At 42.9% G+C, this 88,346-nt stretch carries 90 protein-coding genes, 5 tRNA genes, 1 pseudogene and 3 riboswitches (1 of these 99 cut by a window edge); of the genes and pseudogenes, 88 read left to right on the top strand and 8 right to left on the bottom strand.

Annotated elements, in window-relative coordinates; all coding sequences use genetic code 11:
- Positions 1–50: 50 nt before the first annotated feature.
- The 12 genes and pseudogenes from rnpA to DESACI_RS22465 all read left to right on the top strand — a co-directional run bounded on the left by rnpA (position 51) and on the right by DESACI_RS22465 (position 11,392).
- Positions 51–392: a ribonuclease P protein component gene (gene rnpA, locus DESACI_RS22515; RefSeq protein WP_014829532.1), complete on the top strand. Its 342-nt coding sequence runs from the start codon at positions 51–53 to the stop codon at positions 390–392.
- 10 nt (positions 393–402) lie between these two features.
- Positions 403–609 carry a membrane protein insertion efficiency factor YidD gene (gene yidD, locus DESACI_RS23945; RefSeq protein ID WP_014829531.1) on the top strand — a complete coding sequence of 69 codons (207 nt, stop codon included), beginning with the start codon at positions 403–405 and terminating at the stop codon, positions 607–609.
- 11 nt (positions 610–620) lie between these two features.
- Complete coding sequence (locus DESACI_RS22510; protein WP_014829530.1) at positions 621–1,295, top strand: YidC/Oxa1 family membrane protein insertase; 675 nt, start codon at positions 621–623, stop codon at positions 1,293–1,295.
- 31 nt (positions 1,296–1,326) lie between these two features.
- A complete protein-coding gene (gene jag / locus DESACI_RS22505; protein WP_014829529.1) occupies positions 1,327–1,953 on the top strand; it encodes an RNA-binding cell elongation regulator Jag/EloR in 627 nt (208 codons plus the stop codon).
- A gap of 277 nt (positions 1,954–2,230) precedes the next feature.
- A complete protein-coding gene (gene mnmE / locus DESACI_RS22500) occupies positions 2,231–3,589 on the top strand; it encodes a tRNA uridine-5-carboxymethylaminomethyl(34) synthesis GTPase MnmE (RefSeq protein WP_014829528.1) in 1,359 nt (452 codons plus the stop codon).
- A gap of 8 nt (positions 3,590–3,597) precedes the next feature.
- Entirely contained in the window at positions 3,598–5,502 is a 1,905-nt protein-coding gene (gene mnmG / locus DESACI_RS22495) for a tRNA uridine-5-carboxymethylaminomethyl(34) synthesis enzyme MnmG (RefSeq protein ID WP_014829527.1), read from the top strand.
- Positions 5,502–6,221, top strand: a complete 720-nt coding sequence (rsmG, locus tag DESACI_RS22490) for a 16S rRNA (guanine(527)-N(7))-methyltransferase RsmG (protein WP_014829526.1) — start codon at positions 5,502–5,504, stop codon at positions 6,219–6,221. Before mnmG ends, rsmG begins: the two co-directional genes overlap by 1 nt.
- 336 nt (positions 6,222–6,557) lie before the next feature.
- Positions 6,558–8,003, top strand: a complete 1,446-nt coding sequence (locus DESACI_RS22485) for a VanW family protein (protein ID WP_014829525.1) — start codon at positions 6,558–6,560, stop codon at positions 8,001–8,003.
- A gap of 147 nt (positions 8,004–8,150) precedes the next feature.
- Complete coding sequence (locus DESACI_RS22480; protein WP_041276754.1) at positions 8,151–8,912, top strand: ParA family protein; 762 nt, start codon at positions 8,151–8,153, stop codon at positions 8,910–8,912.
- Positions 8,905–9,756 (top strand): ParB/RepB/Spo0J family partition protein, encoded by an 852-nt coding sequence (locus tag DESACI_RS22475; protein WP_014829523.1) that lies wholly within the window; start codon positions 8,905–8,907, stop codon positions 9,754–9,756. The genes DESACI_RS22480 and DESACI_RS22475 overlap by 8 nt, the downstream gene beginning before the upstream one ends.
- Positions 9,757–10,151: 395 nt before the next feature.
- A pseudogene (locus DESACI_RS22470) lies at positions 10,152–10,853 on the top strand (DUF554 domain-containing protein).
- Positions 10,854–10,885: 32 nt separating this feature from the next.
- Complete coding sequence (locus tag DESACI_RS22465) at positions 10,886–11,392, top strand: DUF4446 family protein (protein ID WP_014829521.1); 507 nt, start codon at positions 10,886–10,888, stop codon at positions 11,390–11,392.
- Here the strand turns inward: DESACI_RS22465 and yyaC are convergent.
- A complete protein-coding gene (gene yyaC, locus DESACI_RS22460) occupies positions 11,389–11,958 on the bottom strand; it encodes a spore protease YyaC (RefSeq protein WP_014829520.1) in 570 nt (189 codons plus the stop codon). The genes DESACI_RS22465 and yyaC overlap by 4 nt on opposite strands.
- A 113-nt stretch (positions 11,959–12,071) precedes the next feature.
- Between yyaC and DESACI_RS22455 the strand changes: the two genes are divergently transcribed.
- Entirely contained in the window at positions 12,072–13,103 is a 1,032-nt protein-coding gene (locus DESACI_RS22455; RefSeq protein WP_014829519.1) for a YkvI family membrane protein, read from the top strand.
- 312 nt (positions 13,104–13,415) lie between these two features.
- Positions 13,416–15,311 (top strand): selenocysteine-specific translation elongation factor, encoded by a 1,896-nt coding sequence (gene selB / locus DESACI_RS22450; RefSeq protein ID WP_014829518.1) that lies wholly within the window; start codon positions 13,416–13,418, stop codon positions 15,309–15,311.
- Positions 15,312–15,487: 176 nt separating this feature from the next.
- On the opposite strand, the gene DESACI_RS24385 is transcribed toward selB, so the two are convergent.
- Entirely contained in the window at positions 15,488–15,688 is a 201-nt protein-coding gene (locus tag DESACI_RS24385; RefSeq protein ID WP_148271365.1) for a hypothetical protein, read from the bottom strand.
- A gap of 204 nt (positions 15,689–15,892) precedes the next feature.
- Here DESACI_RS24385 and DESACI_RS22445 point away from each other — a divergent pair, with 204 nt between their 5' ends.
- The 7 genes from DESACI_RS22445 to DESACI_RS22415 all read left to right on the top strand — a co-directional run bounded on the left by DESACI_RS22445 (position 15,893) and on the right by DESACI_RS22415 (position 22,667).
- Complete coding sequence (locus DESACI_RS22445) at positions 15,893–17,059, top strand: ABC transporter substrate-binding protein (protein WP_014829517.1); 1,167 nt, start codon at positions 15,893–15,895, stop codon at positions 17,057–17,059.
- A 263-nt stretch (positions 17,060–17,322) separates the two neighbouring features.
- Positions 17,323–18,507 carry an ABC transporter substrate-binding protein gene (locus tag DESACI_RS22440; protein WP_014829516.1) on the top strand — a complete coding sequence of 395 codons (1,185 nt, stop codon included), beginning with the start codon at positions 17,323–17,325 and terminating at the stop codon, positions 18,505–18,507.
- A gap of 122 nt (positions 18,508–18,629) precedes the next feature.
- Complete coding sequence (locus DESACI_RS22435; RefSeq protein WP_014829515.1) at positions 18,630–19,523, top strand: branched-chain amino acid ABC transporter permease; 894 nt, start codon at positions 18,630–18,632, stop codon at positions 19,521–19,523.
- A gap of 9 nt (positions 19,524–19,532) precedes the next feature.
- On the top strand, positions 19,533–20,486 hold the full coding sequence (locus DESACI_RS22430; RefSeq protein ID WP_014829514.1) for a branched-chain amino acid ABC transporter permease: 954 nt from the start codon (positions 19,533–19,535) through the stop codon (positions 20,484–20,486).
- Positions 20,467–21,234 (top strand): ABC transporter ATP-binding protein, encoded by a 768-nt coding sequence (locus tag DESACI_RS22425; protein ID WP_014829513.1) that lies wholly within the window; start codon positions 20,467–20,469, stop codon positions 21,232–21,234. Before DESACI_RS22430 ends, DESACI_RS22425 begins: the two co-directional genes overlap by 20 nt.
- Positions 21,234–21,938, top strand: a complete 705-nt coding sequence (locus DESACI_RS22420) for an ABC transporter ATP-binding protein (RefSeq protein WP_014829512.1) — start codon at positions 21,234–21,236, stop codon at positions 21,936–21,938. The genes DESACI_RS22425 and DESACI_RS22420 overlap by 1 nt, the downstream gene beginning before the upstream one ends.
- 105 nt (positions 21,939–22,043) lie before the next feature.
- Positions 22,044–22,667 (top strand): CBS domain-containing protein, encoded by a 624-nt coding sequence (locus tag DESACI_RS22415; RefSeq protein ID WP_014829511.1) that lies wholly within the window; start codon positions 22,044–22,046, stop codon positions 22,665–22,667.
- 261 nt (positions 22,668–22,928) lie between these two features.
- Here the strand turns inward: DESACI_RS22415 and DESACI_RS22410 are convergent, their stop codons facing one another.
- Positions 22,929–23,144: a hypothetical protein gene (locus DESACI_RS22410; RefSeq protein ID WP_014829510.1), complete on the bottom strand. Its 216-nt coding sequence runs from the start codon at positions 23,142–23,144 to the stop codon at positions 22,929–22,931.
- A 285-nt stretch (positions 23,145–23,429) separates the two neighbouring features.
- Here DESACI_RS22410 and DESACI_RS24375 point away from each other — a divergent pair.
- From DESACI_RS24375 to DESACI_RS22310, 21 genes are all read left to right on the top strand, one after another.
- Positions 23,430–23,527 (top strand) — tRNA-Sec (locus tag DESACI_RS24375).
- Positions 23,528–23,876: 349 nt separating this feature from the next.
- Positions 23,877–24,614: a CvpA family protein gene (locus DESACI_RS22405; protein ID WP_014829509.1), complete on the top strand. Its 738-nt coding sequence runs from the start codon at positions 23,877–23,879 to the stop codon at positions 24,612–24,614.
- Positions 24,615–24,732: 118 nt separating this feature from the next.
- Positions 24,733–26,106, top strand: coding sequence for an aminopeptidase (locus DESACI_RS22400; RefSeq protein ID WP_014829508.1), 1,374 nt, complete (start codon positions 24,733–24,735; stop codon positions 26,104–26,106).
- A gap of 69 nt (positions 26,107–26,175) precedes the next feature.
- Complete coding sequence (locus DESACI_RS22395; protein WP_014829507.1) at positions 26,176–27,078, top strand: mechanosensitive ion channel family protein; 903 nt, start codon at positions 26,176–26,178, stop codon at positions 27,076–27,078.
- A 266-nt stretch (positions 27,079–27,344) separates the two neighbouring features.
- Positions 27,345–27,539, top strand: a complete 195-nt coding sequence (locus DESACI_RS22390) for a DUF951 domain-containing protein (protein ID WP_014829506.1) — start codon at positions 27,345–27,347, stop codon at positions 27,537–27,539.
- Between the two features lie 14 nt (positions 27,540–27,553).
- Positions 27,554–28,654, top strand: coding sequence for a redox-regulated ATPase YchF (gene ychF / locus DESACI_RS22385; protein WP_014829505.1), 1,101 nt, complete (start codon positions 27,554–27,556; stop codon positions 28,652–28,654).
- A gap of 102 nt (positions 28,655–28,756) precedes the next feature.
- On the top strand, positions 28,757–29,044 hold the full coding sequence (gene rpsF, locus DESACI_RS22380; protein ID WP_014829504.1) for a 30S ribosomal protein S6: 288 nt from the start codon (positions 28,757–28,759) through the stop codon (positions 29,042–29,044).
- A gap of 18 nt (positions 29,045–29,062) precedes the next feature.
- Positions 29,063–29,467, top strand: coding sequence for a single-stranded DNA-binding protein (locus DESACI_RS22375; protein ID WP_014829503.1), 405 nt, complete (start codon positions 29,063–29,065; stop codon positions 29,465–29,467).
- A gap of 19 nt (positions 29,468–29,486) precedes the next feature.
- Positions 29,487–29,717 (top strand): 30S ribosomal protein S18, encoded by a 231-nt coding sequence (gene rpsR / locus DESACI_RS22370; protein ID WP_014829502.1) that lies wholly within the window; start codon positions 29,487–29,489, stop codon positions 29,715–29,717.
- Between the two features lie 95 nt (positions 29,718–29,812).
- Positions 29,813–30,163 carry a MazG-like family protein gene (locus tag DESACI_RS22365; protein WP_014829501.1) on the top strand — a complete coding sequence of 117 codons (351 nt, stop codon included), beginning with the start codon at positions 29,813–29,815 and terminating at the stop codon, positions 30,161–30,163.
- Between the two features lie 22 nt (positions 30,164–30,185).
- Complete coding sequence (locus DESACI_RS22360; protein ID WP_014829500.1) at positions 30,186–31,115, top strand: DUF2232 domain-containing protein; 930 nt, start codon at positions 30,186–30,188, stop codon at positions 31,113–31,115.
- Positions 31,116–31,127: 12 nt separating this feature from the next.
- Entirely contained in the window at positions 31,128–31,574 is a 447-nt protein-coding gene (gene rplI, locus DESACI_RS22355; RefSeq protein WP_014829499.1) for a 50S ribosomal protein L9, read from the top strand.
- Positions 31,575–31,632: 58 nt separating this feature from the next.
- Complete coding sequence (gene lonC / locus DESACI_RS22350) at positions 31,633–33,531, top strand: Lon family ATP-dependent protease (RefSeq protein WP_014829498.1); 1,899 nt, start codon at positions 31,633–31,635, stop codon at positions 33,529–33,531.
- A gap of 38 nt (positions 33,532–33,569) precedes the next feature.
- Complete coding sequence (gene dnaB, locus DESACI_RS22345; protein ID WP_014829497.1) at positions 33,570–34,904, top strand: replicative DNA helicase; 1,335 nt, start codon at positions 33,570–33,572, stop codon at positions 34,902–34,904.
- 354 nt (positions 34,905–35,258) lie between these two features.
- Positions 35,259–36,674, top strand: coding sequence for an NAD(P)/FAD-dependent oxidoreductase (locus DESACI_RS22340; protein ID WP_014829496.1), 1,416 nt, complete (start codon positions 35,259–35,261; stop codon positions 36,672–36,674).
- A gap of 152 nt (positions 36,675–36,826) precedes the next feature.
- Positions 36,827–38,122: an adenylosuccinate lyase gene (gene purB, locus DESACI_RS22335; protein WP_014829495.1), complete on the top strand. Its 1,296-nt coding sequence runs from the start codon at positions 36,827–36,829 to the stop codon at positions 38,120–38,122.
- 56 nt (positions 38,123–38,178) lie between these two features.
- On the top strand, positions 38,179–39,462 hold the full coding sequence (locus tag DESACI_RS22330) for an adenylosuccinate synthase (protein WP_014829494.1): 1,284 nt from the start codon (positions 38,179–38,181) through the stop codon (positions 39,460–39,462).
- A gap of 75 nt (positions 39,463–39,537) precedes the next feature.
- Positions 39,538–39,613 (top strand) — tRNA-Lys (locus DESACI_RS22325).
- Positions 39,614–39,775: 162 nt separating this feature from the next.
- A riboswitch (cyclic di-GMP riboswitch) is annotated at positions 39,776–39,856 on the top strand.
- An 83-nt stretch (positions 39,857–39,939) separates the two neighbouring features.
- Positions 39,940–41,709, top strand: a complete 1,770-nt coding sequence (locus tag DESACI_RS22320) for a methyl-accepting chemotaxis protein (RefSeq protein WP_014829493.1) — start codon at positions 39,940–39,942, stop codon at positions 41,707–41,709.
- Positions 41,710–41,894: 185 nt separating this feature from the next.
- Positions 41,895–41,970 (top strand) — tRNA-Glu (locus DESACI_RS22315).
- Positions 41,971–41,981: 11 nt separating this feature from the next.
- Positions 41,982–42,057, top strand: a tRNA-Phe gene (locus DESACI_RS22310).
- A gap of 125 nt (positions 42,058–42,182) precedes the next feature.
- Here DESACI_RS22310 and DESACI_RS23320 read toward each other — a convergent pair.
- Positions 42,183–43,355: an HD-GYP domain-containing protein gene (locus tag DESACI_RS23320; protein ID WP_148271363.1), complete on the bottom strand. Its 1,173-nt coding sequence runs from the start codon at positions 43,353–43,355 to the stop codon at positions 42,183–42,185.
- Positions 43,356–43,394: 39 nt separating this feature from the next.
- Positions 43,395–43,479, bottom strand: a riboswitch (cyclic di-GMP riboswitch).
- 363 nt (positions 43,480–43,842) lie between these two features.
- Between DESACI_RS23320 and DESACI_RS22300 the strand changes: the two genes are divergently transcribed.
- Together DESACI_RS22300 and DESACI_RS22295 are read left to right on the top strand one after the other, a co-directional pair.
- Positions 43,843–43,917: transfer RNA gene (locus DESACI_RS22300), tRNA-Gly, on the top strand.
- 142 nt (positions 43,918–44,059) lie between these two features.
- Entirely contained in the window at positions 44,060–44,440 is a 381-nt protein-coding gene (locus tag DESACI_RS22295; RefSeq protein ID WP_041276179.1) for a hypothetical protein, read from the top strand.
- A 180-nt stretch (positions 44,441–44,620) separates the two neighbouring features.
- On the opposite strand, the gene DESACI_RS22290 is transcribed toward DESACI_RS22295, so the two are convergent.
- The gene (locus tag DESACI_RS22290) at positions 44,621–44,896 is read right to left on the bottom strand and encodes a hypothetical protein (protein WP_041276178.1); all 276 of its coding nucleotides are present in this window, start codon (positions 44,894–44,896) and stop codon (positions 44,621–44,623) included.
- A 329-nt stretch (positions 44,897–45,225) separates the two neighbouring features.
- On the opposite strand from DESACI_RS22290, the gene DESACI_RS22285 reads away from it, so the two are divergent.
- The 3 genes from DESACI_RS22285 to DESACI_RS22275 all read left to right on the top strand — a co-directional run bounded on the left by DESACI_RS22285 (position 45,226) and on the right by DESACI_RS22275 (position 47,127).
- Positions 45,226–46,242, top strand: a complete 1,017-nt coding sequence (locus tag DESACI_RS22285) for a metallophosphoesterase family protein (RefSeq protein WP_014829490.1) — start codon at positions 45,226–45,228, stop codon at positions 46,240–46,242.
- A gap of 149 nt (positions 46,243–46,391) precedes the next feature.
- Positions 46,392–46,850 carry a MarR family winged helix-turn-helix transcriptional regulator gene (locus tag DESACI_RS22280; protein WP_014829489.1) on the top strand — a complete coding sequence of 153 codons (459 nt, stop codon included), beginning with the start codon at positions 46,392–46,394 and terminating at the stop codon, positions 46,848–46,850.
- 124 nt (positions 46,851–46,974) lie between these two features.
- Positions 46,975–47,127, top strand: a complete 153-nt coding sequence (locus tag DESACI_RS22275; protein ID WP_014829488.1) for an aspartyl-phosphate phosphatase Spo0E family protein — start codon at positions 46,975–46,977, stop codon at positions 47,125–47,127.
- Between the two features lie 279 nt (positions 47,128–47,406).
- On the opposite strand, the gene DESACI_RS22270 is transcribed toward DESACI_RS22275, so the two are convergent.
- Positions 47,407–48,708: a magnesium transporter gene (locus tag DESACI_RS22270; RefSeq protein ID WP_014829487.1), complete on the bottom strand. Its 1,302-nt coding sequence runs from the start codon at positions 48,706–48,708 to the stop codon at positions 47,407–47,409.
- A 204-nt stretch (positions 48,709–48,912) separates the two neighbouring features.
- A riboswitch (M-box (ykoK) riboswitch) is annotated at positions 48,913–49,078 on the bottom strand.
- A gap of 203 nt (positions 49,079–49,281) precedes the next feature.
- Between DESACI_RS22270 and scfA the strand changes: the two genes are divergently transcribed.
- The 8 genes from scfA to DESACI_RS22235 all read left to right on the top strand — a co-directional run bounded on the left by scfA (position 49,282) and on the right by DESACI_RS22235 (position 57,967).
- Positions 49,282–49,422 carry a six-cysteine ranthipeptide SCIFF gene (scfA, locus tag DESACI_RS23940; protein WP_014829485.1) on the top strand — a complete coding sequence of 47 codons (141 nt, stop codon included), beginning with the start codon at positions 49,282–49,284 and terminating at the stop codon, positions 49,420–49,422.
- 93 nt (positions 49,423–49,515) lie between these two features.
- Entirely contained in the window at positions 49,516–50,970 is a 1,455-nt protein-coding gene (gene scfB / locus DESACI_RS22260) for a thioether cross-link-forming SCIFF peptide maturase (RefSeq protein WP_014829484.1), read from the top strand.
- A 170-nt stretch (positions 50,971–51,140) separates the two neighbouring features.
- Positions 51,141–53,075, top strand: a complete 1,935-nt coding sequence (locus DESACI_RS22255) for a molybdopterin-containing oxidoreductase family protein (protein ID WP_014829483.1) — start codon at positions 51,141–51,143, stop codon at positions 53,073–53,075.
- Positions 53,076–53,149: 74 nt separating this feature from the next.
- Entirely contained in the window at positions 53,150–53,848 is a 699-nt protein-coding gene (locus tag DESACI_RS22250) for a tetratricopeptide repeat protein (protein ID WP_014829482.1), read from the top strand.
- A gap of 83 nt (positions 53,849–53,931) precedes the next feature.
- A complete protein-coding gene (locus DESACI_RS22245) occupies positions 53,932–54,741 on the top strand; it encodes an MBL fold metallo-hydrolase (RefSeq protein ID WP_014829481.1) in 810 nt (269 codons plus the stop codon).
- 21 nt (positions 54,742–54,762) lie between these two features.
- Positions 54,763–55,917, top strand: a complete 1,155-nt coding sequence (locus DESACI_RS22240) for a S1C family serine protease (protein WP_014829480.1) — start codon at positions 54,763–54,765, stop codon at positions 55,915–55,917.
- A gap of 200 nt (positions 55,918–56,117) precedes the next feature.
- The gene (locus DESACI_RS24670) at positions 56,118–56,264 is read left to right on the top strand and encodes a hypothetical protein (RefSeq protein ID WP_014829478.1); all 147 of its coding nucleotides are present in this window, start codon (positions 56,118–56,120) and stop codon (positions 56,262–56,264) included.
- A gap of 44 nt (positions 56,265–56,308) precedes the next feature.
- Positions 56,309–57,967 carry a glutamine--tRNA ligase/YqeY domain fusion protein gene (locus tag DESACI_RS22235; protein ID WP_014829477.1) on the top strand — a complete coding sequence of 553 codons (1,659 nt, stop codon included), beginning with the start codon at positions 56,309–56,311 and terminating at the stop codon, positions 57,965–57,967.
- A 261-nt stretch (positions 57,968–58,228) separates the two neighbouring features.
- On the opposite strand, the gene ybaK is transcribed toward DESACI_RS22235, so the two are convergent.
- A complete protein-coding gene (gene ybaK, locus DESACI_RS22230) occupies positions 58,229–58,708 on the bottom strand; it encodes a Cys-tRNA(Pro) deacylase (protein ID WP_014829476.1) in 480 nt (159 codons plus the stop codon).
- A gap of 170 nt (positions 58,709–58,878) precedes the next feature.
- On the opposite strand from ybaK, the gene DESACI_RS22225 reads away from it, so the two are divergent.
- Positions 58,879–60,030: a UDP-N-acetylglucosamine--LPS N-acetylglucosamine transferase gene (locus DESACI_RS22225; RefSeq protein WP_014829475.1), complete on the top strand. Its 1,152-nt coding sequence runs from the start codon at positions 58,879–58,881 to the stop codon at positions 60,028–60,030.
- A gap of 21 nt (positions 60,031–60,051) precedes the next feature.
- On the opposite strand, the gene DESACI_RS22220 is transcribed toward DESACI_RS22225, so the two are convergent.
- Positions 60,052–60,927 carry a radical SAM protein gene (locus tag DESACI_RS22220; RefSeq protein ID WP_014829474.1) on the bottom strand — a complete coding sequence of 292 codons (876 nt, stop codon included), beginning with the start codon at positions 60,925–60,927 and terminating at the stop codon, positions 60,052–60,054.
- A gap of 231 nt (positions 60,928–61,158) precedes the next feature.
- Between DESACI_RS22220 and sleB the strand changes: the two genes are divergently transcribed.
- From sleB to atpA, 32 genes are all read left to right on the top strand, one after another.
- The gene (sleB, locus tag DESACI_RS22215) at positions 61,159–61,851 is read left to right on the top strand and encodes a spore cortex-lytic enzyme (RefSeq protein WP_014829473.1); all 693 of its coding nucleotides are present in this window, start codon (positions 61,159–61,161) and stop codon (positions 61,849–61,851) included.
- An 11-nt stretch (positions 61,852–61,862) separates the two neighbouring features.
- Positions 61,863–63,227 carry a PepSY1/2 domain-containing protein gene (locus tag DESACI_RS22210; RefSeq protein ID WP_014829472.1) on the top strand — a complete coding sequence of 455 codons (1,365 nt, stop codon included), beginning with the start codon at positions 61,863–61,865 and terminating at the stop codon, positions 63,225–63,227.
- Positions 63,228–63,413: 186 nt separating this feature from the next.
- Entirely contained in the window at positions 63,414–63,848 is a 435-nt protein-coding gene (locus tag DESACI_RS22205; protein ID WP_014829471.1) for a YwiB family protein, read from the top strand.
- Positions 63,845–65,524, top strand: coding sequence for an arginine--tRNA ligase (gene argS / locus DESACI_RS22200; protein ID WP_014829470.1), 1,680 nt, complete (start codon positions 63,845–63,847; stop codon positions 65,522–65,524). Before DESACI_RS22205 ends, argS begins: the two co-directional genes overlap by 4 nt.
- A gap of 68 nt (positions 65,525–65,592) precedes the next feature.
- Positions 65,593–66,051: a DNA-directed RNA polymerase subunit delta gene (gene rpoE / locus DESACI_RS22195; RefSeq protein WP_014829469.1), complete on the top strand. Its 459-nt coding sequence runs from the start codon at positions 65,593–65,595 to the stop codon at positions 66,049–66,051.
- 232 nt (positions 66,052–66,283) lie between these two features.
- Positions 66,284–67,876, top strand: a complete 1,593-nt coding sequence (gene pyrG, locus DESACI_RS22190) for a CTP synthase (RefSeq protein WP_041276176.1) — start codon at positions 66,284–66,286, stop codon at positions 67,874–67,876.
- 603 nt (positions 67,877–68,479) lie between these two features.
- Complete coding sequence (locus DESACI_RS22185; RefSeq protein WP_014829467.1) at positions 68,480–69,562, top strand: lipid II:glycine glycyltransferase FemX; 1,083 nt, start codon at positions 68,480–68,482, stop codon at positions 69,560–69,562.
- Between the two features lie 4 nt (positions 69,563–69,566).
- Entirely contained in the window at positions 69,567–70,778 is a 1,212-nt protein-coding gene (alr, locus tag DESACI_RS22180) for an alanine racemase (RefSeq protein ID WP_014829466.1), read from the top strand.
- 19 nt (positions 70,779–70,797) lie between these two features.
- Positions 70,798–71,160 carry a response regulator gene (locus DESACI_RS22175; RefSeq protein WP_014829465.1) on the top strand — a complete coding sequence of 121 codons (363 nt, stop codon included), beginning with the start codon at positions 70,798–70,800 and terminating at the stop codon, positions 71,158–71,160.
- A 167-nt stretch (positions 71,161–71,327) separates the two neighbouring features.
- Positions 71,328–72,014: a hypothetical protein gene (locus tag DESACI_RS22170; protein ID WP_014829464.1), complete on the top strand. Its 687-nt coding sequence runs from the start codon at positions 71,328–71,330 to the stop codon at positions 72,012–72,014.
- 164 nt (positions 72,015–72,178) lie between these two features.
- Positions 72,179–72,823 (top strand): fructose-6-phosphate aldolase, encoded by a 645-nt coding sequence (gene fsa / locus DESACI_RS22165; protein ID WP_014829463.1) that lies wholly within the window; start codon positions 72,179–72,181, stop codon positions 72,821–72,823.
- Between the two features lie 266 nt (positions 72,824–73,089).
- The gene (glpX, locus tag DESACI_RS22160) at positions 73,090–74,076 is read left to right on the top strand and encodes a class II fructose-bisphosphatase (protein WP_014829462.1); all 987 of its coding nucleotides are present in this window, start codon (positions 73,090–73,092) and stop codon (positions 74,074–74,076) included.
- Between the two features lie 280 nt (positions 74,077–74,356).
- Positions 74,357–74,554, top strand: coding sequence for a 50S ribosomal protein L31 (rpmE, locus tag DESACI_RS22155; protein WP_014829461.1), 198 nt, complete (start codon positions 74,357–74,359; stop codon positions 74,552–74,554).
- Between the two features lie 374 nt (positions 74,555–74,928).
- On the top strand, positions 74,929–75,816 hold the full coding sequence (locus DESACI_RS22150; protein WP_014829460.1) for a DUF1385 domain-containing protein: 888 nt from the start codon (positions 74,929–74,931) through the stop codon (positions 75,814–75,816).
- A 16-nt stretch (positions 75,817–75,832) separates the two neighbouring features.
- Positions 75,833–76,903 carry a peptide chain release factor 1 gene (gene prfA / locus DESACI_RS22145; protein ID WP_014829459.1) on the top strand — a complete coding sequence of 357 codons (1,071 nt, stop codon included), beginning with the start codon at positions 75,833–75,835 and terminating at the stop codon, positions 76,901–76,903.
- 148 nt (positions 76,904–77,051) lie between these two features.
- Complete coding sequence (gene prmC, locus DESACI_RS22140) at positions 77,052–77,897, top strand: peptide chain release factor N(5)-glutamine methyltransferase (RefSeq protein WP_041276746.1); 846 nt, start codon at positions 77,052–77,054, stop codon at positions 77,895–77,897.
- Between the two features lie 6 nt (positions 77,898–77,903).
- Complete coding sequence (locus tag DESACI_RS22135; RefSeq protein ID WP_014829457.1) at positions 77,904–78,953, top strand: L-threonylcarbamoyladenylate synthase; 1,050 nt, start codon at positions 77,904–77,906, stop codon at positions 78,951–78,953.
- 63 nt (positions 78,954–79,016) lie between these two features.
- The gene (locus tag DESACI_RS22130; protein ID WP_014829456.1) at positions 79,017–79,601 is read left to right on the top strand and encodes a manganese efflux pump MntP; all 585 of its coding nucleotides are present in this window, start codon (positions 79,017–79,019) and stop codon (positions 79,599–79,601) included.
- A gap of 12 nt (positions 79,602–79,613) precedes the next feature.
- Entirely contained in the window at positions 79,614–80,069 is a 456-nt protein-coding gene (locus DESACI_RS22125) for a low molecular weight protein arginine phosphatase (RefSeq protein ID WP_014829455.1), read from the top strand.
- Positions 80,070–80,203: 134 nt separating this feature from the next.
- Entirely contained in the window at positions 80,204–80,653 is a 450-nt protein-coding gene (gene rpiB, locus DESACI_RS22120; RefSeq protein WP_014829454.1) for a ribose 5-phosphate isomerase B, read from the top strand.
- Between the two features lie 29 nt (positions 80,654–80,682).
- A complete protein-coding gene (locus DESACI_RS22115; protein ID WP_014829453.1) occupies positions 80,683–81,243 on the top strand; it encodes a TIGR01440 family protein in 561 nt (186 codons plus the stop codon).
- A gap of 55 nt (positions 81,244–81,298) precedes the next feature.
- Entirely contained in the window at positions 81,299–82,555 is a 1,257-nt protein-coding gene (locus tag DESACI_RS22110; RefSeq protein WP_014829452.1) for a serine hydroxymethyltransferase, read from the top strand.
- A 16-nt stretch (positions 82,556–82,571) separates the two neighbouring features.
- Entirely contained in the window at positions 82,572–83,201 is a 630-nt protein-coding gene (gene upp / locus DESACI_RS22105) for a uracil phosphoribosyltransferase (RefSeq protein WP_014829451.1), read from the top strand.
- Positions 83,201–83,671: a deoxycytidylate deaminase gene (locus DESACI_RS22100; RefSeq protein ID WP_014829450.1), complete on the top strand. Its 471-nt coding sequence runs from the start codon at positions 83,201–83,203 to the stop codon at positions 83,669–83,671. The genes upp and DESACI_RS22100 overlap by 1 nt, the downstream gene beginning before the upstream one ends.
- 58 nt (positions 83,672–83,729) lie before the next feature.
- Entirely contained in the window at positions 83,730–84,851 is a 1,122-nt protein-coding gene (wecB, locus tag DESACI_RS22095) for a non-hydrolyzing UDP-N-acetylglucosamine 2-epimerase (RefSeq protein ID WP_014829449.1), read from the top strand.
- Between the two features lie 248 nt (positions 84,852–85,099).
- Positions 85,100–85,327, top strand: a complete 228-nt coding sequence (locus DESACI_RS22090; protein ID WP_014829448.1) for an AtpZ/AtpI family protein — start codon at positions 85,100–85,102, stop codon at positions 85,325–85,327.
- Positions 85,314–85,685 (top strand): hypothetical protein, encoded by a 372-nt coding sequence (locus DESACI_RS22085; protein ID WP_014829447.1) that lies wholly within the window; start codon positions 85,314–85,316, stop codon positions 85,683–85,685. The genes DESACI_RS22090 and DESACI_RS22085 overlap by 14 nt, the downstream gene beginning before the upstream one ends.
- Positions 85,678–86,439: a F0F1 ATP synthase subunit A gene (atpB, locus tag DESACI_RS22080; protein WP_014829446.1), complete on the top strand. Its 762-nt coding sequence runs from the start codon at positions 85,678–85,680 to the stop codon at positions 86,437–86,439. Before DESACI_RS22085 ends, atpB begins: the two co-directional genes overlap by 8 nt.
- 92 nt (positions 86,440–86,531) lie before the next feature.
- Positions 86,532–86,765, top strand: coding sequence for a F0F1 ATP synthase subunit C (atpE, locus tag DESACI_RS22075; protein WP_014829445.1), 234 nt, complete (start codon positions 86,532–86,534; stop codon positions 86,763–86,765).
- A 112-nt stretch (positions 86,766–86,877) separates the two neighbouring features.
- Positions 86,878–87,375 carry a F0F1 ATP synthase subunit B gene (gene atpF / locus DESACI_RS22070; protein ID WP_014829444.1) on the top strand — a complete coding sequence of 166 codons (498 nt, stop codon included), beginning with the start codon at positions 86,878–86,880 and terminating at the stop codon, positions 87,373–87,375.
- Positions 87,372–87,938, top strand: coding sequence for a F0F1 ATP synthase subunit delta (locus DESACI_RS22065; RefSeq protein ID WP_014829443.1), 567 nt, complete (start codon positions 87,372–87,374; stop codon positions 87,936–87,938). The genes atpF and DESACI_RS22065 overlap by 4 nt, the downstream gene beginning before the upstream one ends.
- 4 nt (positions 87,939–87,942) lie before the next feature.
- On the top strand, positions 87,943–88,346 hold the 5' end (the start) of the coding sequence (gene atpA / locus DESACI_RS22060; RefSeq protein ID WP_041276175.1) for a F0F1 ATP synthase subunit alpha. The gene runs 1,105 nt beyond the window's last position; 404 of the gene's 1,509 nt are visible here — the first part of the coding sequence; its start codon is at positions 87,943–87,945; its stop codon lies off the right edge, out of view.

The following is an 88,346-nucleotide window of genomic DNA, read 5'->3' as shown; positions in this document are numbered from 1 at the left end:
TTTAGAGTTAGAATATAATTGGGTTGCCATGTTGTAAGCCTGGAGGAATTATGCTTAAAAAAGAATTAAGGTTACGCAAAAAATCAGGCTTTAAAGAAATATTTGAACGTGGTAAAAATTTTTCTGTAAAATATGCTGCTATCTATATTTTCAGAGGTAAACACCAGAGATTTGGATTTATAGCTTCCAAAAAGGTTGGAAATTCAGTCCAAAGGAATCGTGCTAAAAGATTATTGCGAGAAGTTGTACGATTACATATCTCTCAAATAAAACCTGATTTACAAATTATTTTTATTGCAAGGACTAAGATCAAAGGAGTTTCCTTTGCTGAAGTAGAAACTTCTATCATGTTAATGCTAAAAAAAGCAAATGCTTTAATCATCACGAAATGAGTCATTTCAAATGAGACAATTAGTAATTTTTATTTTGCGTTTTTACCAAAAGTTTATTTCACCGCTTAAAGGTCAGACATGCCGTTTTTATCCCACATGTTCTGAGTATTCTATTCAAGCATTAAAAAAATATGGTTTTTTTCGAGGGAGTTATAAATCACTCGTTAGAATATTAAAATGCCACCCGTTTCACCCGGGAGGGCATGATCCAGTTTAAGGAGGGCTTTTGTGAGTATTATTGTTCAATGGATGACTTACTTATTAAATATTTTCTATAATTTATCGTCTGCTCTGGGACTTCCTAATTATGGTGTAGCAATCATTTTGCTGACAATTTTGATTAAGACCATTATATATCCGTTAACTTATAAACAAATGGCTTCAATGCGAAAAACTGTTGATCTTCAGCCGAAGATTAAGGCAATACAAGCCAAACATAAAAATGACAAAGAAAAAGCCAATGCCGAAATTATGGAGTTGTATAAAGAGCATCAAGTGAATCCAATGGGTGGTTGTTTGCCTATTGTTATTCAATTGCCGATTTTTTGGGGTTTATATAGTACTTTGCGTAATTTCCCCTATGGTGCATCTGCCAATGCAGCTCACTGGTTTTTAGGGTTTGATTTGACTAAAATCTATGGGTTTACTCTTAGTTATCACATTATTTTGCCTCTTTTTGCAGCGGCAACGACGTTCTTACAAACAAAAGTTACGAATCCAAATGCTTCATCTGATCCGACACAAAAAACGATGTTATACATAATGCCTTTATTTTTTGCTTATATTAGCGCTACGGTACCATCTGGTTTGGCCTTGTATTGGGTGACAATGAACTGTGTATCGATACTTCAACAATTATATATTAATCGAAAATTATCAAATCAAAAGAAAAGCGCTGTATAGATAACGGGGAAGACGCGAGGAGGGATCGTTCATGAGGATAGTAGAGAAAACCGGAAAAACGGTTGAAGAAGCGATCGCCGCTGGGATTCAGGAATTAGCAGTTGATAGAAAATATGTCCAGGTTGAAATTATTGAGGAACCTGCTAAGAAGGGCCTGTTTGGACTTTTTGGAACTAAGCTGGCAAAAGTAAGAGTGACTTACCAAGATGATCCTGGTCAGTTGGCTACGGAATTCATTCTTAGTGTTTGTAAGGCTATGGGTGTCAAAGCCGAAACTCAGGTTAAAAAGGATTCTGAACACTGGCATATTAATATAACAGGACCCGAACTTGGAATATTAATTGGTCGTCGAGGAGATACATTAGATGCTCTGCAATATTTAACAAATTTAGCCGTCGCTAAACAATTATCGGAACGTGTTCGTATCGTTGTAGATGTTGAAGGTTATAGAATCCGGCGTGAGGATACTCTTATTCGTCTAGCGAAACGCTTATCAGATAAGGTTAAAAGAACCGGCGTTAAAATTGTCTTAGAACCTATGAATCCCCACGAACGGAGAATAATTCATACTTCTTTGCAGGATGATAATAGGATTTCAACCTTTAGTGAGGGTGATGATCCTAATCGGCGAGTAGTTATTGCTCCAAAAAGAGGCTAAAAGAACTATTCTTTATTAGCCGCCTTCAAACTTAATTATTTAGCAATCAAGGTGGATAAGTTGAGGGGGATTAACCCCTCTTTTTTATACTATCAAACCTCTATCTCGCTAACGGCTTCACTGCTGAATGAGAAATCATTTCCAGGGCAGAAAGTATAAACTTTGAGTTCAACTAATCTGCTGATTTTTCCGGAGGCTCAACTCGAGCTAAGCATTCTTAGAGAGTATAACCTTCGGTTATGCTTTCCTTTCGATAATTTGTTATGGAGATGATCAAGTGGAAGAAACGATTGTTGCTCCGGCTACTGCCATGGGAGAAGCCAGTATTCATATTATCCGTCTAAGCGGACCCGATTCGGCTAGAATTATTGGCGAATGTTTTGTACCTAAATCAAAAGAGCGCTGGTCTCTTCAAGGAAATTTTACGTTATACCTTGGTACTTTTAAAGATGGAGAGCGTGTACTGGATGAGGTTCTGATTAGCAAAATGTCTGCTCCTAATTCTTTTACAGGGGAAGATGTCTATGAAATAAATTGTCATGGCGGACCTTTTATTGCTCAAAGAATATTAAATACCTGTCTTCGCCATGGTGCTCACCTTGCAGAACCGGGGGAGTTTTCTAAAAGAGCTTTTTTAAATGGCAAATTAGATTTAGTACAAGCAGAAGCCATTATCGATCTTATTACTTCAAAAACCGAATCATCTGCAGATCTGGCCTTATCTCAGCTTAGTGGGGGATTGTCAAAACAAATCATGGATCTAAGGGAAAAGATCCTAGAAATTTTAGCTTTTATCGAAGCCGGAATTGATTTTCCTGAAGATGACGTTGAAAGTTTAGATCGTAATGCACTAAATTACCGCATTGAAAAGGCAATCTCTATAACTAATGATTTATTGAAGGGCAGCAAGACCGGTAAAATATTACGTGAAGGGCTGCTTACGGTAATCGCGGGGCGGCCAAACGTAGGTAAATCTAGTCTTCTTAATGCTCTGTTAAAAGAAGAACGGGCTATTGTGACGGATATTCCAGGGACAACGAGAGACGAAATAAGGGAATCAGTCAATGTCGGAGGAATACTCTTACAATTGGTGGATACTGCCGGGATTTGGGAAAGCGAGGATACTGTTGAAAGGATCGGAATAGAGAGAACCTGGGCTGCCTTAAAAAAGGCCGATCTTATTATTTTAGTAATTCAGGCAAATGTTCCGTTTTCGGAGGAAGAGTTAACAATTTTTCAAACCTATGCTGAGAAAGTTATTGTGCTCGTTAATAAAATCGATTTGCTTAACAATGAAATACTTAGTATAAATAATATTGAGCATTGGATTCCTTTTTCTGTGCTCCTTCACCAAGGGTTTGACAAACTCGAGGAAGAAATCAAACGAAGAGTTTACCAGGGGGAAGTAAAAAATTATTCGGAGCCATTGCTCTCGAATGCACGTCAAATTTCTTCTTTGGAACATAGTTATACAGCTCTCCAACAGGCGAAGAGCAGCTTAAATTCTTTGATGCCCTGGGATATTATCTCAATTGATATTCGTCAAGCGCTTCAATATATTTCTGAACTCACCGGGCACAATGTACAGGAATCTCTATTAGAAGATATTTTTTCACGATTTTGTATTGGAAAGTAGGTTTAATCTTGGAATATTTTGCTGGAAACTATGATGTAATTGTTGTTGGCGCTGGTCATGCAGGCTGTGAAGCAGCCTTAGCATCTGCCAGGTTAGGATGTAAAACGCTGCTTATTACTTTGAATCTTGACACAATCGCCCACATGCCCTGCAATCCGTCAATTGGTGGTCCGGCGAAGGGACATTTGGTTCGCGAAATCGATGCCCTGGGAGGAGAGATGGGGATTAATGCAGATACAACCTCCCTGCAAGTAAAAATGTTAAATACCGGCAAAGGACCTGCTGTTTATGCATTACGGGTCCAATCTGATAAGCAGGCTTATCAGAATAACATGCGTACTGTTTTGTTTAACCAGCCTAATTTAACGGTTATTCAAGGATTGGCGGAACGGTTAGTTGTTGAAAACTATCAGATGGCCGGAGTTGTGACAAGAACCGGCGCGCGATTTGAATCTCAAAATATTGTCTTAACCAGTGGTACCTATCTTCGCGGCAGAATTATTATTGGTGATTCAATGTACGAGGGTGGACCCAATGGACAAATGCCTTCCCTATGTCTTTCTGAATCTCTAAAAGATGCCGGAATAGAGTTAGGCAGATTTAAAACGGGAACTCCTCCTCGAATACACCGACTTTCTGTTGATTATTCTGAACTTAAAGTGCAACCAGGTGATGATTCTCTTTGGAAATTTTCTTTTCTTCCTACTAAGAGTATTTTCTGGCAGGATGACCCCACAAAACAAGTTCCTTGCTGGCTTGGTTATACTTCTAAGAAAACTCACGAAATCATTAAAGAAAATCTTTATCGTGCACCTCTTTATTCCGGTAAAATAGAGGGAATTGGTCCTAGGTATTGTCCTTCAATAGAAGATAAAGTTGTGCGTTTTGCCGATCGTGATGCCCATCAGATTTTTCTTGAACCTGAAGGTTGGAATACCGATGAATTGTATGTGGCCGGATTATCTACCAGTATGCCTGAAGAGGTTCAAGTACAAATTCTGCAAAGTATTCCCGGCTTAAATCATGTAAAAATGCTTCGACCTGGATATGCTATTGAATATGATTACGTTTTTCCACACCAATTGTCTTTAGGTCTTGAAGTACGTCAACTGCCTGGCTTATTTACAGCGGGCCAATTAAATGGTACTTCAGGTTATGAAGAAGCTGCAGCTCAGGGTTTAATTGCCGGTATTAATGCAGCAATGCGTTGTTTAGATAAAGATCCGTTTGTTTTGCGTCGTTCAGATGGATACTTAGGTGTAATGGTCGATGATTTAGTAACAAAGGGTGTAAAGGAACCATATCGCCTTTTAACATCACGTGCCGAATACCGTTTAGTACTAAGGCAGGATAATGCCGATCTTAGGCTTACAGAAAAAGGGCGTAGTATTGGGTTGGTTGATGATGAGCGTTGGATTCGTTTCCAAAGTAAGAAGAATGAGTTGGAGGAAATTAAGCATCTTTGGAAATCAACAGTTTTCTCTCCCTCTAGTCATGATTTAGGGAGGGTAATGGCTGATGCAAATTCGACTCCGGTACGCGGCGGTATAAACGCCCTTGATTTACTCCGTAGACCTGAAATAACATTATCCCATATGAATGAACTAATTCCGGAATTAGCTAACTATTCGAAAGAGGTCTTGGAAGTTGCAGTTATTGAAACTAAATATGCCGGTTATATAGAAAAGCAATGGATGGATATAGAGAAATTCGCCAAAATGGAAGATAGGCTTTTACCTAATGATTTTAATTATACGGAAGTTAAAGGTTTATCTACTGAGGGCAGACAACGTTTAATGGAAGTAAAACCCCGAAACGTGGGTCAGGCGTCACGAATTACAGGAGTTACTCCGGCTGACATTTCAGTATTACTTGTTTTCCTTGAACAACAATTCAGAGGGGGAAATAGGTAATGTTCAAAGACTATGATTCTCAGATGAAAGTTTTGACCTTAGCACATTTAGGTTATGATTTATCGGAACAGCAAATTAACAAGCTATGTCTTTTTGGAGATCTTCTGATCGAGTGGAACAGGAAATTAAACCTTACCAGAATTACAGAACCACTTGAAATAATCTTAAAGCATTTTATTGATTCTATGGTCCTTGGAAAATACATTAAGGGTACTAAATTTGCGGATTTAGGAACGGGCGCTGGGTTTCCAGGAATACCCATTAAAATTCTTCTACCCGAATTAGACGTTTATTTAATTGATTCTCTAAAAAAACGCTTAGATTTTCTAGATATTGTTATAAGTGAATTAGGTTTGAAGAATACGTGGACGATTCACGCACGTGCGGAAGATATTGGACGAGATGCACAATATCGTGCGAAATTTGATAGTGTTGGTTCCAGAGCTGTTGCTCGCCTTCCTGTATTACTGGAGTTTACACTTCCTATTCTTAAAAAGAACGGATTATTTCTTTCGTTAAAAGGCTTACAAGCTAAGGATGAATTGGAAGAATCTAAGGCTGCTCTTAAAGTATTGGGTGCAACTGTAGATTCTATTCAACAATATAGTTTTGGTGAGAGTGCTGAACATCGCGCAGTTATTGTTATAAAAAAGGAAAAGGACACCCCTTCCATCTATCCTCGTAAAGCGGGCATTCCATCGAAATCTCCTATTCACTAATCTCAGCTATTCACGGAGATAGGCCTGGGTTAAGTGCTTTACTAACATAATCGGTAAAGCTCTTTTATACTATCAGCCCTCGTGGCGCTTAACCGTGTCACTGAATAATGGAAATTATTTTTATGGCACAAAGCATATCCTTCGGTTGTATATAGCAGAAGAGTTAATATGTGCGAAGATCGTGTCCTTCTTTTCTAGCAGAAGTGAACTCGGCGGCCGCCTGCGCCAAATGCTTGTCTCCCGCCGAGTTTTCTTTATAGTTTTATGAAGGGAATACGATGTTTGCGTCGAAATAATAGTATTAACACTGAATTTTAGTGAATGAGGAGGTGCGATTTGGACGAGTCACTTGAACAAAGAATGAGAACCAGCAAGACTGACGCTTTAACAACTGAAGAATTCTCAAATCCGCATATCACTACCCGAAACCGCAGGACTAAAAAGAATCGCATTTCTGGAAGAAAACTGCTTTTTATCTCATTATCGATTTTGATCTTATTGCTTGCTATTGGTGTACCGGTTGGGTATTATACGTGGGATCATCATACGATTGTTGAAGGCGTCAAAATTTCCGGGATCAATGTTAGTAATATGTCTCAATTGCAAGCTAAAGCCGCCGTAAATAAAGACATTGAGAGTTTACTAAATCAAACAGTGAAACTTACTGATGGTCAACATGATCAAGATGTTAAATTAGAAGACTTGGGACTGACACTTTCTGCGGACAAGGCTTTAAAAGATGCTTATGGCGTCAGTCGTATTGGCTCCTTATATCAACGAATTAATTCTAAGAGGGAAGCAGCAAAAGGTCTTGACTTTAAACTTACTTCTCAATGGGATGACAAAAAAATGCAAACATGTTTAGATCAACTTTTTGGGCAGTATAATAAACCTGCTGTCGATGCATCTTTTCAAATAACTGACCAAAATGTGATGGTAATTAGCAAAGAACAAGCTGGTTTTGCCTATGATTCAGAGACCTTAAAAACTCAAATCAAAGCTATTAATTACTCAGACCCAGTTAAAGAATTAAAAGTTAATTATCAGGAACAAAAGCCCAAAGTATTAGCCTCCCAACTGGAAGCACAGAAAATCACAGGTCTTTTAGCTTCTTATACAACTCATTTCGATCCTTCACAAACAGCGCGGACTGAGAACGTACAGCTTGCCGCAAAGGCTCTCGATAAAGCTGTTATAAAGCCTGACGATATTCTGTCATTTAATAATATCGTTGGGGAAAGAACTGTCGCCGGCGGTTATAAAGATGCCTATATTATTGTGGATGGTAAATTTGTTCCCGGTTTGGCAGGAGGAATTTGCCAAGTTTCCAGCACATTATACAACACGGGTCTATTAGCTAATTTGGCTGTGGCTCAAAGATCTAATCATGATCTGGCAATTACTTATGCTCCTTTAGGACAGGATGCTACGGTCGCATATCCTGATTTAGATCTAAAGTTTAGAAACAATACAGGTGGATACCTATTAATCCGAACATCGTCCACTTCGAATTCTTTAACGATTGATCTTTATGGTAAAGTTAATCCAGGACAGGAGGTTAATATAACGGACACTACTGAGTCTGTTATTCAACCTGAAGAACAACACGTGGTAGACAAAACACTAAAGCATGGAGAGTCTGTAGTTAAGCAACTTGGTCAGCCCGGATATATTGTTAAGTCAGTCCGTACAGTTAAAGTTAATGGCAACGTTGTTAGTTCAGAGCCTTTGCAGCAGAGCGTTTATAAAGCTCTTCCCAAAATTGTGGATGTTGGACCATGATATGATTTCTGTTCTTCTGGAATAATAATAGTTAATTATAAAAAAGCGTTAAAAAACGCTTTTTTTATTGCTATTGGTTTGATACTATTTAAGGTATGTAAATATTTAAGTTGTGGCAATTAGATAAGAAGGAAGTGTATGCTATTGATATCGAAAGTGATCGCAATTGCCAATCAAAAAGGCGGTGTGGCGAAGACCACGACGGCTATTAATTTGAGTGCCTGTCTTGCGGAGCTTGGATACAAGGTTTTACTAGTTGATTTAGACCCTCAAGGAAATGCAACAAGCGGTATGGGGGTTGCTAAACATAAGTTAAATCGATGTATTTATGATGTACTTATTAACGATGTTCCGATCGAACAGGTTATTCAAAAGTGCGATCAAAAAAATCTTAAAATAGTTCCTGCAAGAATTCTTTTAGCAGGTGCCGAGATTGAGTTAGTTTCCCAAGATTCTCGTGAAACAAAGTTGAAACTTTCATTAAAGAGTGTTGTTAGTGATTTTGATTTTATTTTTATTGATTGTCCTCCTTCACTTGGGCTGCTAACTCTTAACGCTTTAACTGCTGCCACTGATGTATTAATTCCAATTCAATGTGAGTATTATGCTCTTGAGGGGTTGACCCTTCTTATGAATACTTTAGAGCGAGTTCGCAAGCATATCAATCCTAATCTAAACATATTAGGAGCCCTCTTAACGATGTTTGACGCTCGAACAAATTTAGCCATTCAAGTTGTTGATGAGGTTAAAAAGTATTTTCCCCAAAAAGTATTTCAGACAATAATTTCTCGAAATGTAAGACTAAGTGAAGCGCCAAGCCATGGAAAGCCAATCAACAGTTATGACAGCCGTTCTCGAGGTGCCGAAGTTTATCGTGAGTTGGCGAAGGAGGTATTAGAACGTGTCTAAAAAAGGATTAGGGCGTGGTCTTCAGGCGCTCATCTCAGATGAATTTAATGAAAATCCTGTAATTAAAGAAATTCCTATTTCCGATATTGAGCCAAATCCTGATCAGCCCCGGCGTGAATTCGAGGCTCAGGCACTTAACGAATTAGCAGATTCTATCCGCGAACACGGATTGCTGCAACCTATATTAGTTAGGCCTTCCGGGGATCGATATATGATTATTGCCGGAGAGCGACGCTTAAGAGCTGCAAAATTAGCGGGACTCAACCAAATTGAATGTATTGTTCAATTCTGTAATGACCAGCAGATGGCCGAGAGAGCTATTGTTGAAAATATTCAAAGAGCTAACCTTTCGCCCTATGAGGAAGGCATGGCCTATCATCGGCTTATAGATGAATATGGCCTGACTCAAGACCAAGTTGCCCAAAAAGTTGGTAAAGCCCGAACTACCATTGCTAACCTTCTGCGAATTATTCAATTGCCGGATATTATTCTGCAAATGTTAAAAGAAGAAAAACTCTCTCTTGGGCATGCCAAAGTCCTTCTTGGTATCAAGGATTCCTCTCTTCAGGTTATTGCTGCCGAAAAGGCCGTAAGAGAACAGCTTTCTGTTCGCGAGACAGAAGAACTTATTAATAGACTGATGAACCCGAACGAAAAGATTAAACAGACCCCCGCCAAAGCGACTCCTCCCGTGTTGAACAATGTAGAGGATAGGTTAAGAGCAAGCTTTCAAACTAAGGTTCATCTTAAAGGGAATCTTATGCGGGGAAAAATTGAAATACAATACTTTTCGGAAGATGAATTGAACCGGCTGCTAGATTTATGGAATATACAAATGGAATAGGGTTCAATTGAATTCGTTCGACTAAATGAGAATTAGAGCTTCGCTGTGTGGCTGCCTAATGAGATGCCAAAGCTGTAACACACATATAAAGTTCGAAATAGATAGGATTACTAAATTGTTGCCATGTTCCACGTGGAACAATAGTAACAATTAAATCAATTTCGTTTTGAAATTTAGAGTGAATATTTGTTCCACGTGGAACTAATGAGTTTCAGTAGGATCGATATAGTTTGCAAAATATATTAAGCTACAGTCTTTAAAATGTTCCACGTGGAACATAGAACTTGTAGTTTATTTTGCGAGTATCTAATTAAAACTTGAATTAAAATTTAGAGGTAAAACTTATAAAAACAAGCAAAGGTTTTGAATTTATACTTAGGAAGGTGGTAGCTAAGTTGTTAGGTACAATTGTAAATACCATTGCAATTGTTCTCGGAGGAGTAGTTGGACTTTTCTTCGGACAAGCTCTTTAGGAGAAAATGAAAACTACTGTCATCCAAGGAATCGGATTAGTAGTTCTGCTTATTGGCGGTAGTATGGCTTTGCAAACTAAAAATACCCTTATTATTATTGCCAGCCTTGTTTTAGGGGGAATAGTAGGAGAATGGATAGATATAGAACTGCGCCTCGAAAATTTTGGCAAGTGGTTGGAAAGTAAGTTTGCTCGAAAAGGAGAAGAAACAGAGTTTACTAAGGCATTTGTAACTGCAAGTTTGATTTATTGTGTGGGTGCCATGGCGATTATGGGTTCCTTAGAAAGTGGTTTAAAAGGAAACCACAATATTTTATTTGCAAAGGCAATGTTAGATGGAATCTCTGCGGTGGTATTTGCCTCGTCGATGGGAGTTGGTGTTATATTATCGGCTCTTCCTGTGTTTATTTATCAAGGGGCAATTACATTAGGCGCCGGTTTGTTACAGGGAGTTTTATCAGGACAGGTGATTTCAGAGATGGGGGCCACCGGAGGATTGCTGATCGTTGGGATAGGTCTAAATATCCTAGAAATAAAACAAGTAAAAGTGGGCAATCTATTACCGGGGATTTTTATCGCTATTCCAATTACCCTTTTGTTCACGAAACTTCATTTAGGTATGTGAAGAATTACAAATAATTAAGGAGGACTATTCCCTTGACACTAATTACAGGATCACAGCCGACAATATGGCTGGGAATCGGAGTATTAGCAATACTATTAGTTGTAGCATATATTGTTATCATTTTACTATTTAGGCGTATGAAAAAATTTGAAGCGGCATATGTATCACTGAAAACGTTCCTGTCTGGAAATGATTTAGAGGGCCTGCTTCAGGAATATCATCAGAAATTAAATGAACAAAAGGTACAATTGGAACAATGTAGTAAAAGGCTTGATCCTATAGAATTTAAATTAAAAGCTAGTGTTGATCGCGTTCAAATGGTCCGCTATAAAGCATTTGAAAATGTGGGAAGCGATTTAAGTTTTGCTTTGGCCTTTTTAAATCAGGATGGAGATGGAATTGTCTTGAATTCAATTCATAGCCGAGAAGATTCACGTGTCTATGCTAAACCGGTAACAGGAGGACAATCTACTTACTTATTATCGAATGAAGAAAAGGAAGTTATTTCAAACGCAATGGTAGGCCCTAAAATTCCTTAATGGTAATAAGTATTTAAATAAGAACGTGATATGAGAGAGCTTATATTCTCAGACATCTTCCAAACCAGATTAAGACGAGTGTTTTGTAAAACCATATACTCCATAAATCCGCCTACATTGACAATACCCGTCATATGTGCTTCCCCAACTTCAGGCAGCTTTTTGTGAACACCGGCTCCGGGTTGTAAGGGGCCGTCCGCAAGGGTAATACATCCAATTGAATCCATGCGTCCAAGACAGGCATCTACAGCAATAATAAAGGGTTCAAAATAGGAGTCGCGGATTACCTGGATTGTATCTCTGAGATTTGTGGCATGGACAGGATCATCAAGGGTTCCGTAAACAAGAAGTTGGGGGAGTTTTAGGCGTGAAAGCTGTGTACCAATTAAAGGGCCGAGAGCATCTCCGGTAGAACGATCTGTTCCAATGCAAAGAATAATAGTTTGGCGTTTTCTTGCGGAATAAAATAGTTCAGAAAGCCGTGATTCCAATTTTGCTTTAGCGGGATTGTCATCAACGTGGGCTTTAATTTTTTGATGTTCATGGACTAATGAAAAGAAACTCACAAACTACCTCCTAAGTGGTGTATCGTTTTTTTTAATATATTTTCCAAAGTAATGACCATTTATGCATTAGATTTCTTTTCGGACCATAAGTATGATGGCGAGGAGGAAAGTGCATGAAATGGAAAATTACATTTCAAGTAGCTGCTACATATGTGGGAGCTGTTATGGGCGCAGGGTTTGCTTCCGGTCAGGAGATTCAACAGTTCTTTGCACGTTTTGGCAGTTGGGGATTGGCAGGAATCATACTAAGTTCGGCATTGTTTTCATTGTTAGGATGGTGTATGCTTGATCTCCAAAAACGTTGGAAAGTATCGTCATATCCAATGTTCTTTGACCACTTATTAAGCCCAAAGTGGGGAAAATGGGCAGACGGTCTGGTCAGTGTGCTGTTACTAGTAGGAATGATGGCGATGATCTCAGGAAGTGGAGCCTTGTTCTATGAGTACTTTGGTATCTCAAAATGGCTTGGTATTGTATTAACAGTACTTGTTATCGGTATGGCACTTTGGTTTCGTGGTGAAGGTGTTTTGTGGATTAATACAGTGTTAATCCCTTTGAAGTTTACCTTCTGTCTAGGGATTGCAGCTTTGGCAGTCATGCTGGCTAAGTCCGGTGACGGGGAAGGAATCGTTATTTTAGCAAACCCAATGGTAAAAAGCTGGTCTTTTTCGGCAATTTTATATGTTTCTTTTAATCTAACCTTAGCTATGGTAGTTTTTGCATCCTTGGGAAAGGATGTTCAGAGAAGCGGGGCACGTCTGGGTGCAGTATTAGGTGGATTAGCTCTCGGTATTTTTGCCTTCATGATAGGTGCAGCTCTGCTTAGATTTCCTGAGGTGCTTGGTTTAGAAATACCAATGGTAGCCGTAGCAGGTAAACTGGGTGATTGGACGGCATTCTTTTATGTTATTGTTTTATGGTTAGCTATGATAACTGCTGCGATTGGGAATGGATTTAGTTTGATTAGCAGAGTAGTAGAAACGGGAAAACTAAACTACAATCGAACGACTTTGATACTATTAGCGTTGCTATTACCACTTGCAGGCGTAAAGTTTTCTCAAATTGTGCAGTTGATTTACCCGCTGTTTGGATACCTAGGTTTGGTTTTTATGCCAACGATTCTATTTCTATGGATAAAGAGATAAAGACCGTTATCCCGATAGCCTCCGATGGGGAGTATCATACTCGTTTGACTGCAGAGACATTCGTCCAATCCAAATAGCCAGAGTATACGTATGAGTTGCAGTGTGGCTATAAGCTCAAACGCTTGTCGTTATTGCCAGCCACTGCCTAGTTGTACTTTTCCTATCAGACGAAACACTGTCTTCGCACGTGTTAACTTTCCTTGCAGTTTACAACCAAAGTTATTTGCTGATACTGAACAAAAACCGGTTGCAGAAGAGATTGTATTGTTGGCACTCCTAAAAGGGCAAAATTCTAAAATAAGGGGAGTAATAATGACTGAGAAACATTATCTAGTAGGAACGGCAGGACACGTTGATCACGGTAAGACTGAGTTAATACGCGCTCTTTCGGGAATTGAAACCGATCGGCTGAGAGAGGAAAAACAACGGGGTATTTCAATTGAGCTTGGGTTTGCGCATATGGTATTGCCCAGTGGACGAAAAGTAAGTATTGTAGACGTTCCCGGCCATGAACGATTTATTCGGCAGATGTTAGCAGGAGCCAGCGGAATGGACATTGTCCTGCTGGTAATAGCAGCTGATGAGGGAATAATGCCTCAAACTAAAGAACACCTGGATATATTAACGTTATTGGAAATACCTCGCGGCATTGTTGTCCTAAATAAGATAGATCTGGTAGATGAAGAATGGCTTGACCTTATGGAAGAGGATATCATAGAGAAGCTTAAAAATACGGTGTTTGAAAATGTACCCATCTGCCGGGTATCTGCAGTAAAGGGTTTAGGATTAGAACCTTTAAAGAGGGAGATTGATCAGATACTCTCAGAAGTCGAGAGCAAGAAGTCAACAGGCCCTGTAAGAATGCCCATTGACAGGGTTTTTAGCATTCAGGGATTTGGAACAGTAGTAACAGGAACATTACAGAGCGGTACAGTGATTCTCGGACAGGAGCTAGCAATCGAACCAGGGGAGATTAAGGCAAAAGTTCGATCGGTACAAGTTCATAACGAGAAGGTGAAAGAGGCGAGTGCTGGGCAGAGAGTCGCAGTAAATTTAGCGGGTGTTGACGTTGCCGAAGTTGAGCGTGGTTCAGTGTTGGTGACCCCCAACGTGTTTCCAGCAGGAACTATATTAGATCTTTCGCTGCGTAATCTTCCATCTTCCGATAAACCTATTACTCAAAGACAAAGAGTACGCTTTCACATCGGGACAACCGAAGTACTGGGAAGAATTCACCTCTTAAACCATGAGGAACTAACACCGGGTCAAGAAGGGTTTGCCCAAATCCTTCTTGAGGAACCAGTAGCAGTGGCTTCCGGAGATCGGTTTGTCCTAAGATTTTATTCACCTCCACATACAATTGGAGGAGGTAAAATACTAGGAGTGGCGGATTATAAGCAAAAGCGGTTTAAAGAAAATGTACTGGCCCAAATGAGAATAAAAGATCTCGGGGATCCTTTAGATTTATTGGAAAAGGAAATTAGCGAACCGAGAAGTTTTGCCGAACTTGCGACACGCTTGCAGATTAGTACAGATGATTTAGAAAACAGGATAACAATAATGGAAGAGTCTGGAAGGCTAGAAGTGTTAATGGAGGATGATACAAGACTATTATGGGGGAGCGAAGCGGCCAGAAATTGGCGCGAAAGGTTAGTTGAAGTCGTAAGGAACTATGAAACGCACAATCCTCTGCGTCTCGGGATAAGCCGAGGGGAATTAAAAAGCCGCTTAAATAATCAGTGGTCAAATCGTCGTTGGCAAACAGTGCTCGAACAAGGTGCCGAAAAAAACGTATATATTCTAAAAGGAAGTAAAGTTCAATCCATAGATATAGCAAAAATGCCGCAGGAAATAGAAAAGAGGTTAGAAAATCTGAGGGAGAAGTGGCTGTCTCTCAAACTTACGCCACCAGATTTAATAGCTTCTGCAGAGACTCTCGGCATTTCAAAAAATGAAGCGGCAGACTACGCTCAATATTTATGTGACACCGGAGAGTGGATTCATGTTGATCAATATTATTATCCACATATAGAACTTGAGAGAGCGCATGGGCAACTAAAAGAATATCTGGAACATCATGGAGAAATCGGAGTTTCAGAGGTGCGTGAACTTTGGGGGACTTCTAGAAAATATGCCGTGCCATTGCTTGAATATTTTGACCAACAAAAGGTTACGAAACGGATAGGCGACAAAAGAAAACTGTACTAATATTGTCATGACACAGAATTTAATAATTGACACAATGGTGTAACAGATATAAAATATTTAAGTACAAGGGGTAAGTGTTTTATATGTCTGTATTATAACTGTTGTGCGGGGTCTATCCTGGCATTATGCCAGGATTTTTTTTCTCTATCAGACTCCTATGCCGCTTAGCGGCATCACTAATGGATGGAAAATCCATTTTCCTGGGCAGAAGGTATAATCTTCGCTTGTTTACTGCAAGAAGAGTAAATACGTGCGAAGACAGTGTCTTCGTCTGCTGAAATACGTGTAACTAGGCAGCCGCTGGCCAATCCACTCTGCAAACTTAATAGACATTCTTCTGCAGTGTGGATTGACCAAGTGTCTATAAAGCCAAACAAGTGCGATACTCTCCACTGAAGACGATCAGGATGTCAAAGGCCAAGGGCAGAAGACAGGTCACCAATTAATCTATAGTTAGAGGAGTGGTACAGGAATCTAAATGTGAAATTTGGAATTTTGTTATCAGGAATCTTCAAGCGGCAAAAAAATACTTTAACAATGGAAGAGATTAAAACTAAGGGAAAGATAATGGAGGAATAAGAGTGAAAAAAAACAAAGGCAAAGTATTATTAGGTATCGCAGTCTTAATGTTAGGTTTGGTCTCGGGCTGCGGCAGCACTACAGCTTCCAAAGATTCAGGGAATATTAAAATTGGCGGAGATCTGGAATTATCGGGCAATGTAGCTACATTCGGACAATCCGTATTAAACGCAGTCAATTTAGCTTTTGAAGATCAAAATAAAAAGGGCGGTGTTTTAGGGAAACAGATCCAGTTCATCACTGCCGACAACAAATCAGATGCCGGGGAGTCAACATCCGCAATCACGAAACTAATCACACAAGATAACGTGGTCGCTGTTCTTGGCGCAGTGACAAGCTCAAACACAAAGGCTGCGGTGCCTGTTGCCACCGATAATAAAATTCCTCTAATTACGCCGACGGCAACCAATGCTGAGGTAACAGTCAATAAAGATGGTTCTTTAAATTCTTGGGTCTTTAGAAGTTGCTTCTTAGATCCATTCCAAGGAAAAGTTGCTGCAAACTTTGTCCTGAATACACTTAAAGTCAAAAACGCAGCAGTTTTCATCGACCAGAAAGATGATTACTCGAAAGGTTTAGCGGCAGAATTCAGTAAAGATATCAAAGCTGGCGGCGGAACAATTACTGACACGGAAAATTATGTTGGTGGAGATAAGGATTTTAAAGCAACCCTTACGAGAATAAAAGCGAGCAATCCGGACGTTGTCTTTGTTCCCGGATATTATAATGAAGTGGGATTAATTGTTAAACAAGGACGAGAACTTGGTATTACTGTACCCTTCGTTGGAGGAGATGGCTGGGATTCAGCTAAATTACCCGAACTTGCAGGTGCTGCGAATCTAAATAATACGTATTTTGTCAATCATATGTGGGCTGATGATCCTGCTACCAAACCATTTGTTGAAGCATATAAAGCGAAATACAATACGGAACCGGACGCTCTGGCGGCTTTAGGTTATGATGCTGCCGAAATGTTAATATCCGCCATTAAAACTGCAGGGAGTACAAATGCAGAGAAAATCCGCACTGCTCTAGAAAATACAAAAGATTTCAAAGGAGTAACGGGAGTAATATCCGTTGATCCTAAAACTCACAACCCAGTGAAGAGCGCAGTTATCATTAAAATGGTTGACGGCAAAAAGACATTATTAACCCACGTTAATCCATAATTCGAAATATTCGATAATCAAAATTTATCATAGTACAGAATACATCTTGACTAAATCTTATACAAAAGTTAAAATGTTTTTACAGAGTTAAGTAAGCTTTTAGGAGTTGCTTAGTTTAATAAGAAAAGAATATTAAGGCAAAGAAGCCCCAGTCACTGAGATATACTTTGACTGGGGCTTTTAATAAAAGGTTGGGAGGGGGCGTGGACAAATACATAAAAACAGCCAATAGACAAATATAGTTATGCTGAGGAGGAGAAGAAGTGAAAAGACTAAACAAGGTATTTTCAATGGGACTGGCAGCATTGCTGAGCGTATCTTTGATTGCAGGATGCGGAACAACTCAGAAGGCTGCTACGAGTGATTCGAGCGGACCTATTAAGATCGGTGGCAATTTAGAGTTAACTGGCGGGACGGCTATGTTCGGTCAAGCAGCTCAAAATGCTATTAACCTGGCCTTTGACCAACAAAATGCCAAGGGCGGTGTTCTGGGCAAACAATTAACCCTGGTTGCTGCCGATAATAAATCAGATGCCGGAGAATCAACCTCTGCCGTCACTAAGTTGGTTACCCAAGATAAAGTTGTGGCCGTTATTGGTTCAATGACAAGTTCCGTAACTTTGGCTGCTGTGCCTGTAGTAACTGATAACAAAATTCCAATGATTTCGCCGAGCGGTACGAATGCCAAGGTTACTGTTGACCCGGCAACCGGGCAAGTTCGTCCCTGGATTTTCCGGGCCTGTTTTATTGACCCGTTCCAGGGTCAAGTGGCCGCGAATTTTGCTCTTAATACATTAAAGGCAAAGACAGCTGCAGTTATTATTGACCAAAAAAGTGATTACTCTAAGGGCTTGGCAGATGCTTTTGTAACGAACTTTAAGAAGGGGAATGGACAGATCGTTGAAACTGAACAATATGTTGCAGGCAGTGATAAAGATTTTCGTTCCATCTTAACTCGTATCAAAGCGCAGAACCCCGATATGGTTTGGTTACCCGGCTATTATCAAGAAGTGGGCCTGATTGTTAAACAAGCTCGTGAGTTAGGCATGAACATGCCATTTATGGGCGGAGACGGATGGGATGATCCGCAGCTCTTTAATATCGGCGGCAATGATGCCTTGAACAATACCTACTATGTTGATCACGTAGCGACAGACGATCCCGGCATGGCCACATTTGTTAAAGATTATAAGGCGAAGTTTAACAGCGAACCTAATGCTATGGCAGCTCTGGGCTACGATGCAGCTAACCTTCTCATCAAAGCAATTAGTGATGCTAAAAGTACAGATCCTGAAAAAATCCGCACAGCTTTAGAGAATATGAAAGGATTTCAAGGAGTCGGCGGGGAGATTACCATCGATCCAAAAACTCACAATCCAGTAAAGAGTGCCGTTATCAAAGAAAACAAAAATGGAAAATCTGTTTTCTTGACAAGGGTTGCTCCCTAAGAGAGATATGAGTAGCAAAGCTACCAAAAAATGAACAAAGACCATCCCGTGGTAAGAGGGAGGGGTATGATTTCACCCTCTCTCTTCTAATTGGGAAGGTTAGCAGAAAAGGGAGTGAGTATATGGGGAGTAGTATTATAAGAGAAGTTTTTCAACAAATTGTCAACGGTCTGTCGTTAGGAAGTATCTACGCGCTGATCGCCTTAGGATATACCATGGTCTACGGTATTGTAAAATTGATCAATTTTGCCCATGGAGACGTTATGATGGTGGGAGCTTATGCGGGATGGTATGCGACAACAGTTTTGCACCTACCTTTTTTGCCGGCATTACTTCTCGCAATGATTACTTGTGCAATTTTGGGCGTTATTATTGAGCGTATTGCCTATAAGCCCTTGCGCAACGCTTCTCGAATCGCAGCCTTAATTACGGCCATTGGGGTATCCTTGTTTCTGGAGTATGGCGGCATGCTGGTTGTAACAGCACAAGTACGCACTTATCCGCCGGTTTTTCCGGAAACAATTTATAATATAGGCGGCGTAGTTTTTAAATATGGCGATGTCGTCATGATAGTAACCTCTGTCGTTCTTATGGCCTTGCTTCACTTTATTGTCCAATTCACAAAAATGGGAAAAGCTATGAGAGCTGTTTCCTATAATAAAGATGCCGCCTTGTTAATGGGCATCAATACCAATAATATTATTTCTTTTACCTTTGCAATCGGCTCAGCTTTAGCCGCTGCGGCTGGTGTTTTAATGGGCGTTTATTTTAACACGATTGATCCACTTATGGGAATTATTCCAGGCTTAAAAGCATTCGTAGCAGCAGTATTAGGCGGAATTGGAATTATTCCCGGTGCCATGGTCGGAGGCTTAGTGTTAGGTTTGGTAGAATCGATTGTGAGTGGCTTTGGAGCTTCAACATGGCGGGATGCCGTTGCCTTTCTCATCCTGATTCTTGTCCTTATTATTAAACCAAGCGGTCTATTTGGTAAAAATGTACGTGAGAAAGTGTAGGTGAGAAAAATGAGCAACTGGTTCAACCGCAAAAATATAGTTGCCCTTGTGGCGATCGCTATTATTTACGCCGTTGTACAAGGATTAATAGTGGTTGATATAATGCCGCCTTTCTTTAAGTTAACGTTAATCCTTATATGTATCTATATTATTCTCTCAACAAGCTTAAATTTAATTAACGGTATTACAGGACAGTTTTCAATTGGTCACGCAGGATTTATGGCCGTAGGTGCCTATATATCAGCGATTGTTACGGCAATACACCATGGCCCTTTGGTTTTGGGACTTCTGGCTGGGGCGATCGTGGCAGGAATAGCCGGCATATTAGTTGGTCTGCCAACCCTCCGTCTTAACGGAGATTATCTGGCGATTGCTACTTTGGGATTTGGTGAAATTGTGCGGATTATTTTCTTAAATACCGACTATGTGGGCGGAGCAGCAGGGTTTACTCTGCCAAGCAAAATAACTTGGACATGGGCCTACTTTTTGATGGTTATCAGCGTTATTTTAATTAAGAACTTTGTTAATTCCACTCATGGACGTGCGTGTATCTCTGTTCGTGAAAATGAGATCGCTGCGGAATCTATGGGTGTCAACACGACGAAATATAAGGTTATGGCTTTTACCATGGGAGCTTTTTTTGCCGGACTGGCAGGTGGAATTTACGCTAATTACATGTATATTATTCAACCTATGACGTTCTCCTTTTTGAAGTCTTTCGATATCTTAGTTATGGTTGTTCTGGGAGGGTTAGGAAGTATAACAGGCGGTATTGTCGGTGCTATTGTTATGACTTTAGTGTCGGCATTCTTGTCTAGCTTCCCTGAATGGCGGCTTGTAATTACCGCAATATTATTAATTGTCATGATGATTTTCAGACCTACAGGATTAATGGGAACAAAGGAATTCAGCTTAAGTTTCTTGGGAAAGAAGGGTGAAAAGAATGCCTCTTCTAAAAATTGATAATCTATCCAAGGCCTTCGGTGGACTAAAGGCTGTTTCAGAATTAAATATTGAGATTAATGAGGGTGAGCTCATTGGTCTCATTGGTCCAAACGGTGCAGGCAAAACGACGGTCTTTAATCTTCTCACCGGGGTTTATGATAAAACAGAAGGAGACATTCTTTTTCAAGGGAAAAGCATCTGTGGGCTTAAACCCTATCAAGTAACTTCCCGAGGAATGGCTCGAACTTTCCAAAATATTCGTCTGTTCAGTGATATGAGTGTTATTGAAAATGTCAAGATAGCTTATCATCAGCGCACAGCCTATACTACCATGAGTGCATTGTTTCGTTTGCCTGGTTTCTATTCAGGTGAAAAGGAAATGCAGAACAAAGCCATGGAATTGCTTAAAATATTTCATCTCGAAGATAAAGCAAACGAAACAGCCAAGAACTTACCTTATGGTGAACAGCGCCGTCTGGAAATTGCCCGGGCCTTAGCCACGGAACCAAAACTGCTGTTACTTGACGAACCTGCTGCAGGAATGAATCCTCAGGAAACACAGGAACTCATGAATTTGATTCGCTGGATTAGAGACCATTTTAAACTGACCATTCTTCTTATTGAACACGATATGTCCTTAGTCATGGGGGTTTGTGAACGTATTTATGTTTTGGACTATGGTATGATTATTGCTCATGGTGTACCTGAGCAAATTAAACAGAATCCGAAAGTTATTGAGGCCTATTTAGGGGAGGAGGTTGTCTGATGCTGGTACTAGAAGATGTAAACGTTTTTTATGGTGCCATTCATGCCCTCAAAGGGATCTCCTTCCGAGTTGATCAGGGAGAAATTGTCACCCTAATTGGTTCAAATGGTGCAGGAAAAAGTACAAGTCTCAAAACAATTTCAGGGCTGCTGCGTCCGAAGTCCGGGAAAATGACGTTTAATGGGGAGAACTTAGCCGTAGTCCCACCGCAAACGATTGTAGCCAAGGGAATTTCTCAAGTACCTGAAGGAAGGCTTGTTTTTGCTAATATGACGGTTATTGAAAATTTGGAAATGGGAGCATATTTGCGCAAAGATAAAGCAGAAATTAAGAAAGACCTTCAACGCGTGTACGAGTTATTCCCCAGACTTAAGGAGCGGAGCAGCCAACTTTCAGGAACGCTGTCAGGCGGAGAACAGCAAATGCTGGCTATGGGACGGGCACTTATGTCCAAGCCGCAGCTTCTATTGCTGGATGAACCTTCTATGGGATTAGCCCCAATTTTAGTGAAACAGATATTTTCCATTATTAAAGAAATTAATGAAAGCGGAACGACTATTTTGTTGGTTGAGCAAAATGCTCATATGGCTCTTTCGATAGCCAATCGGGCTTATGTTCTCGAAACAGGAAAGATTGTTATTTCAGGTGATGCCAAGGAATTGGCAGCCAGTGAAGAAATTCGTAAGGCCTATTTAGGAGGTTAAAGGCATAATCTTTATAAGTTTAAAGATAGTGCGGTAGGCGGATAATCCCAATAAAAACCAGGGTTTTAGCAAAGATCAAGGTTAAATAGAAAGGGGTAAAGAAAAATGTTTGTTCGCCAATTTATGACTACCCAAGTTTTTACGGCTTCTCCTGATGAATCCATTGCGGATGCGATGGCTCTCATGCGTGAGAAAAAGATTGACCGGCTGCCGGTTGTGGAAAAGGGAACGTTGGTAGGTTTCGTGACCGACGGAGACCTTCGGGAAGTATCACCGTCTCCGGCAACAACCCTCAGTATTTTTGAACTTAATTATCTTGTAGCGAAAACACCCATTCGGGAAATTGCCATTAAAAAGGTTATTACTTGCCACCCGGATATGGGCATTGAAGATGCAGCCTTGTTAATGAGGGAACATAAAATTGGCGGCCTGCCTGTTTTGGAAGACGATAAACTCGTGGGAATTATTACAGGTTATGATATTTTAGATGCCTTTCTGGATATTATGGGTTCGCGCAGTCCCGGCAAACGATTTGTTATTGAAAGGAAAGACGCGAAGGGTATTTTGCTGGATATTGCAACAACGTTTAAGCAATTTGATACGAATGTTTCCAGCTTCGCTTTTTATCATCTCAAGGAAAACAAAGTTCAGTTATTAGCACATCTTCAAGGAGAACAATTGTCTGAGGTGAAAAGCTCTTTAGAGGAAAAAGGATATACAATACGCTAAGGCCAACTTAGAACGCAAATAACGTTGTAAAGAAAAGCCGGCTCATAACAATCAGGGTTGCTGCTCTAAGAACTCCATGGTTCCAAGAGCGGCAACCCTTCATTACCTTTAAAGAAGACTTAGCTCGTTCTCGCAAAGACACTGTCTTCGCACGAATTTTCCCTTCTTGCAGCCTCAGGTTAGAATGTAAACGAACGTTAAACATTTTAATAGTACTAGAACTGCTGCCCCTTAAGAATCCCCTGGCAGCGCATAAGTACGTTATACACCATTTATTAGACGTATTATGAACTTTATAATCCTAAAAATAGTTACCCCCAAAAACCATAATAGAGTTAGGATAATCAAAACTTCACAGATAAATTTTAAGGCTGGGATTACAGCAGCCAGAAGAACTAAAAAAAATAAAAGGCCAAATAAAAGCGTTACATCTTTAAGCACTGGATTTGCAGATGGTTTAGGTTTTCTTTTTTCCATAGTACCCCCCTTTTCTTACAGTACATAAAAATTTTAAATAGATAATTTCGAACATAGCTTACATATTTTACATCTTCGGAAATGAACCTTCTAAAATTTTATGTCGTCTAACCTGATATTTATATCTTTTTGCGTCGAGAAGAGATTTACTGTAACACTCCCTGATTATGTCCATGATCTGGGGGATTTTGAATAAATGCAAAGACTCTATTCACCATTTCTTGGATAAGATAGAAGAAGCACTTCCATATTGTCAATGAATGTGTTAAAATTACTGACATTAGTGGGGATGGATGGTGGCTGGTGCTGCTCCCGGACTTCAAATCCGCGTGTCGGGACGCAGAACGTTCCGAGGTGTGTTCGATTCGCACGCATCCCCGCCATATAAAGTTTGTAAGATTCGAACATAAAAATAAATAATAATCCTGACCACTGGTAAAAAAGCCTGGATACTAAGATTGAACCTAAGAAATTTAAACGTTTTAAAGATGAGGCAGCGAAAAGCTGTCTTTTTATACTATTAGAAAGTATAACGTTTGGTTGTATTACTTCAAGAAGAGTTAATACCTGCGAAGACAGTGTCTTCGGGCGCCTGCCAGTTTTTCTATAAGCATTATAGGTCTGTTCTTAGCAAGAGACAAGAGGAGGATTTTTACTTCTGAGAATAGAATAGGGTATAGATGAATCTATTTGAAAAATGAGATGTTTAATGATTTAAGGAGGGGGGGTTGTATGAATCTAATTGATATCCTTATCTTAGGTTTTATCTTATTCGGTGCTTTAAATGGTTATCGGAAAGGACTTATAACTAGCATTATAAGTATTATAAGTTATTTAGTGGGTTTTATGGTTGCATCGCGGGAATATTCACCTTTTCTTCAATGGGCAGAAAAGTATTTTCCGCTGCATCAATGGCTAGAGCCCATTGTTTATAAAACGCTCCTTCCCCTGATTCAGCTAAAGGCATCAACCCTAGAACAGCAAGTTTTAGGAAATATTCTAGGTGCTTTACCGGAAGAATGGCGAAGCGTCTTTGCTTCAGTTAATGTCTCAGGCCAACAAATGACACAAACGATAGAACAGGTCACACAACGGTTAGCAGGAGTGTTTACAGACCGTTTACTCAGTCTTACTGCCTTTGCTATAGTTTTTTATGGTATTGTACTTTTAGTTCAACTATTTATGGCCCTCTTATTAAAACCCTTGGGGAGTTGGGGCAGCTCGATGAACCGGGGAGGAGGCCTTTTTTTGGGTGCTTTGAGTTCAATTATAGGTTTGTCGGTTTTTGCCGGCCTGATTTCTCCACTTATAAAAATGGGCTTTGGCAGCAGCTTTACTGCTCTTTTGCAAAATTCAGCGTCATTTCCCTATTTGCTGAAAATCTTCAATGAAATGGATCAGGCCTTTTCAACTCAACTTAGTCAAAAATTGATCGAACCACTCATAAAAGAAAAGGGAACTTGGTTTTAATACATAAATTATATAGTGAAGATAAAAACTTAGGATAATAGGTTTTAATCGAATATTTATATCTATAAAATATTTATTCCTATTATAATGAAGTAATCAAGGAAAGTAAGGAGATATTGTGAGCATTCAAAAGAAAAATCTAGCTTGGGAAGAGTTGTTACTATCGGATCGAGAAAAGCAGATTCTAAAAGATTATTTGGCATTCCTCAGCGAAGGAAAAACAGAAAGAGAATCCTGGAAGATTTTGGAGCAATCTGCTGCAAATGCAGGTTTTAATCCGCTTTCGGAAACGAAAACTTTTTTGACTGGGCAAAAGGTTCGTTTGGGCGTGCGTAATAAAGCAGGTATTCTGGCGATTGCCGGTAAACGTCCGTTACAAGAAGGATTTCGCCTAGTTGCCGCTCATATCGATGCACCTCGCCTCGATTTAAAACCCCATCCTCTTTATGAAGATGAAGGACTTGCTTATTTGAAAACGCATTATTATGGCGGGATAAAAAAATACCAATGGACGGCACTGCCTCTGGCCATTCATGGCGTGGTGGTGTTAGCTGACGGACAGAAAAGGGAAATCGTCATTGGGGAGGATGATGATGATCCTATTTTTACAATTAATGATTTGTTGCCGCATTTAGCAAAGGACCAATATGATAAGAAATTACGTGAAGCAATCCCAGGGGAAGGTCTGAATCTATTGTTGGGTCACATCCCTGCCCAAAGGGAAGGAGACGAACGCGTTAAAAGCGCAATCCTCGATATCCTTAAGGAAAAATATGGGATGGAAGAGGAGGACTTTGTAAGCTCTGAATTTGAGATCGTCCCGGCGGGAAAAGCTCGTTGGGCGGGTATCGATAAAAGCTTTATTGCCGGTTACGGACAGGATGACCGAATCTGTTCCTTCGCAGCTTGGAAAGCGATAGAAGAAATCGAATCCCCTGAATGGACGACGGTTGTTCTTTTTGCCGATAAGGAGGAAATTGGGAGCGACTCTAATACGGGAATGAAAGCTCGTTATTTGGAAAACTTTATAGCCGAACTTCTTGCATTACAAACGGGCACATATAATGGACTCATGGTTCGGCGGTCTATGGCAAATAGTAAAGCTCTTTCTGCAGATGTTACGGCAGGGTTTGATCCAAACTTTGCTGAGGTAATGGACAAACGAAATGCTGCTTTTCTGGGGCGAGGTGTTGTTATTTGCAAATATACCGGAGCAAGAGGCAAAGCCGAGTCCAATGATGCCAACCCAGAATTTTTGGCGGAAGTTCGACGAATTTTTAACGAGAACAAGATCTCCTGGCAAACGGCGGAATTAGGTAAAGTTGACCAAGGAGGCGGAGGGACCATCGCCCAGTTCATGGCAGTTTACGGCATGGAGGTTTTAGATTGCGGTGTTGGTATTCTAAGCATGCATGCACCTTGGGAAATTTCCTCAACCGCAGATTTTGTTATGCTGATGCGAGGGTATCGGTCATTTCTATCCTCTCAATAAGTATAGACGGTTTCTTTTCTTGCATTTTGTATGTGCAAATAGAGATCATGCAAAAAGGACGATTTAACAATGAATGTCTCATGGTTCCCCAAAAACATAACATCCATGAATTGGCGAGAGTTAGAATTCCTTATCCTGAATAACTTGCTTTATATCGTTGAGCTTTTGATTCTTGCCCGTGTTACCTATAGTTTGCTCATTTACTTTCTCAGGCGTATGCTTGTGCAGAGAAAAGGAAAGATTCTTTTAGAAGAGCGTAAAGCAAATACCTTATTTTCTTTATTGCGAAGTATGTCCTTCTATCTTTTAACTTTTTTGGTTGCATTGCAAATTTTAAAGCATCTCTTTAACATTGGTTCGGGAAGCATAGTGGCTTCGGCAGGCGTTTTAGGTGTTGCCTTAGGCTTTGGGTCACAAAGTCTTGTTAAAGACATGATCAGCGGTTTTTTTATTCTATTTGAAAATCAATTTTCTGTAGGTGATTATGTTAAAATAGGTGAGTTTATTGGTACTGTTGAGGAGACTGGAGTTCGGACAACTCATCTAAGGGCTTGGGGCGGAGAATTGCATATTATTCCCAATGGAAGTATAACTGCAGTTACTAACTACAGCAGAGGAAAAATGTTAGCCAATGTGGAAATTCAGATACCCTATGAAGAAGATCTGGAACGGGCTATGGATGTGATACGAGCAGTTTGTGAGGAAGTTACTGTTGAATTTGGCGAAAAAATTGTGGAGGCTCCTACAGTTCAGGGGATAACTCAATTTGGAGAGCGAAATGTAGTATTGAGAGTGATTGCCTTCACGAAGCCTGACGAGCAGTGGGGGTTAGAGAGAGAACTGCGGCGCAGAATTCACAGCGCATTTTTAAAAGAAGGAATTCAAACGCCTCGTTTTCAAAGCGTTATTATTACTGATCCTACCAGGTACACGGCAAACGAACCAGACACTTCATCATCAACAAAGGTCTAAGCTTCGAAAGGTATCTTAATAACTTAGAGATTATCCAGCTTTCAAGACCCCACTTCTAAAAGTGGTTGTGGGTAATGTTTTTGTTTTACAGTGGTTTCGGATTTATAAAATCACAAATTATTAATTACTAATTATAATTTTATGTTGCATTGAATTTGGTCTTTGGGAATTATAAAACTAATATAACGATTAAATTATGTGTAGCCAGCGAAAGAACTGAAAGAAATATAAACCTCGCAGCCTAACTTGGGAGGAGATAATTAACCATGGTTCAATTAAATGTGGGGGATATAGTTCGCTTAAGAAAGCCTCATCCTTGCGGAAGCTCAGAGTGGAAAATTATGAGAACCGGTATGGATTTTCGAATTCAGTGCATAGGCTGCCAACATCAAGCCTGGATTCCGCGGATTAAGCTTGAACGTAATATTAAAGAGATTCTTCAAAGAGCTGAGGAAGACTAAAGAGGAGGTCAATCATGACATTACATGCAGGAATTGTCGGTTTGCCGAATGTAGGGAAATCGACGTTGTTTAATGCGATTACCCAAGCAGGTGCTGAGGCCGCCAACTACCCTTTTTGTACAATAGATCCAAATGTCGGTATGGTAGAAGTTCCGGATCTTCGTCTGCAAAAACTTGCGGATATGGTTCATCCTAAGAAAATTGTACCTGCCACCGTTGAATTTGTTGATATTGCCGGATTGGTTAAAGGAGCAAGCAAGGGAGAAGGGCTTGGGAACAAGTTTCTGTCTCATATTCGAGAAGTAGATGCGATTGTACATGTTGTTCGTTGTTTTGAAGACCCTAATGTAGTTCATGTTGAGGGGTCAATTGATCCAAAACGTGACATTGAGACGATTGATCTTGAATTGATCCTTGCGGATATGGAAAGTATTGAGAGACGTTCGGAACGCACGAATAAACTTCTAAAAATGGGAGACAAGAAAGCCGGAGCAGAAGCTGAGCTTCTCAATCGTCTAAAAGATACGTTTAATCAGGGAAAAGGCGCACGTGCATTAACTTTTTCAGACGAAGAACGTGAAATCCTTAAAGGATTTTCACTTTTGACCTTAAAACCTATAGTCTATGTTGCCAATGTACGTGAAGACGGCTTAGCCACAGCGGAAGATAATCCTTACGTTCAGCAGGTTCGAGCAATTGCGGCCGCAGAAGGGGCAGAAGTTGTTGTAGTCTGTGCTCAGATAGAGGCAGAAATAGCAGAACTTGAAGCAGAAGAAAAGGAAGTTTTCTTACAAGATTTAGGATTAGAGGAATCTGGCTTAGACCAACTGATCCGGGTATCATTCCATCTCCTTGGACTTATGACGTTTTTTACTTCCGGACCAATGGAAGTAAAAGCGTGGACAATTTATCAGGGAACGAAGGCACCTCAAGCTGCGGGGGTGATTCATACGGATTTTGAACGGGGGTTTATACGAGCTGAAGTGGTTTCTTACGAGGATTTTGTAGAAAATGACGGCTTGAATGGTGCTCGAGATAAAGGGTTAGTACGTTTGGAAGGAAAAGATTATATAATGCGTAACGGCGATATCGTTCATTTCCGGTTTAATGTTTAATAATAGTTGCCTTTTAGAGGACAAAATGATATAATCTTGTATTGGTAATCAAATATCCCTGCTCCATTAGATGGGGCCGTTAGTCCGGGGGGAGGTGCAAATATGAAAGCGTACGAAATACTTTATATTATCCGGCCAGATATGGATGAGGAAGCTACGAATGCACTCGTTGACCGTTTAAGTGGACTTGCTGCCAGCAATGGCGGGCAAAACGTAACGGTTGATAAATGGGGCAAACGCCGCTTGGCCTATGAAATCAACGATTACAAAGAAGGCCAATATGTCCTCATGAATTTTGAAGCCGAAGGAAAAACATCTCAGGAAATTGAACGGGTTATGAAAATTTCCGACGATGTCATTCGCTTTTTAACCGTTAAAAAAGATGATTAAAAGGGCGGTGGGGCAACCATGTTAAATAAAGTCGTTTTAATTGGCCGTTTAACTAAAGACCCCGAATTGCGTTATACCCCTACGGGGGTTGCCGTAACCAACTTTACATTGGCAATTGATCGCAATTTCAAAAATGCTCAGGGAGAACGGGATACGGACTTTATACCTTGCGTTGTTTATCGTCAACTCGCCGAGTTTACTGCTAATTATTTGGCAAAGGGAAAAATGGCTGCCGTGGATGGACGAATTCAAGTTCGTTCTTATTCAGCGCAAGATGGCCAAAAACGGTGGGTAACGGAGGTTATAGGAGAAAATGTTCATCTTCTAAGTCCAAAGGACAGCGGAGGACAAGACATGGCTGCTCAGACCGGAAATCGTTCCTTTGGGCATGAAGTTAATTTGGATGATGACATCCCATTCTAGATAGGGAAGGGAGATTTGTATGAAACGTGAACGTGGACGCCGCCCTCGCAAACGGGTGTGCAGTTTCTGTGTTGATAAAGTAGAATCTATGGATTACAAAGAGACACACAAACTTCGTAAGTATATTACGGAACGCGGTAAAATTTTACCCCGTCGAATTTCTGGGAACTGCGCTATGCATCAGCGCCAAGTGACCTTGGCCATCAAACGTGCTCGTAGCATTGCCTTGTTACCGTATAGTGTAGAATAGAAAAGGGAGCGAGAGCTCCCTTTTTGATTTTATTAAGTTCCTTGGGAGTATTTTCATTCTGGACAAGGGCAGGAAATTAACAGAGTTATCACGAATTGTATTTTGAAGAAATCCAGTTGGAGGAGGGGGCGGCCCTGGAAAATATTGAAGTAGATGTTGTAAAGGGCTTGAGGGCTATCGAAGAACTCAAAGTCAGTTTGATTCAGGCCCAATGGCTAATTCAACACGGGACGCTAAGCGGATCTGAAACTGAGATGCTTCAGGGTTTGGCGGATTTAGTCGGAATGAGTTATCTAATGGCGAGAAGGTTAGGTTTTGATTTTTCCCGTCTCGACCGTGTACTTTTACAACGTCTTGAGGAAATTAAAACTACAGATGAAATGAATCTTGAAAAGCAGTGGGGAGATTTAAGTTTACTCTTAAGTTATCTTGCACCTGAGGACTAAGTTAATAGGAGAATTGCAGGACATGTTTTTACGAGATGAAGTGGCTGTTAGCTATGTCGCCGGGGCCATTCTCTTAACGTTTCCCTGGTTGGGAATAGTATGGGGGACTTGGGGATTTTTTTGGTCGGTATTTGTGTTAATTGCGGTGTTCTTAATCGGGTTTCGTAAAGGGCTGCTAATTGCCTCAGTGCTTTCGGTAATTGGTTATGTGGTGCCATTAATTGTGTTTGGATCAACCCCATTGAGTCAAATGAGTTTTGTACCTTTAGCAGGCCTTCTTGGAGTTTATGGGTGGAAAAGGTGGCCGGTTCAGGTAACCTTTTTTTGGAGTTCAGTAATTGCTGCAATTTTAGGCGTGATACCCACGCTATTATTTGCAGGACAGGGAATAGATGCTAAATCTGTTACGGAAATTATTAATTCAATGGTTCAACAGTATAAAGCATCTGGCTTGTTAAGCGCAATGCAGCAACAAGGAATTAGTGAAGTGCAGCTGCGGCAGTTAATGCAAGAGGGAATTCAGTTTTATGTTATGATCCTCCCGACCTTTGCTGTACTGCAGGCCTTACTTGAGTATGCTTTTGTTTTCTACTTTTTTAGGCGATGGCTGAACCCGCAAGGAAGAATACCCTTTGCCCGTTGGAAGTTGCCTTGGTACGCTGTCTGGGGGGCTGTTTTGGGTATAGCTTTTTATCTTTTGGGGGATCAGTATTCTTGGGCTGCTCTTCGAGGACTGGGAATCAACTTAATGGTCATCTACGGGGCCGTGACACTGATTCTTGGAATTTCCGTTTACTCATATTTGCTTCGATCGCCTAAAATACCTCGATTTCTCAAATGGATCTTGATCTTAGCGAGCGTTATTTATTTTTATTTTAGTGTTTTAACAATTATATTGTTTGGACTTTTTGATCTGGTTTTTAATTTTCGTCGTTTACCCGAGGAATCATAAGGGGGAATTAATATGAAGGTCATTCTTCAAGCAGATGTAAAAGGAACAGGTAAAAAGGGACAGGTTTATGAAGTGGCGGATGGATACGCGCGAAACTTCCTGTTTCCTAAAAAGTTAGCCGTTGAAGCAACTACAGGAAATATTCAGGATATTTCTCATAAGAAAGCTGCAGAAGAACGCCGCAAGGAGAAAGAAAAAGAGGATGCTGTTGTTTTAGGAAACCAACTTAATGCTCTTCAGGTTGAAGTTCAGACTAAAACCGGTGAAGGCGGACGATTATTTGGCTCCGTGACCAGCAAAGAGATTGCCGAAGTGTTGAAAAAACAACACGGTATAGAAGTTGACAAGCGAAAACTTGAATTAAAAGACCCCATAAAAGCTTTGGGGAGTTATGAAGTTTCGGTTAAGATTCATCCTGAGGTGACAGCTAAGCTTCGAGTCCATGTTTCGGCAACCTAAGTTTAGGATTTCTTTGAGTCGTGGCGGCGAAGTTTGATCGCGTGAAAGGGGACCCCTGATGAAAGGGATTTTGACAAAATGGCTGAATCATAAGAATTTTGGAGACCGGTTACTTGACGAGGAAGAATGGGAACGAGAAGTTGAGGCTCTTTATAGTTTAATTTCTAATTATTATGGGACAGATAAGTTGGTGCTTAAGGCTACTAAGTTAGAAGCTTTGCCCTTGATGCGTTCTGAGAACCTTATAGACAGAGTCGCAGGGCTGCGAAAAATTGTGATGGATGATCCCACTGTTCAGGATCTTCCTCAAGCCCATGAGATACCAAAACTATTAGATGATATCGAAGATAAGATTGCGGAGCTAATTGCTCGTCGTTCTATTGAAGATCGTTTAGAACGGGTTGTCTCTGAGAAGATTCAAGAACGGCATGAGGATTATGTCAAAGAAATCAAGATTCAGGTTCTTCAGGAAACAGCTGGACCAGAAAATGCACAGACTCTAAAAAAACTGGCGATTCTCGAAAAGATGAATACGGTTTCTCTCAAGCGTACAGCTGCAGAGGTACTTCGCCCAAAAACAATTGAGGAAATCGTTGGTCAGGGAGCTGCTGTTCAAGCTCTGCTGGCCAAGTTGGCGACGCCCTATCCCCAGCATATTTTAATTTATGGCCCCCCGGGGGTTGGTAAAACTTCTGCTGCTCGTGTCGCTTTAGAGACTGTCAAGAATCATGTTAATTCTCCCTTTGCCAAAGAAGCTCCTTTTATAGAAGTTGATGGAACGACCCTGCGCTGGGATCCCAGAGATGTAACAAATCCTCTCATGGGCTCTGTTCATGATCCTATCTATCAGGGTTCGAAGCGAGATTTAGCAGATACGGGAGTGCCGGAGCCCAAAATGGGTTTGGTGAGTGATGCTCACGGCGGCATTCTATTTATCGATGAAATTGGAGAAATGGACCCCTTGCTTTTAAATAAATTACTGAAGGTCCTGGAAGATAAGCGAGTAACGTTTGATTCGTCCTATTATGATCCTAGTGATCCACAAGTGCCTCAGTGGATTAAAAAGCTCTTTGATGAAGGAGCACCGGCAGATTTTGTCCTCATAGGAGCTACCACTCGTGACCCTATGGAATTAAACCCTGCCTTGAGGTCTCGATGTTCCGAAGTTTTCTTCGTTCCTCTGGAACCGCAAGATGTCCAACACATAATCTGCCAAGCCGCTGAAAAACTTGGCGTTGTTCTTGAGGACAAAGTTCCTGAGATCATTAGTGAATATGTTATCGAGGGCAGAAAAGCGACGAGCATTTTGACGGATGCCTACGGTTTAGCAAGGTTCCGCAATACTGACCAGGAAGTCGTGCGCATTACCTGCGCTGATGTTCATGAAGTCCTGCGATCATCCCGTCTTACTCCCTATGTTTTTCGGAAGGCTCAGGCAAATCTGGAAATCGGCCGTATTTTGGGGCTGGGAGTCGCCGGCTTTTTAGGCTCAGTTTTGGAAATAGAAGCGATAACCTTTAAAAGCCAGGAAGATAAAGGGAGTGTACGTTTTAACGAAACGGCCGGCAGTATGGCAAGAGATGCTGTCTTTAATGCCACGGCAGTGATTCGCGAATTAACTGGAGAGAATCTTCGCAATTATGATGTTCATGTCAATGTAATTGGCGGAGCTAAAATAGATGGACCGTCGGCGGGGCTAGCTACGACATTGGCAATATACAGTGCTTTGAAGAAACGTCCTCTGCGTCAGGATGTAGCAGTGACTGGGGAAATTTCAATTCAGGGCAAAGTTAAACCTGTTGGGGGCATCTATGAAAAAATATTTGGTGCCAAACAGGCTGACGTGCGTAAAGTCTTAATTCCTCTGGAAAATATGGTGGATGTCCCTCAAAGCTTGCGCGGGATTGAAGTCATAGGGGTGGGTACCATTGAAGAGGCTATGAGACACATCTTTTAAGTGCCGAAGATTGTGAGTTACCGGGAGGAGAAGCAGATATGGAACTAATAAAAGTTCCACCGCAGAACTTAGAAGCTGAGCAGGCAGTCTTAGGGGCTATGATGCTTGAACCTGAATCCGGCAGTTCTGTTTTTGAATTACTTCAAGCCGATGATTTTTATCGGGATAATCATCGTTTGATTTTTGCAGCCATTCGTGAGCTCTTTGAAAAAGGAGCCCCTATCGACCTTGTAAGCGTTGCGGAAATCCTGCGCCAGCAGGGGCGATTAGATCAGGTTGGCGGTATTGCTACAATTTCTGAGATTGCCCGTTCGGTGCCGTCGGCAGCCAACGTAGAGTATTATTCCAGGATAGTTAGTGAAAAAGCGCTTTTGCGCCAGCTTATACAAGTGACCGGCAGCATTTTTGAACGGGGTTATGAACCCGGCGAAGAAGCGAAAACGCTTCTTGAAGAAGCGGAAAGGTTAATACTTGATCTCTCACGCAGACGAGTTAAAGATGGTTTTAGCATAATCAGGGATGTTCTTTTAGATACCTTCGAGAAAATCGAATATCTTTATGCTAATAAAGGAAATCTAACCGGGATTCCAACCTTTTTTACAGAGTTGGATCGAATGACTTCTGGATGGCAGCCCTCAGATCTGGTGATTATTGCTGCCCGTCCATCCATGGGTAAAACAGCATTGGTTTTAAACATGGCTCAAAACGCTGCAGTTCGGGGTAAAGTTCCCGTGGCGATTTTTAGTCTGGAAATGTCTAAAGAACAGTTAGTACAAAGAATGCTCTGTGGTGAGGCGATGGTTGATCAGCAGCGCGTCAGGACGGGCGATTTATTGGATGCAGATTGGCCAAAGCTGACCCGAGCGGTGGGACCTTTGTCTGAAGCCCCCATTTTTATTGACGATACCGTAGGAATTTCCTTAGCAGAGCTGCGTTCAAAGGCTCGGCGCCTAAAAACGGAGCATGATCTAGGCATGATTATTATTGACTATTTACAGTTGCTGTCTGTAGGAAAACGATCAGAAAGCCGACAACAAGAAGTTGCACAGATCTCGAGATCGCTTAAAGGGCTTGCACGGGAACTCAAAGTTCCGGTAATTGCCTTATCTCAGCTTAACCGGGGTGTGGAACAACGACAAGATAAACGCCCGATTATGTCCGACTTATTAGAGTCCGGAGCCATTGAGGCTGATGCCGATGTTATATCTTTCATTTATAGGGACGAATATTATAATCAGGAATCAGAAAAAAAGGGTATTGCAGAGTTAATCATAGCTAAGCATCGTAATGGTCCTGTGGGGACCGTAGAATTGGGTTTCTTGAAAGAATTTACTAAATTCGTAAATCTTGATCGTCAACACCAAGTGCAATAATAAGTTCCTTCTGTTCACTTTTCCGGACAGAAGGTTTTTTTGTACTATTGACGCCCCAGGCAATAAGTTTATTCTTGAGGGTGAAGCTGCCTTCCTTTGAGGTCTTTAGTATTCGGGGCAGTTTTCTCAGGGTCGGTTTTATACGTTCTTTACCAATCGCAGTGTGTATTGGCTGCAGAGTAAGGCTTAAGCATATGGATATTTATGTAATTATCTATCGAATATTATTCATGTATTCTTAATGAATGTTCGGTAATTGCATTGACAATAGCAGGGATGATTGTTAAGATGAGAGTGTTTGCGATGAAAAGTTCCTTCTCGGCGCGAATATAAATCTCTCTCGGAGGGGATACCTTGAAACATGAAGTTGATATCTTAATTATCGGAGCAGGGCCAGCCGGTATATTTACAGCGTTAGAGCTGTCTAAGCACAATAAAAACCTGAAAATTCTGATTGTAGACAGCGGGCGTACCATAGAAAAAAGAAAGTGTCCTGCTAGAACTACCGGAGTTTGTGCTGGGTGCAATCCTTGTTCCATCACCAGGGGCTGGTCTGGGGCAGGAGCTTTCAGTGACGGAAAATTATCCTTAAGTCCCGCCGTGGGCGGTCGTCTGACGGAATACATGAGGGAAGATCAAGCACAATCACTGATTGACTATGCGGACTCTATATACCGTCAATTTGGAGCTCAGGAAAGGGTCTATGGTCTGGATACTCGCCGGGTCGAGGAAATCCAATATGATGCATCCCGGCATAATATTCAATTAATTCATTGCCCCGTACGGCATTTAGGAACTGAGTTGGCCTATGAGGTTTTGAAAGGCATGTATCATCATTTAATGACCGAGACAAATACTGAATTCTGGGAACTTGCTGAAGTCAAAGATATTCTGGCAGATCCCTCAGGTGTCCAAGGGGCGGTCATTCAACGCCGTGATAAATCTGAGCTTGATGAAGTATCAGCACGCTATGTTGTTGCTGCACCCGGACGAGGGGGGGCTAACTGGCTTACTGCTCAAACTGTCCGTTTAGGAGTAGTCACTGAAAATAACGAGATCGATATCGGAGTTCGCGTAGAAGTTCCGAACTCGGTTATGGATCATTTGACAAAAGAGTTATATGAAGCAAAGCTCGTTTATTATTCAGATACGTTTGACCTTAAAACCAGGAGTTTCTGTGTCAATCCCGGAGGAGTTGTTTCTGAAGAACATTATGACGGCGGAATCGCAGTTGTGAATGGTCATAGTTATGCCGACGCTGCTAAAAAGACGAAAAACACGAATTTTGCTTTGTTGGTTTCCACTCATTTTACGGAACCCTTTAATCAACCCATTGAGTACGGACGATACATCGCTAGATTAGCTAATATGCTGACCGGCGGAGGAGTTATGGTTCAACGGTTAGGCGATCTTATTCAAGGGAGAAGAACAACAGACAGTCGTCTTCGCAAGTCGACAACGATCCCGACACTTTTATCAGCGGTGCCAGGGGATCTCAGTTATGTTCTGCCTGCAAGGTATTTGACGTCTTTAACTGAAACTCTCAGGGCATTCGATAAGATTGCTCCGGGGATGTATTCGAAAAATACGTTGCTTTATGGAGTTGAGGTAAAATTCTATTCTTCAAAGGTTAAAGTTAAGAACAATTTTGAAACAGCTATTCCTAATCTTTATACTATTGGAGACGGGGCTGGGATTACACGCGGATTGATGCAGGCCTCTGCAACAGGGATTGTCGTGGGGAGAGACATTGTATCTAAAGAATCATAAATAAGACGTTATTTTGACTACAGATGGGGTTAACTCATCTGTAGTTTCACTGAGTAATCTGTATTGATATGATAAGCGTTGACTAATTTTAAAGCTTTTAAGCAATATTTAGCGGTCATTATAGAGAAGATATCAAAAGGGGGCGAATGTTGTTGCTGGAACGATACACACACCCCGAAATGGGAAAGCTATGGAAAGACGGCTATGAATACGAGCGTTGGTTAGAGGTTGAACTTGCAGTTGCCGAAGTAATGACAAAGCGGGGAGAAATTCCTCTTGAAGCTATGGAGGCAATCAGACGTTCAGCGAAAGTTAATCCGAAACGAATTCTAGAAATCGAAGCCATCGTCAGGCATGATCTGATCGCCTTTTTGCAGGCGGTTGTCGAGGAGATCGGAGAAGCGGGCAAATACTTGCATTTAGGTTTAACCTCGTCTGACGTAAAAGATACGGCCTTAAGCCTTGTTCTGAGAGATTCCGGACTGTTGCTGAAGAAAGATCTTCGTGATTTAAGGGAAGCTTTAGCCAAAAGATCTTTAGAAAGCAAATATACCGTCATGGTGGGACGGACACATGGTATTCACGCAGAACCCTTGACTTTTGGCCTAAAATTAGCTTTATGGATCGCCGAACTGGATCGTCAGGAGGAACGTCTGGATCAGGCAATTTTATCAGTAAGTGCAGGAAAAATATCTGGTGCGGTTGGAACCTATGCTAATGTATCTCCAGAGGTGGAAGAAGCTGTATGTAAGTACTTAGGGTTGACAAGAGCTTTAGTGAGTAATCAGATTTTACAGCGAGACCGGCATGCTCATTTTATGACCACTCTCGCTTTAATTGCCGGTTCCTTAGAAAAGATTGCTACGGAAATTCGCAATTTGCAGCGCACAGATATCCTTGAAGTGGAGGAACCCTTTGCTGAAGGGCAAAAAGGCTCTTCGGCAATGCCGCATAAGCGGAATCCCATTGTTTGTGAACAGGTAAGCGGGATGGCAAGACTTATAAGAGGTAATGCTTTAGCGGCCATGGAAAATATGGCACTTTGGCATGAAAGAGATATGACTCACAGTTCCGTTGAACGGGTTATTTTGCCGGACAGCTGTCTGCTCCTTGATCATATGCTTAGGCAGATGACTCGAATTATTTCGGGACTGAAGATTCGCGGAGAGCAAATGAAACGAAATTTACAAAAGACTTATGGTCTAACGTCATCTCAGCGAGTTCTCCTGGCGTTGGTAGAACAAGGGTGTATGCGGGAAGAAGCATACGCCTGGGTTCAACAGGATGCTTTTCAAGCCTGGGATCAGGGAAAAGATTTCATCGAGGTTGTTTCTGAAGATAAAAGGATTGCCAATTATTTGAGCAAAAACAAACTTCAGGGACTCTTTGACTTGAGTTATCATCTCCAACATGTCGATGATATTTTTAAACGTATGGGTTTAGAGTAAAATAATTATGATCTGGGATAATATGTTATTTGATTGAAAGACGGGAGGAATTATTTATGGCTGGTGTTGTATTAATTGGTTCGCAATGGGGAGACGAAGGAAAAGGAAAGATTACGGATTTCTTAGCTGAAAAGGCAAATATGGTTGTTCGCTATCAGGGAGGTAATAATGCCGGGCATACCGTTGTAACCAATGGCGAAGAGTTCAAACTACACTTAATTCCCTCAGGGATACTTTATGAAGATAAGACATGTGTTATTGGCAATGGTGTAGTTATTGATCCCAAGGTTTTGTTGGAAGAATTAAATTATTTAGAAGAACGGGGTATCAAAACCGGTAAACTTCTAATCAGCAGCAATGCTCACGTGATTATGCCTTATCACCTGGTCCTGGACGGTCTCGAAGAAGAGGGCCGGGGAAATAATAAAATCGGAACGACAAAACGCGGTATCGGCCCGGCTTACATGGATAAGGCCTCGCGGGTTGGTATCCGGGTTATCGATCTCCTCGATAATGAAGAATTTGCTGAGAAACTGCACCGTAATTTAGAAGAAAAAAATAACCTTTTAGTTAAAGTTTACGGCAAAGAACCCATGAAATTTGAAGATATCTACCAAACTTACTTAGGTTATGCTGAAAAAATCCGTCCCATGGTTACTGACAGCTCTTTAGCCATTGACGATTGCCTGCGAACCGGGGAAAAAGTACTATTTGAAGGTGCTCAGGGTACCTTGTTAGACATAGATCATGGAACCTATCCCTACGTTACCTCCTCTAATCCTATCGCCGGGGGAGCATGTATCGGGGCAGGCGTTGGGCCGACACGCATTGATCGAGTCGTTGGTGTCATTAAAGCTTATACAACTCGCGTGGGAGAAGGACCTTTTCCTACGGAACTTTTAGATGAGATAGGAGAAGAAATGCGGGCAAATGGCCATGAATTTGGCACCACAACAGGCCGCCCTCGCCGCTGTGGCTGGTTCGATGCGTTGATTGCACGCTATGCGGCACGTGTCAGCGGAATTTCAGATTTTGCTGTTACAAAACTCGATGTCCTTACGGGACTTAAGACCTTAAAGATTTGTGTTGGCTATCGGGTTAATAACGAAGTAATTTATGAGTTTCCCCAAAGCCAAAAGATATTTGAGAACTGTCAGCCGGTTTATGAGGAGCTGCCTGGTTGGCAGGAGGATTTAACCAAAGTTCGACGCTTTGAAGAATTGCCAGAGGCTGCTCAAAATTATATTAAGCGGATCGAAAAGCTGACGGGTGTTAATGCAACCTTAATAGCCGTAGGGCCCGGGCGGGAACAAACTATTGTGCGTGGTACAATCTTCTAAATATGTAATAAAGAAAAGAATCTTGACACATTTAGAACTTTCCTGTAACATTTTATACGAAACATAGGTCTTTTTGAGCCATTAGCTCAGTCGGTAGAGCACCTGACTTTTAATCAGGGTGTCCCGCGTTCGAGTCGCGGATGGCTCACCATTGTTTCTGTCGTAACTCATAAGAGTTTTTGAGTGAGAATACAGGGATATTTGATAGATGGTCATCAGTCTGGTCTTCCAAGTTCAGACAATCTTTGTGATGCTTTGGATGACTTCACCATATAGGTATTGCATTGATTTAAATTCATATGAAGCAAAGGACACTTGAAAAGAGCAAACCTAGCGTGAGCTAGGGACGCAAAGCTACGGGTCTCCAAATAAGGATGATGGCCGAGTTACTAAAGAGGACTTAGTCGCCATTCCTATCGAATGGCGATTTTGTTTTTTATTGAATCAATCTATGAACTTAAAGGAAGGATGTTGAGGTTGACAAAAATCAAATATCGTATTCTCCTACTCTTGTTAGTTACTACATTAATTATGGGGCTCATCCTTGGCGGCTATAATATTTATAGCGTCATTACGACGGAACAAAGCAATATAGCTCAATATCGTACGACTTTGTACGAACAATTTGACAGGCAGATTAAGCTGGAGGTGCAAACGGCCTATAGCCTGGTTCAGGAAGAGTATAATAAGCAACAAAAAGGAGAATTAACACCGGAACAAGCCAAAACTACGGCAGCCGATTTAGTTAGGCAACTTCGGTTTGACAATGGTAATTATTTCTGGATCGATACGACTGAAGGAATAAATGTAGTTCTTCTCGGAAGAGTCGAGTCCGAGGGCAAATCCCGTCTTAACGCACAGGACACTCAGGGTAAATATTTTATCAAAGAAATGATTGCCAATGGGTCAAAACCGGATGGCGGGTATACTGATTATACTTTTGCCAAGCCGAATCAAACGCAGCCTCTCCCGAAGCGAGGCTACACCCTGTTATTTAAACCTTATAACTGGGTAATTGGGACAGGCAACTGGGTTGATGATATGGACAAGCTTGTGGCAGTTAAGCAACAAGAGGTCGTTAAAGCAGGGCAAGTAAGTGTCATTTCGACCATTGTTTCAATGATTTTAGCTTTCGGAGTCGCCTTAGTATTGGGCACAGTTCTGAGCAATAAGATTTCAAAACAGATAAACGACGTGGCAGAGACAGCCGAAGAAATTGCAAAAGGAAACCTTAATATTAAAAAGTTTGATACCAGCGCAAAAGACGAATTGGGAAAGCTTGGCAGAGCTTTTAACACTATGGTAGATAACTTGAACCAACTGGTAAAACAAGTATCTTCCTCTGCTGCCCAAGTGGCAGCATCATCGCAGCAACTTAGCGCCGGCGCAGAACAATCCGCACAAGCTTCCAGTCAAGTTGCAGCAGCCATTATGGAAGTCTCGCAAGGAGCTGAAAAGCAGCTGAATGCGATGAATGAATCGTCAGCTATTGTTGAACAGATGTCAGCCGGAATTCAGCAAATGGTTGAAAATGCTAAGGTGGTTGTAAGATCTTCGGAGAAAACAGCCCTTTCAGCTTCAGAAGGAAGTGCTGCAATTGACAAGACAATTCAACAAATGGCGACGATTGACCAGACCGTAACCGGTTCGGCAGAAGTCGTTATGACCTTAGGTGAGCGTTCCAAGGAAATCGGACAAATTGTTGATACGATTTCGGGGATAGCTGCGCAAACAAATTTGCTTGCCTTAAATGCTGCAATTGAGGCAGCTCGAGCCGGTGAGCAAGGTAAAGGATTTGCTGTTGTCGCTGACGAAGTGCGTAAATTAGCCGAACAATCCCAGGAAGCTTCGCAACAAATTGCTGCATTAATTCATGAAATCCAACAAGATACGCAAAAGGCTGTTTTGTCAATCAACGAAGGAACTCATCAGGTAAAATTGGGTACTGAGGTCGCTGAAACAGCTGGTCAAGCATTCAAAGAAATTTCGACTTTAATTGAGGATGTAACAACTCAAGTTGGAGAAATTTCAGGGGAGATTCAACAAATGGCCTTGGGCAATGAACGGATTGTTGCCTCAGTCTCCGAAGTCTTTGATACGAGTCGCATTATTACCGATCAAACTCAGACTGTTTCTGCGGCTACAGAGGAACAAACTGCTTCTGTTCAGGAAATTGCTTCTTCCAGTAAGTTCCTGTCTACTATGGCAGAAGAACTGCAAGCTGCGCTGAAGAAATTTAATGTCTAATCAATAAAGGTGAGGTCTGTGATCAAAGTACTTGGGCCTGACAAGAAATATCACTAGAAGAATATCGCTTATAGTTGTTAGGAGTTTTAAAGAGTACTTGACACCCGACTAGGTTTCCTGTACAATTCATATCTGTGAGCGAGATTCCTTAAGGCATCGCACAAGGGAATTATACTCTCAGAAATGGCCCGTTGGTCAAGCGGTCTAAGACATCGCCCTTTCACGGCGGTTACACGGGTTCGAATCCCGTACGGGTCACCATATCTATATCTGCCTCGGTAGCTCAGTCGGTAGAGCAGAGGACTGAAAATCCTCGTGTCGGCGGTTCGATTCCGTCCTGAGGCACCATTTACAATGAATAGTCAAGACGATTCGCACGATAGATTTTGAAAGATTAGAAACTAATTAGGAGTTCTAATGATTTATCCTCAGAGAAATCATTAGAACTCCTTTTGACATTTCAGCTAATAGTCCTAAAACATAATGTCCGTAATTGTTATATTGAATTTGGTGTTCAGATCAATCCTATTTTTCCCTACTTGTAAGACAGGACGATGAGGGTTAATTATATTGTCAACGACATAACCTTTCATGCCATTAGAGCATTGAACAAAGGAACCCAGAGGATATGGCGCGATACTGCGGGCAAATTTGGTCACGATATCTACCTCCAGATGGCTGCCGGCGATGGAATAAATATATTCCAAGGCTTCTGACGGCGCCCAATGGTTGCGGTGTGGCCGTTCACTGGTTAATGCGTCATAAATATCTGCTACAGCTGCAATTTTGGCGAACTCGTGAATATCCTTTCCTTTTCGCTTGTTAGGATAGCCAGTACCGTCCACTTTTTCATGATGCTGCAGAATAACCGCTTTTCCATTCTGATCAAGGAAGCCGTCTTCTTTCATTCTGTAATATCCTTTTAAGGAATGCATTTTGACTTGGGTTATCTCCTCAGCATTAAGTTGTTTCCTCTTGTTTAGGATTTGAATCGGTACAGACATTTTACCTATATCATGAAATAAAGCACCGATCCCCAGACTTTTTAGGCTATTATTGTTTAGCCCGAGAGGTATTCCGGCCACCATAGAAAGAATCATCACATTAACACTGTGGGTATACGTATAAAAATCATAATTCTTCAGCTGAATCAGAAAGGACAGCGAATTCCTACAGTGAGGCTGAGACAGTTCATCAATGATCTCCTCTACAATCTGGCCAACTTGACGTGTATAATCCCGTTTTTGAGGGATCGAGACTTGTATCAGATTATTTGCCATTTCGCGTAAGATGGCAATTGTTGCATCACATATCCGTTGGGTAAGTAAGATCTCTACGTTTTCGGAAGAATATGGCAGGTCAAGATACGCAGATTCGTGTAAGATGCCCATGGCTTTTTCGCATGGCCGCCGACAAATCGAACTTTCTTCACGCAGAGGGGAATTCTGTTCGTCAAGATACACAGATTCTATTCTGTATTTGCGCAAATACTCAATGTGTCTTTGGGTTAATATATTTCCTTTTGTAAGCAAGGGCCGGCCTTTGTTGTCAAGAACAGATTCTTCCAGAACATCGCCCGGTTTTAGGTTGGAAACACTGACACAGCGCATTACCATAGTCCTTTCATCATGTAATTTGAATATCAAAAAAAGCCGCCATAAACGGCGACAAAGACATTCGGTTTTTTCGGTAGTCTGGCTGCCATCAGTTTAAACCCTAAGGCCCATGACTTTGCGTCCTTAGCTTTCGCTAAGTTTGCCCTTGTCGAAAGACTCAATATTAATTTCGGATTAAAGTGATTTCAGAGACTCACTTTGAATTGCAATCAAAATTAAATTTTTAAGGCGCTATTTCCAACACTTAAATTTTACTCCCTAAAAGGCTAAAATTTCATCGAATCTTGTCACTCGAAAAAGTTTTTATCCTTAATATTATTTATGACTAATTTATACTTATATCTGTTACTTCATAACAAAGATTAAGAAATAGGAACATAATTTAGGAACATAATTATTGTTCACTTCAACGGGGATGAGTTGACATATCAGGCCTTAGCCTTTATAATTTTATAATGTCGAGCGAAAGTTACGTTAGGTATAGAAATGCCTAAGATTGAGAAGTCGAAATAATCATGCGGACGTGGCTCAGCGGTAGAGCATTGGCTTCCCAAGCCGAGGATCGCGAGTTCGAATCTCGTCGTCCGCTCCATTGAAAAACTAGCCTGCAAGTGATTGCGGGTTTTTATTTTAATCTCGGAAGGGGCGCTGTTAAAAGGAGTTTATTTGACATCTCTTTTATAAACGTATAAAATTCTCTAAATATAAGACTAATAATATTCGGGGTGATTTTATTGGGTAAGCTTCTTTCCAGAGTATTTGGCTCTAAAAATTCCAGTCAGGAAAATACTAATCTTAATAATGATGATTCTGCCAAATTAAAGATACCATGCACTAAAGAATTCCCATACCTACCCTCATACCACTGGGTACAAGCAAGTGAGTTCGTTCCGGCAACTCCCGAGCAGCCTCTTGGCAAAGCAAAGTATATCGTTCATAAATCAAAGGATACTGTGGTTTATGAGGCCTATAAAACTATCCTGACTAAAGATGGTTGGGAGATCAAAGAAGAAACACCAGTTATAAATTTTATAGCTCACAAAGATGACCATATTGCCAATATTTCAGTTTCAATTTTCGAGGAGGACGTTTTGCTGACGGTTCTCTCAAAGTAGGTAAAAAGTAAAGGAAATAAAAATACAAAAGATTATTTAGGCACTCTTCGTGATGAGGGTGCCTAAATAATCTTTTGGCACTGAAACCATGACGCATACTCCGGCAGTGTGGATTGACCAAGTGTCTCTGTAGCCAAACACGTGCGATACTCTTCGCTGGAGACGATCGGGATGACGAGATTAATAATTGGGATTAATCCAAAACCTAATAAATCCAATTAAGCGTTTTCCTTCGTCTGTAAGGACTTTCCCTTTGCCATGACATTCTTTACAAATAAAAAACATTGGCTCTGAAGGTTGACGAAGTTCTTTGTTTTTGGAATCAGTATAAAGTGCTTCCGTATCCAATGCTCGAAACCAATCTTTAGTCCAGAACTTTATCCATGCCGGGTTCTCCATCCTGCCTAAGCCAGAACATTTGGGGCATTGCTTGTCAAGATTATTAAGGTCAACCATAAACAGTACCTCCTGAGGTCAACGGTTAGTAAACTATTCTCCTAAACATTCTGAAATCCTCTGATGTTTTGAATACATAGGATAAAATGAGTAAATTGTCCCGCTCTTTTTAGGACTATAGTCTTATTGGGATTCATTAAAAGGTAAAAGGTATAATTTAATATTAAAGTTTTTATTAGTTAAACACGGGAAGGAACCAGATAAAGGGTGTAGTAATAGGTCGAAATATGTGATAATATGGGCAATAAAGCTGAATCTTATGTGGAGGTTTCACGTAACTTGAATTTAACATAAAATATCAGAATAGTAAGATAGTTAGGAGCGACGATATGCCAACAAGAAGGGATTTCTTGAAAAGTTTGGCGGGGTTTGGGGCCGGATCGTTACTATCTTGGAATTTAATGTTGCCTAAAGTCGCTGTTTCCCAATTATTTAAAGCAGAACAAACTGCAGATACTCAGGATATCCCAAATACTCAAACTAGCAAATTGTCTTTTGTTGTAGTCAGTGATATTCACATTGGACGGTTAAATGCAATACATCATTTTTCTGCCTTACTTCAGGATAATTTTTATTCAAAACCGGATGCGATGGTGGTGGTTGGTGATCTTGGTGACGGTGTGGAACGTGATTATAACTTGCTTAACCATGAACTATTAAGGCATAAAATGGTGATTGATTATCCGATTTTTTGGACCATTGGCAACCATGAATTTTATGGTAGCTTTTACAAAAATGGATTTTGGTCACCAAGAACATTTCCTAACGATGAAACGGAAGATCAAGCAGTTAACCGCTTTCTGACATTTGCCAAACGCGATAAGATTTATAGTGATACTTGGATTAAGGGTTTCCATTTCCTTTTCTTGGGGACAGAAAAATCACGGATGAGTGATAGAAGGTACTTGGATTCGGCCTTTTTATCGAGTACCCAACTTGACTGGCTCGAAAGTGCGCTTAGCATTGAGCAAAAACCGTCTAAACCGGTCTTTGTCTTTCTCCATCAACCAATTCCCTACACAACCCTAGGTGGATTACAGCGTGGTTATGTTATACAATGGAGAAGGTTAAATGACATTTTATCGCAACATCCCGAGGTCATACTTTTTAACGGGCATACTCATTTCAAGATTGATTATATTAATATGGTCAGTAAGGAAAATTATAATATTGTCAACAGTTCTTCTTTAGCCTATCCAATTGACAGAAAAAGGCATCATATTTTGAATTCAGCTCCTGGTTTTGTTGTGGATGTATATGATGAAAAAGTAGTTATCAGGGGCAAAGAATATTTAACACGGGATTGGATTAGTGGCGCAGAGATTAACGTGCCCATGGCAACGTAAACCCCTAAGGATCATGACCTTAGAAGCAAAAGATTTTAAAGCCCCTGGCAAAGCTTTTAAGCTTTGCTCAGGGGTATTGCCTTGACAAATCTATACCTGTATTAGATAATTACTAACTAATGAGATCCTTTGGGATTAGGTGATAAAACATGAAAAACGATGAAACTGAAGCTTTAGTGCAGGAAATGGATCGCACAATGACTCAATTCAGGAGAATTGGAGGGCAGGTCAGATCTTCGCATGCTATCAGACCCAGTGAATTTACTTTGCTTCACAACATAATTCTATGTACAGAAACTGATCCCAGGGGGATTAAAGTGTCAGACTTGAGCTTTCAGCTTCAAATAACACCTGCAGGGGTTACTCATATTATTAATTCACTGGAAGAACGGGGATATTTGGAACGACTTGCCGAACCAACGGACAGACGTGTTGTGCTTGTTCGGGCAACACAAAAAGGCAAGGAGATTATTGAAGCAATGAGGTCTGATCATTTCTGCTTTTTAAAGGGTTTAACTGATTATCTTGGGGAGCATGACAGTAAGGAATTAATACGAATCTTGTCTTCTGTGCTAAATTACCTTAAGAATCGTGGAACAGACTATTAAAGGGCTTGCATTTTTTAGCACAATATACTAAAATATACCAGTAAAGGGATTGTGCGTAAACTTATTTGTTTTTTTCAGGTTCTTATTGTGAAAAAGAGGTGCAAGTGTCAGAATGGATGCCCTGATGTCCTTAATTGAAGATGCTCGTAGAAAATTAAATGACTCCGCAGAAAGTAGAAGTCTGACGGATCCGGAAATTGTGACGATGAGTCAATGTTTGGATAGGTTACTTAACGAGTATTATCTAATGCAAGATTTGAGAAGTTTGGCTTCGTAGGCCTAAAGCTTTATGGCACAAGCGGAGTTTCCTTTATACAATCAAACCTCTATGCCGCAGCGGCATCATCACGTTCACCAGAGGCTGCGGGAAAGAGAAATTTACAAGGGTCAGTATTGCTCAAACGAAACAGCAATATTGGCCCTTGCTTTAATTAAAACATTATTGATTTTCGAAAACTAAACTATGCCGAGCATCCTGAAAAGCAAACGAGCAGAAGAAGGGTAAGAATCCCAGGCCCCATTACAGCGAGGAATAGTCCTATTCGTTCTCTGCGGTTCATTCGCTATGCCCTCCCTTCGCCCGCAGCCGCCGGCGTGCAATTAAGCTAGAGTGTATCTCTGCACGCGGACGATCCGGCATTAATAACTCCAAAACGTCGTCAACGGTGATGATACCCAAGACCTGATCTTGATCGTTGACGACAGGGACGGCAAGCAGACCATATTTGTGAATAATTTCAGCCACTTTTTCATGATCAACAAAGGGGGATATTTTGACAATTTTCGTATGCATAAGCTCACTAAGCGGGGTATGGGGAGCGGCAATGATAAGTTCTCGGAGCGAGAGCACACCTTCGAGAGTCTCTTGCTCGTCAATAACATAGAGATAATAAATGGTTTCTGCTTCAGGAGCAAGGCGCCTTAATTCATTAATAGCCTGATCGGCGGTCAGCCAGACAGGTAAGCCGATGTATTCGGTCGTCATCAGAGAACCGGCAGTTTCCTCTTCATATTGCATCAGTTCACGAACATCTTCGGCATCATCGGATTCCATGAGGCGAAGAAGTTCTTCTGATTTCTCCGCGGATAAAACACTCAGGATATCGGCAGCCTCATCAGCAGGCATTTCTTCGAGGATGTCGGAGGCACGTTCTTCATCCATCTGGGAAATCATTTCAACTTGGGTGTCTAATTCCATTTCTGATAAGGCATCAATGGTCTGCTGAGAGTCAAGAGATTCGAGAAAGTTAGCTCTTTGTTTGTAATCCATTTCCTCAATAAGGTCTGCAATGTCTGCAGGGTGAAGTTGGCGGAGCTGCTCTTTTTCCCGAGTTAGTTGGAGAGAGGAAGTTCTGTTTTCCAGAGGTTTGATGTATTGACAGCCTACAAAGTTATTCCTAATACTTTTCAATAAGAACTCTATACCTAAGCGGCGAAACAGGCCGCGGACTCCAATGTCTACCGCGACTAAAACAACGAACTGGTGATTATCGCGAGAGACCCAGGACAAAGAAATATCATTGACGCGTACGATTCTTGAACCTTCAAGATCAATAATTTGTTTATCTAAGAGCCATTTTCCAATAAATGTTTCATCATCATGCAAAGGGCAGGTTTGTTGCTGATCAAAGGTTGTATTTAAGTGAAGGCCCTCTGCATCCCAGGATTCGACCCATTGGATCGGAATAAGCGCGGGGATTTTTTTGGCATAGCGAATGCCTGTAACCAGAGGTGAGAGATTATCCCAACGCATGGCAAGGTCATGTAATCGACCGATGCAGCGACCTTGAACATCCCAGATTGGTTTATTGGATAACTGGCTGAAGAAAAACTCACCTAATACTTTTACGTCGCTCATTTGCTTCCCTCCTTTTAGTGTCGGAGTCTGGCGCCTTGGGCGAAAAGACTCCTTTGAGGATTAAGAAAAATACAAGTGCACAAATGATAAGGGCCAGAACCCATAAAACCACCTCCTTAATATTCCCTAAAATAGAATATTTCGTACAGTTCTGAAGTATAAAAAAGACCTCTATACTAATACAGAAGGTCATGGGTAACATTGTGACCTCCCTTCTCGTTGAGTTTTAGCACTGCATAGCGTAGAGTTATCTCAGCCACATTAAGTAAAACCTTATGCCGGCAATACCTGTTCTACCCAATTGGCGTCTCTCGACATTTCTGGGCAGTGGCTTATGTATATGCAGGAGCCTCACCTAACAGAGATTCATGTCTACTCCATTATATGTATAACTCATCAAATTCGTCAAGATTTTTGCTTCAAATTAGATATTCACTCTATCTCCGTTAATTAATCAGGATTGCTTGTGATTTCTCGATGATACTTAATGCTTGGAACTTTTGCCTTTTCTCTTGTCCTTATGATATAATCAAAAACGGATTATGACGTACGATTCGAGAGGAGGGTGTTTGAATGGCAAAACACATTCAGACGATTGTTAAAGCAAACCTAAGTGCTACTGTTAAAACTGGGGGCTGCGGAAATTGTCAGACCTCTTGCCAATCTGCATGTAAAACTTCATGCACGGTTGGTAACCAAGTGTGTGTTAAATAATGTTGCTCTGAATTTGTACATGATCTCAGAACCCAATCCTTCTCGGGCTGGGTTCTGTTCTATTTATACTAAGAAGCGAGAGAGAGGACGATAATGTTTAATTTTAAGGAATTGGCAGGATACGATTTCAAAAAGAATGTTCATTGTTTCCGGCAGGGAGACTTATTGATCGGTTACGATGTCAACTCAGGCTCGATACATCTGCTGGATGAAGAGACCTTTAACATTTTAAGAACTATGGAAGACTTAAACAAGAAAGAGAGCCGGCTTTCCCAGGAAGGACTGGAAGAAGCTCTTAGATTGGAGGGAAAACTTTGGGATAAAGAAACATTCTCGGAAATTTTATACGAACTGGAAGAACTTCGCCAGGAAGGGACGCTGTTTTCTCAAGAAACAGAACGGATTATTCCCGCATATCCAGAAAAGCCTATTGTCAAAGCAATTTGCCTTCATGTTGCTCATGACTGTAATTTGCGCTGTGAATACTGTTTTGCCGGAACCGGAGCCTTTGGAGGCAACAGGACATTAATGGATTTGGAGACGGGCAAACGGGGAATTGACTTTGTCTTAGCAGCATCAAAACATAGAAACCATTGCGAGGTAGATTTCTTTGGAGGGGAACCCCTGATAAATTTTGGTGTTGTTAAAGCCTTGGTTGATTACGGAAAAAAAGCCGCAAAGGCTCAAAACAAAACTATTAAATTCACCTTAACTACCAATGGTGTCTTGCTCAATGAAGAAATTCAGAATTTCTTGGAGCAAGAGGAGATTAGTGTCGTTTTAAGTCTCGACGGTCGTCCGGAAATCCATGACCGAATGCGGCCCCATGCTGACGGACGTGGAAGCTATCATGAAGTTGTGCCGCGAATCCAACAATTTACAGCTTTGAGGCCGGAAAGTTCCCCCTATGCTTTGGGAACCTATTATTATGTGCGAGGTACTTATACTCATTTTAATTGCGATTTTGACCGGGATGTCTTACACATGGCTGATCTAGGAGTTCAGCAAATTTCTGTTGAACCCGTGGTGGCAGGGCCGGAGGATCCTTATGCCTTTCAGGAAGGAGATTTAAATAAAATCTATGAATCTTATGACCGCTTAGGCGAGGCCATTCTCCAACGGAAGTCACAGGGGCAGGGTTTTAATTTTTTCCACTTTAATATTGCTCTTGATCATGGCCCCTGCCTGCATAAAAGGTTGTCGGGCTGCGGGGCAGGTCACGAATATGTGGCTATTTCTCCTGAGGGGGATCTTTATCCTTGTCATCAATTTGTCGGACAAGAGGCCTTCAAACTTGGTTCCCTTTACGATCAAGATCCCTTAGATCTTAAGGCAGATTTGGTTCGCGAGTTCCGGGCGGCGAACATCTATGCTAAATCGTCTTGCCAGGAATGCTGGGCCCGATTTGCCTGCAGTGGGGGATGCCACGCGGCGAATGTGGCTTTTACCCAGAAACTTAATGAGGTTTACGATCTTGGCTGTAAGCTGCAAAGAAAACGTTTAGAAGTGGCTTTGTACGTTAAGATTAAAGAAATCCAACAAAATTAAGCTGGTTATGACGATAAGTGGACAAGCTTATCGTCACACTGCAACTCGATACGCGGACTCCTGCAGTGTGGATTGGCCTCAGTCTCTGAAACCAAGGATGGCTGTCAAGAGACCGAGGGATATTTATTCCTGTGGTTCGTTGTTAAGGCGGATATTGGGAGGAACTAGTTATGACGATGGTACGTTCAGCGTGTCCCTTAAATTGTCCTGATGGATGTGCTTTTCTGGTTGAGAAGAGGGAAAATAGTCTTCTTATCAAGGGGGATCCCGCAAACAATATTACGAAGGGATTTATCTGCTCTAAAGGTCAGGCGTTAGGAAAACGTGTCTTTTCGCCGGATCGCTTGAAATTTCCCCTCTTAAGGCAAGGGCAGCGGTGGGAAAGGGTGAGTTGGGATCAAGCTTACCTTCTCCTGACGGAAGCGATTAAAAAAACATTGGATGATGTAGGGCCTTGGGGGATTTTTCATCATTACGATTATGGCAGCAATGGCGTTCTCCGGGAACTGGACCAAAGGTTTTTCCAAGCCTTGGGCGGTGTTACGGAACCTCGGGGGAGTATGTGCTGGGGAGCCGGTTACCAGGCTCAAGAATTAGATTTTGGCGGGGTTTTTTCTAATTCGTGGGAGGATTTAGAAGATGCCAAGACTATTGTGCTCTGGGGAAGAGACCCGGCGGTAACAAATGTTCATCTTATCCCCCATTTATTGGGGGCTAAGAAGCGGGGAGCCCGTGTCCTAGTGATCAATCCAATTCGAGTTAAGAGTGCGGAGTTCGCAGATGAGTATTATCAGGTTCGGCCCGGTACGGACGGGGCCTTAGCCTTAGGCTTAAGTCATATTATTTTGCGCGAACGCTGGCAGGATACTCTCTTTATTCAAAACTATATCCAGGGATTTGAAGGGTTTGCGAGAAGAGCCAAGGAGTTTTTCCCCGAGAAAGTGGCAGCTATAACAGGCGTCGGCGTCACTCAGTTGACCCAGCTGGCAAGAGCCGTGAGTCATGCTGGCCCCGTGTCCATTATTTTAGGCTACGGGCTTCAGCGCTATATCAAAGGGGGAAATGCGGTTCGGGCTATTGACGGCTTGGCGGCTATCAGCGGAAATATTGGCTGGGCAGGTGCAGGAGTGCATTATGCCCATCAGTACCATCAGGGAAAAATGAATTCTGTGCTGCTTCCTCCCGAACGCTATCGGTCAAGAACTTACCCCCACCCGATACTTGCAGAGGAACTCCTGAAGGCAGATCCGGCTATTCAACTGGCAGTGGTGACCCGTTCCAATCCATTGGTTCAACAGCCAAACTCTCAGCTTTGGCGAGATCTTTGGCGGAAGATTCCCTTTAAGGTCGTTATAGATACTGTTTTAACGGAAACAGCTCGTCAGTCGGATTTAGTTCTGCCGGCAGCGACAATTTTTGAAGAAGAGGATTTAGTTAAAACCTCATGGAGTCCCCTAATTCATTATGCTCAAAAAGTCCTTGAGCCCCAGGGAGAAGTCCAGGCAGAGCCTGTGATCTTCACAGAGTTGGCGAAGAGATTGGGGATAGAAAAGGATTTTCCCTATGCTTCGTCCAGAGAGTGGCTGGAATTTGTCCTCCAACCGTTAAGTGAAACGTATGAGATTTCTCTTGATAAGCTTGCTCAAGGACCGGTCTATGCTCCCTATATACCTAAAGTTGCCTGGGAGAACAAGGATTTTAAAACTCCCAGCGGGAAAATCGAACTCTCTTCAGAGCTAGATCTGGCAGACCTGGGAGAAGCAGTTGAATTCCCTTACCATCTGCTCACTCCTCATCCCGGCAATGCTATGCATTCTCAGTTTCATCAGGACGAGGGTTTTAAGGTCTTCCTCCATCCAGATTTAGCTGAGAAATTCCGCCTCAATCACGGTGATCAGGCCATCGTGGAGACTGCATACGGTCAGCTTGTTGCCGCAGTCGTTTTATCTGAAGATATTCATCCTGAAACGGTAGTTCTTCCTGAAGGAACAACCTCCGAAGGGTTGGGAGTTAATCAATTGATTCTTGGCAAATGTTCTGATATAGGAGAAAGTACTTGTTACTACGAGATGCGCTGTCAAATCCGAAAGTGGTATTTAGATTGATCGCTGTTTGGGAAGAAGAAGTATATGTGTTACAATAATTGGATGATAGGATTTGGCGGCGGGAGGTATGAGGTGTGAGGAAAGGTAAACAACGGGGATTTGCGATCATTCTGGTGAGTCTTATCACGATTGCTATGGTAGGTTCGGGCTTTGCTATGTTTTTTGGCAGCAGCGGAATTCAGGTTCCGAATCAGAACTCGGCAGGCAATTCCGTTGCTGCGGATTATCAGGCTGCGAAGGCCCGCTTGGCGGATTTGGCCGAGAGAGCTAAGAAGGATCCGAGCAATATTGCGTTGCAAACAGATCTTGGCAATGAATATTATGATGCGGGTTCGGCGGCGGAAACAGCAGCGCCCTCTGAGGCTGCTGAAAATTATAAACATGCGGTGGAAGCCTATCAGAATGTTCTTAAGATAAATAAGGATCCCAATGTTATGGTTGACATGGCAACAGCAGCCTTTAAAAGCGGGCAAAATGGTTTAGCCGAAACGACGTATCAAGAAGCCTTAAGCATTAAGCCGGATTTTGTTAATGGCTTAGTGAATTATGGCATATTTCTCGCCTATGCCAAAAACGATTTGGCAGGGGCTGTCGCACAATGGCAAAAGGCTCAGAAGGCAGCTCCCACTGGTACAGTGAAGGATCAAATTGCTGCCATGATCAGTCAGGCTCAAAGTCAAATGAAAGGGTCTAATACGGCTGCTAACGGTATTACAAATCCAAATCCAGCGCTAAAAAACGGTGCTTCAACTCCTTCGCCTACGGGCAAGTAGCTATATTTCCATCATCGGATGCGGTTCAGTTATAAAGAAAATTTCTGCAGAGAATTATAAACACCGGATGGAGGAGATGATTCTTGCATTTTACAACCTTGGCAAGCGGAAGTTCAGGAAATGCAATTCTTGTGGGCGAGGGACACAGACATTTGTTGGTTGATTGCGGAATAAGCGGCAAGAGTCTCCTGGCCAACCTTTCTCAAATAGATATTGCCGGATCAGAGATTGAAGGAATCATTGTTACTCACGAACATATTGATCATATTCGGGGAGTAGGCATTCTGGCAAGGAAACTAAATATCCCGATTTATGCTACAGCCGGCTTATGGAAGGCTATGAGCCATTCTTTAGGAAAACTTGCCGAGAATCAGCGTAGGGAAATTAGTACTTCTTTTAGCTGTGCTGGGCTCGATGTCTTGCTTTATCCCACCTCACATGACAGCCGGGAAAGCTATGGGTTAAAGATTGTCCGGCCCCCCAAAGATGGGAAGAGTCACCTTGTGGTTGGAATAGCTACCGACAGCGGCAGAATTACCGAGGGTATGCAAAAGCATTTAAGAGGCTGCGATGGGCTGGTTGTTGAAGCAAATTACGATGAAGAGCGGCTGCATAACGGCCCTTATCCTGCCTATTTAAAACGACGTATCAGCGGGCATTATGGACACCTGGAAAACTCCCAAATGGCTGAGGGGCTCACAGAGTGGATTCAGGAAAATACCCAACGAATCGTGTTAGCTCATTTGAGTGAGGAAAATAATACTCCCGAGATAGCCTTATCAACAGTCTTGGATATTCTCAGTGCAGCGAAGGTTTCCCAAAAATGCCCTGAAGTGAAAGTGCATGTTGCTCCTCGCCATACTCCGCATGAACTCATTATTTTACGGGAATAATATAGCGTAAGGAGGGTATCTATGAGTTATTATAATGACCAAAATGATTACTCTAAGAGAAGGAGGCCCAACTTCCTTTCGACGCTGGTTATCGCAATAATTAGTGCAACAATCGGGGGATTTATCGCAGTTGCTTTAATTCCTTCTGTGTATGGTAATAAACAAGCAGCACCTGCGAATCAGGTTATTTTGAATGCCCAGGGGACAACCCCAGTGGTCAAAACGGACAGCACGACTAATTTTCCGGTGGTGCAGATCGCGAAAGCAGTTGGACCGGCTGTTGTAGGGATTGCCAATTTTCAATCTCAAGGCTCGTTGTTTGGCGGCGGCGGTTTAACAGAAGCAGGCAGCGGTTCAGGCTTTATTATTGATGCGCAGCACGGCTATATCGTTACCAATAATCACGTTGTGACGGGGGCGGAAAAACTGGTGGTCAGTCTGGCCGATGGGCGCAACCTCAATGCCAAGCTGGTTGGTGCCGATGATCGTACGGATTTGGCTGTGGTTCAGATTAGTGATACCAGCAAATTAACGGCAACCCAAGAAGGGGATTCCAACAAACTTCAAGTTGGAGAACCGGTGGTAGCTATCGGTAACCCGGGTGGGCAGGAATTTGCCCGTTCAGTTACGGCGGGAGTCGTATCGGCAACCAATCGTATCTTAGATATTCCCGGCGAATCAAGTTTTAACCTTATTCAGACAGATGCCGCTATTAATCCCGGAAACAGCGGGGGGCCCCTTGTAAACTATCAAGGTCAAGTCATCGGCATAAATTCAGCCAAAAATCAGGAACAAGGTTTTGAGGGAATGGGATTTGCGATTCCTATTTCAGATGCTTTGCCGACTATTGAGCAATTGATTGAGAAAGGATACGCAAGCCATGCGGGCCTGAACGTTCAAATTGATCCGAGATATACGGCGGAGTATGCCAGTCAAAGAGGATGGCCTGCCGGAGCCTACGTTTCCAAAGTCGTTCTGGGGGGACCGGCCCAGCGTGCCGGAATTATAGCAGGGGATGTTATCACCAAGATTAACGGCAAAGAAGTTAAGAGTTCTTTGGAATTAACCCACGAATTGTTCAAATATAAAGCGGGCGATAAGGTAACCGTTACAATATTCCGTAAAAATAAAAATCTGGATGTATCTGTTACTCTGACTGAAATAAAAACGCAATAAAGTGATGGTCCATGGCTCCAGAGACACTCGGTCAATCCACACTGCAAGAGTATGCGTCAAAAGTTGCAGTGTGGCGATAAGCTCGTCCGCTTATCGTCGTGACCAGCGGTCTCTTAGCTGCTTTGGTGAACTGGTGCTTCGGAAGAGTAATTAGCCGAATTATACGTTCGGGCCACAGAAGAAAGACAGGGGGCATGAATATGAATAGCCTTCTGTTTTTTCTACTATTCGACCCCATGCTGCTGCGTAGCTTCCCCATAGCGTTCACTCAGCAATCAGAGGTTCGCTCTGGAGAGCTTAAAGTTGAACTCTTGCCGGCTATGCGGTATTATTTAGAACAAGGATAAATAGGAACAAAAAGGATCACAAAAGCGAGAAAGGTTGATCATTAATGGAACATAAATCCTCCTCGAATTTTTTGCGAAATATTATACTTGAAGATCTTAAGTCGGGTAAAGTTGATCATATTGTTACACGATTTCCGCCGGAACCTAATGGCTATTTACATATTGGACATGCCAAATCCATTATTCTTAATTTTGAATTAGCTGATGAATTTAAAGGGAAAACCCATTTGCGTTTTGATGATACGAATCCAACTAAAGAAGATACAGAATATGTTCAGTCCATTAAAGAGGATGTTCAGTGGTTGGGGTATGAATGGGATGAATTGTTCTTTGCCTCAAATTACTTTGAGGAGATGTATAACCGTGCCGTACTGCTGATTAAAAAGGGCAAGGCCTATGTTTGTGACTTGTCAGCAGAAGAGATCAGAAAGACAAGAGGGTCGTTGACAGAACCGGGTCAACCAAGTCCCTGGCGAAACAGGTCCCTAGAAGAAAATCTCGAGCTTTTTGAAGGCATGAGACGTGGGATTTTTAAAGATGGTGAAAAGGTCCTGAGAGCTAAAATTGACATGGCTTCTCCGAATATTAATTTGCGGGACCCTGTTCTTTATAGGATTGCTCATGCCTCCCATCATAATACAGGGGACAAATGGTGTATCTATCCCATGTACGATTTTGCCCATCCACTGGAAGATGCTATTGAAGGGGTTACTCACTCAATCTGCACCTTGGAATTTGAAGACCATAGGCCTTTGTACGATTGGATTGTACGGGAATGTGAAATGGAGAATGTCCCCCAACAATATGAATTTGCTCGTTTAAATCTGACGAATACAGTTATGAGTAAGCGGAAGCTAAAACAGCTCGTTGAGGACAAGATTGTTGATGGTTGGAATGATCCGCGGATGCCAACTATTTCCGGACTGCGCAGAAAGGGGTATACTCCTGAGGCTATGCGCAATTTTGCTCGGGAAATAGGAGTTGCCAAAGCAGATAGTGTCGTTGATACTAAAATGTTGGAACATTTCATTCGAGAAGACCTAAAACTCAAAGTCCCCCGTACTATGGCGGTCTTAAGGCCCTTGAAAGTAATCATTACCAATTATCCTGAAGACCAAGTAGAGATGCTGGAAGCAGAAAACAATACCGAAAACCCGGAGATGGGGAGTCGTTCGATCCCTTTTTCCAGAGAAATTTATATTGAACAAGATGACTTTGCGGAGAATCCGCCGCCGAAGTATCATAGACTTTATCTGGGCAATGAAGTTCGTTTGAAAAATGCTTATTTCATTAAATGCAACGAAATTGTTAAGGATGAATCAGGCAAAGTTCTTGAACTTCACTGCACTTATGATCAGGAAACTAAAAGCGGTACAGGTTTTACAGGAAGAAAAGTTAAAGGTACAATTCACTGGGTAGAGGCCCGGCAAGCTATCCCGGCCGAGTTTCGCTTATATGAACCTTTAATTTTAGAAGATGATACGGATGATAGCGGTTCTTTCTTAGAGCATATTAATCCAAACTCCCTGGAGATTGTCCATGGTTATGTGGAACCGACCATGAAGGTTTCTAAGCCTCAAGATAAATTCCAATTCTTTAGACATGGGTATTTTAACGTTGATCCGTTATATTCAATTTCAGATCATCTTGTGTTTAACCGAATTGTGTCCCTGAAAAGTTCTTTCGAGCTTCCTAAGAGCTAGAAAGGAGAGGGTAGAGTTCATCCTTCGGTGTCATAGCATTTGTTATTGGCTAGGCGCTTTCGGCGAAACTGTCCTAAGGACACTTCCGTCGCCGAAGTCCCGATGTTCAGCTTTAGATGAAAACGAGTTCACTGTGGCGTGTCCAATACGGTTGCAAATAGCTAAAGGCGTTCTACAACACTATTGAATTATAGTGGGCTGAGAACGCCTTTCTATAGATTAGTTAAATATAAATGAGAATTCAATGAGAGCGCCGGTTCACTAGCTTGGTTCTGTCGCTATTTTGCCTACTTGGGCTTTTGCGGCCATGATTAAGTCGGATGGACGCAAGAAGATTTGAAGTCCCCGTAAGCCAGCGCTGATTGAAATTTTTTCTTGTGAAGTAACGGCTGAGTCAATGAAGGTTGGATATGATTTTTTCATGCCAAGGGGGGATACGCCTCCTCGAATATATCCGGTTAGAGGTTGAACTTCTTTGAGAGGGACGACCTCTACTTTTTTATTTCCGCTCAATGCGGCAAGCCCTTTAAGATGGAGCTCAAGATCACCTTGGATACAGGCAACAATAACTCCGGTTTTGTCGCCTCGAGCAACTATGGTCTTATAGATTTGTTGGACGGGAAGCTCGACTTTTTGGGCTACGGCAACGGCTGATAAATCCGACTCATCAACGGGATATTCTTTGAGCTCATAAGACAGTTTCATTTGGTCAAGAATACGGGCTGCATTAGTTTTTCGCATAAAGTTTTAGTCCACCTTTGTTATGGTATTCTTTTTTGGGGATAGCAATTCGCTTTTTAACGTTGCTAAGGTTATTCGCTTTCTTTTTCTTGGAGTAATCCCTATAATAGAGACAGGAAACACTAGGAAATGGTTCAAATCATGTTAGCCATTAAGAGGGAGGGCCAACTTTGAAGGAACTTAGGGTTCTCGTATTTTCGGCGTCCTTTGGAAACGGTCATGTAAGAGCGGCTGAAGCAGTTATCGAAGGAATACGGATAAAGGTGCCTTCTGCCAATATCATTCACTTGGACTTCGGCGCATTTCTAAATATCCGGGTTAATACTATCATAAAAGATTTTTATAGTAAGCTTTTGCGCAGAGCCCCCAAGCTTTGGGGCCGTTTTTATTATAAAACGGGTAAGGTCCACCCGCAATCCATGAGTCAACGGTTATTGAACCAATTGGGGCGGAGTAATTTTCTGAATTACATTCAGAAATTCGAACCGGATTTAATTGTCTGCACATACCCCACTGTCTCCTCAATTCTTGCTCAATTGAGAGTTAAGCAAATTCTCCTTGTCCCGCTAGCTACAGTTATTACAGATTATACGGTGCATAGCCATTGGGTTCATCCGGGAGTCGATTGTTACATTGTTGCTTGTGCTAAAGTTAAAGAACTACTAGTGTTCTGGGGCATACAAGCCCAAAATATTCATGTAACAGGTATTCCGGTTAGTCCAAGGTTTGAATTTAAAGAGGATCGGCTTTCTTTGACGGAAAAGTTAGGTTTAAGGTCGGGCCTTCCCACATTCTTGTTTATGGGGGGAACATTCGGAGTTACAGAAAGCATAAAGAGAATTTATCAAAAACTAACGGATTATCCTCTTCCGGTTCAATGCCTTGTTGTATGCGGTCATAATGAAAAACTGTATAATTCCTTGGACGAGGTTGTTGCTCAGGCCGGAAACCCGTTAGTCCGGTATAAGTTCGTTCATAATGTCGAGGAATTGATGTCCGTTTCCGATGTTATTATTACGAAAGCGGGAGGATTAACAGTCTCCGAAGCTTTAACAAAACATTTGCCCTTGATAATTTTTAGGCCCATTCCCGGACAAGAGGAGGAAAATGCACAATATGTCAGAGAGGTAGGGGCAGGATACGTTGCGGAGAGTGAAGAAGAATTAGATCGCCTGTTAATCCATTTATTAGAACATCCGGATATGATTGAAAGGATGCGTAGTAAAGCGGCGTTAGCCTCAGCAGGTCACTCTACCGAACGAGCGGTTGAAGAAATGCTGCATTTAGTGGAAGCGTCGAACAGAAGGCAAAGAATCGGTTAAAAAGATTCTTTGCCTTTTATTTTAAAGTCCTCGCCAGTAATCCGGGCGCAATTCTTCAAGGGCAGAGGTTTTCAAGACTCTATCGAGGGTTGTCAGGAGCTGTGTACGATCTTCAGGAAGTGTGGCGCGAAGAGGTAAGTAATTGGAGGCATGATTGCTGCGGAAAACACAGTGGGATACTTCCAAGTTTTCCAACATGGATTTGAGTTCAGATAACGACTCCCAGGGATCAAGAAGCTGAAATTCACCCCGCTGAATAAGTTTGGCTAAAGGTGCTTCCGGATCAACCATTAGGGTTAAGGCCCCTAAATATTGGGGATCAATTTTGCTGATGACTTGAGCAGTATTGAGGGCATGGGCTTGGCTTAAAGACTTTCCTCCCAGACCGATAATGACTGTACAAGAAAGAATTAAACCACTTGCCTTAAGCTTTTGGCCTGCGGAAATCATTTCTTCCGGGGTAACTCCCTTACAGACAGATTTCAGAACTTCAGGATTACCACTTTCTACTCCTAAATAGACGATGGTTAAACCATGGGCTTTTAGTAAGACCAGATCCTCCGGCGTTTTGGCAAGAATATCCTTGGGGCCTCCGTAAATGCCAACGCGTAGGAGGCGGGGAAAGCTGGCATAAAGTTGAGAAAGAATTTCGAGAAGCAAGGATGTATCAATTGCCAGAGCATCCCCATCTGCTAAAAAGATTCGTTCTGCCCCAGGGTTGTAGTCCTGGGCTTCCTTGATCATAGCCATAATTTCGGACCGTGATTTAATTCGAAAGGTTTTTTCCTTATACATGGTGCAGAAGGTACAGAGGTTATGACGGCATCCCACCGTGATCTGAAGGATGACGCTTTTCGCCTCACTGGGTGGTCGGTATAGAATCCCTTCATAATGCACAGTATCCCCTCCTAAAGTTGGTTAATTATGTATTCTTTCTACAAGTTCTGAGTAAGTACCTTCCTATTCCGCATAATTAATGATTACTTATTCACTGCGTTATAGTATATAACCAGTATTTAATAACTTATAAGGTTTTAATTTTTAAGTTTTAAGATATTGAGGATAATGCCGGATAATTTTTATGCTCTTTTGCCACACTAAAGACTATTAAATAAGTGAGGTGAGGGTATGAAATTACGTCAAAGACCTCGGTGGATTGTTCTCATCGCGGGAGTAATTTTAAGTATTGCCTTGACAGGGATTGCTTACGGAGCATTAGGGGACCGCACGCTGAGCAGGGGGAGCAGGGGTGCTGATGTAAAAGAAATGCAAAGCAGGCTGGTCCAGTTAGGTTATGGTGTTGGACCTATTGATGGGGCGTTTGGCCCCAAAACTGAGACAGCAATCCGCAGTTTCCAAAAGGATCACGGCCTTAAGATTGATGGGTTGGCAGGAACCAAAACTATCAGTGAACTAAAACGATTAACGGGTCAAAGTACCAATGCTGCAGGAAAGGCTATTGGGTATAAGAATGTTGATATTAATCTTCTAGCCCATGCGGTGAACGGTGAGGCTCGAGGTGAACCCTATTTAGGACAGGTGGCGGTTGCCGCGGTTATTCTCAACCGCATTGCGGATCCGGCTTTCCCCAAAACAATTGCTGACATTATTTATCAGCCGGGGGCTTTTTCCAGTGTTAATGATGGGCAAATTAATTTAACGCCTAGTGCTTCCTCCATTCGTGCAGCCCAAGAGGCAGCAAGCGGGGTTGATCCTTCAAAAGGAGCGCTCTTCTTTTTTAACCCTGCGAAGACCACGAACAAATATATTTGGTCCCGACCTGAGCTAACGAAGATTGGGAATCATATTTTTACGAAGTAGGGGGAAGAGTCATGCATAGAAGATTATGGATTGGAGCTTTAGCCGCGGCTTTTTTGCTCTCCTTAGGCTGGGGAATCAACGAATATCGTCAGGCTGGAGATTATCGCCTTGCTTCAGAGAACAATAGCCGCAGGGCATTCAGCGACTTTGCAAGCCATCTTGATCAAATGGAGACGGTCATGGCCAAGGGTAACGTAGCAAATAGTCCAAACCAGCAGGTATTATACTTGAGCCAGGTATCAAGTAAAAGCGAAGGTGCGCTCAAGGATTTTGCGCAGCTTCCGGCTGAACAAGCAGGTCTTAGCTACATTGGCCAATTCTTGACGCAATCGGGTGATTTTGCCAGGACCTTAGCCCAGAAAGTGGCAGGGGGAGGGACTATCACTAATGATGAGGCGAAAACCCTTCAAGAGATGCACAATGATTTAATACCTGTTAATCAGAAGGTTCAAACACTCATGACCAGAATGGATACCGAGAATTTAGCCTGGACAGATCCGGCTCCGTCTCTGAGACAACGATTGGGTTTAGGTGGCCCGCAAATCGCTGAGGCGGCTGCTGATGGTTCGGAGGCTCCCACTAAATCGGTTCGATCGGGATTAGATCAGTTGGATGCAAGTCTGCAAAAATTGCCTCCCTTTACTTATACCGGGGAGTATTCAGCACGGGTTGTTCAGAAACCGCTGGGTCTTCCCTCCGGACAGGTGGACAAAGCCCAAGCTCAAAGCGCTGCCCAAGGCTTTTTAGCAAAAGTCGGTTATGCTGATGCAGCTCCGAAATTTGCCGGAGATATTAATGGTGATTTCAAAGGATATTCGTGGAACTATAAAGACGCGTACATGGAGGTTAGCCGTCAAGGGGGAGTTGTAACATTTTATCGGGATCAACGATCCATTAATCAACGAACCTTGAGCGTCGATGATGCCTCACAAAAGGCTAAAGCGATTTTAAAGACCCTTGGCTGGAACCTCGTGATAACATCAAGTGAGGATTTCGGTTCCTATGTGGAATTTGATGCAGTTGCCGAACAGGATGGGGTGAGACTTTATCCGGATAAAGTTAGATTAATGGTGGCATTGGATAACGGACAGTTGGTGGGTCTTGATGCTGCACCCTATTATGCTTTTCATCATACGAGAACCTTCCCGGCAAAGATTTCTCTGAACCAAGCTGTTCAAAAATTACGTACCAATTTTAAAATCCAAGAGAGCCGCCTGGCTGTCATAGCCAAAAGCGGAAACCAGGAAGTCTATGCTTATGAGTTTCGAGGACGATATCAGGGTGAAGACTATCTCATTTATCTTAATGCCCAAAATGGCAGCGAAGAGAAAATTCAGCGAATTATTAAAACGCCGCGTGGGGAGTACCTTCAGTGATGGAACTGCTTGTTTATTTACCTGAAAGGAAAGATTAAGTTTATAAATAGCGAGAGGGACCGATCCCTCTCGCTATGTTGACTATGAGAAGTCTATTGGATGAGGGATTTTATTAAAGCAAATAGAGGAGTTTTCCCTGACTAACGAGAATAGGCATTATTATTTTAAAAGATAGGGGTATTTCGTTTGAAAAGGAAAGTGACCATTCAAATTTTGGGCACGCAAAAATACTCTGAGGGCCAGGATGAACGGCAGGAACTGTCTGTTCCGGGAACATATTATGAAAAGAACAATGCCTTCTATGCTGTTTATAAGGAACCTGAGAGCGTTAGCGGGTTTGAAGGGGTAACAACGTTTTTAACATTAAAAAAGGATCGTGTGGCGCTAAACCGCAAAGGGGCCGTCGATCTGGCACAGGAGTTTCAGGTTGGTGTTCGGAGCTCCAGCAAGTATGTTACTCGCTACGGAAAAATGTGGCTGAGTGTTTTGCCGCAACGTGTAGAGTGTGACTTGACAGCACAGGGGGGACGTATTAGTCTAGAATATGACCTTTTTGTCGATGATAATTTTGTAAGTCATAATTTGCTGTGGGTAACCATAAAGGAGGATAACCCTCAATGAGTCTCTATGAAGAAATTAAAAGTAAAATTATTTGTCAATTAGAACAGGCTGCAAACAGTGCCAAAGCAAAAGGAGATTTAAACTTCGAGGAACTTCCCGGCTATGTGTTAGAGGAGCCAAGGGAACGTCAGCACGGAGATTTGGCTACGAATTTAGCTTTAGTGATGGCTAAACAAGCAAAACGTTCTCCGCGGGAGATTGCTGCAACGCTCATTCAACACATGGATAAAACAGGTACATGGATTGAAAGCTCGGAGATTGCCGGGGCTGGTTTTATTAACTTTCGTTTAGATCCACTATGGCTTACGGGTGTTATAAGAGAAGTACTTCAAGCAGGGGAGCGCTATGGGCAGGTTGATCTGGGTAAAGGGAAGAAAGTACAAGTTGAGTTTGTCAGTGCTAATCCCACCGGTCTATTACACATGGGCAACGCCCGGGGGGCAGCTCTGGGAGACAGTCTTGCATCCTTACTTGCTATGGCGGGATATGAAGTTTCCCGCGAATTCTATATTAATGATGCCGGAAATCAAATACACAACTTTGCCTTGTCCTTAGAAGCCCGCTATTTGCAACAATTGGGTCAAGACGCTCCTTTTCCGGAAGGCGGTTATCACGGGGAAGATTTAATTACGACGGTAAAAGGCTTAATCTCCAAAGTGGGGGATAAATATCTCGCGGTGGACCCCAGTTTGAGGCGGGAGCTTCTGGTAAGGTATGCTCTTGATGAAAAAATGCGGAGTATCCGTGAGACTCTGGAGGATTTTGGTGTTACTTATGATGTTTGGTTCAGTGAACAATCTCTCCACGATTCTGGTGCCGTGCGTTCGACGTTAGAAGAGCTTCAAAAGAAAGAATATATCTATGAAAAAGAAGGGGCCCTCTGGCTTAAGTCAACCCTTTTCGGAGATGAAAAGGACGAAGTCGTTGTCAGAAGCAATGGAACCCCTACGTATTTTGCGGCAGATATTGCTTATCACCGCAATAAGTTTGACCGTGGCTTTGACAACGTCATTAATGTTTGGGGAGCCGATCATCATGGACATGTGGCCCGGATGAAGGGGGCAATGTCAGCTTTAGGGTATGATGCGGATAATTTGACAATTATTTTGATGCAGCTTGTACGCCTGATACAGGGCGGTGAAGTTGTTAAAATGTCCAAGCGTTCCGGACAATACATTACCTTACGGGAGTTAATGGAGGAAGTTGGCAAAGACGCGGCTCGTTTCTTCTTTAATCTTCGCGACCCAGATTCTACGGTAGATTTTGATATGGATTTAGCGAAGGCACAATCATCGGATAATCCGGTGTACTATGTTCAATACGCTCACGCACGTTTATCCAGTATTTTAAGGCAAGCTCATGAACTGGGAGATACCGGCGATCCTAGTGAAGAAGATCTGAAATTATTAATTTCTCCGGAGGAGCGGGATCTCCTGAAGAAAATGGCGGATTTTCCCTCCGAGATTATGGTTGCGGCTCGATTGCTGGAACCCCATCGTTTAGCCCGTTATGTCTTGGATCTGGCAGGATTATTCCATACGTTTTATAATAGTCAACGGGTACTGATTGAGGATGAATCATTGCGTCGAGCCCGTCTTGGTCTTGTCCGGGCAGTCAAGCAAATTATCGCCAATTCATTAGGTATTCTCGGGGTGTCAGCTCCGGAAAAGATGTGAGGTTCTCAGATTATTTTTTCGATTTAAATAATGGTTGGCAGGAAATATTTAGGGGTGGACCGAATATAGTGGTATTCAAAACGACGAAGGGCGGTGGAGCTTTGAGCCACTCTTTAAGTAAAAAGGATAAACCAACAGAAGCAGATATTGCTTATGAGGTTCTAAAGTCCCAGGGTAACCCTATGCATTATCAGATTTTAATAGAGGAAGTCTTACAACGTTTGGGGATTTCCAAGGAGGCTGTACGGATTGCTGAAGCGCTGACTAAGATTAACCTCGACACCCGCTTTACATTTCATGGGCGTGGTGAATGGGGGTTAAAGGTTTGGGAACCGCCAAAAGCCACCCGGCGTTCCTCTGCAATTACATTGATGAATAAGATTGCGGAGGATGAGGAAGACGACGATAATAAACTAGACGTTGATGCTGAGGATCTGGAATATGATCCCTTAGATGAGGATTCCCTTGATAGCGAAGAAGAGGATTTTGCAGAGACGTCCGAAGCACAGTCTGAAGAAAAATGGTAAGAATAAGGAAGTATGAACAACACTTGCCAAAGGATGTCCGGCTTGACATCCTTTGGCAGTCTAGCTAAAATAGATGAATAAGATACGAGAAAGGAAACAAATTGACACGATTCTTTGTGTCAATAAGTTCTTTTGGCGTGATAAAGTAAAGCTAGTGCAACTTGCAGACTAGCTTTATTTATGTGTTTCAGTGCGGTCTATATTTAAGGTCTGAAAGGAAATGGTAAAGCGCATGACAAAATTTATTTTCGTGACAGGCGGTGTTGTATCATCATTAGGTAAGGGGATTACAGCCGCGTCTTTGGGGTGTCTATTAAAAAATAGAGGGTTAAAAGTCGCCATTCAAAAGTTCGATCCCTATATCAACGTTGACCCCGGAACAATGAGCCCTTATCAACATGGTGAAGTGTTTGTAACGGATGATGGAGCAGAGACGGATTTAGACTTGGGCCACTATGAGCGCTTTATTGATGTACCTGTATCCAAAAACAGCAATGTTACAACCGGAAAGATTTATTGGTCCGTTTTACGCAAAGAACGCAAAGGGGATTATCTTGGAGGGACGGTTCAAGTTATTCCTCATGTTACCAATGAAATTAAAGAACGGGTTTACCGTGTGGCTCGAGAGAGTCATCCTGATTTTGTCATCACTGAAATCGGCGGAACGGTTGGAGATATTGAATCATTGCCGTTTCTTGAGGCCATCCGTCAGATGAAAAAGGATATCGGTCCGGAGAATGTGATTTACATACATGTTACTCTGGTTCCTTATTTACCAATGTCGGGCGAACTGAAAACCAAGCCGACTCAGCATTCTGTCAAAGAGCTGAGGGGTATTGGCATTCAACCGACTATTATTATTTGTCGGTCTGAAAAAGATCTCTCCAAAGAAATGAAAGAGAAATTAGCTTTGCTTTGTGACGTTGAGCCAGAGGCTATTATCCCTTGCGTGGATGCTTCAACAATCTATGAGGTTCCTTTGATGCTCCAAAAAGAAGGACTTGATGATATTGTTCTTCGTCGCTCGGGAATCCAGGCTCCTGCCGCAGACATGACATCTTGGAAAGAGATGGTTGAAAGAATTAAATCCCCTACCTTAGAGACCGAGATTGCCATTGTGGGCAAATATGTTGAATTGCCTGATGCCTACTTGAGTGTTGCCGAAGCTTTGCGTTCGGCAGGAACTGAGCATGGGGCCAAGGTTAAGATCCGCTGGATTAACTCCGAAGATATTGAAGAAGAATCCGCTGAAAAGTACCTTGAAGGGGTTAACGGCATTCTGGTCCCCGGTGGGTTTGGCAATAGAGGAATTGAAGGGAAAATCGAAGCGATTCGTTATGCCCGGGAACAAAAGATTCCCTTTTTGGGGATATGTTTAGGCATGCAGACGGCGATCATCGAGTTTGCTCGTAATGTTTGCGGGATGGCAAACGCCAACAGTACGGAATTTGATACTGACACACCTTACCCGGTGATTGATATCCTTCCTGAGCAGAAGGATGTTGAGGATAAGGGCGGAACGATGCGCTTAGGAATTTCTCCTGCCAAGCTCGTTGAGGGCAGTGAGGCATTTCGGGCTTATCAAGATCAAGTGATCTACGAGAGGCATCGTCATCGTTATGAGGTTAATAACCAGTATCGCGGTGAACTGGAAGCTGCGGGATTGCGTTTTTCAGGGACATCGCTGGATGGTCGGCTTGTTGAAATTACCGAATATCCGGAGCATCCTTGGTTTGTGGCGTCGCAGTTTCATCCGGAGTTTAAGTCTCGTCCCAATCGGGCTCATCCGCTGTTTAGAGAGTTTATTAGAGCGGCCCTTAAGTAGGGGACTTGTGTCACACAGCGCTCAGTCTTACGACACAGAGCAAACTACCGTTCAAGCTCTTTTCTCTGGGGAGCGGGGTACCCGCCATATGCGCCCGCAGGGTACTATGCCATCCATGGCGTACCCTGCACTAGGCACATCCTGTGCCGTCGTCCAGGCGCAATGGCGGCAGCGCACATCCCTGTGCGCTGCCCCGTATCTGGGGTCGCTTTCACGGAGTTTGCTTTTCTGCTTACGTAAGAGACTTCGCGCTTGCGTGACACTGCGTCCTGGTTTCGAGACGTGTTGGGGTCGTTCTTTGGAGACGCTTTGAATAACATTTTGGGGACGGTCCTTTTGACACGCTTTGAAGAGCCCTGGAGATGACACATTTCATGCGCATTCGTCTGAATTTAGATATGGGATGATTCTTTTGCCCGAGATAAGCTGAGGAGACAGGGGGGACGGGTCTCTTGTCTCCTTTTGATGAGACAAGAGACCCGTCCCTCTGTCTCGCCCGCCTCGATTTAAGGGGATCGCACGTACTCTCCTTGCATAAGTTTGCCTCGTTTGATTAGCTAAAGGGAACCATGGCAAGAATGGAAAGAGGGGGGAAGTTGACGAATGGCTTATGTGGCACGTTGGATTGATCAGAGCGAGCGATCGCGTTTTAATACGTTTTTAGCCGGTCATAAAAAAGGACATGTGCTCCAGTCTTGGGAATGGGGAGAAATCAAGAACCATACTGAGTGGGAACCTTGGAGGCTGGTTGTTGAAGAAGACGGGGAGATCGTTGCAGCGGTTTCTATTTTAGAACGTAAGATTCCGGTTGTGGGTATTCCCATTTTTTACGCTTCCCGGGGGCCTGTTCTTGATTTGGAAGATACTGCTCTGTTTGACTTTGTGCTGGCGGAGATTCGGAAGTTAGCGAAGAAAAGGGGGGCTATTTTCCTTAAAGTTGATCCGGATGTTCCTTCTTTAGAAAAAGAGCTGGAACAATTTTTGGTGTCTCGTGGGTTCCGCTCTGCGGAGACTGGAAAGGGATTTGAGGGGGTTCAGCCGAAATATGTGTTTCGTTTGGATATATCCCCCGCTGAGGATGAGCTGTTAGCGAATATGCAGCAAAAAACGCGTTATAATATTCGTTTGGCTCAGAAAAAGGGAGTTGTGATTCGACGAGGAACACGAGAGGATTTGCCGGAGTTTTATCGTGTTTTAAAAGAGACAACTGAGCGCGACCAATTCTTGGTACGTGCTTATTCTTATTTTGAAGATCTTTATGACTCTTTAGTTCCGGCAGGATTAGGAGAATTGTTTATCGGCGAATTTGAAGGGAAGATTATCGCCGGAACGTTGGCCTTTGTGATTGGCAATAAAGCCTGGTACATATATGGGGCATCTTCGAATTCCCACCGAAATGTTATGCCTAATTACTTAATTCAATGGGAAATGATTCGCTGGGCGAAGTCCTTGGACTGTACTTTGTATGATTTCCGGGGGGTTCCGGGACATTTGACCGAGGATAATCCGCTCTATGGGCTTTATCGATTTAAGAAGGGCTTTAATGGGGAATATACGGAATTTATTGGGGAATGGGATTTGGTTTATCGCCCCCTGATTTATTCCTTATGGAATCATTTAGAACCGATTTATTCTGATGTGGTTAAAGGAGTTATCGGTAAGATGCGGCAAAGGCGGAGGGGATGAGGACATGACAGGAACCTGGATTGAGGTCGATCTGGATGCTGTTGTGGGTAATTATCGCGAAATTATAAAACAGCTTCGACCTGGGGCACGATGTATGGCAGTTGTTAAGGCTGACGGTTATGGTTTAGGTGCGGTTGAAGTGGCCAGAGCCTTAGAGCGAGAGGGCTGTGAAGCCTTTGCTGTTACGAAAGTAGAAGAAGGGCTTGTCCTGCGGGAGCATGGCATTAAAGGAATTATTCTGGTATTAGGGCCGACGATTAAAGAAGAGTGGGAGCAGGCTATAAAAGCGGAATTACAATTGACGCTTTCTGAAATTTCCTGGGTAGACGAGCTGAATGCTGCAAGTGCACGCATGGAAGAGGAAGGTTTCCCGCAAGTAAAGGTTCATCTTAAGCTTGAGACAGGAATGGGGCGAACGGGATTTTGGCCGGCGGAGCTGGAGGGGTTGGCCAAGGTTTTGGGACGGGCTTCTCACATTGAAGTTGTGGGAGCTTATACTCATTTTGCCCGAGCGGCGCAAAGGGACAAGAGGTATACTTTGGAACAATATAAGCGTTTTCAGGAGTCCTTAACTTGTTTAAGAGATTTGGGAATTTCCCCTCTTTGGCAACATGTTTGCAACAGCGCAGCGTTCTTGGATTATCCCGAGTGGCATCATAGTTTTGTGCGAATTGGGACATTGCTGGTAGGACACTATCCCGGTGAAGGCTTTGCCGGGAGGATAAATTTACGTGATCCGTGGACTGCGAAAAGCCGAGTTGTACAATTGCGGAAGGTTCCTAAAGGAACATTTGTAGGATATCAGAGCATTTTTCGAACGAAATCGGAGACGCAGTTAGCGGTTATTCCTGTGGGTTATGCAGATGGCTTTGGCGTAACCCCCCATTTTGTACCTCAAGGCCTCATTGACTTTATTAAAATTGTTATAAAGAATTTTGCGGCCTTATTGGGAATAACTCTTGGTCAAGAAAGGGTAGTGCTGAAAGGTCGATCCATTCGAGTTGCGGGAAAAATAGGTATGCAGTTAACGGTTTTGGATATTGGCAATGAGAACTGTGTCTTAGGGGATGAGGTCAAAATACCCTTGCGCCGCACGTTAGCAAATCCTCGGATACCCAGAATATATCGACAAGATGAACAAATATTGTCAAAACGGGTTATAAAAGAAGGAGTTTTACCGCTATATACAGAATATTCCTCCATGACAGAAACTTGATGGGAAAGGGATGTAGCATGTGGCTAGAATTCTTATTGTCGATGATCAGCTCGGGGTTAGACGCCTGCTTTTTGAGACCTTTCGGGAGGATCAACATGAGGTTGAAATGGCTGCAAATGGAGTAGAAGCCCTTCGTTTGTTTGAATCGTTTGGACCTGATCTCATCTTAATGGATATGAAAATGCCCGGAATGAATGGTTTGGAAACGTTAGAGAAGATTCGTGCCTTAAATCGTCAGGTAGGAGTAATTATGATGACAGCTTATGGTGATATTCAAAATATGGAACAAGCAAAGGACTTAGGAATCCTTTGCTATATGGGGAAACCCTTTGACTTATTTGAATTAAGAGAGCGAGTGCGAGCGATCTTAAAAACTATATAAGTCTATTATTTTGCTATGGTTAGCAAAGGTCAAAAGGTGCAAGCGTTATAAGTGCCAGCTAAGTTTGGCGGGAGTATCTGCTCTCGCCTATCACTTTTTTTGTTGAGGTAATGGCAGGAAAATCTTCTTATATGACGAAATATAAGCTGTAGGAAGAGGTGGGAAATATGATTCTAACAACGAACTCGACCATAGCAATTCAGTGTCCCAAATGTGGGGAGCTAGAATTTCATGCCCTCTCTCTCTTTGCATTTTCTCAACAAGGACGAAAGAATCTGCATTGTGGTTGCGGTTTGCAATTGATTTCAGTAGCCAGCCGGAACCGTCAACAGTTCAATATCAGTTATGCTTGCGCTTACTGTGGGCAGACTCATTATTTAAAATTAAACCGTCGTGCCATTTGGGGAAAAGAGGCTTTGCCTCTGGTTTGTCCTACAGTGGAGGCTTCCGTAGGATATATTGGCCCCAAGCAGAAAGTTACACAGGCATGTCATGAACGTGAAAAATCCATTGGGGAATTGGCTGTGGAACTGGGTTATCAAGAAGAATTTGAAAACCCAGAAGTTATGCTTCGGATTTTAGATCATCTTCATTCTTTAGCCAAGCAAGGAGATTTGGGCTGCGCTTGCGGCAATCATCAATTATCGTTTGAGTTGTTACCTGATCGAATTGAACTATACTGTGAATGCTGTGAGGCTGTGGGAGTTATTTATGCAGACAGCTCGGATAATGTTCGACAAGTTGAAGGCATAAACTCAATGTATTTGGAAGAAAATAAGACTTGGAGAATTAACAGCCCTTTACGTGGGCAGCCTCTTTCTAAAACAAATAAGGAGGAAGAAAAGTGGCGTTAGTCTCGCGGGATTTTGAGAAGAATTCTGAAAATCTTCGGAGGAAAATCCTAAAGAGATAAGATCCTCGTAAAATGCTCGGATCGGCTCGGGAAACTGTCTGAGAAATAATTCTCAAGTAGGTCTTGGCAGTAAGAAAGCTTAATCTTGTAAGAAGGCGGTGTAGTATGCAATTTTTTTTAGATACAGCGAATTTGGATGAAATTAAAAAAGCTTGGGACATGGGCGTGATCGCAGGGCTTACAACTAACCCGAGTTTAGTGGCTAAGGAAGGAAAAGACTTTTACGAACTGCTGCATACAGTGACTGAAATTATTGACGGACCGATCAGTGCTGAGGTTATCGCGCTTGACTACGAAGGCATGCTTAAGGAAGCTCGTGATCTGGCAGCGATTCATAAGAATATTGTTGTTAAAATTCCCATGACTGAGGACGGCCTCAAGGCCGTGAAGACCCTTAGCGCCGAGAACATAAAAACGAATGTCACGCTTATTTTTTCCGCGAATCAGGGTTTGTTGGCAGCCAGAGCCGGAGCAACCTATGTAAGTCCTTTTTTGGGACGGCTTGATGATATAGGTGAGAATGGACTTAACTTGGTGGCTGATTTGTGTGAGATTTTCCAAGTACATGACATAGATACGAAAGTGATTGCCGCAAGTATTCGTAATCCGATCCATGTTACAGAAGCTGCAAAGTTAGGAGCAGATTATGCTACGGTGCCCTTCTCCGTCTTGAGGCAGTTGTTCCGGCACCCGCTGACGGATGCAGGGATTGATAAATTTATGGCGGATTGGAAAAAACTTAAGGCTTAAGTGGTTTAGGCTAAAATTCCAGAATTGATCTCAAAAAAGTAAGATGTGGCATCAGCTAATCGAATGATGATTGGCTGATGCCAACATTTTTGTATAACTTTGCCTTAATCTTCTGGCATGTAGTGGTTGAAAAGCCCCTAAAAGTATGTCACAATAAAACGCAAGAGCATAAATGTGATACATATTGGAAGTTTGGGCAAGCGTACAGGACTTCGAATATTATAACTAACGAAGATTTCGGGGATTATTAAAAGGGGGCTATTTAAATGGAACGTGAACTTACCATGGAATTTGCAAGGGTAACTGAAGCTGCGGCCTTGGCATCGGCGAGATGGGTAGGATTAGGGGATAAAGAAGCTGCGGACAACGCTGCGGTTGAAGCAATGCGGGCGGTATTTGACACGATTCATATGGATGGGACAGTAGTAATCGGTGAAGGGGAAATGGATGAAGCCCCCATGCTTTATATCGGAGAACGCGTGGGTAATGGAGAAAGCCCGGAATTGGATGTTGCTGTAGACCCTCTGGAAGGGACAAATATTGTAGCCAAAGGGGTTGCCGGAGCGATTGCTGTTGTGGCTATTGCTTCGAAAGGGTGTTTATTGCATGCTCCGGATATGTACATGGACAAAATTGCGGTTGGGCCAGCAGCTGCAGGAAAAATTAATATTGATGCACCTGTGGCGGAGAATGTCGCCAATGTAGCGAAAGCTTTGGGAAAGAGTATGGCTGAAATGACGGTTGTTATCTTAGATCGCCCCCGCCATCAAAAATTAATTCAAGAAGTGCGCAATTGCGGTGCAAGAGTACGCCTCATAACTGATGGAGATGTTTCTCCGGCTGTTGCCTGTGCTTTTGAAGATACAGGTGTTGATATGATGATGGGAATCGGCGGAGCACCGGAAGGGGTTCTCGCTGCTGCTGCTTTGCGCTGCATGGGCGGAGAGATGCAAGGACGCTTGTGGCCGGAAAATGAAGAGGATGTCGCCCGGGCAAAGGCTTTGGGGATTGAAGATGTTCACAAATTATTGACAATGGATGATTTAGTGAGAAGTGACGATGTCTTTTTCGCAGCAACGGGAATCACAGAGGGCTCACTTTTACGAGGGGTGACTTTTACTCCAAAAGGTGCTTTAACCCATACAGTTGTCATTCGAGGAAAGTCGGGGACCGTTCGTTTTATCGAAGCCCGGCATCGTTTTGACAAGAAACCTCAATATGCCATGAAAGGCTGTCTTGATACAAACGTATAATTCATTTCAAGTTAGGAGAAGATACCTCAATAACTGTCGGATATTGCCCTTTGGGCTGCAGCGGTTTTGTAATACGATCAGAAAGTATAACCTTTGGTTGTATACTGCAAGAAGGGCTAATTCGTGCGAAGACAGTGTCTTCAAGGGCTAGCTAAGTTTTCTTTAAACTATTGACCTTTGAACATTTCTTGTGTTAAAATAGTAAGAGTTGACTGGAATCGTGTCATGAACGGGTGCGGCAAAAAGGCGCCTCGATCCAACTGGGAAAGAAGGTGAAGACATGAAAGAAAAAATTCACCCGAAATACGAACAAACCACTGTGACATGTGCTTGCGGTGAGGTCATTCACACAGCAAGTACTAAGAAAGATATCAAAGTGGAAATTTGTTCGAAATGCCATCCCTTTTATACCGGGGTACAGCGTTTTGTCGATGCTGGCGGACGGGTTGATCGGTTTAAAAAGAAATATGGGATGTAAACAACGGCCTGCGGTCGTTGCTGAACGAAGAGCAGAGCGCAAGCTCTGCTCTTTGCGGCATATTGGAAAATATTTATTAGTATGGGGGCGGACAATGCTCGCTATGGAGGCGACGATATTTGGCCTACAGTAATATTACCGTAAAAGGACAAATGGCTTATGCCCCCGCAAGCTCGGCACAAGCCGAGTTTTCTTTACACTATCGGACCTCCATGTCGCTGAGCGGCATCACTGATGAATGGATACTATAGTTTCCGGGGCAGAAAGTAGAACCTTCGGATGAACTTTTTGGTAACGGCTTATGACACGTGATACTTTTAAAAAGCATAGTTTATTATGGCCGAAGAAAAATAATTACATGAGGAGAGCGGCGGATGGATAGACCAGTCCAATATGGCGGCCAGGCCGTCATAGAAGGGGTCATGATGCGCGGGCCACGGGAGAGTGCAATTGCGGTCAGACTTCCTAATGGTGAGATTGAGGTAACTTGTTTAAAAATCCATCCTTGGGCCACTAAACCAATTTGGAAACTGCCCTTGATTCGGGGAGTAGTGGCCTTGATAGATTCTTTAGTCGTCGGGACACGGGCCTTAACGTTTTCGGCTAACCGTTCGATGGGGGAAGAAGACGGTGGTGAAAGCGAAGAACTTGGTTTTTGGGAATTGGCCTTAACCATTGGATTGGCTTTTGGCTTAGGTCTGCTGCTGTTTGTCGGTTTGCCGACAGGTGTGGCTCACTTGTTTCAGGGAAAGGTGACGGGGACTTTTTGGCAAAACATCTTAGAGGGAGCAATACGGTTAGCAGTATTTTTTATCTATATTGTGATAATTTCAAGGCTTAAAGATATTCAAAGAGTTTTTCAATACCATGGGGCTGAGCATAAGGCGATTTTCACCTATGAAGCAGGGAAAGATCTAACCGTGGAAAACGCGCGTTCTTTTTCCAGGCTCCATCCACGATGCGGAACGAGTTTTCTGCTCATCGTTGTTGTAGTAAGCATCTTTGTTTTTGCTTTTGTCGGTCTGCATCCTTTATGGTGGCGTATACTCTCTCGTGTGCTGCTAATGCCTGTAGTTGCTGGCCTTGCTTATGAGATTCTGAAGTTTTCCGCACGGCATCTGGAATCGCCTCAGTTTCGATGGCTTATTCTTCCGGGATTGATGCTCCAAAAATTAACGACACGTGAACCAGATGATTCTCAGCTTGAAGTTGCCTTAGCTGCTTTGAAGGGTGTTTTGGATTCGGGTCAAGAACTTACGTAATTTTGAGGTGTAAATAATGTTAGAGAAACTTTATGAAATAGAACGGAAATATGACGAGCTTACTGAGCTTCTCAGTGACCCAGAGATAATTTCCAATCAGACAGAATGGCAAAAATATGCCAAAACCCAGGCAGGTATGACAAATCTTGTTACGGCCTTCCGAGAATACCAAGAAGTTCTGCGTGAATTAGAAGAAACGGAAAAGCTTCTGCAGGAAAAGCTTGATCCTGAGATGCAGGAGATGGCCGAACAGGAGCGGGATGAATTAAAAAATCGATCCGTACAGCTTGAAGAGACTATGAGAATCTTACTCTTACCAAAAGATCCTAATGATGAAAAAAATGTGATTATGGAAATTCGTGCAGGGGCAGGCGGAGAAGAAGCGGCACTCTTTGCAGGGGATCTCTACAAGATGTATACGCGATATGCCGAAGGGCAAGGCTGGAGAACAGAGGTCCTAAGCGCCAGTTACACGGATATTGGCGGTTATAAAGAAGTGATTTTCATTGTCGAAGGTAATGGGGCCTATAGCAAGCTGAAGTTTGAGAGTGGCGTACACCGGGTCCAGCGGATTCCTACCACTGAATCAGGCGGAAGAATTCATACTTCAACAGCCACTGTTGCCGTGCTGCCTGAAGCTGAAGAAGTGGAGGTTTCCATTAACCCTAACGATTTGCGGATTGATATCTTTTGCGCCAGCGGGCCCGGAGGCCAATGTGTTAATACGACTCAATCTGCGGTAAGAATTACCCATATACCTACGGGGATTATTGCGACTTGTCAAGATGAGAAATCACAGCTTAAAAATAAAGAGAAGGCTTTACGTGTTTTACGTGCTCGTATTTTAGAAAAGGCTCAGGAAGAAGCTATGGGTGAGCAGGCATCTGAACGCCGAAGCCAAGTTGGCACCGGGGACCGGAGCGAGCGCATTCGAACTTATAATTTCCCGCAAGGAAGGGTAACGGACCATCGGATAGGCCTTACGCTCCATCGCCTGGAAACAATCCTGGCAGGAGATATGGAGGAAATCATTCAAGCTCTGATTACTTCAGATCAAGCCGAACGATTAAAGAACGAAATAGCTTAAACCGGTTATTACCAATGCAGAAGCGGGTTCTTAGTAGTTCTATCTTTGTTGGTTAGTTTGACTGAAATGTTGCTGAGAACATGATTATAAGAAATTGAAAAAAATTGATGCTGAGCATTAAGCGTCGAATCGGGAGGTCTTAGTGGTCTTGAATGTTCTGGAAGGAATGCGCTGGGGTGAGGCGCAGCTTCTGGCGGAGAAAATTGATAATGCCCGTTTTGATGCTGATATGTTGCTGGCCGAAATCCTCAAGGTCTCACGGGACAAACTTTATTTTGAGCGGGAGCGCACCTTAAGCAAGGAAGAGGAACGCGTTTTTAAGAACTGGATAGCCAGGCGTTCGGAACACGAGCCTCTTCAGTATATTTTAAAATGTCAGGAGTTTATGGGGCTGACCTTTTATGTTGACGAAGGGGTGCTGATTCCCCGTGCGGATAGCGAAACATTGGTTGAAACCTGGCTTAGAATTGTCCGTGATGAGGAACAACAAGGGCAAGAAGAGAAAATAAAAGTTGCAGATCTTTGTACAGGAAGCGGTGCTCTGGCTATATCCATGGCCTATTATTGTCCAAAGGCAGAGGTTGTGGGAACCGACATTTCCTCTCGGGCTCTAGAGGTAGCTCGGCAGAATGCTGTCAGCATAGGGGTTGAAGTGAATTGGCGGGAAGGGGACTTCGTCGCCCCTATTAGAGGGGAACGTTGGGATTGGATTATCTCTAATCCTCCCTATGTGAAAAAGGCTGATTACCTTCAATGTGCGCCGGAGATATTTCGGGAACCTGCCATAGCTTTTTTAGGCGGACAAGATGGTTTGGAGTTCTATCGCCGGCTGGCAGGGGAGGCTCGGACTCTCTTAAAGCTGGATGGGAAAATTTTGCTGGAAATTGGTTGGGATCAAGGAAACGATGTTTGTAATATTTTTCAAGAACAAGGTTTTACGACTCATGTGTACCCGGATTTAGCAGGGCGAGACCGGGTGATCTTAGCGAGGTGAGCATCAATGCAGACAAAACGAGTCTATATTAATGGGGAATGTCCGGAGCCTGAACTGATTTCTGAAGGCGCAAATTGGCTTCGCGCAGGCGAACTTGTGGCTTTTCCAACAGAAACCGTTTATGGCTTAGGAGCAAATGCCCTCGATGCTGCGGCGTGCGCCAAGATTTTCGCTGCCAAAGGCAGACCCCAGGATAACCCTCTGATTGTTCATATTTGCAGCCGAGAGATGGCTGATAGATTAACCGATGGATGGACAGCTGAAGCAGAGCTATGTGTTCATCATTTTTGGCCCGGACCTTTAACCTTGGTGCTTAGAAAAAAACCGATTATACCGGATGTCGTCACAGCCGGATTGCCGAATATAGCGCTGCGGATGCCCAGCCATCCTGTGGCCTTGCGCCTAATTGAAGAATCCGGCCTTCCTATCGCGGCACCAAGTGCCAATCTATCCGGAAAGCCAAGCCCGACCAATGGGAGTCACGTCTGGCGTGATCTGAAAGGGAAAATTCCTCTGATTCTTGATGCAGGGGTTTGCTCCGTTGGGTTAGAATCTACGGTTCTTGATTTAAGTGGGGACATACCGACGATTTTGCGTCCGGGTGGTATTACAAGGGAACAGTTGGAGGAAGTCCTGGGGAAGGTTGAGGTAGATGTTCCCAAGGAGAACCAAGCCCCTAAAGCACCGGGAATGAAGTACCGCCACTACTCTCCTCAGGGAGAGATGATTTTACTGGTAGGTTCTTCAGATCGTGTTGTACATCGCATGGGCCTGGAAATCCAGCGCGGGCATGCTCGATTGAAAAAGGTTGGGATTCTTTGCACTCTGGAAAGTGCCCCTTTACTGCACAATCTGCTTCCGGATCTTCTCTTTGTTTTAGGGTCAAAAGAACGGCCTCATGAAATAGCGGCAAATTTATTTGAAGGATTGCGGATTTGCGATGAACAAGGTATGGATTTGATTTTGACAGAAGGAATGGAAGAAGAAACCGGTCTAGGGGCAGCCATTATGAACCGCTTGCAGAAGGCGGCCGGGCAAAGGATTGAATTCCTCTAAGCTTAACCCCGTCTAAGAGACCCTTCCCTCAGCATATACATAGGGAGAACGGGGGGAAGGATATTGAATTTAGCGTGGGTTATTGCTGTGGCAATTGCTTTAGGCACGGATGCGTTCTCTTTATCGCTGGCCATTGGCCTATCCGGAATCCGGAAAGGCTTAATGCTGAAATTAATTATAGTGGTAGCCGCTTTTCATGTGCTGATGCCTTTAGGCGGGATGATCTTGGGTCAGGCCTTAGGGGCAATTTTAGGTCAATTTGCAAGCTGGATTGGTGCCGTGATAATTATTGGTTTGGGAGGACATGTGTTCTATAAAGTCTATCGCCCTACGGTAGAACGATTTTCCTTCGCTGAAGCTAAAAGGGCCATGCTGCAAAGAAAATTATTTAGGGACATTTCCTATAAGGGATGGAGCCTGTATGTGTTGGCCGCCAGCGTCAGTTTGGATGCCTTGACCGTCGGTTTTTCGCTTGGGACCTTTGGCTTCAATATCTTGATCAGTGTTATGGTAATGGGTCTTATTGCCGGATTGATGACTGGTTTGGGGTTGTTCTTAGGCCGCATCATAGGGACACGTTTGGGAGATAAGGCTGAATTATTAGGCGGTATAGCCTTGTTCTTAATCGGCGTAAAATTGCTTTTCTGATGAGGTGGCATTATGTCGTTGAAATTGTTATTTATTTGCACAGGCAATACTTGCCGGAGTCCCATGGCCGAAAGGCTTGCCCGTGAACTTTTGGGAGAAGAGGTTCAAGTCGGTTCGGCAGGAATAGCGGCTTGGGAGGGTGAAAGGGCAAGTGTTCAGGCCATTGAGGTTCTTAGAGAAAGAAATTTGGATTTATCGGATCACCGTTCCAAGCAAATTAGTACAGAACTGATGACGGAGGCAGACTGGATTATCCCCATGACCCAAGCTCAGGAAAACAGCCTCAAACAGCGTTTTCCGGAATTTGCTCCCAAAATACGCTGTTTAGGGAGATGGGGAGAGCAGAGACGAGATATTCAAGATCCGTGGATGGGCTCGGTTGCCGATTATCGTCGAACAGCGTTAGAAATAGAAGAGTTATTACATTTATTAAAGGAACGTTTGAATGAGGGAGCCGAGAAACCATAGAGGTGAGCATAAGACAGAAGAAAGATGCTTAAACTAGCGACATTGTCGCTAGTTTTTGTATGTTTTTTATTTTGCAGGGATTTTGTTGCTATTTGTAGAACTGAATAATATTTAGAAAAGATGGAGGAATTAATGTGAGAGTTGTTCTGGGAGCAGACCACGGTGGATATGAGCTTAAGGAGGCCATACGTGCTCACCTAGAGTCACAAGGATATGAGGTTCGGGATGAAGGGACTCATTCCAATGAATCGGTGGATTATCCTTTGTATGGTTTTGCCGTAGGAAATGCCATTCTCAAGGGTGAAGCTGATTTAGGAATAGCCTGTTGCGGAACAGGACAGGGTATATCTATGGCGGCCAATAAACTTCCGGGAATTCGTTCTGCCGTCTGCACAGATACATTTTCGGCAAGGATGGCCCGGGAACATAATAATGCCAATGTTCTAGCCTTAGGAGGTCGGGTTATAGGCATTGGCCTTGCCCTTGACATTGTGGATATCTTTTTGAAAACTGAGTTTTCCGGGGGCAGACATGCCAGGCGAATAAATTTGATTACTGACATAGAACTTGGCAAGAGAGTATAACATTAGTCCAGTGAAGGGGGGCCTTATACGTGGAAAAGGATGCTGCGCAAAAACTTCAAGAATTAGCTATTAAGTGGGAAGAAATTTTAGACAAATTTTTTCAACAAGTAACACTGCGTTCACGGCAAATTCTTGTCTTAGGGTGCAGTACTAGTGAGGTAGTCGGACATCGTATAGGGCAAGGAAGCAGTTTAGATGTTGCTGAGACATTGTTGCCGCCATTATTGGAAAGGGTTCAGCAAAAAGGAATTTATTTAGCGGTTCAAGGTTGTGAACATATTAATCGTGCCTTAGTGGTAGAAGAATCTTGCGCAGAACATTACGGCTTGGAGGTTGTCACAGTGCTGCCGGCGCTTCATGCCGGAGGAGCTATGACTGTAAAAGCATGGGAGTCCTTTTCCTCGCCGGTTATGGTAGAGCGCATCCAAGGCCATGCCGGGATCGATGTAGGGGACACGTTTATCGGCATGCATTTGCGTCCGGTTGTTATCCCTGTTCGGATTCATGTTAAAGAATTAGGGGAAGCCCATCTTACCTTAGCCGGGACTCGCCCGCGCCTTATCGGCGGTCCTCGGGCCAGATACGAATAATCCGGGAGCAAAAAGTAATAATTATTCTTCAAACTAAATGATAGGAGCGAGTAACATGGATTATATTAATCAATGGGTTAAACCACAGGATCCCGAAGTTGCCAAAGCGATGGAACAGGAGGAAAATCGTCAGAGACAAACTATTGAACTGATTGCCTCGGAAAACTTTGTGAGCAGAGCAGTTTTAGCAGCTCAAGGTTCAGTTATGACCAATAAGTATGCGGAAGGTTACCCAGGCAAACGTTACTATGGGGGATGCGAATATGTTGATGTTGTAGAAAATTTGGCTCGGGAACGAGTGAAAAAAATCTTTGGCGCAGAGCATGCCAATGTTCAGCCTCATTCAGGCTCTCAAGCCAATATGGCGGTTTATTTTGCTATGTTGAAACCAGGGGATACAGTGTTAGGAATGAATTTGTCCCATGGTGGACATCTGACCCACGGAAGTCAAGTGAATATCTCCGGAACCTATTTTAACTTTGTATCTTATGGTGTTGATAAGCAGACGGAACGCATTGATTATGAAGAGGTTCGAAAAACGGCCCAGGAACACAGGCCGAAGTTAATTGTTGCAGGGGCCAGCGCTTATCCGCGGATCATTGATTTCGTAAAAATGCGGGAAATTGCTGACGAAGTCAACGCGTTATTTATGGTTGATATGGCACATTTCGCCGGGTTAGTAGCGGCAGATCTTCATCCCTCTCCGGTACCCTATGCCCACTTTGTAACATCGACGACTCATAAGACGTTAAGGGGTCCGCGAGGAGGTCTGATTCTATGCAAGGAGGAATACGCTCAGGCCATTGACAAAGCCATTTTCCCCGGAATTCAGGGAGGCCCTCTCATGCACGTTATTGCCGCCAAGGCGGTTGCCTTTGGAGAAGCTCTGCAGCCGGAATTTAAAGAGTATCAAAAACATATTGTGGAGAACGCCAAAGCGTTGGCCCAAAACTTAGTAGAAAAGGGTTTCCGACTCGTATCGGGAGGAACAGACAACCACCTGATGCTTGTGGACGTAAAACCGAAAGGTTTAACCGGAAAAGAAGCCGAACATATCCTCCATGAAGTCGGTATTACGGTCAATAAAAATACCATACCTTTTGAAACAGAAAGTCCTTTTGTAACCAGTGGAATTCGCATCGGTACTCCGGCGGTTACCACTCGGGGGATGAATCCTCAGGCCATGGCTCGAATCGCCGACGCTATAGACCTTGCCTTGACCTCACACCATGAACCTGATAAACTAGCGAAGGCACAAGGAATTGTCAGTGCATTATGTGCTGAATATCCTTTATACGCTAATTTAAATTAGGAGTTGAGACCAGAACATGGCAAAACTTCAAGTCCTTGATCATCCTCTCATTCAGCATAAGTTATCATTAATTCGCGACGAAAAGACGGGTTCCAAAGAATTTCGAGAACTTGTAGAAGAAGTCGCGATGTTGATGGCATATGAAGTAACCCGTGATTTTCCCCTTCAGGAAGTTGAAGTCCAAACACCGGTAGCTGTTGCCAAAACTAAAGTAATTTCCGGACGAAAGGTTGGCTTGGTCCCTATTCTGCGTGCAGGTTTGGGCATGGTAGACGGTATGCTTCGGCTGATTCCAGCGGCGAAAGTTGGACACGTAGGATTGTACCGGGACCCGGAAACTCTTTCTCCTGTGGAGTATTATTGTAAACTGCCCAGCGATATTGCAGAGCGGGATCTTATTGTGATTGACCCGATGTTGGCGACGGGAGGCTCGGCGTCAGCTGCAATTACCTTTTTAAAAGAGCGAGGGGCAAAGAATATTAAGTTAATGTGCCTGATTGCTGCGCCGGAAGGTATAAAAGCTGTGCAAAATGCACATGCTGATGTTGATATATTTGTTGCGGCAGTCGATGAATGTTTAAATGATCATGGATACATTATTCCGGGGCTCGGCGATGCCGGAGACCGTTTGTTTGGGACAAAGTGATGAAACAGGAAACACGCCCAAGCTGGGACAGTTATTTTATGCAACTGGCTGATGTGGTTGCCGGACGTTCAACCTGTTTGCGACGTCAGGTTGGAGCTGTCATAGTTAAGGACAAACAAATTTTAACGACAGGATACAATGGGAGCCCTTCGGGGCTTCAACATTGTGAGCAAATTGGGTGTTTACGGCAGAGCTTAAGCGTTCCCTCAGGGGAACGCCATGAGATCTGCCGTGCTGTGCATGCAGAGCAAAATGCTTTGGTACAGGCTGCCAAGCATGGGGTAGCGATTACAGGAGCCGATCTTTATACAACCCATCAACCATGCGTGCTGTGCACGAAATTGCTGATTAATGTCGGGATAAAACGTGTGTTCTATCGTTATCCCTATCCGGATCAACTGTCCTTGGACATGGCGCAGGAAGCCGGACTTCAGTTGATTCATTTTGAGGAGGACATTCCAAAGCAATAAGCGTTTGTTCACCTCACTTCATCTCTTGAGGGATGATTCAATCGAAGGGAGTAAGCAAGTGACCAGACAGAAAAAAGTAATGGTGGTCTTTGGCACTCGTCCGGAGGCTATTAAGATGGCCCCCGTTATCCAAGCTCTTAGACGGCAGGAATCGATTTACTGCCAGATCGCCGTGACAGCCCAACATCGGGAAATGTTAGATCAGGTTCTCCAATTATTTAACTTAACCCCTGAGTTTGATCTTAATCTTATGAAACAGGGGCAAACCTTAACGGACATAACAACCCGTGCTCTTAATGGCTTGCGGGAGGTGTTGCAGCAGGAATCTCCTGATCTTGTTCTGGTGCATGGAGACACAACGACGACATTTGTTGCAGCACTGGCGGCCTTTTATGCCCAAATACCCATAGGACATGTAGAGGCAGGATTGCGTACTGGGAATAAATATTCTCCCTATCCGGAAGAAATGAACCGAAGACTGGCCGGCGTTCTAACGGATCTTCACTTCGCTCCGACGGAAAGAGCAAAAGAAAATCTCTTGCGCGAAGGAGTGGAACCCGAAAAAATATTTGTTACGGGGAACACTGTGATCGATGCTTTGCTGGCGACAGTTCAAACAAATTACCGCTTTCTTGATCCTGAAATCCAATCCATCGTTAAGCAAAGCGAAACATCTCGAATGATTCTGGTGACTACCCACCGCAGAGAAAATCTCGGTGAACCGATGCGGCAGATTTACCAGGCGTTAAGCAAGATGCTTGAGCTGTTCCCGGATACTTATGTAGTTTTCCCAGTTCATAAAAATCCGAAGGTGCGTAAAGTCGTAGAAGAAATTTTAGGTACTCATTCGCGAGTCTTTCTTGTTGAGCCCATGGATTATGAACCATTTGTAAATCTAATGGCACGTTCGCATCTAATTTTGACAGATTCCGGGGGGATTCAAGAAGAAGCGCCTTCTCTGGGGAAACCGGTTCTGGTAGTACGAGATACAACGGAGAGGCCCGAGGCGGTGGAAGCCGGGACGGTTTCCCTGGTGGGGACAGGTTTTGACAGCGTCTTAGCCGAGCTTAAACGTCTCCTAAGCAGTGAAGCTGCTTATCAACAAATGTCAATGGCAAGTAATCCATACGGAGATGGGCATGCAGCAGAAAGAATTGCCCAAATTATTACTAAAAATTGAATTCAGCGATAGAAATATAATATGTATAAAAAAGCACAAAGTTATGGTATAGTATGTTACAATAGGATTGAATATGGAACAAAAAGACAAATACCATTATCTGTGAACAATCTTTTGAATACTCTTTATATAGCATTTCTATTCTTTATATAATCTTTATTTAATCTTTCTATCGACGGTAAAAGGGAAGGAATTTTACATTAGTCACGCGAAAGTATTTACTAGCACATAGCAAAGGACGAAGGAATGTGGCGGGTAATCTAAAAGCATGGCAAAAAGCGCTGGCAATAGGTTCAAGTATTGCAACCACATTGGCAGGGCTCGTCGGAGGAGGTTTTTTTTTAGGGCGCTATCTGGATGCTCGTTGGGATACTCAGCCGATTCTGACCATTGGCTTAATGTTAACAGGGCTGGTTTTAGGAGCGAGTTATCTGGTAATTACTTTAAAAGAGTGGATGACCGATGATAAGAAGTAGTGTTGTTGCTTTTTGGGGCGGGACAGCATGTTTTTTGCTGGGATTTGCGGTTTTAGGTCATCAAGCTTTCCTGGGGAGCTTAATCGGGTATTGGACTGGGTTTTCCTATACTATTTGGGTCTACCGGGACACGCTGAAGAGTTCAGAACTCGATGTTGGTACTGCAATACGCCGCATGCGACGGAACTTTTTTTCCAGGTTAGGAGTAGTTACTCTGATTGTTGCCGCAGTTGGACGCTTTCATAGAAGCTGGCTTCCAAGTTTGGCGCTAGGGATTGCTGTGGGGTTGATAATCTCATTTATCACCGTTGCAATACAAAGAATTCATTTAGAAAGGGGGGAGGAAAAGAATGAATGAAGAAACAGTATTATGGCACTTGGGAAGCATGACCTTTCACGCAAGAACATTAATTAATACTTGGCTGGTAATGGCTGCTGTCTTAATATTTTGTTTAATAGGGGTTCGTAATTTAACAAGCGGCAAGCCGGGTAAAATGCAGAACGTCATGGAATGGATTGTCGATTTCGTTAAGAACCTTGTATCCGATAATATGAATTATGAACAAGGACGCCCGCTTTTGGGTTACTTATTAACGCTGATTATGTTTGTTTTCTTTTCCAATATGGTCAGCGTAATCCCAAACTTAACATTTGGCCTGTTTGAAGATTTTCACATAGACTTTGCCCATTTAAATGAGATTTTTGCACGTCAAGAGTATTTTTCGGCTGCACCTACCTCAGATATTAATGTTACCATGGCCCTGGCCTTGTTAACAATTATCTTGGTAGTCAGCCTGGGGATCAAGACCAAAGGGGCACATTATTTCCATCACTTTGTTGAACCACATCCGGTGTTTGCAATTATTCACTTTATTGACTTATTGGCTAAGCCATTGACGCTCGCCTTTCGTCTATTCGGGAATATCTTCGCCGGTGAGATTCTTGTCAAAGTTATCTGGATGCTTCCGGGGCTTAGTGTCCTTCCAGGAGTGTTGCCTCAGGTGGTTTGGCTGGCCTTTAGTATCTTTATCGGTGCCATCCAAGCGTACGTATTTACTGTTTTGACCACCGCTTATATTTCTCAGGCTGTTTCGCCTTCGGAAGAACATTAATCAATTCTTGGGTTAGTTTTCAGTGAAGTTTTGAAGTTCACTGAGGGAATAATTTTTATTAATTTTTGGAAATTAAGAAGGGAGGAAATTTAATGGATGCGCATGCTGCAGCTGCACTTGGTGCAGGTATCGCTGCTGGATTAGCGGCCTTCGGAGCATCACTCGGTAATGGTAATGTTATTAGCAAAACGATTGAGGGTATCGCTCGTCAACCAGAAGCTAAAGCGACATTACAATCAACCATGTTTATCGGTGTAGGCTTGGTTGAGGCTCTGCCACTCCTTAGCTGGGTCGTTGGACTGTTGTTGATGTTTACAGTGAAGTAAGTTCGTATGATGGGCTAAACGGATTGCGCCTATCTTAATCAAGGGGGGACGTAAGTTCCCCCTTGAAAAAAATCATCCCGACGACAATCAGACTCGAGAGGGGGGTAGACCATTGGGTGGGAATCCTATTCAATTTGACTGGACATTAGTGGCTACAATTTTATCATTCCTGCTGCTCGTTTGGTTGCTAAAAGCGAAAGCATGGGGCCCGTTAATGAAAATCATGGAAGAACGACGGACTCATATTGAATCCATGCTTTCTCAGGCAGAAAGTGAACGAATACAGGCTGAACAAATAAAACGCGAATACCAAGAAGAAATGCGTAAGGCTCGTCAAGAAGCTCAAGAAGTGATCGCTAAAGCCACCAAGGTAAGCGAAGAACGAGCGGCCGAAATCTTGGCTCAATCCCACGAGGAAGCTGAAAAAATCAAGAAATCTGCCCTTGTGGACATTGAACGTGAACGTGATCGCGCGATTTCAGAGGTTAAGGCACAAGTCGCAGATCTGTCAGTTCTGGTGGCCGAAAAGATCATTCGTCAAAAGCTTGATCTGAAAGGTCAAGGGGATCTCATTGATCAATTCATTCAAGAAGTAGGGGAAATGCAATGATAAATGGATCACTTGCGCGCAGATACTCTCAGGCCTTGTTTGAAATTGCCTCCGAGACGTCCCTTGATGTGATAGATACCGACTTGCGTGAACTTACAAAGCTAGTTGAGGAAAATGATGAGGTTAAAAAGGTTCTGCTTCACCCTCATATTTCGCTTAGCGAAAAGAAGTCGGTCATGGCCAAATTGCTTAGCGAAGATTTTAGTGAAACCGTCCGTCATTTCCTTTACCTGTTGATTGACCGCAAAAGGGAAAGTCTCTTGCCGTTTATTCAACGTGAGTTTACCCGGTTGGCAGATGAGGCACGGAAAGTTGTGGAAGCAAAAGTGGAAAGTGCTATCGCTTTAAGCGCTTCGCAGCTGGATGATCTCAAAAAGGCTATAGGGCGTATGACTGGGAAAGATGTTCGTATTATCAGCGAAGTCCGTGAAGAACTCATTGGTGGAGTTCTGATTCAAATCGGAGATCGCGTGATGGATGGAACCATTGCTCATGCTTTGACCAAAATGCGTGAGGATTTACGTAGAAGCACAGATAAACCTCAGGAAGTAGGGGTGAAATAAAAGGATGAACTTGCGTCCAGAAGAAATAAGTTCTATTATCAGACAGCAAATTGAACGCTATGAGTCAGCTGTTGATACCGTAGATGTCGGGACTGTTATCCAGGTTGGTGACGGAATTGCCCGTGTTTACGGTTTAGAGAAGGCCATGGCCGGTGAACTATTAGAGTTTCCGGGTAAAGTATATGGCATGGCTATGAACCTCGAAGAAGATAATATTGGTTGCGTTATTCTTGGACCCTTTACCGGGATTAAAGAGGGCGACCAGGTCAAAAGAACAGGGCGGATCGTGGAAGTTCCGGTTGGTGAGGCTCTGATTGGCCGGGTTGTTAACGCTCTTGGACAACCCATTGACGGCAAAGGGGAAATTGTGACGGATAAATTCCGTCCCATTGAAAACCGAGCCTCTGG

Origin of the sequence: Desulfosporosinus acidiphilus SJ4 (assembly GCF_000255115.2) — a bacterium.
GTDB lineage: Bacteria > Bacillota > Desulfitobacteriia > Desulfitobacteriales > Desulfitobacteriaceae > Desulfosporosinus > Desulfosporosinus acidiphilus.
The sequence above is the reverse complement of the archived record's forward strand: the minus strand, read 5'-3'. Positions and strand labels throughout refer to the sequence as shown.

Coding starts and splice junctions, on each gene's coding strand:
- rnpA (WP_014829532.1), top strand. CDS start 51: ATGCTTAAAAAAGAATTAAGGTTACGCAAAAAATCAGGCTTTAAAGAA.
- yidD (WP_014829531.1), top strand. CDS start 403: ATGAGACAATTAGTAATTTTTATTTTGCGTTTTTACCAAAAGTTTATT.
- jag (WP_014829529.1), top strand. CDS start 1,327: ATGAGGATAGTAGAGAAAACCGGAAAAACGGTTGAAGAAGCGATCGCC.
- rsmG (WP_014829526.1), top strand. CDS start 5,502: ATGTTCAAAGACTATGATTCTCAGATGAAAGTTTTGACCTTAGCACAT.
- DESACI_RS22455 (WP_014829519.1), top strand. CDS start 12,072: ATGAAATGGAAAATTACATTTCAAGTAGCTGCTACATATGTGGGAGCT.
- selB (WP_014829518.1), top strand. CDS start 13,416: ATGACTGAGAAACATTATCTAGTAGGAACGGCAGGACACGTTGATCAC.
- DESACI_RS22435 (WP_014829515.1), top strand. CDS start 18,630: ATGGGGAGTAGTATTATAAGAGAAGTTTTTCAACAAATTGTCAACGGT.
- DESACI_RS22430 (WP_014829514.1), top strand. CDS start 19,533: ATGAGCAACTGGTTCAACCGCAAAAATATAGTTGCCCTTGTGGCGATC.
- DESACI_RS22425 (WP_014829513.1), top strand. CDS start 20,467: ATGCCTCTTCTAAAAATTGATAATCTATCCAAGGCCTTCGGTGGACTA.
- DESACI_RS22420 (WP_014829512.1), top strand. CDS start 21,234: ATGCTGGTACTAGAAGATGTAAACGTTTTTTATGGTGCCATTCATGCC.
- DESACI_RS22415 (WP_014829511.1), top strand. CDS start 22,044: ATGTTTGTTCGCCAATTTATGACTACCCAAGTTTTTACGGCTTCTCCT.
- DESACI_RS22410 (WP_014829510.1), bottom strand. CDS start 23,144: ATGGAAAAAAGAAAACCTAAACCATCTGCAAATCCAGTGCTTAAAGAT.
- DESACI_RS22405 (WP_014829509.1), top strand. CDS start 23,877: ATGAATCTAATTGATATCCTTATCTTAGGTTTTATCTTATTCGGTGCT.
- DESACI_RS22395 (WP_014829507.1), top strand. CDS start 26,176: ATGAATGTCTCATGGTTCCCCAAAAACATAACATCCATGAATTGGCGA.
- DESACI_RS22390 (WP_014829506.1), top strand. CDS start 27,345: ATGGTTCAATTAAATGTGGGGGATATAGTTCGCTTAAGAAAGCCTCAT.
- ychF (WP_014829505.1), top strand. CDS start 27,554: ATGACATTACATGCAGGAATTGTCGGTTTGCCGAATGTAGGGAAATCG.
- rpsF (WP_014829504.1), top strand. CDS start 28,757: ATGAAAGCGTACGAAATACTTTATATTATCCGGCCAGATATGGATGAG.
- DESACI_RS22375 (WP_014829503.1), top strand. CDS start 29,063: ATGTTAAATAAAGTCGTTTTAATTGGCCGTTTAACTAAAGACCCCGAA.
- rpsR (WP_014829502.1), top strand. CDS start 29,487: ATGAAACGTGAACGTGGACGCCGCCCTCGCAAACGGGTGTGCAGTTTC.
- DESACI_RS22360 (WP_014829500.1), top strand. CDS start 30,186: ATGTTTTTACGAGATGAAGTGGCTGTTAGCTATGTCGCCGGGGCCATT.
- rplI (WP_014829499.1), top strand. CDS start 31,128: ATGAAGGTCATTCTTCAAGCAGATGTAAAAGGAACAGGTAAAAAGGGA.
- lonC (WP_014829498.1), top strand. CDS start 31,633: ATGAAAGGGATTTTGACAAAATGGCTGAATCATAAGAATTTTGGAGAC.
- dnaB (WP_014829497.1), top strand. CDS start 33,570: ATGGAACTAATAAAAGTTCCACCGCAGAACTTAGAAGCTGAGCAGGCA.
- DESACI_RS22330 (WP_014829494.1), top strand. CDS start 38,179: ATGGCTGGTGTTGTATTAATTGGTTCGCAATGGGGAGACGAAGGAAAA.
- DESACI_RS22290 (WP_041276178.1), bottom strand. CDS start 44,896: ATGGTTGACCTTAATAATCTTGACAAGCAATGCCCCAAATGTTCTGGC.
- DESACI_RS22285 (WP_014829490.1), top strand. CDS start 45,226: ATGCCAACAAGAAGGGATTTCTTGAAAAGTTTGGCGGGGTTTGGGGCC.
- DESACI_RS22280 (WP_014829489.1), top strand. CDS start 46,392: ATGAAAAACGATGAAACTGAAGCTTTAGTGCAGGAAATGGATCGCACA.
- DESACI_RS22275 (WP_014829488.1), top strand. CDS start 46,975: ATGTCCTTAATTGAAGATGCTCGTAGAAAATTAAATGACTCCGCAGAA.
- DESACI_RS22270 (WP_014829487.1), bottom strand. CDS start 48,708: ATGAGCGACGTAAAAGTATTAGGTGAGTTTTTCTTCAGCCAGTTATCC.
- scfA (WP_014829485.1), top strand. CDS start 49,282: ATGGCAAAACACATTCAGACGATTGTTAAAGCAAACCTAAGTGCTACT.
- scfB (WP_014829484.1), top strand. CDS start 49,516: ATGTTTAATTTTAAGGAATTGGCAGGATACGATTTCAAAAAGAATGTT.
- DESACI_RS22255 (WP_014829483.1), top strand. CDS start 51,141: ATGACGATGGTACGTTCAGCGTGTCCCTTAAATTGTCCTGATGGATGT.
- DESACI_RS22240 (WP_014829480.1), top strand. CDS start 54,763: ATGAGTTATTATAATGACCAAAATGATTACTCTAAGAGAAGGAGGCCC.
- DESACI_RS24670 (WP_014829478.1), top strand. CDS start 56,118: ATGAATAGCCTTCTGTTTTTTCTACTATTCGACCCCATGCTGCTGCGT.
- DESACI_RS22235 (WP_014829477.1), top strand. CDS start 56,309: ATGGAACATAAATCCTCCTCGAATTTTTTGCGAAATATTATACTTGAA.
- ybaK (WP_014829476.1), bottom strand. CDS start 58,708: ATGCGAAAAACTAATGCAGCCCGTATTCTTGACCAAATGAAACTGTCT.
- sleB (WP_014829473.1), top strand. CDS start 61,159: ATGAAATTACGTCAAAGACCTCGGTGGATTGTTCTCATCGCGGGAGTA.
- DESACI_RS22210 (WP_014829472.1), top strand. CDS start 61,863: ATGCATAGAAGATTATGGATTGGAGCTTTAGCCGCGGCTTTTTTGCTC.
- argS (WP_014829470.1), top strand. CDS start 63,845: ATGAGTCTCTATGAAGAAATTAAAAGTAAAATTATTTGTCAATTAGAA.
- pyrG (WP_041276176.1), top strand. CDS start 66,284: ATGACAAAATTTATTTTCGTGACAGGCGGTGTTGTATCATCATTAGGT.
- DESACI_RS22185 (WP_014829467.1), top strand. CDS start 68,480: ATGGCTTATGTGGCACGTTGGATTGATCAGAGCGAGCGATCGCGTTTT.
- alr (WP_014829466.1), top strand. CDS start 69,567: ATGACAGGAACCTGGATTGAGGTCGATCTGGATGCTGTTGTGGGTAAT.
- DESACI_RS22170 (WP_014829464.1), top strand. CDS start 71,328: ATGATTCTAACAACGAACTCGACCATAGCAATTCAGTGTCCCAAATGT.
- fsa (WP_014829463.1), top strand. CDS start 72,179: ATGCAATTTTTTTTAGATACAGCGAATTTGGATGAAATTAAAAAAGCT.
- glpX (WP_014829462.1), top strand. CDS start 73,090: ATGGAACGTGAACTTACCATGGAATTTGCAAGGGTAACTGAAGCTGCG.
- rpmE (WP_014829461.1), top strand. CDS start 74,357: ATGAAAGAAAAAATTCACCCGAAATACGAACAAACCACTGTGACATGT.
- DESACI_RS22150 (WP_014829460.1), top strand. CDS start 74,929: ATGGATAGACCAGTCCAATATGGCGGCCAGGCCGTCATAGAAGGGGTC.
- prfA (WP_014829459.1), top strand. CDS start 75,833: ATGTTAGAGAAACTTTATGAAATAGAACGGAAATATGACGAGCTTACT.
- DESACI_RS22135 (WP_014829457.1), top strand. CDS start 77,904: ATGCAGACAAAACGAGTCTATATTAATGGGGAATGTCCGGAGCCTGAA.
- DESACI_RS22125 (WP_014829455.1), top strand. CDS start 79,614: ATGTCGTTGAAATTGTTATTTATTTGCACAGGCAATACTTGCCGGAGT.
- DESACI_RS22110 (WP_014829452.1), top strand. CDS start 81,299: ATGGATTATATTAATCAATGGGTTAAACCACAGGATCCCGAAGTTGCC.
- upp (WP_014829451.1), top strand. CDS start 82,572: ATGGCAAAACTTCAAGTCCTTGATCATCCTCTCATTCAGCATAAGTTA.
- DESACI_RS22100 (WP_014829450.1), top strand. CDS start 83,201: ATGAAACAGGAAACACGCCCAAGCTGGGACAGTTATTTTATGCAACTG.
- DESACI_RS22085 (WP_014829447.1), top strand. CDS start 85,314: ATGATAAGAAGTAGTGTTGTTGCTTTTTGGGGCGGGACAGCATGTTTT.
- atpB (WP_014829446.1), top strand. CDS start 85,678: ATGAATGAAGAAACAGTATTATGGCACTTGGGAAGCATGACCTTTCAC.
- atpE (WP_014829445.1), top strand. CDS start 86,532: ATGGATGCGCATGCTGCAGCTGCACTTGGTGCAGGTATCGCTGCTGGA.
- DESACI_RS22065 (WP_014829443.1), top strand. CDS start 87,372: ATGATAAATGGATCACTTGCGCGCAGATACTCTCAGGCCTTGTTTGAA.